The sequence below is a fragment of the Mycobacterium kubicae genome, from assembly GCF_015689175.1.
Taxonomy (GTDB): domain Bacteria; phylum Actinomycetota; class Actinomycetes; order Mycobacteriales; family Mycobacteriaceae; genus Mycobacterium; species Mycobacterium kubicae.
In genome coordinates this window covers 3955693-4071035 of the sequence record NZ_CP065047.1, presented here as the reverse complement: position 1 = coordinate 4071035, position 115343 = coordinate 3955693, and the positions used below count along the sequence as shown (strand labels likewise).

Below are 115343 nucleotides of genomic sequence, written 5' to 3'. Positions count from 1 at the left end.
GATGTCCTCGGTAGGACGGGTTCGGCGCTGTTCGATCTGTTCGAGAAAGTACTCTTTCAGCGCCGCGGAGGCTTCGAAGGCGAGCTGATGGTTGATGGTGTAGCTGATCAACTGCACCGCGCGCGTGCGGAACATCGCCAGGTCTTCGTCGGGCAGCCCAAGCAATCGGGCGATCACTCGGGTCGGGAACTCGAACGTGAAGTCTCGGACCAAGTCAGCCCGTCCGGTGTCGAGGAATTTCTCGATCAGCGCAGCGCAGATGGGTCGCACGACACTTGGTTCCCACCGCGCCAATGCCTTGGACTTGAAGGCAGCGGACACCAGGTTGCGATGAGCGCGATGCTGCGTGCCCTCCATCGCCAGAATGGTGGGCCCCATGAATAGTCCGATGGTCGTGTCATAGGGCTTGGAGCTGAATATTCGGCCGTCTCGGAAGACGGTGTTCACCGCGTCGAACGACATTGCCGAGTATTCACGCTTGGGGCGCATCGAGGCCGGTGTCTTGGCGTAATCCATCACGGTGCCGCAGAAGACACCGGCCTGCAGCCGTTTTCGGGCAAAGTACGGGTACGGGTCACGCAGGTCGACCGCGTCGGCGGCACCGCCAAATTTCCCGGTCACCCGGTCTCCACACCTTTGATCGCCTTGCGCATGAACCGTTGGCAAACCAGTTTACGGTAAGAATTACTGTATACAAGTCAGTCTTCGGGGCGGGCGCCCCGGCTGGGCGGGCGGTCGACGCTGGCTGTATCCGGTGATAACTTTGTACGGTTAACGACGAAAACATGGCGGGAGCTGACGTGGATCCCAAGACCAAGTGGTGGAAGGGCACTGAAGGTGAAGTGCAGACGGTCCGCGTCGATAGCCGAGATACGCACGGAGCTTATGCCGTCATCGAAGCAGTGCATGAGCCCGGTTGTGCCGTACCGACTCACCTGCACCGCAATGAAGAGGAACATTTTCACGTCCTCGTCGGCCGATACCGGATCGCCATAGGCGACGACATCATCGACGCTCCGACGGGAACCCGCGTGACGGTACCCAGGAATACCCCGCACAGCTGGCGAAACGTAGCGCCTGGTGAGGGTCGGCTGCTCGTCGTCATCACTCCTGGTGGGTTTGAGCAACTCGTCTACCAGGTCGAGGGAACTCCGGAGCGCGAAATCCCTGCTCTGGCAGCCCGATACGGCTGCGAGCTGCTGGGACCGCCGCGGGTATGAACCGAGGTGCTCAACCGGGCGGCGTCAGCCGGCCTGCGCCTGCTCGCGGGCCCATCGGTAGTCCGCCTTGCCCGACGGGCTGCGCTCGATGACGGAGCGGAACACGATCGCCTTCGGAAGTTTATAGCGTGCCAACGACTTTGCGGCGTGTGCGACCAACGCGTCAGCATCGGCCTGCGCACCGTCACTGAGCGCCACGACGGCCACCACCTCCTGGCCCCAACGCTCGCTGGGGCGTCCGGCGACCACCACGTCGGCCACCGCCGGGTGCGAGGCGATCGCCGTCTCGACTTCTTCGGCGAAAATCTTTTCACCACCGGAGTTGATCGTCACGGAGTCACGACCCAACAATTCGATGGACCCGTCGGCGCGGTGGCGGGCCCGGTCGCCCGGGACGGCGTACCGCACACCGTCGATGACGGGGAAAGTCGCAGCGGTCTTGGCCGCATCGCCCTTGTAGCCCAACGGAACATAGCCGCGTTGAGCCAGCCAGCCGATGCCGTCGTGCCCTGGGGGCAAGGTCGTCGACAGGTCTTCGGCGGCGACAAACGTGTCCGGCCCGGCATTGAACGTTCCGGTTGACACCGCTGTGGAGGTCGACAGGTGGTGCATCTGCGCGCCGGTCTCCGAGGACCCCACCCCGTCGACCACAACGGCATTGGGCAAGACGTCGATCAGACGCTGCTTCACGTAGGGCGTCAACAGTGCGCCCCCGTTGGCGACGACGGCCAACGACGACACGTCGGCCGTACCCTTCTCTATGGCGGTGATCAGCGGACGCGCTATCGCGTCACCGACCACCGTCACCACCGCGACGCGCTCTCGTTCGATGGTGCGCACCACCTCCTCGGCGTCGAGATGATCGACCACCGAAGCGAAGACCACCGACTGTCCGGTGGTCATCGCCGTCATCACCGTCCACTGTGCGGCGCCATGGATCAGCGGCGGCAGCACCATCAGTTTCGTGCCGGGGCCCGCGCTCGTGCGGGCCACGATCTCCTCGACCGAGGCGGCGGGCTGGCCACTGTAGAGATCGCGGCCACCGAAGGACGTCATGAAGATGTCGTGCTGTCGCCACAACACGCCTTTGGGCATCCCGGTGGTACCGCCGGTGTACAACACGTACAAGTCGTCCGGCGAGGGCTGAACCGATGGGGGTTCCGGCGCGCTGGATGCCAGCGCCACTTCGTAATCAACTGCGCCGTTCAGCAACTCGTTGCCGGAGTCGTCGGCGATCTGGATCAGCACCCGCAGCTGCGGAAGATCGGGTAAGACCTCGGCGACTCGCGGGGCGAACGCCGCGTGGTAGAGCAAAGCGGTCGCCCCCGAATCCGCCAGCAGGTATTGCAGTTCATTCCTGACGTAGCGAAAGTTGACGTTGAACGGTGCAACCCGGGCCTGAAAGGCCCCGAAGAGTGCCTCGACGAACTCATTGCCGTTGTAGGCGTACAGGCCGAGCAGATCCTGTCCGACCTCGTGTCCGGCCAGTCGGGATCGCTCGGTATGGCAGCCCAGCCCTTGGGAATGCAGGTATGCGGCCAGCCGGTGCGACCGTTCCAGGATCTGCCGGTAGGTGTACCGGCGGTCGCCCTGGATGATGAAGTCTCTTTCTCCGATGGCGGCTGCGACCGCCGCCGCTACCTCTGGAACCGTAAATTGTGTTGCTGTAGCCGGCATTCGCGCTCCGTCACGGTTGGTGGGGCAGTAAGCGCACCATGAGGCCGTTGGCCTCGGTGAGCAGCGCACCGTCGTTGCTCGTCATGGTCGCGGCGATGAACACCTTCCGCCCCTCGGTCTGGCTGATTCGACCATGCGCGGTCAACGGCTCGTCGATCGGGGTGATCTTGCGGTAGTCGACATGCAGGTAAGCGGTGCGGGTGGGGCGAATGCCCGCCGTGGTGACCACCATGCCGAACAACCAGTCATAGAACAACGGGATCATGCCGCCGTGCACGGCATGGTTTCCACCCACGTGTGATCGGGTGAAGTGGCCGCGCATCGTGACACCATCGGCGTTGGCGTCGGCGATCGTCCACGGCGGCATCAACGGATGACCCAAGCCGGGCAACTCGAGGACCCTGCCGGCCGGGACGTCGATCTCGGCTACCTGGTGAGATTCCAGCATGGCGCAGGCGTTTTCAACGTGCTCGGTGGCGGCGGCCCACGCCTGGGCGTCCGGGTTGGTAGAGACGGTGAGGTCTTGCAGGCGGCGCAGCGCTTCCGCGAATTGGCCCAGCCCGGGCGGAGCGTCGACGGGTCTGACGTCGGGAAAGCCGCCTCGGGGCTCACGCTGGACTTCGGGTGCCGCGTCGGTCATGGCGCCTTTCGTACGGTGGAAAGCTCGTCGGTCTGGGGGATCGCGGCGAGCAGCGACATGACCACTCCGGCGCTCGTTGATACTTAATTGGTTACAGTATAGATTTCTGCAAATCGGCCGCTGCGCGGGCCAAGGAAACTCAGACACAAGCAGGTGGTGCACATGTTCTCGGCGACCCGCGCCATCGGCCTCGGACGCGACGTCGCCCGTGAACTAGCGATGGTGGTGCCGCGCACCGTCTCGGGTCTGCACGAATCGACCGGATGGGCGCCCGTCTCCGTTCGCGGAGTGCGTCAATTCGGCGAGGTCATGCTCGACGAGCTGGTGTTGAGCGGCTTCTCCCTGCTGAGTGGGGGACCCGGGGTGTTGCGGGCGTTGGAGACCTGCGCACCCGCGGCGGACGAACTGTCGACATTGGGTATCGAACGTGCGCATGCCGATCCGGAACCGTTGCGGGTCAGTCGGTTACGGCGGCGTCGCATTGCGGGCCTGGCTTACGAGCAGGTCACCTTCGAACACCATCCGCGGCTGCCGACGACGTTGGCGGCCGAAGGGCTCAGTGGGCCGGCCAGGGCAGTCGTGCACATATGCCGTCACCGTGACGGGCCGCGGCCGTGGCTGATCTGGGTGCATGGTGCCGGTCAAGGCGGATCCGAAGACATGGTGCTATCTCGCATCGGGCGTCTGCACCGGAGGCTTGGGTTCAACGTCGCGATGCCGGTCCAGCCTGGACACGGTATCCGCCGCGGGCAGTGGCCCGCATACCCGGACATGGATCCGCTGGGCAACGTCGCGGGGATGATGCGCGCGGTCTCGGAAGTGCGGGCGGTGGTGCAGTGGGTTGCTCCGAAGGCCAGCGCCGTTGTGATAGCGGGCATTTCGATGGGCAGTCCGGTCGCCGCGCTGGTTTCCCACTTCGAACCGGCAGTCGACGCGGTCGCGTTGTACACACCCATACTCGGCCTCAACGCGATGATCGCCCGGCACTTGACGCGCTGGGGCCCGTCGCGCGGTGAGTTCCGGGAACTGCTGGCATCGCCAGTCGTCGCGAAGTTGACGTCAGTGATCGACCCACTGGCCGTGGACCCGGCCCCGCCGCCTGAACGCCGGCTCATCGTGGGCGCCTGGCACGATCGAATGGCCATGCGGGAGCCCGCTATCGCGTTGCAGCAACGATGGCAGGGCCAGCTGCATTGGTATGACGGAAGCCATGTCGGGCATGTGTTCTCGCGCCGAGTGCAGCGCATCACCGAACGGTTCTTGCGCGACGTTGTCGAGCAGACGGTGCTGCGCTAGTGCCGATCCGCGAGCAACCGCTTGACGAGTTGGGCTACTACTTGTTGGCCGGAGCCGGGGGAGAAGGCCCGGCGACGCTGCTGGACGAGGCCCGCCGCGGCGAAGAGCTGGGGTTCGGCACCGCGTTCATCTCCGAACGCTGGAATGTCAAGGAGGCCTCCTCGCTGGTGGGCGCGGCCTGCGCGGTCACGGGGCGCATGCAAATCGCCACCGCGGCAACCAATCACAACACGCGCCACCCGCTGATCACCGCGTCCTGGGCGACCACCATGCATCGGCTTTCCGGCGGACGCTTCACCCTGGGCATCGGTCGTGGCATCGCCGCTATCTACGGGGCCTTCGGCATCCCTGCGGTCACCACCGCCCAGATGGAGGATTGGGCGCACGTCATGCGCCGGCTGTGGCACGGGGAGGTGATTCTCAACCACGACGGCCCGATGGGCACCTACCCGGTTTTGTTCTTGGACCGCGATTTCAACGAAGATATCCGGCTGGCCCTGGTGGCTTTCGGACCGAACACGCTGGCGCTGGGCGGGCGGGTGTTCGACGATGTGGTCCTGCATACCTACTTCACTCCTGAGACGCTGCAGCGCTGCGTCAAGACCGTCAAGTCCGCCGCGGAGCAGGCGGGCCGCGACCCGGACAGCGTGCGGGTATGGTCGTGCTTTGCCACGGTCGGCGACCACCTGCCCGAACACTTGCGGCTGAAGAAGACGGTCGCTCGGCTGGCCACCTATCTGCAGGGCTACGGCGATTTGATGGTGCAGACCAATGACTGGGATCCCGCTGTGCTGCAACGGTTTCGCCAGGATCCGGTGGTGACGTCGATAGGCGGCGGGATAGATCACAAGGCAACGGCCGAGCAGATCGAGCACATCGCGACGTTGATCCCCGACGCATGGCTGGAGCCTTCGGCAACCGGATCGGCGCAGCAATGTGTGCAGCGCATCCGTCAGGAGTTCGGCTACGGCGCCGACGCGGTGATTCTGCACGGCGCGACGCCGGACGAGTTGGCCCCCGTCATCGCGGCTTATCGAGGCGCCGGCTAGCCCGCGAGCGTGCGCAGAATGCCAGTGCCAGCGGCGTGTCGCTGTACAGACACGCACGCTCGCGGCAGGAAAAGGTCAGGGCATGATCAGGGTGCGGGTCACCGGCTCGGCGGCGGCCTGCCGACTGGACAGCCCGCGCTGCAGGGACGCCAGGAGCGCGTCGCGGGTCTCCCGCGGGTCGATCAGCTCGTCGAATCCCATGTGCTCGGCCGATCGGTACGACGCTTGCAGTTCGGCGTTGCGCAGTTTGGCCGACAGATCTTCGTCCGCGTGCGACGCACGGCTCAGCGCCGAGGCGCCCATGGCACCCATGGTCGCTCCGGGATAGGCGAAGGTGGCCACCTGGTCGTCGAAGCTGATCAGCGACATGACCATGGAGCCGAAGCCGTAGGCCTTGCGCAACGTCAGGTGCAATTTCACCGTCGTGGCCGCAGTTTGGGCAGCGAACATCCTAGCGCCGCTGCGTAATACGCCCTGACGCTCTGACCGGCTGCCCGGGAGCATGCCCGGGTTATCGGCAAGGAAGACGATGGGAAGGTGAAAGGAGTCGGCGACCATGATGAAGTGCGCGGCCTTGTCGGCAGCGTCGGCGTCGATGGAGCCGGCCAGCACGTGCGGTTGGTTGGCCACCACCGCGACCGGGTGTCCCCCCAGATGCGCCAGTGCGCAGATGATCGCCCGGCCGAACTGCGGCTGCACCTCAAACCAGTCCGGACGGTCGAACACCACGTCGAGCACCGCGCGCATATCGTAAACGCGACGGTTGTCGCGCGAAACGATCTCCAATAGCTCCGGCGTGGAACGCGGTTCGGCAGTCTGGTCGGCGGGCAGCGCGGCCGGATACGACCAAGCGCTCGGCGGGAAATACGACAGATAGCGTCGGACGGTATCGAGCGCTTCTTCGTCGTCCGCTGCGACGTTGTGGATCACGCCGCTGGTGAGCGCGACGTCGGGTCCGCCCAGATCCTCCTTCGAAATTTCTTCTCCCGTCGACTCTTTGACCACCGGCGGCCCGGCGGTGAAGATCGCCCCATGGCGGCTCATGACGGTGAAATCGCACACCGGGGCGACCAGCGCTCCGTGCCCGGCCGAGGGACCCAGCACGGCGGTGACCGTGGGGACCCGTCCTGAACACCGTGCCTGCGCCAGCAGATCGGTCGGCGTCCGGCCGTAATGTGCTCCGGTGGGGCGAAATCCGGCGCCTTCGAGCAACATCACCAACGGAATCTTGTCGCGCAGCGCCAGCTCGGCGGTGCGGTAGCGCTTGGAATTACTGCCGGGTGCGATGGTCCCGGCCAGGGTGGTGAAGTCTTCGGCGCCGACCATGACCGGCACGCCGTTGATGCGGCCGGAGCCCGTGACGATCGCGTCGGCCGCGATGTCGCCACCGACCAGGGTGCCGAATTCCCGGAACGAGCCGGGATCGAGCAGGCGCTGAACGCGGGCACGCGCGTCGAGCTTGCCCTTGCCACGATGCTTCTCGAGCCGCTCGGTTCCCCCCATGGCACGGGCTTGTTCGCGGCGCCGGTCCAGGTCGGCAAGCGTCTGCGCCCAGTCCTCGGCTTTCGTCATGCGTCTGTCTTACATACTGGATTGCTTACTGTAAAGTTGCCCGCATGGGTAGCGCCCCCCGCCTCAAAATCGACGGGGGTATCCCCAATCAACTCGCCCGTGCGGCCGACGCCGCGGTGTCGCTCGAACAGGATGGCTATGACGGCGGCTGGACCGCCGAAACTAGTCACGACCCCTTCCTCCCGCTGCTGTTGGCGGCCGAGCACACGTCGCGAATAGACCTGGGCACCAACATCGCAGTCGCCTTCGCGCGCAACCCGATGGTCGTCGCCAATCTGGGCTGGGATCTACAGACCTACTCGAACGGCCGCTTCATCTTGGGCCTGGGCACCCAGATACAGGCGCATATAGAGAAGCGGTTCAGCATGCCGTGGAGCCATCCTGCCCGGCGCATGCGGGAATTCGTGTCCGCCCTGCAGGCGATCTGGTCCGCGTGGCGTGACGGCACCAAGCTGCGGTTCGAAGGCGAGTTTTACACCCACAAGATCATGACGCCGATGTTCACCCCTGAGCAGCAGCCGCACGGTGCGCCCAAGGTGTTCGTCGCCGCTGTGGGGGAGTTGATGACCGAGATGTGCGGCGAGATCGCCGACGGCCACCTGGGCCACCCGATGGTCTCCCAGCGTTACCTCACCGAAGTGACCCTTCCGGCGTTGCGACGGGGCCTGCAGCGCTGCGGCCGCAACGCGGCTGACTTCGAGGTGTCGGCGGAGGTGATGGTCGCGACCGGTCAAAACGACGACGACCTGGCCGCCGCCATGACCGCAACCCGCAAGCAGATCGCGTTCTACGCATCAACACCCGCCTACCGCCCGGTGCTCGACCTACACGGTTGGGGGGAACTGCACAGCGAACTCAACCGTCTGTCCAAACTCGGGGAGTGGGACACCATGGGCGCGCTGATCGACGACGAAATGCTCGCGGCCTTCGCGGTCGTCGGCCCGGTCCAAGAGGTGAGCGCCGCCTTGCGAGCTCGCTGCGAGGGCACCGTCGATCGGGTGCAGCCCATTTTCTACGCCGCCTCACAGGCCTGTATAAGCGCCGCGCTCAAAGATTTTCACCGATGAGCGCGCGCACGATGGACGAGGCCGCCAAACTGCTGGCCGACCCGCAGGCCTACACCGACGAACCGCGGCTGCACGCCGCGCTGACACGCCTGCGCGCGGCGGCGCCGGTGGCGTGGGTCGACGTGCCGAACTATCGGCCGTTCTGGGCGATCACCAAGTACGCCGATGTGATGGACATCGAACGCGACAACATGCTGTTCACCAATTGGCCGCGCCCGGTGCTGGCGACCATCGAAGGCGACGAGCTGCAGGCCGCGGCCGGGGTGCGCACCCTCATCCACCTGGATGACCCACAACACCGGGTGGTACGGGCGATCGGCGCGGACTGGTTCCGCCCGAAGGCGATGCGAGCGATGAAGCTACGCATCGACGAACTGGCCAAAAGCTATGTCGACAAGATGTTGGCGGTGGGCCCCGAATGCGACTTCGCACAACAAGTCGCGGTCAATTACCCGCTTTACGTCATCATGTCGCTGTTGGGACTGCCCGAATCCGACTTCCCCCGCATGCTCAAGCTCACTCAGGAATTGTTCGGCAGCGATGACAACGAGTACAAGCGTGGCACCACCAACGAAGACCAATTGCCCGCGCTGCTGGACATGTTCGCCTATTTCAACCACGTGACCGCGACGCGGCGCCAACATCCCACCGAAGACCTCGCCTCAGCCATCGCCAACGCCCGTATCGACGGTGAGCCGTTGTCCGACCTGGAAACGGTGTCCTACTACCTCATCGTCGCCACCGCGGGCCATGACACCACCAGCGCCACGATCTCCGGCGGCCTGCATGCCTTGATCGAGAATCCCGACCAGTGCCGGCGCCTGCGCTGCGATCTGAGCCTCATGCCGCGCGCCACCGAGGAGATGATTCGCTGGGTGACACCGGTCAAGCACTTCATGCGAACCGCCGCCCAAGACACCGTCGTGCGCGAAACCTCAATCGCGGCAGGCGAATCGTTGCTGTTGTCGTATGTGTCGGCCAACCGCGACGAGGACGTCTTCCCCGACCCGTTCGCCTTCGACGTCGGTCGCGAGCCGAACAAGCACTTGGCGTTCGGATACGGCGTGCACTTCTGCATGGGTGCGGCGCTGGCGCGCATGGAAGTCACGAGCTTCTTCACCGAATTGCTGCCCCGGCTGAAATCGATCGAGCTTGCCGGTGACCCACAGTGGGTCGCCACGACCTTTGTCGGTGGCCTCAAGCACTTGCCGGTTCGCTATTCGTTGTCGTGCTAAGCAATATTTGCGTTTACGCTGTCAGTACTCCAGGACCGTCAGTCAATGCCAAAGGATGCCATCGATATGACGCGTAGGACGATTGTCATCACGGGTGCCAGTGACGGCATCGGTGCCGCTGCGGCGCGCCGGCTCAGCCGAAATGGGGAAAACGTCGTCATAATCGGGCGCTCGCAACGTAAGACGACCGCGATCGCCACGGAATTGGGCGCCGATTACTTCACCGCCGACTTCGCCGACCTGACCCAAGTGCGCGCGGTGGCGGACAAGATACGTTCGGAGTACCCGCGCATCGATGTGTTGGCCAACAACGCCGGTGGCATGTGCCACGACGTCCAACTGACCCCCGACGGCCACGAGAAGACCTACCAGGTCAACTACCTGGCGCCTTTCCTGCTCACCACACTATTGCTGGACGTGCTTCTCAATTCTCACGCTTCTGTCCTCAACACGACCAGTTCGTCGCAGCGCCTGCTTCCGCGGGTGCGCGTTGCCGATCTGGAAAATACGGCGAAATGCCGGCCCAGCCTTGCTTACGCGCGGACCAAATTGGCGATCGTCATGTTCACCATGGAATTGCATCGCCGCTACCACGCCGACGGACTGTCGGCCGCAACATTTCACCCGGGATACGTGAACTCCAACTTCGGGGAGGCGTCCGGGTCACGATTTCTCGTGTTCATGAAAAATCACGTGCCGGTGACCTCGCGGTTCACCTCTACTGCTGACGAGGGCGCCGACCAACTGGTCTGGCTGGCCTCGACGAAATGCGGCACCGAATGGGTTTCCGGCCAGTACTACTCGGGACACAAGATTGCCAAAGCGAACCGCGCCGCTTACGATGCGCGCCTGGCATCCGAATTGTGGGATCGGACGTTAGCTAAGCTGACTACCTGATACCGCGGTGCTCGATCAACGGGCGCGGAAGGGGAAGTTGTGCTTGGTGTTCATCACGCAGCGATCTGCACTGCAGATGTGGAGCGGTCGCTGCGATTCTGGCGCGATGGCCTGGGGTTCTCCGAACTGTTCGACCACACCTTCACCGGTGACTGGCCAGAGCTATTCGGCGCCAAGGGCAATGAGCTCAGGTCCGTCTTCCTGGGTGACCCAAAGGAGCCGGACTGCGGGATCGTTGAATTGGTCCAGCTGCCGGGCGCTGAGCAGGCCGAACAGGCCGCTGCGGGGCCGCGCCACGGTTTCTTTCTGCTCTCGCTGCAGCGCGAAGTCGATACTGCGCTGTCGGCGTTGGCGGCCTGGGGCTTCACCGACGGGGTGCGGCGCATCACGATGCCCGCGCCCGCCGGAAAGACGGTGCCGATGGCGGTCATCACCGCCCCCGACGGGGTGCTGGTCGAGTTGATCGGACCGGCGCAATGAGCGCCGAGACTGCACTGGTGACCGGTGGCGCGTCCGGGATCGGATTGAAAGCCGTCGAACTGCTGCGCCAAGCGGGTCATGACGTGGTGGCGTGGGACTTGTCCGGCGCCGACATCGACTGCGATGTCAGCGATCCCGACGCGGTCTCAGCGGCGATGCAACAGACTGTGCGCGAGCACGGAGTGCCTACCCGGGTGGTCACCTCCGCCGGCATCGGATCGTCCGGGCTGTTGCTCAAACTTTCCCCAAAAGAATGGGAACGGGTGTTGGCGGTAAACCTCACCGGCACCTGGCTGACGATCCGCGCTGCCGCCCAAGCGATGGTCGACGCCCAGGTGGGCGGATCCATCGTTGCGGTGTCCAGCATCAGCGGCACTGTCGCCGACCGGGACATGGGCGCCTACTGCGTGTCAAAAGCCGGAGTCGACATGCTGGTCAAGGTTGCGGCCGTGGAATGGGGCACGCACGGCATCCGGGTCAACGCCGTCGGACCCGGCGTCACCAGAACCCCGATGCTGCCCAACCCAGAAGCCTGGCCCGGCTGGGTCGACGGCCTGTCGAGGCGCACAGCGCTCGGTCGCCTGGGGGAGGCCGCCGACGTGGCCGACGCGATCGTCGGGGTACTCGAGATGCCCTGGGTGACCGGCCAGGTGGTACATGCCGACGGAGGCCTGGCGTTGCACAGCCCGATCGACGCCTACGGCCAAGTGGAGCGGTTGCTGCGGCTCAAGAAGATCAAAGAGCTTCGCGAGCAACGGGAGAACGCGAAGAAGGCCTAGCCGATACCGAAATCGATGATGCCCCGCACGATTTCACCGTTCAGCAGGTCGGCATAGGCGTCATTGACCTCGTCGAGGCGGTAGCGCTTGGTGATCATCTCGTCGAGCTGAAGCTGTCCGGTCTGATAAAGCTTGGCTAACCGGGCGATGTCCGAGCGGGCGTTGCACGAGCCAAAAATGGTGCCCGCCAGGGTCTTGTTCATCAAGATGAACTCTTGTAGGTCGATCTTGACTTTGTGGGTCAACTGCGACGTCATGCCGGTCAGCACACAGGTGCCGCCCTTGCGGGTGAGCTTGACCGCGTCGCGGACGTCCTCCGGGGTGATCAGCGACGGAGAGACCACCACGGCGTCGGCCATCACACCGTAGGTGAGGTCGCGCACCAGGTCCATGGCTTCGGCGATGCTCGCCGCGCTGTGCGTCGCACCGAACAGGTGGGCTGATTTCTGTTTGAACTCAACGGGATCGACAGCCACGATCTGCGCGGCGCCGTTGATCCGGGCCCCTTGGATCGCGCCCGTGCCGATTCCGCCGGCGCCGATGACAACGACGGTGTCACCCGCCCGCATGCCGCTGCGATTAGCCACCGAACCGTAACCCGTCGGAATTGCACACGACAGCAGCGCACTCGCTGCCAGCGGTAGCTGCGGGTCGATCTTCACGATTGAATTCACCGACACCACAGTATGTTCGGCAAACGCCCCGACCTTGGCGATGTGTCCCAACGGTCGACCGGCGGCGGTGTGGTGGCGGAACGTGCCGTCGGTGGGCATCCCTGGCGTCATGGTGCCTATGCCCGCGTCACAGATGTACTCCATGCCGGTCGCGCACCACCGGCACTTGCCGCACACCGCGACAAAAGACATCACAACATGGTCCCCGGGCGCGAAATCGGTTACGCCAGGACCGACTTCGCGCACGATGCCGGACCCCTCGTGGCCACCGATCAAGGGGAACATGGTGGGCAGGCCAAGCGATTTCAGCAACTCGTTGGGCGCCGACATGTCACCCTTGAGAATGTGGTCGTCGGAGTGGCACAGACCGGCGGCGGCGATTCGCACCAGGACCTCGTCGGCGCGGGGAGCGTCCAACTCGAATTCCTCGACGGACCACGGGCCGCCGACATCATGCAGGATCGCTGCCCGGCTTCTCATGCAGCAGGCGTGAACGTCACAGGGAGTTTGTTCGGCGACCGGAAGGTGAGCCCCACGATCCTGGATTCCTCACCGGTGCCGTCGTCGGGGACGAACGCCAGATGCTCGAGACGGTCGAACAGGCTGTTCAGCATGACCCGAGTCTCGAGTCGGGCAAGGTGCATACCAAGGCACATGTGAATTCCGCCGGCGAAAGCGATGTGCGAGTGCCGCTCCCGGCGAATGTCGAAGGCGTCGGGGTTCGGCCAGCGGCTCTCGTCGCGGTTCGCCGAGCCCATGCACAAATCGACCTGCGCATCGGCCGGGATCACCTTCCCGCCCACTTCGACGTCTTCGGTGGTGGTACGCATGACCATGGTCAACGGGGTCTCCACCCGCAAGCCTTCTTCGATGGCCATCGGAATCAGCGAACGGTCCTGGGTGACCATGGCCAGCTGCTCGGGATGGGTCAGCAGCAGATACAGCAAGTTGCCTGAGGAGCGGTAAGTGGTTTCCAGTCCGGCGGGCAGCAGCAGGCGCAGGAACGAAATGATGGCCTCGTCGGTGAGCTTCTCCCCGTCGATCTCGGCGGCCACCAGATCACCGATGATGTCGTTGGTGCGCTTGCGGCGGCGCTGCTCGACCTGGTTGAGAAAGTAGCCGTGCAACTCCGTCGCCGCGGTGAGCCCGGCCATGATGTCAGTCGGGATGGAGATCAAGTCCAGCGACAGCCGGCGGAACAAGTCGAGATCCTCCGGCGGTAGGCCGAGCAGCACCGAGATGATCCGGGTGGGGAATTCGAATGTCAGTGCCTTGACGAGGTCGGCGTGCCCGTCGTTCTTTATTTCGTCGATCAGTTGGTCGCACACCGGACCAATGACCGACGGTTCCCAGCGCTCCAGGGCGGTGGCCCGGAACGCCTTGGCGACCAGGCTGCGATGGTCGTGATGCTCCTTACCGCCCATCGCCAAGATGGTGTGGCCCATCACCAGGCCGATCGTCTTGTCGTAACCGGCCGAGGTGAAGACGCGGTCGTCGCGGAAGGCTTGAAACACGCCGTCGTAGCCGAACAGGACCCACTCGTCATTCGGCCGCAATTCCTCGGGCATTTGCTCGTGGTCCATCAGCGCGCCATGCCACACCGGATCGGTGCGTCGCATGTATTCGAAGAATGGGTACGGACTGGTTTCACCGGTGGTGTCGAGGGTGACGGGCTGACCGGTTGGTTCAGTGCCGAGCGTCATCAGCGCTCCTCCTGGGGGTGGAATATCGCTATCATAATATAAATAGCAACGTAGCCCAACGACTTGAGTGGCGACCGGATGGGGCAGGAGGCGGTGATTCTTCGGTGGCTCAACGCCGACTTGTATGCGCCCTGGAAGAGCTACCGCCCGGGCGGATGAAACTTGTGGACATCGGGAAATTCGGCGTGGGCGTGTACAACGTGCGGGGCGAGTTCTATGCGATCGTCAACTACTGCTCGCACGAGGGTGCGCCGCTGTGCCAGGGCCTGCTCGGTGGCACCAACGAATCCGACCCGGACACGCCCGGCCGGCTGCGCCGCGTGCGGGACGGCCAAATTGTCCGATGTCCTTGGCATAACTGGGAATTCGACGTCACCACCGGCCGCAACGTGGCCGACCCGAAACGTCGCATCCGGACCTACCAAGTCGACGTCGCCGACGGTCAGGTGTACGTGACCGCATGATCATCGACGCCAACGTCCAGCCGCACTTTCGCTACAACGCCGAGATACGGCGATATCTCCCCGCCACCCACAAGTTGCGGTCGATTCCCGATGTCGAACAGCAGTGGTATCAGGCGCCCGGTGGGGACTACCGCGAGGACCTCTATGGCGACCACTATCCGGGATCGGACCCGCAGACGGTGGCTCGGCACCTGTTCGACGAGGCCGGTGTGCAGTACGCGATCCTCAACCCGCTGACCCGGGGCAACATCGCCGACTACCTGCTGAACAGCCGAATCTGCGCGGCGGTCAATGACTGGCTGCTCGACCGGTGGCTGGAGCCCGACGGCACCGACCGCTTCCGGGGCACCATCAGAGTCAATCCGGAAGACCCCAGGGGTGCGGTTGCCGAGATCGAGCGGCTGGCCGGCCATCCGAAGTTAGTGCAGGTCGGCGTGCCTCTGCAGTCCCGTGAGCCGTACGGCAAGCCGATGTTCGAGCCGATCTGGGAGGCGGCCGCCGCGCACGGATTACCGGTCGCGGTGCACATCAACGGCGGCAACGGCGTCGACCATGCACCCACCTTCGCCGGGCACGCGCACACCTATCCCGGGTATGCGGCCTTCATGCCGCTGAACTATTTCGTGCACCTGGCCACCCTCATCGTCGAGGGCGTCTTCGGCCGGCACCCCGACTTGAAGTTCGTCTTCGCCGACGGCGGCTATGACATCCTCACCCCACTGATGTGGCGGCTGGACACCTTCTGGTTGTCGATGCGAGATCAGACGCCATGGGTGGACCGTTACCCCAGTGAATACCTGCCCGGTCACGTCCGGTTCTGCTCGTCTGCGTTCGATGGTCCGGTCGACACCGGGCAGAGGCAACGCTGGATGGACTTCTCGGACAAGTCCGCATTGGTGATGTATGGGTCGAGCTATCCACATTGGTCGACGACGACGCCCGACGTAATGGTCGCGGGCCTCGACGACGCGCAGCGCGACAAGGTGCTGTGGGAAAATGCGAATGAGCTTTATCAGCTCACCTCGCCGGTGGAAAGAAGTGCACGATGACAACGATCGAACGGGTTGAGTCCGCTGGGGGGCAACAGCAAGAGATAGCGGTGACCGTGGTCGACACCGATGTCCATCCGCTGCCGGTGTCGACCGAGGTCCTCAAGTCCTACGCCCCCGCCGACTGGGTCGACAAAATCTGGCCGACCGGCAATGCGGTCACACCGGTGCCGCACTTCTACGACACGCCCGACTCGTATAAGACGATGTCGCTGCGATTGGACGCCGCTCCTCCCGACGGCGGATTGGCCGGTAGCGACCCGGATTTCGCCGCCAAGCAGTTACTGGTCGACGCCTGGGTCAGCATCGCGTCGCTGGAGCCGATGTGTGACGCCCAGCTACCGCAGGCCGAGCATGTGCTCAAGTCGACCTACAACGACTGGCTCGCCGACGTCTGGCTGGACAAGCACAACACGCACGGCCGCTGGCGGGGGTCGATCAGCGTCAGCGCGCAGACCCCGGACCTGGCGGCGCGTGAAGTGCAGCGCTGGGCCGGACACCCGTATATGTCCCAGGTGCTGATGACACCGCAGACTCGCGGAATCCCTTTTGGCAACCCGCATTTCGACCCGATCTATGCCGCCGCGGCGCGCAATGGCTTACCGGTGGCCACTCACTTGATGGGCCAGACACCGTTCGAGTTGATTCCCCTGTACCCAGTTGGCAATCCGGCGCATTGGCATGACTTCTTCGCCTCCTGGCCGCTGCTGTACGTGTCACATCTGATGAGCCTGGTGTTCGACGGCGCCTTCGACCGACACCCGGATCTGCGGATCGTGTTCATCGAGGGCGGCTTCACCTGGGCGATGCCGGTGATGTCTCGGATGGACCGCATCTGGGAGGCCCGTCGCGGTGACTTGCCGCACGTGCGTCGGCCCCCGTCGGAGTATGTGCGAGAACACGTTCGGTTCACCACCCAGCCGCTGGAAGATACTGACACGGTGCAGTTCCGGGAGTACTTGGAACTGATGGACATGGGCGACAATCTCATGTTCTCGACCGACTACCCGCACTGGAGCTACGACGCGCCAACGTATGCCCTCAACCGGTTCCCGCGCGACCAACGGGAGCGGATCATGTACGGCAACGCGACCGCACTCTACGGGCTGCCCCCGACCGTCAAGGCCCTCCCCGGAGAACGGCCGGCCGACGGTGACGTCGCGGATTAAGGCACTGATCACCCAATACGACGAGAAGTGGTCGGCGCTCGATCTGGCGGGTGTGGCTGAGTTGTGGGAGCGCCGAAGCCCGTCACCGCTTTACCTGGGCGACGAATACGCGCTGCCGCTGACGGGCGCCGACGAACTCGACCGGCACTGGGCCCGGCTCGCCGGCCGCCTTACGCAGGCATCGGTGTCATCGCGCCTGTGGTCGGCCGACATCCTGGCCGACGGGGTGGCACGGTGCGTCTTATTGAGTCGATGGCGATTCACCGGCGCAGAGTCCGACAGCGTCCACGCGGGCACCAGCTGGATCACCTGGCTGTTGAAGCAGCACAGCGACGGCTACCGCATCTTTCATCACATGGAGTCGCAGGTCTACCTTGAAGAGGATTTCCCAACCGAACCGGAGGAAGACACGAGGGCATGACACAGACGAATCTCGCGCGCCCACAAGGGCTTAGCCGGTTGGACCCGCAGCTGAGAGATAGCGCCGCCGAACTGGGCTTGGTCGAATTCAGCACCGACACGCTGCCGGCCGAGCGCGAACACACACACCGGCTTGCCGCCGAGCGCGCGGCGGCCGTCGACCACGCCGGTGTCACAGTCGATTCGGTGTCCATCCCGGGTCCCGACGGCCAACCGCTGCACCTCCGCCTTTATCGCGCGGGCACGGCGTCCGGGCTGCCGCTGGTCATCTATGCCCATGGCGGCGGGTTTGTGACCGGAAACTTGGACACCGATCATGCACAATGCGTGAACCTGGCCCGCGCGGCCGACTGCCTGGTGGTGTCGGTGGACTATCGGCTGGCGCCCGAGAATGTTTGTCCCGCAGCGCTTGCCGACGTCGAAGCGAGTCTGCGCCACGTGCTGACACACGCCGACGAGTTGCGCGCCGACCCGAGCCGTGTCGCGTTGATGGGACGCGATGCCGGCGCGGCATTGGTTGCCGGTTTGGCCCAACGCATGTTCGACGAGGAAGGCCCGCAGATTCTGGTGCAGATCCTGCATCAGCCGATGCTTGATTCCGATGCGACGCCGTCGCGGCGCGAATTCCAACGAACACCCGGCCTCAACGGCCCGGCGGTGAGCCGGGCGTGGGGCCATTACCTCGGCCACGGCAGCGCGTCCGGTCAGCACGTTCCGGCCCACCGCGCCAACCTGGAGGGCCTACCGCCGACGTTCATCAGCTGCGCGGAGATCGATCCGTGCCGCGACGAGGCGATCGACTACGCCAATCGGCTCTTACACGCCTATGTTCACACCGAACTGCACGTGTTTGCGGCGACTTTCCACGGGTTCGATGTGACTGTGCCCGAATGGGTTGTCTCACAGGAGAATCAAGCTCTGCACGCGCAGACACTACGCCGCGCGTTCGCCCTGTGACGTGGTCCGTCGCTACAGCGGAGTGAACTTGGTGATGAGCCACTTTCCGTCGATGAGCGACAGGTCCACCAGCACGCTGCTGGCCGCCACCGACGGTTCGGGGTTGTCCTTGCTGGTAGTGCTCTGATCGACGAACAGCAACACCACCGCCGAATTGGCGCGCAACTCCGACACCGCAGCGCGCATCACATGAGCGCTGGTCTTCAGCGACTTCTGTTTGGCCGCCGGGGCAACCGTCTGCTGGGTGAACTGCTCGTAATAGGACAGGAAGTCACCGGCAAGATGCGATTTCGCGTTGGCGAAATCTTTGTCCAGTGAATCCGGTGAATACGACAGCAGCGCGACGGTTCCGTCCGAAGCCGCGGTGACGGCAGCGCGCTCGACGTCAGGATCGGTCTGCTTGGCCGGTCGGTACTGGCTCACATACAGCCACGCCGCCACGCCGCTGGAAATCAGCAGCAGCACAACCAGAATGAGCGGTATCGGCCGGACATTGATCTTCTTGCGCCACAGGTCGCGTCGCCAGTTACGGGCCGGTTCGGCTGCGGAGTCCGGATCTTCCTCGACATCGTCGGCGAAGTCGGCATCCGAATAGAACACGACGGTCTGGTCATCGGCGTCAGCCCCGGCCTCCTCGACAGGAGGGTGGCTTACCTTCACCCCAGTGAGAGGATCGATACCTGCGGTTTCTGGGGTATCTGCCGTTTCTGCGGTGTCGAATCTACGTGCGTCGTCGCTCACGGTACGAACTCAACTTTCGACATCTTGTATTGCCCACTCTCTTCGGTCACGGTGACCCTGAGCCGCCAGACACGTGGTTCGTCTTTCGTATTCGGAGAATTGGTCACCCGCGAGGTGGCCGAAACCAACACCAATGCGGTGCGCCCGTCCATGGACTCGACGGCGGTGGCGTTCACGGTTCCTTCGGTGACCACTTTGGACTGCTCGACCACCTTGGTGAAGTCGGCTGCCCGCGCCTGGAAGTCGTCGCGGAACTCCCCGGTGGAGCTGTCGATCACCCGCTGGACGTCTTCCTTGGCTTTGTTGAAATCGAGGGAAGTCATATTGACGACGCCCTGTTTGGCCCCGGCAGCGAACGCGGCGGCCCGCTGCTGTCGCTCATTGGCTTCGTCGTGTTTCCAGACGAAGTACGCACTGAGACCGGCGAATCCAAGGATCAAGAACACCGCTGCGAGTTGCGCGACGATCGACCAAGGTACGCCGCGAACCGCGTGGCGGATCCGTCCGCCCGATGCCTCCGCTCCGGCTTCGGCTTCTTCCTCGGCTTCGTAGTACTCCTCGTCGGCGTCTTCGGGATAGTCCTCGGAATATTCCTCGTAATAGTCTTCGTACTGCTCGTCGCCGTCGTCGTAGTAGTCTTCGTCTTCGTCGTAGTCACCGGGCTCTTCGGAGGCGCCGAGGGCTGCCCGCCGCAACCGGGCGGCGCGGGCTTTGGCGCGTGCGGCGGCGGCCAGCGCTTCGGCCTCGGCGGCTTCGGCCTCGGCCTCTTCGGCCAACGCCAACGCGTCGGCGTTAGATCTGACCGAGTCGTCATTTATCTCAGTCATCGCGGTTACAGCCCGTCACCATCATTATCGACTGAACTCCGGTATCTCTTACGGTATCGCCCATTGCTAACATCAGAGTCGCCAGCGAACTCCGACGAGGGACCGATCAGGCGGATGATCAGCCAACCACACTTTGCCCCCGACTTCCTCCGCGGCAGCGAGGGATGGTCAAGGGACGTCCGGCCGGCATCATGACCGCTGTCGACTCTCCCGAAAAGATACTCTTTACCTCCACTACCCAAGCGTTTCTCCACAAAGAAGCGTCGCTGCGTCATGTCCGGGAACTGCATGCCGCCGGGGTGTCCTTCGACCCGGCATGGTGGCGGCGAGCGGCAGAGCTCGGATGGACCGGTTTGCTGGTGCCAGAAGAGCTGGGTGGCGGCAGCGTCTCGGACAATGGGCTAGCCGACCTGGCCATGGTTGCCGAACAACTCGGCAACACGGTGGCTCCCGGTCCGCTGTACCCGGTGAGCACCGTGCTTTCGGCGTTGGTGGGCTGCGCCGACCGCCAAGCCCACGCCGAGCTGATCGACTCACTCATATCGGGTGAGACGGTGGCATCGTGGGCCGTCTCCGAACCGGGCCGCGGATGGGCGCCGATGAACCCCCAGGTCTCGGCGACGGCGACCGACTCCGGCTACGTCATCGACGGAACCAAGGAGTTCGTCGAGGCCGGCGCGCAAAGTGCGGTGCTGCTGGTGGTGGCGCGGTGCGGGGAGCGCGTGCGCCAATTCCTGGTACCGACGGACGCACCCGGCGTTTCGGTGGTTCCCCGGCAATCGATCGACTTGGTCAAGCAGTATGCGCGGGTGCATTTCGACGGTGTGGTGGTGCCGGAATCGGCGGTGGTGGGTGACGACGCTGAGACCGCGGCGCTCATCGAGCGGCAGAGCCAGATCGCCCAGGTGCTGCAGTGCGCCGAAGTGGTCGGCGTCTTGGGGACGGTCTTCGATTTCACCGTGCGGTGGGCGTTGGACCGGCACTCTTTCGGCCGACCGTTGGCGTCCTATCAAGCGCTCAAACACGGGTTCGCCGACATGAAGATGTGGGTCGAGGCGTGCCGTGCGACGACCACCGCGGCGGTCGCAGACATCGCCGCCGGCGCGCCGGACGCCAGCCTGTCAGCCAGCATTGCCAAGTCCTACGTCGGCGAATCGGCGGGTCCCATCGTGCAGCGGTGCATCCAGATGCACGGAGGCATCGGCGTCACGTGGGAACACGACCTGCACCTCTACCTGAGGCGGGTTACCTTGTACCGCGCCATGTTCGGCACTCCTGAAGAACACAACGTGCGGGTGTACGAGGCGGCGGCCCGATGACCGAATCCGTCGCTGAATTCGTCGCAAGAGCCCGCGCGTGGTTGGCCGACAACATGCCCCGCATTGATCCCGAGTCGCCGCCGGCTGCGCCGCGTGACGATGAACGGTCTTGGCTGCGGGCCCGTGAGCTGCAAAAGCGCCTGTACGAAGGCGGGTTCGCGGGAATCTGTTTCCCACGCGAATACGGCGGCCTGGGCCTGGATTACGAATACCAGCGGGCCTTCGACGTCGAGACGATCAACTATGAAATGCCGTTGATCCTCAACACCCCGACGTTCACCATCTGTTGTGCCACTCTGCTGGATACCGGCAGCGAAGCCCAGAAAAAGCAACACATCGCCGCAGCGCTGCGCGGCGACGAAGTGTTGGTGCAACTGTTGAGCGAACCCAGCGGCGGGTCGGACTTGGCCGGTGTCATCACCCGCGCCGAACGCCGCGGCGATCGTTGGGTGATCAACGGCGCCAAGACGTGGAGCACGAGCGCCTTCGCCGCCGACTACGGACTATGCCTGGCCCGCACCCGGTGGGACGTGCCCAAACACGACGGCCTCACGATGTTCCTGGTGCCCATCAACCATCCCGGCATCACGCTGCGTCGTATCACCCAAGTCAATGGATCCAGCGAGTTCTGCGAAGAGTTCCTCGACGAGGTGGACGTCGGCGATGACGCCGTGGTGGGGGAAGTGGACAACGGCTGGGCGGTCGCATCGCGGCAGCTGTACCACGAGCGGCGCGCGGTCGGGCAAGGCTCGGAATTCGCCAGTGGCTCGGGCAGCGAGGGCGGCCACACCATACCCGTCGACTACGCCGACCTAGCCCGCAAGACCGGTCAGTCCGATAGCGACCGGATCAAGGAAATGGCGGGCCGGGCGCTGGTGCGCAGAGCGGTTGCCGAGCAGCTGATCGACCACGTGTCTCGCAGCGTCAGAAGCGGTGCACTGCCCCCCGCCGCCGGCACCCTGATCAGGCTCTTCCACGCCGAGACGGTGACTTTCGAGGTGGACACCGCGCTGGCCATCGCCGGAGCCGCCGGCGTCGTCGGCGAATCCGGCGAAGGTCTGCAGACGGGCTTCCGGTACCTGTCCCGGCAGTCCGTGGCGATCGGAGGCGGTACAACGGAAATGGCTCGCAACGTCATCGGTGAGCGGGTGCTGAACTTTCCCAGGGAATACGCCGCCGACCGCGGCGTGCCGTTCAATCAGGTGCGGCACGGCCAGGGAAGTTAGTCCTCAGTCTTCGACGAGAATGTCCTGAGAGTCGCCGCCGATCACCGGGATTTGTACCAGCGACAGAACGTGGTGTGCGGCGCTGCCCGGCGGTGCGATCAATACGCACTCACCACCCTGTTTGCGTGCCCGGTCGCGTGCGGCGGCCAGTGCGCTGACACCTGCCGAGCCTAAGTGGGTGACGGCGGTGAGGTCCACAGTCAATGACGCTATGCCAGAACGGCTTTCGACGGCGATTTGGCGGTCCAGGGTGGATGCGGTGGTGGAATCGACCTCGCCTCGCACGACGATGTGCCCGGGTTTGGTGACCAGAGAAACGAATTCACTGTCGACGGTCCGTGGACGGGGGGCCCGGCCGACCGCTGCGTCGGTGACGAATCGAGCCGGGCGCGAAAGGCGGTGGGTGAGTGTGGCAGTCGTGCCGCCGGCGTCGTGGATGACGTGGGAGTCGGTGACCAAGGCTTCGGCCATCGCGAGTCCGCGTCCGCGCCCCCGCTCGCCGTCCCGATAGTCCTTCCATTGGCCGCGGTCGGCCACCGACGCCCGCAACTTGCCTTCGCCGGTCAGTGTCGCCTCGACGGTGATCCCGTCGGGAACGTCGGTTCGATAGCCGTGTTCGACCGCGTTCTCGACGAACTCGGAAATGGCGTGCACGATGTCGGAGATGTCGTCGGGTTCGGCGCCGATGTCGGCAAGCCAGCCGCGGAACTGGGCGCGAATCGCGCGCGCCGCGTGGATTGTCGCGTCCACCGTGATGTTCAGTGCCGGTGTGGGTGTGCGCCGCTGCGCCGCCAGCAAGGTGACGTCGTCGTTGTATCCGGTGGCGCGCAACAGCAATTCGAGCGTCTCCGAACACAGCCGATCGATTGGCCGGGCCGGCGCGTCTATGACGAAGCCGCCGGTGCCCGCAGCGATATTGGCTGCCAGATCGGCGAATTCGGCGGTGCTGGCGCCCAGCGGTCGACCCGGACGTTCGATCAGGCCGTCGCTGTAGAGCAGGATTGCGTCGCCGATGTTGAGCATTTCAATGCGGACCGGAAAGCCCGTGCCGCTACCCAGGGGACCGGCGCCGGATGGCTCGACGTATCGGGAGCCGGAATCCGCGGTCACCAACAAGGGCGGTGGGTGGCCCGCGGTGCAGTATTGCAACTCGCCCGTCGCCAACTCGAGGGAGCCGACACAGATCGTGGCCGACTTTGATCCGGGCACCTGGTCGTGGAAGCGGTCCACTGCCTCAAGGGCTTCGCCGATCGTGTGGCCGGCCGAGATCTGCATCCGCAACGCGGTGCGCAGTTGAGACATCACCGCGGCGGCCTCCACGCCATGGCCGACCACGTCTCCGACTATGAGCACCAAGCGCTCCCCGAGCGCCAACGCGTCGAACCAGTCACCGCCGGCCGCGGTGTCTTCGGCCGCGACAAGGTACTGGGCGGCGATGTCGGCTCCGGGAACGACGGGGACCGAAGACGCCAGCAACGCTTGCTGCATGACCGTCGCCGAATCCCGGACGTTTCGATAACGCGCGGAGAGTTCTTCGACCCGCGCTTCGGCGGCAAGGCGCGCCCGCACTCGGGTGGTGACGTCGTCGAAAATGAGCTGGACACCTTCGATGGACCCGTCGGGGCGGCGACGCGGCGTGACCAAGAAGTCGAAGTAGCGCTCCTGCATTCCCGTACCGTCATAGTCGGCCTGGATGCGCCACTCTTTTCCAGATTGCGGCTCGCCCGTTTGGTAGACCCGGTCGAACATGTCGTATATCTGCTGGCTTTCCAGCTCGGGATACACCTCCCGCGCGGGTTGCCCCACATTCTTGAATGTCGCGCTGAATGCCCGGTACGCGGCATTGGCCGCGATGAAGTGGTGATCGGGCCCTGCTAAACCGACCACCATGGCAGGGATGTTCTCGAAGATGCGGCGCACGTCCTCAGCCGCGCCCACCTCGCTGTCCCAGTCCCTTTCGGCCGCCATGTGGCCGTACCTCCCGCGGACCGATTGACAAAGCGGCCGGGTGCGCCAATGCGCACGCAACAGCGGCCAGATTGTCAACGCGCAGTATTAGCGTGCCCCACGGACGTGGGTTTGGAAAAGAGCCTGCCTTACACCCGTGCGAGTCAAGCCGCCGAGAGCGCAGCTTCGGTCGTGGCGTGTACGGGCAGGATCTCGTCGAGCGCACACGCTTCGATGATGCGGGTGACGCCGGGATTTTGGCTGACGAGGCGCAGTTGGATGCCGCGCTGCTGGCAGCGTTCGGCCTCGTCTGCCAGGGCGGCCAGCGCGCAGCAACCCATGAAGTCGACGCCGTTGACGTCGATGACCAAGGGTCCGGGCGCGCTCGCAACAGCGGCCGTCTCGGTGAGCAGGCTCTGCCAGGTGGTCTCGTTGGCCGCGTCGATCTCGCCGTCCGCCCGGATCACCACCGCCGAGCCGCTGCGTTCGGTCTTTGCCCGCAGGGCGCTACGAGGTTCGTCGAGTTCGGATGCCAGTCGGCTGCTCAACAGGAGCGGGGCGGCGAAGACTTCTGCTGGACCCACGTTCATGGCGCAACCCCCAACTGACTGCGTGAAAGACCCCGGATGCTGATAGGCACCGGTAGACAAACGGTCGCCCTCTGTATAGCAGATCGGGGCCGCCTGATTAGGGGAAATGCGCGCGGATCAGCGCGGGATTCCAAGCCTCGTCTCAGTCTCTGATGCGGGTGAAGACCTGGTCGTACGGGCCACCCTGCAAGCGCCATTCGGCTCTGTTCAGGCCGACACTGGCTTCTTCGCCGGCGCCTCCACCTTCATGAGCTTCATCAGGTTTCCGCCCATGATCTTTTCGACGTCCTCCTGCTCGAAATCGGAGAGCTCGTCGACGAAGGAGATCGGGTCCTTGAGGCCCTCGGGGTGCGGCCAGTCGGAGCCGAAGACGACGCGGTCGGTGCCGACCATCTTGACGATGTCGGTGAACTGGTCTTCCCAGAACGGGCTGACGTAAATGCACCGCTTGAACGTCTCGATCGGGTCTTCGCTGAAAGCCTGCGGCATCTTCTTGTAGACGCCTTTGAGTCCCTTGAACAGATGCGGCACCCAGTCGGCACCGTTTTCGATGGACAAGATCCGCAGGTCGGGATTGCGCGACAGTGCCCCGTGGCAGATGAGGGCGCCGAAGGCGTCCTCGATGGGCCGATGGCCCATGGCCAGGCTCCGGAAGGCGGTGGGCTTGAACGGCAGGAACTCGTCTCCGGGCTCCCACACGTTGATGAGTTCGGAGTAGCCACTGTCGGAGGCGTGCATCGAAACCGGGATTTCGGCGCGCATGCAGGCTTGCCAGAACGGGTCGAACTCCTCGAGACCGAACGACCGGCTGCCGCGGTAACCGGGTACTGGCGCCGGGCGAACCAGCACGGTGCGGGCACCGCGTTCGAGGCACCATTCGAGTTCTTCGAGCGCGCGCTCGACGATCGGCAACGTGATCACCGGGGTAGCGAAGATGCGCCCTTCGTAGTTGAACGACCACTGCTCATACATCCACTGGTTGAGCGCGTGAATGACGTCATGCGTCATCTCCGGGTCGTCCTTCATCCGCTCTTCGACCAGGCTGGCCAGCGTGGGGAACATCAAGGCGTAGTCGATGCCGAGCTCGTCCATGACCTCGAGGCGTGCACCCGGTTCCCGGAAAGCGGGGATGGCCTTCATCGGCTCGCCCAGAATCTCGCGGTAGCTCTTACCCTGCGAGCCGTGCCGGAAGTAGTCCTCCTGAGCGCCGGGCCGCGCCACCACCTCGAACGTGGGGTTGGGGATGTACTCGCTGATGTGGCCCCGCACGACGATCTTGGTGCGACCGCGGACCTGCACATAGTCGATCACGTTCTTGCGCTTGTCCGGGAGGAACTTGGTCAGCGCCTCCTGCGGTTCGTACATGTGGTTGTCGGCGTCGAACACGGGAAACGGAAGCTCGCGAGACGGCATGGCGATCTCCTTGCAGAAGTCTGGATCTCGATAGACGGTAATGACGTTACCACTGTGCGGGTGGCGGGTGCACCGCCGGCCGGTTATGCCGTGGGCCAGTCGGGGAGTTGCGGTGTGGTTCCGTTGATCACGGCGAAGTTCACCGTCGCGGTTGCGAGTAGCTCGTCGTCGACGTCACCGTAGATGTCGACCTGCATGACCATTGCGCGCCGACCGGAACGCAGCATGCGAGGCACCGCGAACGCCGACCCCTGCCGGATCGGGCGCAGGTAGCGAACGAAGAGGTCGGACGTCGTCATGGTGGTGCCCGGCTGCAGGTGTTCCAGCCCGAACTGCCCACCCGCCACGTCGACGAGCGTGGCGATCAAACCGCCTTGCAGGGCGCCGGAGGTGTTGACCACTTGTGGGCTGACTGGCAGCGTCATCGCGAACTCGCCGTCGCGGGTGCCCGGGCGCATGCCGATCTGCGCGAACAGCTCGGCCAGCGACGGGGCGTCGATCACTTCGTCGTTGTCTTGAATGCCCAGGGCGCGACTGCAGAAGTCGTACAGCTGTCCCGCATCGATCGGTGTTCCGTTCAATTCGCTACCCAGCCAATGCAATCGCTGCGCGCCAACGACGGTCTGCATGACGATCGCGGCGGCGGCACCGACATCGAGTCCCGGCCGAAATACTCCTTCGGTGATGCCTTGGCCCACGATGTCGCGGATCAATTGGTGCAAAGGCGACAGCACCCTGGCGTACTCGCGTGGCCGCGTCTCGGCCAGATGTTGGTTGTAGAGGCTCAGGGCCCGGTTGAGGCTGTCCTGAGTGCTGGATTCGGGCTGTTGACTGACGCGGTCGATGACGAGCTTGAGGGCCGCCGTGCTGTCCAGTCCGTGCGTCTCGGCGCGCCACATCTGAGCCGAGTGCGCAATGGTCCGGTCGAAGAGCGCCAGCAATAGCTCATCTTTGCTGCTGAAATGCTGATAAAAGGCGCGCAGCGACGTCTTGGAGCGGGCCACGACTTCTTGCACCGTGAAATCGGTGCGCCCGGTCTCGCCCAGGATCTCGACCGCCGTCTTGATGAACCGGTCGGCGCGAGTGACTTCTGGTTCGTCGCTGGCCATCGGCGGTTTCTCCTCCTCTGGTGCGCCGCCACAGCGCCCCGAGAACGAGGTTACCGTTCCTGCTGCCACCCTCGCTCAGCCGTGCTGAAAGCCTTTGCCGGCGCGGTCGAGCGGATCCGGCTCCAGCCCCAGGAAAGTAGCTCGCAGGCGGTTCCAGAGTTCCAGCTGCTCCCAGGCGGGCTGCTCGCGCAGCTGCTGAACATTGGTCAGAAACGGGTTGGGCAGCAGGATCGTCATCATCTGTTCGTCACGGCCGTTGTGCAGGCGGACTCCCCAGGACGTGGGATGGTCGTCAATGCCAATTCGGCGGTAAAGCTCGGCGCGCGCGCACCTGCGGATCCGGCCGAGTTCGGGTCCGCTTTCCCGATGCTCGCCGATGCACAGGTGGAAGTGCCAGCGGCCGAAGTCGATGGTCGCATACCCGTCGTAGCTGGAGATGCGCTTGGGCGGGTTCGGCGCCGCGACCTCCCAAGCGGCACCCTCGATGAGGATGCCGAACCAGATCTCGTCCCAGTATTCGTTGAAGCAGAGGCGGATCAGGTCGAGCAGGCTGCGTTCGTCGGTGGGTAGCGGCCAACATTGTTCTCGCCCACCGTCTTCGGTTTCGATGAGGGCGGGGTGCGGCTCGGTCATGTTGTGAGCCTATGTCGTTTGACCAAGCCTGTGGGCAGGCTTATTAGCGCCGAAAATCCGCTGCTGGTGCCGGTATGGTGTGACACGGCGTTGAGGGCCGGGGAGCGGGGTGATCGTCATGACGTATCCGTTGCAGCCGATATCTCGCGAACAAGCCATTGCCAGTTGGCGGAAATCGTCGGCACGGGCGAAGAAGCTGTTCCTGCTGACCGCATTCGGAGCGATCGCCGTCGCTGTGGCGATCGGTTTCCTGTTCTCCGACGCGGCGGGTGCGCCGGCCTGGATCGCTTTGTCAGTTGGTGGGGTAGCGGCTGCTGGTGGGGCCGCGGGGTTGTTCAGCGCCATGCGGCAGGTGCGCTACCGCATCACCGTATTCCTCTCCGGCCTTCGGCTGTTGCTGATTATCGCGGTCGCTGTCGGCGCGATCTGGGCTGCCGGTAGTGCCCATCTGCTGTCCGGACGTGGCGCGAGGATTTTCATCATCGCAGTGGCGATGGGAGCGTTGACTTTTCATCTGTCCACCTCGACGCTCTTCATCGGTGACTGCAATGGTCTGACATTCCGGAAAACGCTGGTGCACTGGGACTGCGTCTCCCAGGTCGTCATCACCGCAGGCATCAAGCCCAGCACCCTCGAAATAGGGGCGCGATCGTTTTACGGAGTCAAGCTCGATCCGATACCGGTGCGGGAAGGGCAGGTGCTGACCGATCTACCATGTCGAATCGTGGTTCCGCGCAGTAAGTTCGACATCGAACGGATGGTGTGGGTACTCAATCAGTCCGGGCGTCAAGACATTACGCTCATCGAACGCACGGCCGACGGCGACAAAGTGTTGGCATCCGCCGGGCCGGTGGTTCGATAGGGTCAAGTAGTGAAATCCGAAGCCGCCGCCGGTGATCGTCAGCTGATCGAAGAGGCTGTGACCACACTGCTCGCGCAGGTGCCATCGGGATGGAAGCGGCTGCACGTCGAGTTCGAGCCGAGTGCATCGGTCGTCACGGCTTCGGTGACCGCGGCAGCGGGTGAACCGGTGCCGGTGTCGGTGCCGGCGGGTGTGGCGGAGGTACTCGGCCAATACCACCGTCGGGCCGTTGCCAACGCGGCACAGTGGCGTCTGCTGGTGGTTGATTGCGATGCCGACGGAACTCTGTCGGCGCGCACCGTGGAGTCTGCGTCTGCGCGGCCGCAGCGCCGGTGGCCGCAGCGGGTGCTGGCGGCCATCACGGTGAGCTGTTTGGCAGCTGCCGCAACCATATTCGCGGTGGACTGGCGATGGTCGGACCCGCCCCGCCTCACCGCAGTGGCAGCTCCGGCGCCGGCGAAAGCGCAGAGAGCCTACGAAGTGGTCGAGCAGTGGTATCGGGCCGAGGACGCCGGCGACGCCGCGCGGATGCGCGAGCTGGCTTGCGCTCACCCCACCCAGTCACTCGTCGATTGGATCAACACGATTGCCTACTACGGGCAGGACCAGGGTTTGGTTTTTCCAGATGCGTTGACGCAGTTCCGCGACGACGGCTCGACCGTATGGCTGAAGGTGGCGGTGCGGATTCGGCCGATCGATGAACATATGAAGCAAGAAGTCGAACAAGCCCAGGACCGCGGGGGGTTCTTCTTCGAGACAATGACATTAGCCAACGAGAACGAAAATCTGAAGGTCTGTGATGGCCAACGCTGAACCTCGCCCGCGTAGTCGACTCTCGTTGTCGGTCTGGGCGTTTGCGGCAGGCCTTTCGATCGCGGTGTTGGTGGTGGCGGTGCTCGGCCGAGACCGGGGAGATGGGCCGAGCTTTCGGCCCATGGCGGTAACCGACTCGATGACCGACGCGCAGGCCTACGAAGCGGCCAATACCACGGTGCGAGCATGGGTTCGCGAACGCAACGCCCGGCACTTGGCAAACCTCGAGGCACTGACGTGTAAGGACAATGTTGGCACCGTCACGGCCGAAGTGAATGCCGTGAGGAACCATGAGCCACTCGGAAAGGACATGCACGTCGTCTCCACCGGCGCGTTCGACCGCCACGACTCGCTGTGGACATTGAACACGCACTTCGTCAATGACGTGGGTGTGCAGTTCGTCCTAGGAGTGCGTCACGGCGAGTTGCTGGTCTGTCGGATCGCTGCCGCGCCGGTTCCCTGACTAACGTAGTGAGAGTGGAAGCGCAGTTGGGTGGATGGTGATGGCGTCCGGTTCGTCATTGCCACCGGACGGATTTCGATGGGTAGAACACGGCGACCAGTCGGAGGCGCCGCCGCGCCGATCGCGGCGGCGACGTTGGTGGTGGCTCGGTGCGGCAACCGTCGTCGTGATCGCCGTGGTCGCCGGAGGTGTCGTCGCGGTGCTCTGGGGACGCTCCCACAAGACCCGCCACGACGCCGTCGCGCCGCCGGCGCCCCCGCCCATCGGCACTCCCAAAGACCTACTCGTGTCGTTTCCGCTCAATCGCCAGCCGGTTCCGGGCTGGCAACTTTCGGGCAAGGACATCGGCTTGCCCCCAGGGGTAAAGATCGGTAATCTCTTCGCGCGCAACGGCAACAAGGCGTACTTCATCACCGTGGAAGGCTGTCAAGGGAAGTGCCGTAATCCGACCGGCTGGCTGTACGCGCTCGACGCCGACACAGGTGCAAGACTATTCCCGCCGTTGGCCTTACCTGGGTTCTCCGGAACAGACGCAGACTGCCATAGCAACGGCCCGGCAGTGGCCATTTGTACCAGCCGGGTCGCAGGCGAAGGCGACACTGCTCCACCGCCCGGCGCTTGGGTGATCAACTTGGATCGCGGTGTCGTGACCTATCACGGTCCAAACACGTTGAATCCTGACCTGTCGACTATCGGCGGCATGCGAGTCGAGGTGGTGGGCTATAGGTATGGGCCGGGTTACGTAGTGGCAGCCAAGCACGGTGAGGGCATCCACGGTATCGGCCCGCACGCCGAGCTGACCTGGTTTCTGCCTGGCAGTGGCGGGCTTCTTACCCCAGCATTGTATGACCCGGATGTCCCATCGCTGACCCTCGCGGTGCAACCCTTAGGGGTACCCGACGACGGGCGCGGAAATCGGGTGTTCTCCGTTGTCGATGGCAAAGATCTGACTCCCACCCCGCCCGCGGGCACTCGACTGGAAGAGGTGGAGGTCTACAACGGCGGGTTCGCTTACCAGTTCGATGCGGGCAAGACCACCGGCACCCTGATGTATGACACCACCGGCCACCAGGTCGGTCGCCAACAGCCCGAGCGTGGCTATCCCCGCCAAAACGCCGCGATGTTGACTTTGGTGGTCGGCGGAAACTTCCAGATCTATGATGCCGCAGCCAAACTCATCGCTACCATACCTTCACGAGGTTTGGTCGACGACTTCAGGACGATCGGCACCAAACTTTACGTCAGGACCCAAGGTAGCGGTTACGGTCTGGAGCAGGGTTGGCAGCAATGGGATCTGCTCACCGGGCAACCTGGCTCGACCTGCACCATGGACTTAGGGCCTGACTATGTCGGCTCCGACGGCAACATAGTGATCATAAAGAGACTCTCCGTCGACGAGCCGTCTCTACTAGCCATTGACACGACAAGCTGCCAAACCCTCTGGGAAATACCCGGAAAAATCTCGCTCTATAAAGTCGGCACCGGGCTGATCGAGATCGACTACGACCATGACGCCGTCATGTCCCTGCGCCCGCCCGATTAAACCGCCGTGCCGTTAGACATCTCGCGAGTCGCGTAACCGGGTGACATCCTCGGCGATCATCTCATCGAGCCTGTTATGAAGACTGGACAAGGTCATCGGTGTCAGGTAGTCGAATCCCGGCGCATAGATATAGTCGCCGTCATCCTTGATGCAGACATATGCAACGGTCTTCTTAGTGCGGTCGAATCCCCAATCCCGTGCCGGCTGCCAACGACTTTGGATCCGGGCGTACCGCGCCACGTGTGACCGGGGTATCGACACGGGTCCCGCGTTACTTTCGCGGCGCAACACCGCCAAATCTTCCTCCGCACTAGCACCATGTGGTCGGCGTACCAATCCAGGGATGACGATCCTCGGAGTTGTCCCCGCATTGGTGAGCGCGAGCGAACCGGCGATCGCCAGACCCAGGTCGTAGGGGGACACCGCGTACACGTCGACCACGTGGTCCTCGGAGTTCTGTACGGCTAGAAATCCCAACGGCCCGCGGCGATGCGCCAGCAGGCGGCCTCGGGGCGCGCCGACGATACTCACCACACATTCCACGCGAATGTCGGCATGCACGTAGGAAGTAACCCACTGATCGAAGTTGACCAGATCACCGCCTGCGAGCCGTCCGTGAATGGCAGCCAAGTAGTCCTCGTACTCCTGGTAGCTGTCAAACCGCGACGGTTGCGACACCACGAACGGGTGGGGGAGGAAGTCGCGGCCCAGACTGTCACTGATCGCCTGGACGTCGACCAGATCGATCTGTCCTATTCGACTCAACGCCGCTCGTTTCATGTTGCGATGTCGTCCGGTCAGCTAGGACGGTTGGGTCCGTGGTCTTCCCTCCGTTCATCGCCGACCACGGGGACGACACCTTCGGTCTCACCGATGACCTCTTGACCATGCTTGGTGTTGCGCAACGCCTTGCCTACTTTGTGTTCTTTGTCTGCGCCTTGGGCGCCCCGCTGCCCGGCCACCGGCGCCCCGGCGCCCGACCCTCCTGAGCCGGTTGAGACACTAGAACGCGACACCGGAGCAGCGGTGGTCGCTTTGCTGGCCTGCGTCAACTGTGCGGACGGTTTGCCGACAACGGGCGACCGTGCACCGGTACCGCCCACGCCGCCAGCTCGCGCGCCCGACCCCGACGGGCTGGTTGCCCCCTTGAGGCCTTGAGGCCCCAAACCCAGCACCCCTTCGGGTAGACCCCCTGCTCCGTTCTGTCCCCCCTTCGGAAGCTGCCCCAACGCTTGGTTCGCCGCGTTCCCAGCCTGGCCCGCCGCATTCTGGGCCTGCTGGCCGGCCTTATTGGCCGCATCTCCGGCGCCCTTTGCGGCATCACCCATACCTTGGAGCGCGTTGGCCGGCGATGTGGGCGTACCGGGCGCAGCCGCGGCGGGGTTCATCGCGCCCAGGCCAACTGGAGACGGCATCTCCGGTGCGCCCAAGCCGCCGGGCTTCAGTCCCCCAGGGGGAGGGCCACCACCGGCCGACGGAGCTCCAGACCCTGCGGGACTTCCGGCGAGTTGTGGGGGGCCCGCGGACATGTCGGGGTGTCGTTGACTGATCCACTCGATGGGCGGGTTGTAGAAGGTATGGATTGTCCGCTGGGCCTCACGATCGTAGGTAGCGGCGAGAAGGTCTTTTCTTGCCTCATCTTCCGTCGTGCCCATATATGCGGCTCTGGCCTTCGCGTCGGTATCCAATTGGGCTTTCGTCGAAATGAACCAGTCCTTCGTTTCTTTTATGTCGCGCGAGAATGTATCGACAAGCGGATCCATCCGCGCGGCCGCGTCGGCCAAAGAACCAAGGTAGTTCAGCGATTCTTGGGCTTTTTGGAACATCGCCGACGCGGTAGCGCCAGTCAAGCCGGCCTGAGTCGCTGAAATCGCTTCGTTGAAAGCATTGTGGGCCGCATGCAAAGCAGCACTGATACTTTGCCAGTGATTGTGGTGCCCGACGGCAACATCGTCAGCGGCGTCCTTGAGCCCGTTATAGCCTTCGAAGAAGGTGTTGATGTGCTCAAGCGGCGCAGCTTTGCTGGTTTGCCCTGCTAATCGGGTACCTTCGAGATTACTCAGATCGTGGAAGAGGTTGCTGCCGATGTACGAATTGATAAGGTGAGGAAGCTCATGGTTATCCGGGCCTAGGTCACCGAAGTATTGATCATCGTGCACCGTCCACTCTAGGTTGGGCGGATCATTCGACATGTTTCACCGTTACATCGAACGTAGGTACCACCTATTATCGGTCGGCATTCTGTATCGCGCTGTAGGCTGCACGGGAAAACTCCTGAAGAGCTGTAGCGAAGGCCGCGTACTCGGCGAGTCTTTGTCGAATAGCGTCAGCGGATTCGTTCAGATTGCGGGCAGTTACCCGGGCAGATTGGAAACTGCCGACGACTCCCTCGTTGATTCGCAAATTGCTCGCTGCGGCGACTTGCAAGTTAACCGCGTCGACTAGTTGCCCAGCAGCGAGGAACCAGCGATTCAACGCTCCGTGGTTAACTTTCAGAATGTCTTGGGGTACCTCACGACCCCACTGTTGCAACTGCCGCGTCGAATCGCTCAATGACCCCAATGAAGGCGGTTCCTCGACAGACATCGCACTTCCCTCCCGTCCCATGCCGTCGGCACGTGCGCCCCTCCGAGTGCGCCAACGGTACGTCCCTGCCAGGATAAAGCACTTCACCACCAGTAAATCGCGCAAATTTCGGGGCCTTGCACCACGCCTACCGGCGTCGGCGGTACCACGCGGTGAGGTCAAGGACGGCCGCGTACCAGGCCGCGAACCCAACCACCAAGGCAATCAGCGGGTAGTAGAACGTGACACCGGAGCTCAGCCAGGCCACGGCCAACGCCACCACGTAGATCGCAACCAGCAAGATCGGCGGAATAACCAGCGCGGCAACTCGTATGACGGACGACGAGCGCCGGGGCGGCGGTTGATTCTGGGTTTCGTCGGCCACTGACACCCCCGCCATGTACAGCCCCCACGGAATAAGAAAGACGAAGACGGCTCCGCTGAGAATGAATCCGCCGATGGTGAGAGCGCTGTTCAGGGTGGTGCTCATGAAGTCAGGCCGGCGAAGCTGAGTTGGTTGAGCGCCGTGTCGAGGTCAGGTTCAGCGAACAGGGCGAGAGAGAGTCGGAAGCTTCGGCGGTCGACAACGTCGCAACGTCTAAATCACTGACACAGTTCGAATGGGGAGCTGAATACTGCGGTATTAACAAGGCTCAACGTGGCGCGGCGGGTGGATGATCGCCCCGGCCAAGTGCGCGTTCCTGGACGATGAACCGTTGCCGTGCTTCTTGCAGTGGCGTTGAAGACGAGGTTTGTTCGATGCGTCCGCTCTCGCCGATCAGGAACACAGCCCGACCCACCGGCAGCTCAGCAAACGCCGCCGCATTGCTGGTGTCGACCTGTACCGGGGCGTACACCGACCAGCCGGCCTCAAACCGCTCTGCCACCAAATCCGTTGTCGGATAATCGATCCCGGTGTAGCGGATGTGTTCGGCCACCGCGGCGACCGCTTGGGCCGCATCGACGATCAGTGGGACGTCGCTAGCTGCGGTGTGAAATTTGCGGCGCAGCGCGTCTTGGTGGCTTTCGATGAACGGTCCGGCGATGCGCGTGTTCTGCACCCATTCGGTGAGGCCGACGAGAGCGACGTACCACCCCGCAAAACCCAGCGGTATTGCGATCAGCGGATACTGGAAGGTCGGGCCCGTGGCCCGGCTAGTGAGCACTACTGCGGCAATGTAAGCCCCGAAGAGGACTAGCGGCGGGACCACCAGTGCCGCGGTGCGTTGAAAGGCATCGAGCCGGTTTGGCTGGCGTTGTTGTTGATCCATGGCGACACTGCCAGTGACTGTGCCGAACGGGATGCCGAAGAACAGCACGAACGGCGCGCTGATGACCAACTCGGCGACGGTAAGTGCGGTATCGGTGGCCGAATTCATCGAGCCAGGCCGGCGAGACTGAGCTGGTTGAGCGCGGTGTCGAGATCTGGGTCACCGAAATCACTGAAAACCGTGGCTAGGTCACCTCTTGTGACGCGGCGGTTCTCGGCTGCAGCCAGCAAGTGTTGACACGCATCCATTGCCTGTGGGCCGACGACGGCGGTCATGGCGTCGACCGTTTCTTGGGTTGTCCAAATGATTGGCAACGGGTCGTCGAGCTCGTCGAAGGTGTCAGTCGCACCTCGCCACCAATGACCTTCGGACCACCAATAGCAGAAGGTGAGCAGGCCGTTCTGGTTACGAGTGTTGAGTACCGAGTCGTTGACCCAGGCCGGCGCACCGCAGTACAGGTCGGGCAGCGGCTGTCCATGCTGATAGGCCGCAACCAGCCGTGGCGAGTTCCAGCGACCCCCGGATAGGACCGCCCGATCCCCGGGCAACAAATAGAGGGTCGATCCGCTGCGTGCGTCGGATTCGTACCACGCGATCCCGGGGTTGATCCGTGGCCCCCACTGCGAGCGGGCTCCTGTGTACACCGCAGCCAGCGCCGCCCAGCGAGCCCAGGTGTGCGGGAGGGGCTCGAGCTCATCGGTTTTCGTGCTTCGGCGGCCGGCGGCCTGATCAGCCGAGGCCGCCGCCGACGCCTGTGCTGGTGTGCGGCCTTGAGCGGCGGGCCCGGCCAGATATCCGGCCAGCCACACCGGTAGGCCGCGCCGCGGGTAGGCGGCGATGTCATCGCGATAGTTTTCCGGCGGCTGCAGTTGATGGTCGGGGAAAGGCTGGTCGCCATAGTCGTAGTCGGCCCGCAGCTGTCCTTGGTTGGTAACCGTCAGCATCAGCCGCCACCAAGGACCAGCCGACATCTTTGCGCTCATCTCGCGCTGGGCCCGAACCAGATCCATGACCGACTGAGGAACGGTGATTGGCCGCCATCCGTCGCTGGTGGAGAATGTGCACTCGGCACTTCCGGCCCGCACCGTCAACGCAAAGATAGCAGTGAACTCCTGCCACCCTGGTGGGCCCAGCAATGCCAATTCTTGGGTGATCGGCTCCAGCATTGCCGATGCTTGTTCACCGATTTCTTCATCGCGGCGCGCCCCCTCCCGATCCGGTGGGGGAGCACCGTCGAGCACTGCGAATCCGTTGGCGACTGGCTGCCCGACCGATGCCTGGTTGAACGAGTCGACGAATTCAGTCATGAACGCACCCGGGTCCGTGGTGGTCGCTCTATGAGCCAGGGCCCGCTCGTCCTCGGCGAAGCGCTGGCGGGCCTGCAGCGGGGGCGTCGATGACGAGACCTGCTCGACACGTCCGCTGTCGCCGACCAGAAATACGGCCCGCCCCACCGGCATGTCCAAGAACGACGCCGGATCACTGGTGTCGACGTGTACCGGCGCATACACCGACCACCCGGACTCGAATCGGTCGGCAGCCAATTCTGAAGTGGGATAACCGAATCCAGCCTGGCGGATGTAATCGGTCGCGATGGCGATCGCCTCGGCGGCGCTGATCCTCACTGGGATTGCCCCTTCAGGTCGACTGGACGCATGACTTTCATGTCGGCTGAATAGCACCCGCCAGGAGCTGGCTGTAAGCGAGCCGCCCCAGCAATTGATAACAAGCGTCGGCTTCGGTGGCTAGCCGTGTGAGGCTGTTCTTGTTGCCTCGTTCCAGCCAGTAGACCTCCCAGGAGCCATCGGACGCCTGCTCGACGCACCACGAATAATCGGCGTGACCGCCCAACGCCAATACTTGTGGGGATATGCCGATAGTCGCCAGCACGCGAGCCAGTTCAGCCAGATTCATAGCGGGATCTCCCTCAGGTAACCGGCATTGACCAGATCAACAATTGGGCGCGGGAAGTAGTACTGGGTGCCGCCGCCCGGCTGTCCCATCGCAGGTGCGATTGGGCCTTCCCAGACCGGAAGGGGTCTGAGTACCTCGTATCGGTGAAAACCCGCCTCTAAGCTATGCGGCGGCAACCCGCGATTGGGGAAGGGTGTGCCGGTCGGCGAGCCGAATACGCCGAATCCGGGCCCGAACCGATCGAAGAATTGGCCTGGATTGAGGACGACTGGGGTGCGCGACTCGGGTGTGTCGAAGCCCTGCGGATGCACGTCTGGGTCGGGCCACACCAGTTCTGGATTCCCGTGCCCATCGCGCTTGCCGGTAGGCCAGTAGTGACTGTTCCAGGCCTCTTCGCCGAGGCCAGCGTGCGGGTCGTAGCTGTTGGCGACCATATCCTGCACTTCCGGATGCCTGCTGGGCACGCCGGGTGCCAAGGCATCGCTGACTCGGGTCGGGTTGACGGCGGCGCTGTCGAGCAACCTGTGATCGAGCAACCCGGATTGAGGGTGGACGAGTTGGTCGGTGGGTATCGTGTGGCCGTTGGCATTGTAGTCGCGTTGCAGGGAAGCAACAGCGGGCGCATCGTCGCTCGTCTCGTTGCCGGCGACATTGCCGACTTCCTCGGCGGCGCGCAGCTCGTCCGGCCGACCATCGAGAGGGTCGATGGGTCGCCCGCGGCGGTCGAGGTAACCCACCGCGGTCCTGTCGACCGCGCCCTGACCCCATGACGGTGGCCACCCCGACCGTTCGAATTGGTCGCCGACTCGCTCGTAGAGGTGCACGACACCGCCTTCGTTGACTGCGATGTAGGCGTGCCCGCCCTGTTGCGGACCTCTCGACCACCGCGAAGCCAGCAGCGCTGCCGACCCGTCACCGTGGTGTAAGAGCGTGTCGTGAATATCGGCGTAGGTGGCGAACAGCGACCCCGATCCCCACGCTTCAAACAGATGTCGGGCCGGCACACCCGTCGGACCTGGTTTCGCCTGAAGCGCGACGTCGCGACCGTAGCGTTCGGACAGGAAGTTGGTCACTTCGTGGGCGCAGCGGCCGTTATCGTGCACCGCGCCGTGTTGCGGCCGGTGTTCGACACGGCTCTGGTGCTCAACGGCACCGGCGTCGGAATGATCGGAATGCCAACCGGGGTCCCAGATTCGGCGTTCGACTGAATAAGCTTCACCGTTGGTCGGCTCGAGCTTAAGAGGGCGGCCCTGAGCGGGTTCGTCTGTGCGCCACCCCAATTTCCACAACGGCCGCTCGGTCCGGTGCGCCTCCACGTGTACCTGGTCGAAGTGCCCCGCGGCGATGCGGCCGAAGTTCGCCAATGACTCGGTGCGCACTCCCAGCCTGGGATCGATGTGGTAGTAAGCCGTGTGCGTGGCCTTGGTTTCCGCGGTGTCCATATGACGGGGAAACTCGGCCGTGATCCGTTGCGCGCCGAACGATCGCATTGCCGGGTCGATGCCGAGTCCGATCCCGAAAAACCGTCCCCGCGAAGCGGGCGTGCGGCCTCCAGTCGCGGTAACCGGGTCGCGCGACGATGAGGCGACAAAGACACGGTCGCCGATCCCGAAGTCGCTGGCGTGGTGCTGCTTGGCGGCGCCCGGGGAGCCCAGCAAAGTCACGCTGCGAACGTGTCCAGCCAACCGGCCGTCACGCCCGGCGTAGCTGGTCGCGGTTGATCCATAGGAATGACCGAAGATGTGGTTGTCGCGAAAGTGATCGCCCGACGACGCTATTGCGTCGACGGCGGCGTTGAACGCCGCAATATCGTCGTGCAGAATGGCGCCGCCGACTCGTGCCAGCCCATGGAATGGTGTTCGCAATAGCCCGATACCGCTCGGCGCGTCATAACCGATCCAGGCAATCGACGCCGCCGTGATGCTTGGGTTTTCTCTTCGCACCGACTCCCAATGATTTAGTGCGTTGGTCAGGTTGCCTGGGAGGCTGGCGATTGTAGTTGTTATTCCCGGTACGTGCCAAGACACCGACTCTGCGTGGTGTGGGTCGTGCCCGACGCTGACCACAATTCGACCGTCTCCGTGGAAGGTATAGGGGTCAAACGCGAGGATGTGCACCTCACCGCCGCGAGGTACAAGTTCGGCCCTGGCGTTGTCGAGTGCTCTGCGGATGTTGTCGTATCGAGCGAGTTCTTTGATGTCTGTGCGAGTGAGGCGCTCGCCCGCGCCTCGACGGGAGTGCAATTCGTCGCGCAGCTGAGATAGTTGGTGATCGTTGGCTTCGGTGCGCGCCCACGCGGGAACACCTTCGGCGTTACCGATTTCGCGGGAGTAGGTGTCGATTAACGCTCGCTGCTCTTCACCCGTGAGTTCCCGCCACCACGTGACATTGTCCTTGGCACGCTGTTCTCCAAACGTGCTGTCGCCCAGGTGATGACGTAATTCGTCGGGACGTACCGGCGGAATCCGTTTCCACAACGCTTCATTGGCGATGCCTCGGGAGTGCTCGCTGTCCGGATGCGATGGCACGTGGCGCCCCCGGTCACCGGGATCTACGTGGTGGTGACCGGGATCCTCTGAATGCGGGCCAAGGTCGCCAGCGTCGCGCGGCCCGACTGGTGGTTCTAAAACTCCGTCGTGGTCTCCTCCGGCCACTCGCCCTGATTCTGCTGAGCTAGCTGGACCACGTGGGCCCTCGCCACGCTCGACAGCGTGTCCGGCGGGTCGTTCAGCAGCGTCTGCTTGTCGATGGTCAGGGGGTGATCCCGAGTGGGTTCCGGCGGGTTGGTCAACGAAACCGCGGTCATCTGATACCCGATGCTCCGGGAATCCTCCCGAACGCGTCGGATCGTGATGCTCCATTGGTAGGGATAAATCTGCCGGGCCGGCGGCGGTTGCCCGCTCCGCTTCGCCTCGACGTAGTCCTCCGCCACCAAGTCGGTCGACCAGCTCGGAAACTCCGTCACGACCCCGGTTTGCGAATCGATCACGAGTTTCGTCGAGCCCACCGCCTCGCTGCCCGTGGCTTCCTCCGGTGTCAGGATCGGCGAGCAGATCCAACCCATCTCGAACGGCACTACTTCGTAGGAGGTGTTCGGATCGATCTGAGCCAGGTAAGCCAGCGCTTGGTCCGGGGTGTCCAGTTGCGCCATGGTGGCCTCCTTGCCGTGGGGTGATCGGCCCGAAATGGTCGGGTGCGATAGCGGTGAAGTGCAGGTACGCCGACTTGTCGACGAACCGCGGCGGCGGCTGATCGAAAGTCCGGTTTTGCTGGGGATCCCACCACACGGGGCCCGAAGCATCCCGCGGGTAGACGATGACGGTGGCGTGGGCACCATCGAGTTCGGGCGTCCCGTCCGGCTTGAACAACGGCTTGCCGCTACCGTCGAACTTCTGCCAGCCGTTGACCACCAGCGCCGACGAGCCCGGACCCATTTGCTTGATGCGCTCGTGCAGCGCTGCAAACTGTTTGGGTATCGACATGCCCTGGTATTGATGCAGCCCGTCGCCCAGCCAGGCCTTCGCTCTCGCCAAACCGCCAGCCTCGCCGAGACGGTTTGCTTCGTATCGTGGTGCCGCGACCGTCGGGTGGCCGTGGAAGGACGCCAAAGCCGCTAGCGAGGTATCCAGGCAATTGTTGGCTCGCCCGGCGACACTTGGTCCGCCATCGTTGATGAGCTCACCATAGGGATGGGTGCGCGGGTCAGCCCAGGTGGCATAGCTGCCATCCTGATTAGTCAGGGCTTCCCGTACGGCGCTTTGGTGTGCTGGGTCCTCCACGGGCGCAAGTTGTTTCGGTCCGTAGACTCGGTGGTCCGCCGGATTGTCGAAACCCGCGGGGTCGAGGGGCCCGGGAGCGGGTGGTGGCGGCATGTCGTCGCCGCCGTGGTATCCGTCGGAGCCCGGCCGTCGGATCGTCGGATCGTGTGGCCCGCTCGACCGGTCCGGTCCGCCAGCGCGGGATAGGTCAGGTGCCGTCGGGCGTGCCGCGCTGTGACCGCCGTCCGGTGACATGTGTGTGACGACTGGTGACACAGTCGTCGCGTCCTCAAGGAGCGATGCCTCGGCAGTTGAGCCCGAATCATGCTTCTTGCCAGCATCTCTGGCGTGATCCGACGCGGATTCGGCTCGGCTGACCCGGTCAATGACCGGGTGATGTTCGTCGCGTCTGGCCGACAACTGCCCGTCTCGCGGTACTTGCCCATCGCGCGGCGGTGCACCATCCCGCCGTGGTTGCTGCCCGTCCCGCGGCGCCTGCGTGTCACGCACCGGTGGGGCGTCACGCGGTGGCGGTACCTCACGTGGTGGCTGGCTGTCACGCAATGGTGTTGCGCTGGTTGAGGATTGAGGATCACGCGGTAGATGGCTGTCTCGGGCCGGCACTCCTGCGTCGCGCACCGGGTGCGTTGCGGGCTCGGTGCCGGTCGAGGTGCGCAGGGTATCGGCGACATCCCTGGCGCCGGCCCCGGCCGGCGCGTCGGAGATCCGGGCGGCTGGCGCACCGGCAGGGTGCCCGGCGGAGGCGGCACCGGACTCCGCGACGCCGGCCCGCGCAACCGGGGCCGGCGGACTGCCCGATGGGGCCGAGGCATGACCGGTGGGCGCAGCGGAAGCGTGACCCGCGGGCACGGCTGGGGTACCCGCTGACGGTGATCCCGTCGACGGCGCGTCGAGCACACCGGCGTGAGCGCCCGCAGGCGTGGCGGTGTGCGGCGGGATGCCGGGATCGGTGCCGAGCAGAGCGCTGGGCGCTAACGGTGCCGCATCCTGCCCGCGCGACCCGAGATTGAAGGGAACGTCCACATTCGGCGCCGCCGGTCCGGTGAATTCCGACGCGCGCCCTGCGGGCGCCGGGGTAGTTTCAACCGGGGGCGTCGGCGAATGTTGGGTTGCGGGTTCAGGATTCACCACCGGCCCGACCGGGCGGTCCCCGGTAAGAGCGGTGATCTCCGGGGCGCCGGTGGGGTGCACGGCCGGACGCTGCAGCCCGTCGACACCACCGAAGACCAGGCCGGCGCCGGCGGCGTCGGCGAAGTTCATGTGGCCGGTCAGGGCCTGTTGAGCAGCCAGCGTCCCACCGGCGTTACCGACGAACGACGCGCCGAAGTTCTTGGCGCGGTTCGCTAATGCCGAACCCGCGTCGACATCGTGAGCGCCGCGCAGAATGGGCCCCATGACGGCGCCGGAAACAGCCCCTCCCTCAACGTCATTCCAGAACGACTCCGAGTCGAACCCGCGTCGATTGCCTTGCAGCATCTGCTGACTCTGGATGCCCGCGTTCAGCCCTGCCGAGATGCCCGCGTTGATGGCCGCGCTCATCAGGGCGCGTGTGACGATTTGGGCGATGACTCGGGCTACTGCCTCTTCGGCCACTTTGGCGACGGCAGCGCGAATGATCTGGCTGATCGCGGCCTCGGCGACCGCGACGGCTGCGGCCGCCTCGACCGGCGCGCCCCAGTTGATCCACGCCGATGCGGCAAGTGCGGCCAAAGTCGCTGCCAGCGCAACGAGATTCGCGATGAACATTTCCTTCGCGAACTCGATCTCGGTGGCGACGTTGTCGACGGCCTCGGCCAACTGGCGCAACTGCCCGGCAATCGTGTCGATCGAACCCGGACCATCGACGAAAGGTTTGAGTCGCTGGTCAAGCTTGTTGTGGATCTCCCCGGAGATGAATCCCTCCAGGGTGGTCCGCGTAGCGGCAGTCAGCCCGTCTTTGTGGCGCTCCAATTGGTCGGCATAGTCACGCCAGCGGTCGGCCTGGCGTCGACACGCGGTCTCGTCGCCCTCGGGAAACGGCTCACCGATGAGGTCACCCACCCACCGCAGCCAGCCGGGGATTTCAATGCCCACGGATCACGCGCCAAATACCGGGTGACGACTCCGAACCCAGGCGCGGCTAGCCAGCGACGCCGCCGTCCTGAGCAATGATGCTGTTGGACGCGTCGGTGAGCGCGGGCGCGACGCTTTCCACGGCCTTGGCGTAATCACCCGCGTTGGTGATCACCTGCGAACGGTCTGGATCGAACTTCGAGGCGAAGGCCGATCCGATCTTGTCGTGGGACCACGGCGAGTCGCCGGACAATTCCGCGTGCAAACCGTTGATCAACGACGTGAGCGAGCTTCCTAGTTCGTCGAACTGGCTGGCGGCCGCTCGCGCGGTGCCGTCGTCGTATTCGAATTGTTCTGCCATGCTTTCTCTCCTCACCTGCTCGACGAGCCGGCCTCGGGTTCTCTAATCGCGGATTGTGAGGCGCCAATCCTGGGGATCGTGATTGGCGAAGCCGTCGGTGGCTTGGGTGTCCAGTGCTGCTGCGGCGGCATGACGTTCCCGTGAATCAGGCGCTGACAACGGCACTTCCGGTTGCAGGTCCTTGAATTCCGCCACGTCGGTCAGCGGCGGAACCCCGAATTGAGACACCTGCTGCCACAAGCCTGCCTGGAAGGAATCAGTCCTGGCGCGCATCTTGGCCGCTGCCAACTGCGCGGCTTCCACGACCGCAGCGCCGGCTTGGGTACCCGTGGCATCGGCCAGAAGTGTGTCGTCGAATTCGACCTGCACTACGACGCCGCGTGCGTTGACCCACACATGAACCAGGTCATTCTTCGACCATGCATCCGTGGTCTCGATCGCCATTTGCTGCGCGGACCGCGCCACCGCGGAGCGGAAATCATCGAAACCAGACAGCAACTGGTCGATGTCGACGTCACCGGAGTCGCCGGACACGCCGCCAAAACCGCTCACGACTTCCCCCACTGCTGAATCTCCGTAGCTGTCCGGATAGTTTACGGCGTTACGGCCACACAAATATGCACTAGTTGCGGCTACCGCGGGGCCGGCCGCGACGACGTGGGGCCACCGGGTAGCCGCCCCGTTCGGCCAGTGCCCGCAGTCGGCGCAGGGCGAACTCGCGCGGGCGCCCCGATTCCGGGATCACGACTCCCGCCCACAGGCCCTCCACGTTCGGATCCTGGTAGGCCTCGCGTGCGCACAACGCCCGCCGGGGACACATCTGGCATAACGCCTTGGCTTCGTCGTCAGGCTCGGTAGTCGTCCACCGTTCTGGATCGACGGTGCACATCGGAACGTATTCGTCCAGCGGTCTGGACAGCGGCAATAGTGCTGCGGTCATCGCTTTCCCTCCTCGTCGGGCGCGTTTGCGCCGCCGATGCGACGACATAACCACAAAACTAGCACGTCTGCAACAGCTAAACCGTAGCTGCTACATCTTTTGCTGACTCCTTGCTATGTTCAACACATGTACTACAAGAGAGTTGTGGCGGATGTCTGGTCGGATTATTACTCTTCAAGGCGCCTTGTGGGGAGAAATCGCGGTTAGCCGGTCACCGCGTCGCGATTTTGCCCCTGCTCAGCCCAGCGTTGGGCGTCGGACGCTGGCGTGGAGTGGGAAAGATGTAGCATCGACGGACGCAGTGCGGAGGAAGGCTGTAGCGACGTGCCCGACAGTTTCGGGGTCCAAGCCGGGGGAGAAGCGCAGTGACGTCTGACCAGGCGGCGACTGGTTCGCCGCCCGCGCTAATGGTTCGACTTGGCGATGAGACTCACACTCTGGACCCGCGGGCCGGGGTTGCCATCATAGGCCGAGACGCCTCGGCGACCGTCCGGCTTGCCGATGAGCGGATCTCACGCTGGCACCTGCGCCTCGAGCCACACCTGGAAGGTTGGCACGCCATCGACACCAGCACGAACGGGATGTATGTCGACGGCGTCCGGCGCAAGTCGGTGCTGGTTTCCGACCCCACGACCGTCCATCTGGCCAACCCGGAGGGCTTGCCCGTCACATTCACGCCCAGCCACGCACGCGACACCTCCAGCGAAGCGACCGGGGTAATCGACCTACCCGAGCCCGACGAGGACGAGTGGTGGGAATCCGAAATCGACCCGGGCGTAGCGCGCGCGGGGCAGGCCGTCGCGGCGCGCCGCAACGAACTCGAGATCACGCAGCGTGGCTTGGCCAAGGACAAGATCATCAACGCCGGCACCCTGATCGCCTTCGAAAAGGGGCGCAGTTGGCCGCGGCGCGGCACCCTGGCCAAACTCGAGAAAGCGTTGCAATGGTCGCCGGGGACCATCGCCCGCATCCGCAGCGGGTCAGCCGTCGCGCCCATCACCGTCCCGGGGGCAGCCCCTCAGGTGCCCGTCGTCGACGAGGCCACCGAAGTATTGACCGACACTGTCCGGGCCCCGTTGATGGCCGAGGCCGTCGAAGTGGCTATGCATACCATCAGCGCAGCCACGGAAGATCTGCCTGAGCCCTCCGACCCGTCGTTCACACCGAGGGTCACGAAAATCCTCGCCGACCTGCGCAAGCTGGAGAACGTGGCGGCCAGCGCGGCCCGCAACGCGAAGGGAACGCCGTCGGTGGTCTTGGCTTTGAGCACCGTGCGCCGCGCCTACAACGATGTGATGAGGCAGGCCGCGCGATCGCCCAACGCAACCCTGGGTCAGCGGCTCTACGGCGCGCGGAACCGCGCCGAACTCAGCATCGAGGAGGCCGCCGCCGCCGCGGGCCTACCGCCGGCCCTGCTGGCCGACGCCGAGGCCGAACGTCCGATTCCCGACGATGTCGCCGGGGCGATTACGACGCTGATCGAACAGCTGTCGGTCAGCTAGACGTCCGGTACTCGGGCTGGCCGGCCGCGGTCTGCTGCTGCGCGGGACCGGCAGACTGGCCGACATTGGGCAGGCCCGCCGACGGCTGCGCGTTATGCATCTGTGCTGCTTGACCACCGGGCTGCGCGGACGACTGGTCGCCGACGAAATCGGCATAACTGGCCTCCGGGGGGGCCGCCACCCGCCTTGGCTCCGGTGCCGATACTTGCTGCACCTGTTGGGCTTGAGCGGCTCCGCTCTGGTATTCCGATTCGGGCGCGGCCTCGTGGTACTGACCGTAATACTGCGCGGCAACCTGCGCATACTGCTCGGCGTACGCCGCGTACCACGCCTTCTGCTCGTCGACGACAACCGGCTTTGCCCGCAGTGCCGCGATCGCAACAAGTGCTTGTAACGCGTTGACTACCACGATGACCCAGAGCGCCCAACCGGGTTGGCTACCGTCTGGGGCGGTAATGAGACTGGCGAGCGCATCAAGAAAGCCCAGCGCGGCGAGCGCGGCCACGACGATCCCTGCCGGCGGCTGCTTGGCCCAAAGCGCAAATGCCGCAAGCAAACTCGCCAGGACGGCGAACCTGACCTCCCACCCCAGCCCCGGCATGTTGAGCATCGGTCCGAAGCTGACCAGATAAGAACACAACCCCAAGAGCACGACGACCACGGTCAAGTGGCGATGCGACACACGTGGGCCATCTTCGGACTCCGCCGACCACTGCGCATAGCTGCCGTAGCCGCTGGGCTGTTCTACCGGGTAGCTGCCCGGAAAATTGGACGGGTAGGACATGATCACTCCTTTGAACCGCCCCGAACGGGGTGACCTGGTCTCACGCTAGCGCACCCCATCCCGCCAAATGAGCACCGATGAGCTCTACTTTTCAGCCGCGAAGGACGCCTTCAGATAGCGCATTTCCTCGTCCGTGGCGACCATGGTGACCACCGACGATCCGGCGCGCGTGCTTACTTTGACGGTGTCGGTGTCGACGTCGAGCAGCTCCAGCGCGACATCGGCGTTGGCGGTGGTGGGCGAGTTCGGCGGGACGACGACGATAGCGGTCACGCCGACTCGCACCGATTGCTCGGCGACGCCGTCGAACATCTCGACCGAGTAATTGCGGTCCGATCCGGCCTGCATGGACCCCCGGTTGAAATCGGTCACCCACAACAGGTCATGGTCTTCCACCTCGTCGACCATGGTGCGCCACATGTTTGGCCGGCGACTGTGGACGAGCACATGGGCCCCAAGGGCCAGGGACCGCAGCACCACCTGTTGGGCCAGGTGCAATGTGCCGGCAATCTCCACCCGGCGGATCTGCGGCCCGAACAACGACAACGCCACCGCGCGCCCGTGGTCGTCGGCACCGATGACCTGCCCACAACCAGACGCCGGCACCTCGAGGTGCTGCAAAGCCTTGTCGCCCTGGGCATCAGCGGTGGTAAACGCCCAATGGTCCACTGGTCGAGACGGAGGCGGCACGGGCAGCGTGGCGGCCAACGCGGAGTATTGCTGTCCACGCAGGTGGGTGAGACCGCGCAGATGAATCCGGGCCCGCCCATGGGTGTCGAAGCGGGCCAACCCGCGAATCTGGATCGGTCCGCGCGGACGGTCGCGGCGCAACGTCAGGCACACCGTAGTGGAGTAGCTGGGGATGGTCCACAGCAGTCCCAGTCCCGCGGTCGTCAACATGCCCGGTTTGATTGCGAAGCTGCGCAACCGGAAGCGGCCTTCGCGGCAGGTCCGCCAGGTCTCCTCGACGGTGGTGAAGTCCACCCCATCGGTCAGCTGGTTTGTTGCCTGGCCGATCTCGCTCGCTGTCAGGACCCGGGTACGCAAGCCGCCCTCGGTGAGCCGGTTGGCGACCCGGCGGGTCGCCGTGGTCGCTGCGCGCAGGATGCCGTCGCGCCCGCCGCCGCGGCGGCGCACCGCGTCCGCACACCGGGACGGGTCGAAGCGCACTGCGATCCACACGTTGCGCTGGGCGATGGCCGGCAGTGGACCCAGCACCGCGTCGTAGACCGCGGCCACCTGACTGTGGCCTTGGGAGCGCGCGCCCTGACTGACGACGTCGATCGAATCCAACGTGATGTCGAACTGCCGAAGACATTCCACCAGAGCCTGCACGGGCACGGTCTCCCCGGACACCGTCACGCCGGGCTCCATGATCGTCATCGCCTGCGGATTCTCTTCGATCTGCAGCAACGACATCAAAGTGCTTCCATCCCAACGGAAACCGATGAGTGCGCCGTCTGCCATGGGTACGTCGAAGGGGTCGGCGAACGTCTTCGTTCGGGTTCGTTTGCGGCGTTGTCTCCAAAAACCCACGCGCAGAGCGATCAGCCGCGGCAGCGTCATGCCTCGCACCGGGATCACCAAGATCAGGGCCACCGCGAGTCCCGCCGCGCTGCCCTGCCAACCGGGAAAGTCCCACAGCGGCGCGATGAGGGTGCCGACGGCGACGAGCAGTTGCAGGACCAGCAAGTCGACCAGCGGCAGCAGGCGCTGCGCGCGGATATCCATCGTCGACCGCAACGCGTTCGGCTCCGATGGTGCGCCCCGGATCGGGGACTTCGCTGGACGGCGCGGCACAGTCCGATTCCTACCACAGCCGGGACGGCAAATTCGTGCGCCTTTTGCCCGAGACGCTGTTATACGCTACCGAAGCTCGGTGCTTGCCCGACGCTGATGGGGGGTGGTGATGCCGGCGCAAGTGACCACGCGTGCGCAAGTCAATGGCTATCGGTTCTTGATCCGGCGGCTCGAACACGCACTGATTCGCGCTGATTCCCGGATGATTCACGACCCGATGCGTGGGCAGATCCGGTCGCTGTTGGTCGGCTTGGTGATAGCCGTCCTCATCACTGGGGCATGCGGCGTGCTTGCCTTCTTCAAGCCGTCGCCCAACATCGGTAACGCGCAGATCCTGCTCAGCAGCTCCAACGGCGGCCTGTACGTGCGTATCGGCGATCAGTTGCATCCGGTGCTCAATCTCACTTCTGCCCGGATGATCACCGGTAAGCCCGATACCCCCAAGGCGGTCAGCGACAAGTGGCTCAATCAGATGCCGCGCGGCCCGATGATCGGAATCATCGGCGCACCGACCAGCATTCGTGCAGGCGCCGACATGCGCACGTCGGGCTGGACAGTGTGTGACACCGTCGCGACGCCCGACGTCACCAAGAGCATCGGAGTGGCCAGCGTCCAGACCACGGTCATAGCCGGTGATTTGGTCTTGAACGACGACATCCGGGCCGCGGGTCCGGCGCAAATGCTGCTGGTGCGGTCGGGTGATTCGGTCTATCTGGTCTACGACGGAAAGCGGGCGCTGATCGATCCCGCCGACGCGGCGGTCGTGGATGCTTTGCATCTGCAGAATGCGCAGCCACGTCCGGTCTCGGCCGCACTGCTCAACGCGCTGCCACTGGTCCCTCCGATCCGTTCGGTGACCATCGATGCGGCAGGTGCCGTCAACCCGATCTTCTCGGCCTACCCCGTCGGCTCGATCGTCAAGACCGTCGACTCCCGGGGTGAACAGCTCTACGTGGTGCTGCCCAACGGGCTGCAACCGGTCTCCTCGGCCACTGCCGACATCATCCGCTACAGCAACCCCAATGACGCTGCGGCGCAAGGATCTCGCGAGGTGTCGCCCTCACTGGTCAGCCGAGTCCCCATCGTGCACAGTTTGCCGGTCGATCACTACCCGAGCGTGTCGCCACAAGTCGTCAACGCCGAGCCGGATCGGGTCGTGTGCATGGCTTGGGAACGCGGTAACAGCGCAGCACAAGCGACGATCCGATTGTTGGTGGGGCACCGCCTTCCGCTGCCTGACGGGGCGCAGCCGGTCAATCTGGCCACCGGCGACGGCAACGGGCCCGGCGTCGACTCGGTGTATCTCAAACCAGGCACCGGCGAGTATGTCCAAGCCACCGGCGGCGAAGCCGACAGCCGGGCGATGGGACAGCTGTTCTACGTATCAGATACCGGGGTGCGTTACCACATCAAGGATCTGCCCACCGCCGCAGCGCTGGGCGTCACCGGCGTGCACGATCCGCGCCTGGACGCAGACATCCCGCAATTCGCTCCGTGGCCGGTGCTGTCCTTATTGCCTGCGGGGCCGGAGCTGTCCCAGGAAGCGGCGTTGGTCGCGCACGACGGGATGGGCGCTGATCCGCGCGGATCCAAAGTGGAACCACCCAAATCCTGACCGCTGGCCTCAAAGCCGCAGCTCACGAAACACCGCGTAAAGGCGCACAATCCAGCAGCACAGCGGAAAAACCGTCACGATCGCGATGTACTCCAGGATCTCGACCTGCCGGCGCATCACCGGAGAGAACTCCAGTCGCGTGGCAATGACGCCGCATGCGATGGCCAAGAGCATCAGGACTACCAGCGCCAGCGTCGCGTAGAACTCCCAATCGTCCAGTCCCACCGCCATCTTGGCGATGGACAACACCGCGATGGCCAACCCGGCCGCGATCAAAGTGGCCGACTGCACCAGATCATGATGGCTGCGGCCGCGCAGGCACAGCACCGTGGCTACCGCGATCGCGAAAGCCGCGCCCTGCCAATAGAATCCACCGCTGACATCGAACGCCAGGAAGCAACCCACCGTTGCGGTGATCGCGGCCGCCACCAGCATGCCTGTCAGGTACTGGCTTGCCCGACGAACGCGCACGATCATGCCTTCCTCGGTAGGGATGACCTGCTTACCAACGGCGTTCACGCCCTCGACAGTGGTGCCGCCTTGGGTTTCGATGTCGTCGAGCGGTTCGCCCGCCGTCGGGACCCGGGGCACGGGCAACTTCGCCAGCAGAATCGTCACGCGCGGAGACAGATAGACGATCATCACCGACACGGTTGCCAGTACCGCTCCGACGGCGCGTTCCGGCGGATGCCACAGCAGCTCGACCGTCGCGGCGATGCCGCCGAACACCGCCAGCGCGATCACAGCCGTGTGCAAGGCTCGACCGCGGCCGGTCACCAGCAGCACGAGCAACGACGCCAAGCCCGTCAGGCCAAACGCCATCGGCAGCGACTTCGTGCCGAAAGCGTCCGGCACGACATATAGCGAGCCGCCGAAGATCAGTGGCATGGCTGTCGCGGCGACCCATTCCGAGCGGCGCGCACCCGCCGTCCGGTGCGCTATCACGCACGCGATGATCACGGCCACCACCCCGACACCGAGTACGGTTGCGGGCACGTACATCTCGGTGGCATGCCGGGGTAGCAGGAACGCGGCGCTCACGGTGGCGACCAAACCCACAATCGAACAGGTGATTTGACGTGCATCCCGCAAAGGCCAACGGTGACTGCGGGTTTCACCCGAAGCGTTTGGTTCTGAGCTGTCTGCCGAATCGATCTCCAGGTCGTCGAACAGCATCGGGCGCAGGGGCTGGTCGATCTCGCGGATGGTCAGCAGTTCCCCGTCGAAGATGCCCGCCTCGGTCAGTGACCGGGTGGGATCGATTGCTTCATCACCGAGTCGAGCCAGGGTCCATTTGCCCTCCGTGGTGTCGAACACGACTCCGTCGAGGCCCTGCTCGGCCGCCGGATGTGTCGCGAGTTGCTCGTTGGCGATGTCGATGACGTCGTCGATGAAGGCGGCGATGCTGGTGTTGGCCGGCAGACCGACGTCAAGGCGCAAGCCGCCGACGACCAACGTGACGCGGCTGAGTACGGGCTCGGCCTCGGATTCGGCGTCTAATTCCGATAGCGACGGCGGTAGAGTCAACGCTGTCGGCCTCCTGCGGGTTGTGTCATTCGCTGGTGACATTACCCAGGCATCCAGGCCCAATTAGTCGCCTGTTTGGAGTTGCGGGGAATGAGCGGTTGAGTACGCAGGGTTTTGTGCGCCGCCTGCGGGTATCGCCGCCGCGGATGCCGGGCGGTGAAGTCAACCTGCAACCGCCACCTGAGGTGCCGCGGGTGATTCCGGGCAACTTGTTGATGAAGTTGATGCCGTTCGTGATGATCGTTGCGGTCATCGGGATGATCGCCTTGATGGTGACCGTCGGAGGACGGGATCTGACGCGCAACCCGATGTTTCTGATCTTCCCGATGATGATGGTCATGTCAATGGCCGGCATGTTCATGGGCGGTGGCGGCAGGTCCGGTAAGGCGGCCGCCGAGCTCAACGAGGAACGCAAGGACTACTTCAGCTACCTGGCGAACTTGCGCGACGACGCCGACATGACCGGCGAAGGCCAGCGCACAGCGCTGGAATGGAGCCACCCCGACCCGCGGGCGCTGGCCGACGTGGTGGGCACCCGCCGGATGTGGGAAAGGCGCCCCAGCGACAACGACTTCTGTCATGTCCGGGTGGGCATCGGGACTCACCGACTGGCCACCCGCCTGTTGGCGCCCGAGACCGGGCCGCCCGAAGATCTGGAACCGGTCTCGACGGTGGCGTTGCGGCGCTTTGTCAAGACGCATTCCGTCGTACACGCCCTGCCTACCGCGGTGTCACTGCGGGCCTTTCCGGCGATCACCTTCGAGGGTGACCGCAAGTTGGCGCGCCAGTTGGTGCGGTCGATGGTGCTCGAGCTGTGCACCTTTCATGGACCCGACCATGTGCAGGTGGCGGTGGTGACCGCCAATCCCGACGGGGAGAACTGGAGCTGGGTGAAGTGGTTGCCGCAAGCCCAGCATCCCACCGCCCGCGACGGAATGGGTTCGATGCGTCTGCTGTTCCTTAGCCTGGAACTGCTGGAGCGGTCGCTGGCCACGGACCTGGGTGAGCGCGGCCGGTTCAGTCGCAACGCCGAACCGACAAAGGGTCTCAAACAGTTGGTCGTGGTGATCGACGACGGCTACATCACCGGAGTCGAGCGGCTGGTCACCGACGCCGGATTGGACAGCCTGACGCTGTTGGACCTCACCGGATCCGACGCGGCGGCGACCCGACGCGGCCTGCGGCTGGTGGTGGAAGGCGACGACGTGGGGGCGCGGACCGCCGTCGGTGTCGAGCGGTTCGCTACCCCGGACACCATCACCGTCGCCGAGGCCGAGGCGACCGCTCGCCGCATCGGCCGCTACCGCCTGGCCAGTGCCGCGCACTTCGTCAGCCTGGAAGCCGACTCACGCGCAACCGACCCGGGGTTGATGGCGTTGTTGAAAATTCCCGACGCCGCCGAGATCGTTCCCGAGCAAGTGTGGCGGAAGCGTTCGCCGCGGGAACGGTTGCGGGTGCCGATCGGGTACACGCCCAACGGTCAGCCGCTCGAGCTGGACATCAAGGAATCCGCGGAGTCCGGCATGGGTCCGCACGGCCTTTGCATCGGCGCCACCGGCTCCGGCAAGTCGGAGTTCCTGCGCACGCTGGTCCTGTCGATGGTGACGTCGCACTCGCCGGATGTGTTGAACATGGTGCTGGTCGACTTCAAAGGTGGTGCAACGTTTCTGGGACTCGAGGGAGTCCCGCACATCGCGGCGATCATCACCAACCTCGAAGACGAGCTGATTCTGGTGGACCGCATGCGCGACGCACTGGCCGGTGAGCTGAACCGGCGTCAAGAACTGCTGCGGGCGGCCGGCAATTTCCCCAACGTCAACGAGTACGAGCGCGCCCGCGCCAACGGCGCCGAACTCGACCCACTCCCGGCGTTGTTCATCATCGTCGACGAGTTCTCCGAATTACTTTCGCAGAAGCCGGATTTCGCGGAATTATTCGTGATGATCGGTCGTCTGGGCCGGTCGCTGCACGTTCACTTGCTGCTCGCGTCCCAGCGCCTGGAGGAAGGCAAGTTGCGCGGGCTGGACTCCCACCTGTCCTACCGCATTGGGCTCAAGACGTTCTCCGCCGGCGAGTCGCGCAGCGTGCTGGGCGTACCCGATGCCTACCACCTGCCCAGCGTGCCGGGTTCGGCGTTCCTCAAATGCGATGCCAGTGAACCGATCCGGTTCAACACGTCGTACGTGTCAGGGGAGTACGTGCGGCCTCGCCGGGCGGCGCAGAGCGGCAGAAACAAGCAACTCGGTGCGCTGGCCCCCAAATTGTTCACCGCCACCCCGGTGAAGAGGGACGAGGTCGCGACGGCCAAGGCCACCGAAGATGTGGTGGCACAAAGCGCTCCCTCGCCGACGAAGACGACGTTGCTCGATGTGGTGGTGTCACGTCTCCGAGGCCACGGCCGACCGGCTCACGAAGTGTGGCTGCCGCCGCTGGACAAAAGCCCGGCGATCAACCAACTGTTGCCCGATCCGACCTGGAACGCTCGGGAGAATCTGGACGGTCGATTGTTGTTGCCGATGGGTGTCGTGGACCGACCCTACGATCAGCGCCGGGACGTGCTGATGGTCGATTTGTCCGGCGCACAAGGCAATGTCGCCGTGGTCGGCGGACCGCAGTCGGGCAAATCGACGGCCCTGCGGACCCTGATCATGTCGGCGGCGGCCACGCACACCCCCGAGCAGGTGCAGTTCTTCTGTCTGGATTTCGGCGGCGGCACCCTGTCCAGCCTGGCCAACCTTCCGCACGTCGGGGGAGTGGCCGGCCGCATGGACGCCGACGCCATCCGGCGCACCGTGGCCGAAGTGTCCGGCGTCCTGCGATCCCGCGAGCTGCGGTTCCGTGATCTGGGCATCGAGTCGATGCGCGACTTCCGCCAGCGAAAGGCGCACCTGGCGACGTTGCCTCCCGAGGTCGCCGCACAGGATCCGTTGAGCCGAGACAAGTTCGGCGACGTCTTCCTGGTGATCGACGGCTGGGCTTCGATCCGCAGCGATTTCGAGGTCTTGGAGCAGACGCTGAATGCGCTTGCCATTCAAGGTCTTTCCTACGGCGTGCACTTGGTTGTATCGGCGTCGCGGTGGATGGAGATGCGCCCCGCGGTCAAGGACATGCTCGGCACCCGCATCGAGTTGAAGCTGGGTGATTCGCTCGACAGCGACGTGGGCCGCAAGTTCGCCGAGCTGGTGCCGGTCGGTCGGCCCGGGCGAGGGATGACGCATCAGCGCCTGCACTTGCTGATCGCCTTGCCGCGGTTGGATTCCAGTTCTGGCGTGGAAGATCTGCCCGAGGGCGTGGCCGCGTCGGTGGAGGCGGTGCGGGCTCATTACGGCAAACGGCAGTCCCCGCGGGTGCGGATGTTGCCGCACAGGTTGGACCGCGCCGCCGTGGTGCGCGCGGCGCGGTCGGCCGGGATGCTCAGTAAGTCACGGTTCGCAATTGGCATCAACGAAGCCGAACTGATGCCGGTGGTAATGGATTTCGACGCCCAACCGCATCTGCTGGCGATCGGTGAGGCGGAATGCGGCAAAACGGGACTGCTGCGCAATATTGCTGCCGGCTTGATGGAGAACGCGACACCCGAAGAATGCAAGATCATTCTGATCGACTTCCGTCGCTCCATGCTCGGCGTCGTGGCCAACGAATACTTAGGGGGCTATGCCACCGGATCGCAGTCGTGCACCGAGTTGATGACCGCACTGGCCGCGTCATTGCGGGATCGGTTGCCGCCCAGCGATATCACTCAGCAACAGCTCAAGGACCGGTCGTGGTGGTCGGGTCCTGACTTGTTCGTCATGATCGACGACTACGACCTGATCGCCGGCGGTTCCCTGACCCATCCGCTCGGGCCCCTGGTCGAATACCTTCCGCAGGCACGCGATATCGGCTTGCGGGTCATCGTCACCCGTCGAATCGGCGGCGCTCAGCGCGCCATGATGGACCAGTTCATGGGGCGCCTGAAAGACTTATCGTGCAATGCGCTGGTGATGAGCGGAACCAAGGACGAAGGTGCGTTCTTCGGTTATAAGGCGACCGAGATGCCCCCTGGGCGAGGGATGTTGATCTCCCGCACCGCAAAGAGCGGAGTGATCCAGCTTTCGAAGATGGCGGACCTGTGACAGGGGTCAGCGAACTTCGCCGCACGCATGTGGTGTCGCCGGCGCCCGAGCAGATTCGGGTGTCGGTGTTCGGCGGCCGGACGCAGTTGGACATCGCGCTGCCGCTGGATGTCCCGGTCTCGGGATTCATCGCGGATCTGGCCCGGCTCGTCCGCTCCCGCCACACCGGCGTTGACGACGACGCGTCGAGCAAGGACGACCGGCGCAGTTTCTGGGTGCTCAGCCGATTCGACACCGGTACTGTCCTGCGGCCGGACCAAACGCTGCGCGAGGCCGAAATAACCAGTGGCGAACTGCTGCGCCTGTCAGCTGAGCGGGCGTTGTCGCCGCCGACCCTGTACGACGACGTGGTCGACGCCGTGGGACGGCTGAACAAGGCGGCACACGCCGCCTGGGGCGCGGTCTCGGCGCGCTGGATGGCATTCGTCGCGGTCCACCTGGCCGCGCTCGCGATGGTGTACTGCGTGGTAGGCCGGGCCGAGGCTACGAACCACTGGGTGATCGTCGGGCTTGCCGGTGCGGTCGTGTTGACGCTTGTCGGCGGTGCTGCGATGGCCCACCGGTCGTATCGGCTTGACGACGTCGCCGCGTGGCTGGGATGGGCGGCGATCCCGCTTACCGCCGGGAACGCGTGCACGGTCCTCGCGGGCTACGGCGACTACGGCCTGGCCGCCGCGTGCGGTGCGGTGTTGGTGCTGTGTCTCGTCTACGACTGGGTGATCGGAACTGGACACTGGGCGTATCTAGCCAGCGCGCTGCTGTTCGGTCTGGTAGGGGTCGCGATCCTGTGCCGTGGGTTGCACCTGCGCGCCGACGTGGTATTCGTGAGCCTGGCGGTGTTCGCGACGTTGCTCTCGCTCCTGGTACCGAGACTGACCGCTCGGCTCGGGCGATTCAAGACACCGACCGTCCAGGCTGAACCCAAGCGCGACGGTTGGGATTTCGATAATCCGTTCCAGCCAACGGCGAGCAAGAAACACGAAGACCATTCGGGCGTGGCGATGCCGACCGCGGAAGCCGTTTGGGCCAAGGCGAAGTCGGCGGCCATTACGCGGGCAGCCCTGTTGTCCGGGTTGGCCGCAGCCGTGGCGGTCAGTGTCACGCTGCTCCTCGGTGGTCGCGCTCCCGTGCGGTGGCCGCTGTTCGCCCTGGCGTTGGCCTGCGCCGCCGTCTTGGCGATCCAAACCAGGAGGCTCGACACCTGGTTTGAGCGTGGCGCGGTGGCGGTGCCGGGCCTCGCGATTGTGGTGGGCACTTGCGTGCTGGCTCAGCGCGGGGTCAACCCGATGCCGGTGGCTGCCCTGGGAATCCTGCTCGCCGTCGCGATTGGCGCTGCGACGGCGGGGTTGGCTCAAGCTGGAGGTCGGGCGTCTGGGCGCCTGGCGACGCTGCTTGCCTACTGCGAGTACGTGGCCGTCGGGTCGCTGCTACCGCTGGCACTGTGGGTCCTCGGCGTGTACCAGCGACTGGGCCTGTCATGAACGGTGGCCGACGGGTTGCTGCGTTACTGGCTGCATTCCTGTTGGGGGTGATGTTCTCGCCAGCTCAAGCCGGGGCGATTGGGCCACCGGTCGTTGAACCCGGTCCTCCGCCGAACGGGCCGCTGGGCCCCATCGAGCCGACCGATCTCAAGGCGATCTGTGGTGTTCCGACCGGGGTGTTACCGCAAAGCGATTTCACTTTGCAGACGAGCGCCGAAGCGATGCTCGGTTACCCGAATGCGTGGCGGTTCTCGCGGGGAGCCGGACAAAAAGTCGCGGTCATCGACACCGGCGTCAACCGCAACCCCCGGCTTCCGGCGTTGGAAGGCGGCGGTGACTACGTGTCGAACACCGACGGTCTGCAGGACTGCGACGCCCACGGAACGTTGGTTGCCGGCATCATCGCCGGCGCGCCCAGCCAGGCCGACGGTTTCGCTGGCGTAGCGCCGGAGGCGTCCATTCTCTCGATCCGACAGAACAGCACCGTGTACGGCGTCAAAGAGGGCGGCTCGGTACAGAACAACGACCCCAATGCGACGTCGCCGGGATACGGCAACACCCTGACGCTGGCGTACGCGATCACTCGCGCGGTCGGCATGGGCGCCACCGTGATCAACCTATCCGAGGTGGCATGCAGCCCGGTCGGGGCCGGACTCGACGATGCGCAACTGGGGCGGGCGGTTCGCTACGCCTTCGAACACAACGTCGTGGTGGTGGCCGCGGCGGGAAACTTCAACAACCAGGGGCTGTGCAAGACACAGAACGCCATGCCTGACCCGAACATGCCGCTGCGAAGCGGTTGGGAGTCGGTACGGACCATCGCCAGCCCCGCCTGGTTCAACGACTACGTATTGACCGTCGGCGCGCTGACGGCCGCCGGAGAGCCCGCCGACTTCAGCCTGCACGGACCGTGGGTCGGCGTCGCCGCGCCTGGGGAGCGCATCACCTCACTCGATTCGAACGGTCCTGGCCTGATCAACGCCGTCATGAGCCAACAGGGGCTGGCGCCCATCAACGGCACCAGCTTTGCCGCCCCCTTCGTATCCGGCGTGGTGGCCCTGATCCGATCCCGATTCCCCGAGTTGACCGCCGGTCAGGTGATGGATCTGATCAAGCGGACCGCCCACACGCCGGGCGCGGGACCCAACGAAGCGACCGGATATGGCGTAATCGACCCGGTCGCCGCCCTGACCTACCGCCTACCGCCGGCCGACCAGGTGTCCAACCCCGATGCCGGAGCCCGGATCGCCGGACGTCCGCATGTCGATCCGCGCAGCCAGCGCGCCCGCATCATCGTGCTCTCGACCACCGCCGGTGCCATCGCGCTGGCGGGCGTGGCGGGGGCATTTTCGGTGGCCAGACGACGACGGGAGGCCCGTACGTCCGATGCCGCTGAGGCCGACCTGCTGCAGGATTCGACTGGAAATTAAGCGTTTGGCGCTACGTACCATTGAAGACGGCGTCAAGCGCACTCGGCGACCTGGAAGGGAGGGCGATGCCGAAGCACACACCGGCCGATGGCGAGCGTGGATCGCTGGCTCGTCCGCCCTGGTTACCCGCCGAAACGAAGCGGCGGCGGGTCCACCTTGGCCGGGGAAAGCGGCATGACGACGCGACGCCGGTTTCCCATGAGAAGCCTGATGAAGAAGTCACCGAGCCGCATCCATCCGCATCTGATGGCGGCTCTACGGAGTCCGCCGCGGCGCAGAACAGCGCGGTAGAACCGCGGGCCGAATCGCACGACACCCCGGAGTCGGCACCGGAGGTCACCGGGCAGATTCGACCCAGACGGGTAGCGGTGGGATACGACCGCGTCAAGCGTCTGCAGAACTTGGATCCGCCCGCACCGCGAGCCGCGGAGTCGCCCGGCGCGCCACCGCGCGTCCCACTGCCGTCGCGCCTTCGTGCGGCGTTTGTCGCCCCTGAGAACCGGCCGGAGGATGCCCATGCGAAGCCATCGCCGCAGCCCACTGCTCCGCCCGTGGCCACCGACCCGCATGAGATACATCCATCTGCGCCCGACCCTTCGGCTGTCCATGAAATAGCTGAGGATTCAGTGTCCGGGTCAGCGGACGACAGCGTTTCGTCATACATCGCTCACGAGCAGACGACTCATTCGGCTCCCGAGGTTGACTTGCCGCTGCCAGAGGAAGTGTCTGAAGTTGCGGCAGAGCCGGAGACGGAGGCGCCGGCGGAGGTCGAGCCACCGACCGAGGGGACGACTCAGGCGGAGTATGCTCCGCAGTCAACGCCCGAGCCCGAGTGGCGTTTTGCGGAGCTGGCGGCGGATTTCCCTGTGGCGGAACCTGCTTCGTCAGACGTTGAAGCATCGGTCGAGGCTGACTCACCGGGTGAGGTGGTGTCGGTTGAGGCGGAGTCTGGTCCGGAGTTGATGCCCGAGCCTGAGTCGCGGGTCGACCCACCGGTTACGGAACTAGCCGCCGCACAAGAGGTTTCGGCGGATGATTTGCCAGTGGACCGGGTCGAGCCCCCGGTCGAGGCGGAGCCCGGCCCCGTGTTGACGCCCGAGCCGGAGTGGCGGTTCGAGGAGGCGGAGGCCATTGCGGAGGTTGCCTCGCCGGTCGAGGCCGAGCCGAACCTCGCGTCGACGCCCGAGCCGGAGTGGCAGGTCGAGTCACCGGTTACGGAACTAGCTGCCGACCAAGAGGTTTCGGCGGATGATTTGCCAGTGGACCGGGTCGAGCCCCCGGTCGAGGTGGAGGCTGGCCCTGAATTGACGCCCGAGGCGGAGTGGCGGTTCGAGGAGGCGGAGGCCATTGCGGAGGTTGCCTCACCGGTGGAGGCCGAGCCGAGCCTCGGGTCGCTGCTCGAGCCGGAGTGGCAGGTCGACCCACCGGTTACGGAACTAGGTGCAGAAGAGCACCATTCGCCGGATGTTGAGGCGCCCGCTCAGGCGGAGTCCACGGTCGAGCCGGAATGGCGGTTCGAGGAGCCGGAGACACCCGCCGAGGTTGAGTCACCCGGTGCGGCGACGGTCGAGCCTGAGCCGCTAACCGAACCGTCGCCTCCGGGATGGTTGGCCGAGCCCGTAGAAATTCCGGAGCCGTCGCGCGAGGCGGACCCGGGATCATTAGAGCCACCCGCGCAGGACGCAGCGCTACCCGAACCCGCGCCGGCGGGCGAGCTTGACGAAATCGAGATGCGGGCTGCCGCCCTTCTCGAGCAGATGGCGGCTAGACGGGCTCGGGCATCGGCGGAACCGATGGAGCAACCGTCCGAGGTTGCGAGCAACGACAATGAGGCTGCGGCCGCGTGGACGTCGGATAGTCCTGCCGACGCTGACGAGCTGGCGAGTGAGTCCACCGAGTGGATCTCGGAGAGTCCAGCCGAAGCCGTTGAGACACCGTCGGTTCCACATTCGGAAGATCTGGAGTCACCGCCCGAGCCGGCGATTGATCAACCTGTCGAGGCGTCCTCGGAACCGGGCAAAGATCCGTCACCGCCTACGGAGGTCGAGCCCCCACGTGAGGAGCGCTCCAAGGGGGCGACCGCCCGTCGTCCAGCCCTTCCGCCCTGGCAGATGGCGGGTCCAATGGTCACCGCGCAGTTCGAGCATGTCGGTTCGGAAGAGCCGGTCGCGCCGTACGCGCCGCCACCGCCGCCCGCACCAGCACCGCCACCGCAGGAATCGCCGGCGGCGCAAGCGATGCCGCCGCACGCGCCGAATTACGGACCGCCCAGCCAACCGCCCGCCCGGCCGCGTCCGGGCGCGCTGCCGCCGTTGCCACCACCGTTGCCGCCCACTGCCTTCCCGCCTCCGCCTTGGTGGCCGGCGCCCGGTCGGCGGGTCGCGCCGCAAGCGCAGCAGCAGCCACCTGCAATGCGCACCGACCAGCAGGCGCGCCCCCACCCGACACCACCGCAGCCGCCCGCCGGCGGACCGCCCCCGACGTACCAGCCCTTCCGGGTGCCGCCGCCAATTGAGGAAGCCGAGATCGCCAATCCCGATCGGTTCGCGCCGCCGTCGGGCTGGCGTCGTGCGGTGCACAAAGCGACGTCGGGGCATGTGAACCCCGGCGCCTCGCGCAAGGAACGTCGGCAGGAACATCTGCTCGCCGAGATCCGGCAGCCGATCGTCGGTGACTTCCGTATCGCGGTGCTGTCCATCAAGGGCGGTGTCGGAAAGACAACCACCACTTTTGGTTTGGGCTCGGCCTTGGCGACCGTCCGGCACGACCGGGTGATCGCAGTCGATGCCAACCCCGACCGCGGCACGTTGGGGGAGCGGGTCGGTGACTACTCGACTCGTTCGACCGTCCGTGACCTGCTCTCAGATCCGAATATCAACCGCTACGCCGACGTCCGCAATCACACGCTGATGGCGACCAGTCGTCTGGAAGTGCTTGCCAGCGAACAGGATCCGGCTGTATCGGAGATCTTCGGCGCGGATGACTACCGGCGTACGGTGGACATCTTGCGGCATTTCTACAACATCATCCTGACCGACTGCGGCACCGGGATCATGCATTCGGCGATGTCGGCCATCCTGGATCTGGCGCACACGATCGTGCTGGTGAGTTCCCCGGCCATCGACGCCGCGCGCAGCGCCTCGGCAACGTTGGACTGGCTGATGCAGCACGGGCATTCGGGCTTGGTGCGGGAAGCGCATGTGGTGCTCAGCGCCTCTCGTCCGGGATCGGCCGCGCTCAAGCTGGACAAGGTTTACGACCACTTCCAGACTCGCTGTCGCTCAATCCATTTGATCCCTTTTGACCCTCACCTTGCCGAGGGCGCCGACGTGGATTTCGGCCGGCTCAATCCCGCGACGAGGCAGGCCTACCTGGAACTCGCCGGCTCCGTGGCGCAGAATTTCGGACGGCTGCGTCCGCGCGAACAGTCCTGAAGCAAGTTCGCCGAAAGTGCTTATCACGACGCTTTTTGGGCGCGTGGCGTCGGGATCTGCACACTCGACGCTCAATAGCGAAGGCCCGGACCCTCCGAAACCGGTGAGTCCGGGCCCCTCGCCAGTGAGATCAGAAACCGCCCGCGAGACTGGAGTCCAGTGCCTGCATTTCGTCTTGCTGGTCGCTGGCGCTTGCGCCAGTGGCCTGAATGGCGTGCAGGAAGTCCTCGAGTTTCTGGTTGATTCGGAGGTGAGCCGCCTGAAGAGCTTCGGGCGTCGCGCCTTCCCACAGATCCGAAATTCCCTGGAAGACCTTACGAACGTCTTCGGCGATCGTCTGGATGTCAGTGACGACTCGCTGAATGTGGTCCAGGCCATCGTGGTTTTCGGCGAAGTTGTACAGGATGTCGCTGCTATTAGCCATAGTCAATTCCTCCTTCTCACAGTGCCTGTTGCTCGATTTGCTTGGCCTTGTCCCGAGCCTCCGCGACGACGTGGTCCAGTTCATTGCCGACCGCGGTCAGGTCCTCATCGTGCGCCTGCATGGCCTCGCCGAAGCGCTTGGCCTGCCCCCCGTGCCACGAGCTTTCGACCATCTCTTGGGCGCGCATCCGCATGTCCTGCTGGCGGGACTTCACCTGGCGGACTTGCTCCTCGATGTTGCTCAGCGTCTGTTGTGCCTGTTCCGGTGACAGGGCAACTTGACCCATCTCCATCTCCTATCTGGTAGTTCTCCGGAATACCTTCGGAGAGTGCCTATTTGGAATGCTTAGCTGGTTCTTCAACTGTTACTTAGCGCCTCTCCCATCGTTCCGCGGATAACTCGACGAGCTGATTGACCGCTTGGCCCAGGGCATGGTCTGAGCCGGGCTTCAGCGTGGTCCACAGCTGCCCGCTGGGTGAGACACTGGGCGCGCCCACAATGCGGCCGTGCTTGGTGTAGAACACCCCGACCGCGGCGGGCTGCCGCGTGATGCGGTCCTCGTCGCTCAACAGCGCGTAGTAAACGATCTCGGCGAAGGCGACGCGGGCTGCCAGCGCCGCACCCAGCGTCATCGCTGTTCGCGGCTCGGCGCCCAAAGCCCTTATCCGATCGGCCATTTGGGCCGCATCATGGGTACCGACCAGGTAGCTGCCGACCGCTTCCAACGGCGCGGGTACTGGAGCGAACTGCACAGCTTGGGCCCGCGGCAGTTCACCGAGCAACGCACGGGTGACCGCGCTGAGATCTGCGGGGCCATCGAGCACCCGCAGCGTTATGTCATTGCCCAGTCGCCGCGCGACCACCTCGAGGTCACCGCGGCGCACGATCGTCACCCGGGCCATCCCGTCCGGCGTGACCAGCCGCATGGCCAGCTCTCGGTGCGGACGGTGCAACGCGTGCAGTAGCGGTACCAGCTCGGGTTCGATCGCGCCGTCGGTGATCAGACCTCGCGAAACCAAGCTACGGGTAGCCCGGTCAAATGCCGTCGTGAGCGCGTCGACGGTGCCGTACCGGGGTCTCACACCCAGCACCACGGGGAAGTCTTGGATGCCGACGCGCATTCCGATGATCTGAAGCTCGTCGTCGGTCAGCGTGTAATCCATTGTCAGAGCGGAGGTCACAATGACACCTCCTGGTCGGCGCCGATCACCGGCGGCGAGACCCAACGATCAGAGACCTGCTGCAAGGTGCGCTCCGGTTCTTCGGCGAAGCCGTCGACGTGCTGCGGTTCAGGTCTGGCCAGGTCGTCGAAGAGCGCTGTGTTCGGACCCCAGCTCACGTTCGACACCAGGAAAGGCGCATCGCTTTGCTGTGCGGCCGGCAACCAGGAATGGCCGGCTTCTGACAGCCCGGCACCCGCTTCACCGCCGCCCTCCAGCGTTTCGGCTTCGCGGAACGACTCGTAGGCGCGGCCGCCCTCGTCGCGCCGATGACCGGCCATCGGTGCATAACCGCCAGCGCCGCGACCGAATCCGTTGCTGCCCGAGGCGTCGCTGGCAAAGCTCACCTTCTTCAATGGCTTCGACTCACCGCTCGACTTCACCGGAGTCGCCATCATCGGCGAAAGTTGGCGCGGCGCAGCACCTCCGGCACCTCCGCCGCCACCTGAGCCGCCGCCTTTGCCGTCCTTCTCCGTTTTGAGTGCTCCACTGTTCGTCACTTGCGGGGCAACGGGCTGCTCCCAGGGTTGCGCCAGATCGGCGACAGCGTCCTCGTAGCGGTGCATTACCGCTGCGGCGTCCGTCTGCTGGGCGGAAGCGGCTTCGTCGAATTCAGCGAAGCTGCCTTGCAGGATAGCGCCGTTGTAGGCCGACAGCGATGCCATCATGTCTTGCGCCGCTTTGGCTTCGATGGCTTCAGAGACGCTGGGCATGGACAGGATGGCGACGGTGTTGGCCACGGCCGCCTCTTCGGCCTTACGCCCGTTGGCCGCGGCGCTTAGGCTGGCCGCTTGCAGCCACTTGCCGAACGTTTCGAGTTTGCGCACCACGGCTTCTGACGTGCTGCTCTGCCACGTCACGCGGAAGCGCTCGATGATCTGGTCGTAATCCTGCGAGATTTTCGCGAACTCGTTGGCGACTCGAATCCACGCCGCGCCGGCTTCGCCCACCGAAGACGGGCCCGGGCCCTCGGTCAAATCCCGCGCCAGCTGTTCGGTGCTGCGCGATTCCCACACCACATTGGTGAATCCCATGCCTTGGCCCCCCTTCTCTCAGTCCAGGCCGAAGTCGCCCCCATGCGACTGTTCGGTTCGGTGTGTCAGTCGGCGAGGTCGGCTTCCGCGATGCGTCCAGAGTGCGAACGCAACGTGGCCGACACCTCGTGAAGCTCGTTGGCGCCCAAGTCGGATGCTTTCGTGAAGGAGCCATGCACCTCGTTGAGGGTGTGGGCGACCCGTTGTGAGACCTCGTCGTGGCCCGATGCGATCACGTTGAGGTTGGGCGCCTCGGTTTCCAGCACGCGCTGCATGCGGTTGGCGAGTTCGTCGAGTTGCCTGGTGACCTCGGTGACCTCGTCGGGCCGGATTGACAGGCGGTTGTGTTCAGCCATTGCGGTGCTTCCTTCTATATCCGAAGTTTGATGTCGGGGTCGTCATCGGGGTTGGGTACGGCTTCACCGATCACCGGTGGGGTAGCGGTGCCGAGATCACCCACAATCTCGCCGCCTTGGTCGGTGGTGTGCAGGAACGACGCGGACGTGTGGCTGCCGCTGGCACCCGCTTTGCCGCCGTGCGCCCCGTAGCCGGCGGCGCCCGGAGCCATCATCCCCGCGCCGCCTATCCCGGCAGCGCCGATAGACGGTCGCGCCGCCGCGGCCCGGGCCATGGCGGCGCCGGCATTGCTCTCGTTTTGCACCATCGGCGAGGACGGTGTCGCCCGGGCCGGTGTGGTGGCACCCGGCCCGCCACCGCCGCCGTGGCCACCGCCGCTGGGATGCGCCGCGCTGACCATTCGGCCCGCATGGCCCAGCGCAGCAGCCGGCGAGCCGGCGCCGGCAGCCCCCTGCGCTGCCTGCCCCAACCCGGACGCCAAACTGGTGCCCGCTTGCATGCCCGCCTGCAGAGCTTGCGTGCCTGCCTGCACGCCCATGGTCAGCGGCATCATGCCCACCTGCAGCGCGGGGCCGATCATGCTCATCCCCACCGACATCATCGGGCCTAGCATTCCCATGGCCATCTGGGGGCCCTGGGTGATCGCGACCGGCGCGCCGGTCGCGGTGGTGGTGGCCGCCTGACTGGTCAGGGTGCTCTCCAGTTCGGTGATGCATTCGGTGGCCAGGGCGCTGGCTCGGGACGCAGATTCGACCATGTTGGCTGCGGTCCAGGGCAGCCCCGCCGCCAGCGCCTCGAGTTCGTGTTGGCACTGCGTGAGGATTTCGAGCAGCCGTGCCTGACCCTGCGCGACGTTGGCTGCCGCCGCGGTGTATTCACCGCCCAAGGCCGTACCTTGCGCGCCGACGGCGGCGCCATTTGCCAGCGTCTCTCCGGTCTTGGCGGCGGCCGCACCGGCACCGGCACCGGCCCAACCCTGGCCGCCCATGCCGCCCATCATCTGGCCGAGTGCTTGTTGCAGCCCACCCGCCGCAGACTGAAACGCCTGGGAGACGCCGTCGAACATCTGCGTCGGATTCATCCCCTGGAAGAGGCCGGGTCCCAGCGTGCCGAGCATGTCGGTGACCGGTTTGAGCAACCCGCTGGCGAAGTTGCTGCCCATCCCGCCCGGCGCCCCGGTTAGCTGGGCCGGGATATCTTCGCCGGGGAGCCCGGGTAGCGCCAACTCTGGGCCCCCGGAGGGCAACTGCCCGAGATTGAACTGGTTCAGGATGTCCTGCACCGGCCGATTGAGCCAGGCTTGCAGGTCATTCTCGATCTGATTGACGACCGGCTGGTGATCGAAGTCGGGAAATGGATCGACCTGGCCGGGTAACCCCGCCTGCGGGGCAGGGTCGGCGGTGCCCATCTTGTGGTCCTAGACGTCAGTCGCGGAATCCGCGGCGAGGTAGGCGGCTTGCGAGATGTGCGTCGCGCCACCCAGCAACGCATGATTGGTCGCGGTGAGCATCCCGCTGGTGACGTTGTTGGCCGTGGATTCGTACATCGCCGGGATCATGTTCGCTACGGCGATCGGACCCAGGGCCATCGAGAATGAACTCAGCTGGGCCGGAGTCACCGCGCTGAAAGCACTGGTGATCGCGGTGGACGCGGCCTCTTGTGCGGCCGTGAGTCCCTGCATGAACTCGGGTTGCATTTCGAAAGTCATGTTCGGCTTCTTCCCCCAAATATCCCGCTGACCTGTAGCTAACGCTGATCGTTCAACCTTAAGCGCCGCCCTCGGCTAAAAACTGCACGAATTTAAGCAGACCGTTGCCAAACGCGCGATTCACCTCGGAGCCGGCAGTAGGCCCAATTCCGTGGGGCGGCTACTCCGGGTGGACTGTGGTGCCGTCTGACCGGGTCAGCGGAGCCTTCTGCAGTTCGTCCATTCGGGTAGTGAATTCCTGGAGCAGGAAGCTGTACCGTTCCGCGGCTACGCGCGCCGCGGCGTGGGCGGTGTCGACGATCAGCTGCGCCAAGGCGTCGGGGTCCAGACTGCTGGCAGGAGGGCCCAGCCATAATCCGGTCAGCTGGCCCAGCCCGTCGACTTCGGCGCTGACCGCCCGGTCGCGGCTGGTCACCCGCGCTGTAATCGATTTCGACTGCTCGGTCATCGACTGCAGCAGGTCACGCTGCTTGATCGCCCGTGCGATCACCGACTGCGCCAAGCTCGTCACAGCGACCTCATCCATGTGGCCGGAGGTTCGTCGTCGTCGTCTTCACCGAATAACTCTGCTTCGGCCGTGGCGAGGTCCTCGTCGGTGGGCAGGCCGAGCTCCCGGATCACCGAGGGCGCTATGCCCTTGTCCACCAGACCCTTTCGATAAGCGACCTGCGCGCGCAGCGCCGACAACCTACATAGCGCGAGGATCTCGGCGGCCAGCTCGTGCGGGGGCCTGGCCAATTCACTCCGGTCGATCCGCAGCGCTGTCGGCAGCCCGCGCTCGGTGGTGACGACGGCGATGGTCCCGGTGCGGGACCGAACGGGTTGCTGTGGTGGCATCCGGCCTCACCTCCCCGGCTTCGACCCACTGCGTAGACGACTGCTTAGACATTAGTGCCAAGCCGCGGGGAAATTCGGCGAGGAAATGCGACTCGGCAGATCGGTACAATACGTTCTACCGCCAGGACGTGGGGGAAGGACGCTACGTGCTCGCTTCGCGGGACTCGGGTGCGGATTCATCGTGGCACGAGCGTCGCCGACGCACGTGAAGTGGGCACGAAAGTAAGGACACCGATTCGATGAGCGGCACCAGGGATGCGCAGCGGGTGTTCGACGCCGGCGTGTTGTCACTGGGGATCCCCATCGACGGGCTGGAAACCGATCGCGACGTGCAATACGCGGCGCTGGCCTTCAAACGCGCGACTGAGCACGACCCCCAGATGAGTGACGCGTGGCTGGGACGCGCGGCGGCCGGTGACACCAGCAGCGAGGTGATCTACCACCTGTGGCGTACCAGCAAGGAGAACCTGAACCGCGAACAGCGCCGGCTGGGACTGCCCCGGCACGCCCTGAGCGGCCGGTTCCAGACCGGCTTGTACCTCGACTACACATTGAGCACCCTTACCGAGGTATGGCTGGCGTACGCGGCCAGCTTGATCGAGGGCAAGGACTACGACGAGGCCGAGCGGGTCCTCGACGAACTCGACATCATGCGACGGTCCATGCCCGATGGCGATTCGGGTGCAAACGAGATCTGCGCGTACGTCCGGGCGGTGCTGCACTTCACCACCCAGCGCTGGCCCGATGTGCTGACCGCGCTGGCCGATTCGGCGTCCTTCACCGACGAATACATCGCTGCCGGGGCCCATCTCATGGTGGGTTCGGCGTGCGCGCAGATGGGGTTGTTCGGTGAAGGCATTCGCCGGCTCGATCAAGCGATCGAGGGACCGATTCCAGCGGCACGCCGGGCAGCGGAATTCTGCAAGGGCCTGACGCTGCGGGAGATGGGCAAAGAACCCGAGGCGCGAATCATCTTCGAGCGGATCTACAGCGAAGAGCCTGGCTTCGAAGCGAATGCCGCAGCGCTGCACGACCCCAAATACCGGCTCATCATCAGCAGCAAGGAAGTCATCGAATCCCGCACCAACAAGTGGGATCCCAGCACGGCCCGCAATGCCCAGGACATGGACGCCGAGAGCCTGACCGAGCGGGGCAACGAGTATCTGCGCGCCGCGCAGGTGGAACTGGACCGCCAGATCGGTCTGTCCGACGTCAAGCTTCAGGTGGCCAAGCTCAGGTCGGCGGCGATGCTGGCCAAAGTTCGAGAAGGCAAGGGCCTCAACACCGCATCACGCAGCCTGCACTTGGCGTTCACCGGCCCGCCCGGAACGGGTAAGACCACCATCGCCCGCGTCGTTGCGCAGGTCTACTGCGGGCTGGGGCTTCTGAAAACGCCTGCGGTCATCGAGGCCAAGCGAAGCGACTTCGTCGGCGAACATCTCGGCAGCACCGCGATCAAGACGTCGGCTCTCATCGATTCGGCGATGGACGGGGTGTTGTTCATCGACGAGGCCTACACGCTGATTCAAAGCGGATTGTCCGGTGGAGATGCGTTCGGCCGCGAGGCCGTCGACACCCTACTGGCCCGGATGGAGAACGACCGCGACCGGCTGGTGGTGATCATCGCCGGATATGACGCGGAGATCGACCGCTTCTTGGCCGCCAACGAAGGAATCGCCTCCCGCTTCACCAAGCGGATTCGGTTCGGGTCCTATAACCCGGCCGAACTGGGGGATATCGGTCGGTTGATCGCCAAGATGCGGGACTCCGAGCTGTCCGACGAGGCCTGTGACGAACTCATCTCGGCGTGCACCACCCTGTACGAGGGGCAGTCGGTCGACGAATCGGGCACCCTGCGCCGCGACATCGACCTGGTGGGCAACGGACGGTTCGTGCGGAACGTCATCGAAGCTGCCGAGGAAGAACGCGAGTATCGGCTAAGCGAGCGCCTGGACGTGAGCGTCGAAGACCTCGACGAAACAGAGTTGATGCGTATCGAGGCCAGCGACATGCGCGCCGCCCTGGAAAGCGTGCTGGGGATGTCCACCCGCCAGCTGACTTCGAGAACGCGATAGTGAGCGACGCCGACGCGCCCAAGCCTGCTTCGGGCTTCAAACGCAGCAGCGATGCGGACACGAATCCGATTCCGGTGGCGCAGATTCAGGCCAAGCTGGCGCAGGAGGAAAAGCAGGCTCAGGAGCCCGAGGCAGCGCAGGAACCCCCGGCCGCGCCTGGTGCCGATCAGCCGCCGGCTCAGCCGGCGCATCCGGGTCCGATGGCAGCCGGTACTCGAGTCATGGACCTGCCGCCTGTGCCTACCGCGAATCCCATTGCGACAGCTCAAATCCCCGCCTCCCAGGCGGCCCCGCCTCAACCCCAGCCTCAGCCGGTGCGTCCGGGCCCCATGACCGAAGGCACCGCCGTGGTGCCGATCCCGCCTGTGCCCGAGCGTCCGGCGGCCCCGCCGCCTCCCACGCCTGCACCGCCGGCCGCCCATTGGCAACCACCGCCGGCGCCACCCACCCGACCGGACCCCCGGCTGCTGCCGCCGGGGCCAATATCTGCGCCCGTGGCAACTCCATTCACCAACGCGGCCCCGAGTGCCCCACCTCCGTATCCGGGTGTCCACGAGCCCCGGATGCCGTCGCATACCGACCTGGGGTTGGTGCGCCGCGCCAGGCCCCTGCCGCAAAGCGGATGGCGCAAGGTCGTACACCGTGTCACCGGGTTGACTCCCAAGGAATCCGAACAGGAGAACACCCGGCAAAGGCTGGTGGCCCGGGTAAGCCAACCGGTCCGCGGTGACTACAGCATCGCCGTGTTGTCGATGAAAGGTGGAGTCGGCAAGACCACGACGACCGTGGGACTGGGCTCCACGTTCGCGGCCATCCGCGGTGACCGTGTGATCGCCGTTGACGCCAACCCCGACTTCGGCACGCTGGCGCAACGCGGGCCCGACCAGAGCCGCTCCACGGTGCGCGATTTGTTGTTGGACGACAACATCTTTCGCTACTCCGATATCCGCCGGCACACTTCGCAGAGCACGAGTCGCCTGGAAATCCTGGCGTCGGAACGTGATCCGGCCACCTCGGAGGCTTTCTCCGACGCCGACTACCGCGTCGTGATCCGGCTGCTGCAGCGGTTCTACAACCTCATCCTCACCGACTGCGGGACCGGACTGGTGCACTCGGCCATGGAAAGTGTGCTGGACGAGGCGGATGCCATTGTGCTGGTCGCATCACCGGCCATCGACGCCGCCCGCAGCGCATTCGCAACGCTGGACTGGCTCGAGCACCATGGCCGCGCGCATCTGGTGCCCAACGCGACGGTGGTCATCAGCGCCGCCCGGCCGGGTAAGGCGTCGGTGGATATGGACAAGTTGGCCGCGCAGTTCCTCACCCGCATCCGCGCCGTGCACGTCATCCCCTTCGACGATCACCTGGCTCAGGGGTCGGAGATCGTCATGGACTTGATGGCCAGCCGAACTCGCCAAGCGTTCCTCGAGCTGGCCGCCTCGATCGCCGACGGATTCGCGCACACCAAACGAGGCGACCGGGCACCCCGCGGCTAGGACGCCTCCGGCGCGGTACCGGTTGTGCATCGGCGGCTTCCAGTGTGCCGCCGCGGCGGCGTCATCGCCGAAATCTCGCCCTGACCGCTCGGTCGGAACCCTCGGTGCCCACTCGGGACACCACTACCACTTCACCCGCCGCGGGCGGCGATCATGGCCGAGCGATTGACCTTGGTGGCCGCGGTGCGTGGAATCTGATCGACGAATTCCACTGTCTTGGGCACCTTGTACGGCGCCAAGCGACCCTTGGCGTACTCGATCACCTGTTGCTCGGTCAGCGGCGCGCAAGCTTGCACCACTGCGTGCACGCGCCGGCCCCAATGCGGATCCGACAATCCGATGACCACCACGTCGGCGATGTCAGGATGACCGGCCAGCGCTGATTCGACTTCTGCGGGAAAGACATTCGCACCGCCGGAGACGATCATGTCCGCGCGGCGGTCGGTGATGTAGAGGTAGCCGTCGGCGTCTAGGTGGCCGATGTCACCGGCGGAGCGGAAGCCGTCTTCGGTTTCCGGTAGCGGTGGGGCGCCGCCCAGATAGCGGTAACCGGCGCTCATCGGCGCGCGCAAGTAGACGTCGCCCTCCTCGCCGGGGCCCAGCGGACGTTTGTCGGCGCCCAGGATGCGGATTTCGGTGTCTCGGAAGCCCCGGCCCACGCTGCCGGGATGGGTCAACCATTCATCCCCGCGCAGGGCGGTCAGGCCGAGGTTTTCCGTCATGCCGTAGGCCGTCACGATCTGTTGCGGGCTGAGCAGTTCGAACCAGGTCTGCAGCAGCGTCGGCGGCATGACCGCGGCGCCCTGCAGGATGAACACGATGCTGGACAGGTCGCGCTGGCGGATGTCAGGTAGGGCGGCGATGCGCTTGAGCATTGTGGGTGTAGCCGTGAAATTGGTGATCCGATACCGCTCAATGGTGTCGACCACCAGAGCCGCATCGAACTTCTCGAGCACCACGAGGTGGTCACCGCCCAGCATGAAGGGCAGGGTGGCAAATCCGTTGGTGTGGTACATCGGCGCGGGCACCAGAATGGTCTGCGGCTGGGGCACCGGCGTCCAGTTGGCCAAGAAGGGCTCGCCGTGCTGAGGCGTCCACAGCGACGGCGCCAGGTTGAGGATCACCTTGGGCACACCGGTCGATCCGCTGCTGCAGATCCCGTTGGCCATCGGGGATACCGCTGGGGGAAGCGGACTTTCGGACTCGCCGCGCGCACGTGCATCCAGCTCCCACCGACGCTCCTCGTCGACGACCACCACGGGGTTGATCACCGCACGCACCCGGTCGCGTTCCCATTCCGGTAGATCCCAGTGCATTGGGACCGGAATCGCGCCAATCTTCCAGCAGCCCAACGCCGTCAGCACCAGGTGCTCCGAGTTCGGAATCGCGATGGCGACCAGCGATCCGGTCTCGGCGCCGTTGGCAGCTAGCGCCCTGCCCCATTGATTGGCGCGCGCGTCGAGTTCACCGAAGGTCAGAGTGTGGTCGGTGCCGTCGAGGGCGACCGTGGTCAATCCCGGCTGGTCGCTTCGTTGCTCGGCGAGCTCTTGGAGCTTGAGACCAAACGGAATCCCCTCGTCGAGCGGATTGGCCGCTACCCCGGTCGCGACGGGATTGGTGGTCATGCCGGTATGGGTCCATTGAACAGCGTCTCGAGCTGGCCGTCGCGCACATCGCTGATCAAGCGCAGGCTCAGCGCCTCGGCGCTCAGCGGCAATCTGATGAGCGGTTGGGTGTGCCGGTCCAGGACGCTCACATCGGATTCGTCACAGAAACCCAACGCGCCGAGCAGCTGATGTGCGGTGCGCAGCACCTGCCGCGCGGTGTCGGCGGCTTTGAGTCGCAATACCAGCGCATCTGCTGAATAGGCAGATTTGGGAACGACGTTGGTGCGCGACAGGGTGAACTTCGCGAGTTCCTCTAAACCCCGTACCGCGACGGACGCATCGGCGACGGCGAACCGGACGGCCTGGAAGTCCGCCAGCGGCTTGCCGAACTGTATCCGGGCGAGCACGTGCTCGGTCACGATGTGCAGTGACTGCCGCACTGCCCCCAGAATCCGCCATGATCCCAGCACGAGATGAAGACTAACGTCGGCGGCCGCGACCGCGCCGTGCGGCCCGCTCAACGTGGCCGGAACCAGAAACGGTCCCAATTTCGCGGCGGTCCGCGCCGCCGGTTGGGCGTCGTAGCGGTTGCCGTCGAGATCGGCGGCGAGCCAACGACCGGGCAGGTCGCCGTGGTCGATTCGCGGTGCCTGCGGATCCACCAGAGCCAGCCGCGCACCGTCGACGGCCAGCAATTCCTCGACCAGGGGATAGGGAAGCGCCGCGGCGCCGGCTGCTCGACACAGCACCGCCGCAGCGAGCAGGTCGTCGGGCTCCTCGCGGACGTCGAGCTCGAGGGCGCCGAGGTCACGCAGGGCATCATTGGCTGCCTGCCGCACGCCGTCGTCGGTCTCCGCGCGCAGCGCCGCGGCCGGTCCGCCCAGCCGCTGCAGCCGCTTGGCGGCGACGGCGGCGAAGTCGATGATGTCTTGCGGTAGTTCGGTATTCACCGGTGCTCTCCCAAGACTTCGCGTGCCACCAACATGCGTTGCACTTCAATGGTGCCCGAGGCGACGGTCGCGGCCTGGGCGTACCGCCAATGGTCTTCGATGGCGCCATGCAGCGACGCCGAGGTGCCGCTGTCCAAGGCCCGGGGGCCCAGCACGTCGAACAGCAACTCCGCGACCTGCTGGTCGCAGGTCGTCGTGGCGATGCGCGCGGCACTGGCCGCCGCACCCGCCGAACTGTCGTCCTGCAGCGACACGGCGCGATAAGCCATCAGTCGGGCTACCCGCAAGTCGACCAATGCCCGAACCCAACGGGCACGGATCGATTCGGGCAGCGCGTCCCAGTCGTCACCGAGTTCGGTACGCATGCGGTGCAGTAAAGATTCACACCGGGCATAACGGGCAATGCCGACGCGTTCGAACGCCAACGCCTCGCGCATCACGCGCCAGCCGTCACCGAGTTCGCCCAGGACGTCCTCCGGGTACGCCGGCACGTCATCAAGAAACATCTCGTTGAGGTGATGAGGCCCGAGCATGGAAGGTATGGGCCGCACGGTGAAGCCGGGACGGTCCATCGGGATCAGAAACAGGCTGAGTCGCTTCGGTTTTGGCGCATCCGGGTGCGTGCACGCGGCCAGCACACACCACGACGCCATCCGCGCGTAGGACGTCCACACCTTCTGACCGGTGATGCGCCAACCATCGCCGTCGGGGACAGCGCGGGTGCGCAACGAGCCCAGATCCGTTCCTGCCTCCGGTTCGGAGAACCCTTGGCACCACACCACTTCACCGGCGGCGATGGCCGACAGGTGCTTGGCCTTCTGTTCGGTTGTTCCGTAGCGCATCAAGGCCGGACCCACCCAGTTGATGCCCATGTACTGCGGACCACGCGGCTCGTGGTGCGCCCACATCTCTTCCCGCAGCACGGTCTGCTGCCATACCGAACCGCCGCCGCCGCCGTGCTCTTTGGGCCACGCCAGGGCCAGCAAGCCCTCGCTCGCCAGTAGCTTGCAGAACGATTCGGTGGTGGCCAGGTCTTGCGGATCGTCGGTGCAGGCACCGAGGAAGTCGGCGGGAATGTTCGCCGATATCAATTCGCGCAAGTGAGTTCGCAGTTCACCGGCGTCATCGCCGAGGTCGTAATCCATCGTCATCCCTTCGGCAGCCCGAGCAGTCGCTCGCCGATGATGTTGCGCTGGACCTCCGACGTTCCGCCGTAGATCGTTGCGGCCAGTGCATCTTGACGTTCGAACAGCAAGTCTGGATCGCTGGTGGAAGCGGGCCCCGCCGCGGCCGCGCTGAGTTCCCAAACCCGCTGCAGGGTAAGCGAACCCAGGAGTTTGAGAATGTCGGCCTCGGGGTTGCGACGTCCGGCCAGCTCGTTGCCCAAGGCGCGATAACCGGTGGCTCGTAGCGCTTCGGCGTCGGCGATCAGCGAACCCAGTTCGGTGTAGATGTCTTCGTCGGGCGTGCCCTGGATCGAGTCCAGTCCGCGTTTTATCTCGACCCAGTTCATGATCCAAATCATTTGACGCTCATGGTGCAACGACGACAACGCGACGTTCCAGCCGCCGTGGCAGGGCCCCAGGAGGTTTTCCACAGGCACCTCGACATCGTCCAGAAACACTTCGCAGAAGGTCTCGTCGGAAATGGACGCCATCCGGATGGGTTCGATCTTCACACCCGGCGAATGCAGATCCAGGATGAGGCAGGAGATGCCGCGATGTTTCGGAGCATCGGGGTCGGTGCGGGCATACAAGGTGCACCAACGGGATTCGTGAGCCTGGGTGGTCCAGATCTTGTGCCCGTTGACGCGGAACACGTCACCGTCGCGATCGGCGCGGGTGCGCAAGCCGGCGAAGTCCGAACCCGCTTCCGGCTCGGACATACCCAGCGCCCACCATTCATCGCCGCGCAACAACGGCACCAGCAGGCGATCGATCTGAGTGGGTGTGCCGAACTGGCGGATGCCTGGCGCCGCGACATTAGGGCCGGCGATGTTCGGCAGTTTGGGCGCGGAGCGCAGCGCCGCCTCGATGCGAATCTCCATTGCGTCACGCAAGCCCAGCGATCGACCGCCGTGTTCGCGTGACCACGTCGGTTGCAGCCAGCCCGATTCGAAGGCCGCCCGCTGATAGTCGCGCCGCAGGCCGATATCCCACCGGTAGCGGCGGTACTCCGCGTAGTAGTCGCGCGGCAGAAACTCCGCCAGCCATGCCGTGAATTCCTCGACCACCGCGCTCATGTCGCGGCTCCAGCGAACCGGCGGCCCACTTCGTGGTACAGCGCCCGGCTGTCGCCCAGCAGGGCGGCTCCTTGCCACGCGTGCCGCATGTAGAGATGCGCGTCGTGTTCCCAAGTCTGGCCGAGCGCCCCGTGCACTTGGACGGCCGTGCGTGCACAGTTCACCGCGGCTTCGCCGGCGGCGGCCTTCGCCAGGGCGGCCGCCGTCCAGTCGTACGCGTCCGCGGCGGCGTAGGTGAGGCTGCGGGCCCGTTCCACGCTGACGTAGTTGTCGGCCAGCGCATGCTTGATGCCTTGAAACGCGCCGATCGGCGTGCCGAACTGACGGCGGGTCTTCGCGTGCTCGACCGCGCGGTGCAGGGCGGCGCTGGCGACCCCGACCAAGTCGGCGGCGGCGGCCACCAGCGGTGCGGTCAACGCCGCCTCGATGCTTTCGACGGGAGCGCTGGCGACGGGTTCGGTGTCCATGTCGACGGGGGCTCCCGGTCGGGCCGGGTCTGCAGATTCACCGGCACGCACGGTGACGCCGTCGCCGCCGCGTGCCACCGCGACGACCAACCCGTCCGGTGAAGTGGCCAGCGTGACAAAAAGTTCGGCACGACCCGCGTTGGGCACCGCGACGGCATGTCCGCTCAAGCGTCCGCCGCGCAGGGTCATCGGGGCCCCGGGAAGCCGCTGGCCAGGAGAATGGGCGACCAGGGTGGCCACCGCGCCACCGGCGATCTCCGCCAGAACGTCATGGCAGGCCGAACCGCAATATCGCAGCACGCCGGCGGCCAGTCCGATGCTGCTCAACAACGGAACCGGCGCGATGGCAGCACCGCATTCCTCGAGCACGATGACCAATTCGACCGGCCCGTACTCGCCCGCCTCGTCCGGCGCCGCCAGTTCCGTCCACCCGAGGTCCACGATTGTCTTCCACAGGGTCCGCCACCGCTCTGGATCGGACATGGCCTGGCGCGCGGCATCGGGCGGACACTCGGCACGCAGGATGTCGCGCACGGTGTCGCGCAGCGCGAGCTGCTCCGAAGTCAGAACGACATCCATAAGACCCCTAACATAATAAAAATAGTAAACTAGCGACGCGGGTGCAATCTCAAGACGCATGGGTGGTGGGAATGGTCGAGTGGTATCTGTTCCTGCCCCAACTACGGCTGCCGGTAGCCGACCTGGTCGAGCGCGCCTGTCATGCCGAGGCCAGCGGCTTCGACGGTGTCGCGTTCATCGATCACCTGGAAGCGCCCGGGCAACCGAAGGAAAACATCTGGGAGGCAATGGCCATCGCGACGTGGGTGGCGGCCAAAACGGAGCGATTGAAGATCGGCCATCTGGTGCTCTGCGATGCGTTTCGCCATCCCGCGGTGCTGGCCAAGCAAGCCGTCACCCTGTCCGAAGCGTCGGGCGGCAGGTTCGAGTTAGGGCTCGGGTCGGGGTCGTGGCCGGCCGAGTTCGCCAGATTCGACATCGGTCAGCAGGACGCGGCCGCCCGGGTCGAGCAACTGGAGCGCCACCTGGCCCTGATCACCGAATACTGGTCTGACGGCGAGCAGGGGCAGCGCCCGCAGCCAACGCATCCGATCCCGCTGATCCTCGGGGGCAGCGGGCGTCGGATGATGGAACTGGTTGCCAGATATGCCGATTGGTGGAACCTGCAGGCCAACCATCTGGACCGGCTGCCTCGCCTGGCGCCCGCAACGGGAAAAGCGCGAATCTCCGTGCAGCAGATGGTGGGGTTCGTCCGATCGGGCGATGACCCCGCGGCCGTGCGGGAACTCAGCACCAGGCGATTCGGTTACCTGGGAGCGGGACTGGTCTGTGGGGACGCCGGCGAGTTGATCGAGCACTTCGGCGGTCTCGCCGCGCTCGGGGTGCAGCGGTTCTATGTGTGGTTCTCCGACTTCGCAGCGCCGCAGTCCCTGGTCCAATTCGGTGAGGCGGTGATCAAGGCGTTCCCTGCCGCGCCGCGCGTCGGCGAACCTCGGTAGGCACCACCGGCGGACGAGCGAAGGGGCCTCGTTCGACGGCGCTCAGCCGGATCTCGGGCAGGTCGACCGACGGGTCCACGGTATCCAGCCACGCGACCGCCTCGGCGACATCAGCCACCCTGATCGCGTACATCTCGAAGGGAACGTCTTGCAGCATCTCGGTTTCCACCGGGCCCGGGGTGACGAGGTGCACGCTGATCCCGTCGCGGTCGACTTCAAGCGCCAAGGCGCGGGCGAACGCGTTCATCCCGGCTTTGGACGCGGAGTAGGCGGTGCGTGCCATCATCGGCTCGTGCGCCGCCGAGGAGGAGATGAACACCAGCCGTGAACCCGGCTGCATGCGGGGCAGGACAGCCGATGTCACCACGAAGCAGGAATCGAGGTTCGCCGAGATGATTGCCCGCCACTGTTCGAAGGTCTGCTTGCGCGCATAAGTTCCGCCGAGGGTGCCCGCCGCGTGGACCACCAGGTCGATCTTGTCGAGCGTGCCGATGGCAGTGGCGAATTCACTCGGTTCGGAGGCGTCGGCAACAAGGTAACGGGCGCCGATCTGTGCAGCACACTCCCGCAATGGGGCTTCGCGTCGTGCCACCAGGACGACGTCGTAACCGAGCTCACTGAGCTTGGCGCCGCACGCTTTTCCGATCCCACCGCTGCCGCCGGTGACCAGAGCCGTTCTCGCCGTTGTCAAAGATAGCCCTACGTGCGGCGAATGTCGCGGGTGCGGGACAGGGCTTGGGGGGACAGCGCATAGATGCGTTGCTCGGCCCGGCCGGACAGCACATAGGTCTGGGTGTCGGCGAGGTGGCGGCCGGCTATGCGCCGGGCCCGGTCGACGTCGCCTTCGGCGATCGTCTCGGCCAGCTTGACGTGCGTGTTGAGCACCGCCCGGCGCTTGGCCAGGGACGGGTAGGTGCCGCGCGCCGAGCTTTCGTCGGCCCATCGCTGCTCGTGGCTGGTCCACAAGGTTTCCAGGCTGCCGACCACCGCGATGATTGTGTGGTTTCCGCAGCCGCGGACGATGAGATCGTGGAATTGACGGCCGATTTCGGTGAAGGAGGCACCGTCGTCGAGGTTCTCCGCCATGGCGTCGTTGACCTGTTTGAGTTCTGGCACCAGGGTGTCGGCGCGGTCGGGCCGTTGCGCCGCCAGGGCGGCGCAGGCCGGCTCGAGCTCCTGCAACGCCGCGCCCAGGTCGCTGACGGCGACGGACTCGCTTTGCAGCAGCAGGCCGAGCATGTAAGCGGCGCTGGTTTTGGCGGGCGCGTGCACGACCGCGCCGCCGCGGTTGCCGCGCCGGACCGAAACCAGACCCTCGGTCTCCAAAATGCGCAGCGCTTCCCGAAGCGACACCAGGCTGACCTTGAACTGTTCGACCAGCACCTCCTGGCGGGGCAGCAGATCGCCGTCGGCCAACTCGCCGTCGATGATCTGGCGACGCAGCTCATCGGCTACGATCTCAGCAATCCTCGGCGCCGACAGGCGGCGGCGGGCGTCGGGTCCAAGTCCCAGGGCTGTCATCCGATCCTCGCAAGCTACGGCAGTAGGCAGAGCGCACGGTCGCAGGCCCGCGAACTCGTCTGGCTTAGCTATTTTAGCAGTAATGGTATAAATAGCCGCGTGAGTCACGGGCCAGACGGCCGGCCAGCACCCCTCGACGAATTGCGCGTCGTCGAGATCAGTGACCGCATCGCCGGAAGTTACTGCGGCAAGCTGCTCGTCGACGCCGGCGCGCAGGTGCGCAAAATCGAACCCCCGCACGGTGATCCGCTGCGCAGTTACTCCGCCACCTGTTCGCCGATACCGGACGGAACCAACGCCCCGCTGTTCGACTACCTCAACGCCGGCAAGACCTGCCTTGCCGTGACGCCACATTCGGATCAGTACCGCGCCGAACTCGCGGCGGCCGACGTCGTCGTGGTGACCGCTGGGCGATCTCAGGCGCCGGCTCTGGGCATTGATCCACGCCAGCTGCTGACCGACTCACGGCACGCCGTCGTGGTCACCATCTCCGATTTCGGCTGGACCGGGCCGTTCGCCGACCGGGCCGCCACCGAGTTCACTTTGCAGGCGTGGGCGGGATCACCGGGATTCCGCGGTGACCCGGCGGGGCCACCGATCGCCATCGGCGGCGACCTGGGTGAGTACATGGGTGGTGTGTTCGCTGCCTTCGGAGCGCTGGCGGTGCGCCGCCGCGTCGCGCGCGGCGGTCCCGGTGAACATCTCGACTTGTCCATGCTCGAGGCCATCACGTTGATGCAAAGCAGCGAATGGCTGCATTCCGCGCTGCTGCAAGTGCCGCCGGTGCGGCGCACCTTGGAAGTACCCTCGATAGAACCGGCCAAGGACGGCTATGTCGGCATCACGATGGTCACCGGCCAACAATGGCTGGATTTCCTGGCGATGGTGGAATGCCCTGAGCTGGAAGATATTCCGCAACTACGCTTTCAAATCGGTCGCTGGGACTATCGCGATCTCATCCGCGAATCGATCGGCCCGTGGCTGGCCGAACGGACGGTCGAGGAGATCGTCGGGTTAGGGCAACTGTTCCGGTTGCCCATCGCACCGCTGGGCACCGGCGCAACCATCCGCGACATGGACTACATGACCGAACGCCACGTCTTCGTCGGCAACCCAGCGGGATTTCACCAGCCGCGCCCGCCGTGGCTCATGTCGCGGTGCGCGCCGGCACCACTGCGTGAGGTCGCCACCACCGACGACAAACCCAGCACGGCAGCAGGACCCGGTCCTGCGTCGACCGCCGACGGGCTACCGCTGCAGGGTGTCCGCATCGTCGACCTGACCGCGTTCTGGGCCGGGCCCGCCGCCACGCACCTGCTCGGCGCGTTCGGCGCCGATGTCGTCAAGGTGGAATCGATCCAGCGTCCCGACGGCATCCGCTACTCGGGCGGGATGCGCACCGACGTGGACGACTGGTGGGAGTACGGCTGGGTGTTCCATGCCATGAACACCAACAAGCGTTCGGTGACACTGGATCTGGGTTCGGAGGACGGCCGTCGGCTCTTCACCACCCTGGTCGCCGAAGCCGACGTGGTCATCGAGAACTTCTCCCCGCGCGTGATGGACCACTTCGGGCTTACCGCCGACGTGCTGCTGGAGGTGAACCCGAAACTGGTGGTCGCGCGGATGCCTGCCTTCGGGCTGGAGGGGCCGTGGCGCGAGCGCGTCGGTTTCGCGCCGACCATGGAACAGATCGGCGGGTTGACCTGGGTGACCGGACTGCCCGAAACGCCGCCGGTCACGCCGCGGGGAGCCTGCGATCCGCTGGCCGGTGTGCACGCCGCCTTCGCGGTGCTGGCCGCGCTGGCGTATGCCGACCGCTCCGGAGAGGGCCAACAGGTCGAGTTGCCGATGGTCGAAACGGTCCTCAACACCACCGCCATCCAACCGATCGAGCACGAGGTGTTCGGCAAGACGCTGAGCCGACGGGGCAATCGGGGTCACGGCGGCGCGCTGCAGAACATTTATCGGTGCGCCGGAGACGACGAGTGGATCGCAGTCAGCGTGCGCGACGATCGGCAATGGCGGGCTCTCGTCGAGACCATGGGGACCCCATTTTGGTGCGATGAGGCGCTGTCCACCGTGGCCGGACGTCGGCACCGCGCTGACGACATCGATGCCGGGCTGCGGGACTGGTTCGCCGGGCAGCCCCTTGATGCGACGGTGGAACGTCTGGCCGGCGCGGGCGTTCCCGCCGCGCCGGTCGTCTCACCATCGTTGGTGACCGAGAACCCGCAGTTGCGTGACCGCGGATTCTTCGAGTCGTTGGACCATCCGCGCACCGGACAGAATCTCTATCCCACCCCGCCGTTCGCGCTACTTTCCGGCCAGCGCGAGTGGTTGTTGCGTCCCCCGCCCACGCTGGGGGAGCACAATGAGGAAGTGCTGCGCAATCAGTGTGGGCTGAGCGAGGAAGAAGTCGCACGCCTCGCCGCCGACGAGGTGATCGGCACCCGTCCGGCAGGCCTGTCAAGGAAGTAAGGGGACGTCCGATGCGCGTAGTCGTGGACGAGAACATGTGCGAAGCCAACGGATTCTGTGAGTCACTGGCCGCCGACATCTTCGAACTGGGTGATCAGGACGTGGTGCAAATCGCCGACGGCCCGGTGCCGCCAGACCGGGAGATCGACGTGCGGGCGGCCGTGGAACAGTGCCCTAGGGCCGCCCTGCGGCTCACCGACTGAGTGCGCTGACTGCCCGTTATCCGTTGCAGCACAACCAGTCTGCTAGCGATCCACGGACCTCGCCGCTGCGGATAACCGGCCGGCGGCCCGGCGCCTCGAGCGCCGCGGTCGGCACCGCGTTGACGTTGTATGTCTAAAATAGTAAAAATAGAACTAGTCGTCGAACCCGCGGGTGAGTGAAGGCGGCCCTGCTGCCCTTGCCGCAGGGGAAACGGAGAGCTAAGTGACGGACACAATCTCGGACTCGGCTGCACAGGCAAGCGGAGATCCGTCCGAACGCGAGTTCGGGCCGAGCGGCATCGCGCTATCGACGTACCGGTTCCCCACCGGGTGGTTCATCGTCGGCTTCTCGTCGGACCTCAAGCCCGGCGACGTCAAGCGAGTGCACTACTTCGGTGAGGAGTTGGTCCTCTTCCGCACCTCGTCGGGCAAGGCGCAGGTACTGGACGCCTACTGTCAACACCTGGGCGCCAACATGGGCGTCGGCGGAACCGTGGAGGGCGAACACATCGTCTGTCCCTGGCATGGCTGGCAGTGGCGCGGTGATGGCACCAACGCTGTGATCCCGTACAGCAAGATCGGCTGTAAGACGAACGTCCGGATCCGTACCTACCCGGTCACCGAGTGGTACGGCTTCATCCTGGTGTGGCACGAGCGGCACGGCCGCGCGCCGTACTGGCAGCCGCCGGTGCTGCCCGAACTGGAAACCAATGAGTACTACCCGCTGCACCCGCACACCCGCATGGTCAACCGGGTCAAGGTGCACGCGCAGATGATCATCGAAAACGCCGCTGACCCCTACCACGTGCAGTACGTGCACAAGGCGGCGAACCCCGCCAACACGGCGTCGTTCGAAGTCTCGGGTTACCACCTGCACGCCACCGTCAACGCCCACTTCGGCGGCGGCAGGGCCAAGACCTGGCTGACGCCGAACGGTCCGGTCGACGCCAAGATCATCTATGACAACTACTCGCTGGGCCTGGGCATCGTCCGCTTCCCCAGCGACTTGGTGGCCACCTGTCAGGTCACCGGCCAGACGCCGGTCGACGAGGATTACACCGACTACTTCTACACCCAGGCCTCCATCCGCGAGCCCGGCGACACCGGCGACCAGCCGACGGGTCGTGCCGCGAAATTCCTGGCGTTGCAGCAAGAAGTCATCAAGCAGGACTTCTTCACCTGGGAGAACATGAAGTACCTGGAGAAGCCGAATCTGGCGCCCGAAGAGGCGCACGACTATGCGGCGTTGCGGCGCTGGGCGCACCGGTTCTACCCGGGAACCGAACCCTCGCCCAACGACTTCGGGTACACCGCCGACGGCGAGCCCGACCCGGCGGCCGCCGGAGCCTGACGGCGACCCGATCGGAAAGCTGATGCGCCCTGACCGAGGTGCGCCGCCCGGAGCCGTCGATTTCGGTGTCGATCGGTTCACCGTGCCGGCCGTGCTCGATCGCCGCGCCGAGCAGTACCCCGATCGGGTGATGATGTCGATCGACGGTACCGACGTGACTTTCGAGCAGATGCGTGCCCGCTCCTGCGCCGCGGCGAACATGCTGCGAGAGTTGGGCGTTGGCGTGGGTGACTCGGTGGCGCTGTTCACCGCGACGTGTCCGGAGTGGGTGTATTTCTGGCTGGGCGCGGCGCGGATCGGGGCGGTGAGCGCGGCGGTCAACGTCGCGAACAAGGGCGAATTTCTGCTGCACACCCTACGGCTGTCCCGAGCCAAGGTCATTCTCGCCGACGGGCAGCGACGCGATCGAGTCGACGAAGTGGCCGGACACCTCGACACCGTCACCGATGTTGTGGTGGCGGGTGATTCGCTGCGCACGGCCTTACTGCGCGGTGCCGACCCGTGCGACAGTCCCGGTGACGTCGACGACGTGGGCGCGTTGTTCTACACCTCCGGCACCACCGGCCCCTCCAAAGCGGTTGCCACGACGTGGCAGTACCTGTTCACCGTCGCCGCAACGGCCACCGCGGCATGGGAGTTCGGTGCCGGCGAAACGCTGTGGACCGCGATGCCGTTGTTCCACTTGAGTGCGGCGCCCAGCGTGCTGGCCCCGATGTTGGTAGGCGGCACCACGGTTATGGCCGGCGCCTTTCATCCGACGCAAGTGTGGGACGACGTACGTGCGCACCACGCCGTCGGCTTCGTCGGCGCCGGTGCGATGGTGTCGATGCTGCACAACCTTCCCGCCGATCCGCGTGACGCCGACCTCCCGCTGCGGTTCATCTCCGCCGCGCCGATAGCCGCCAATGCCTATCACGCCATCGAGCAGCGGTACGACTGCAAAATCGTCACCATGTATGGCATGACCGAAGCGTTTCCCATTGCCGTGCAAGGCGTCTCAGACGATGGTGTGCCAGGGGCATCCGGCCGCATCAACCCGAACTTCGACGTCCGGATCGTCGGCGAAAACGGTGTCCCGGTGCCGCCGGGAACGGTAGGGGAGATCACGTGTCGGCCGCGACACCCGCACGTGATGAGCGAGGGGTACGTCAGCGCGGGGACCCGGTTGGCTGTGCAACGCCACCCCGAATGGTTTCGCACCGGTGATCTGGGCAGCCTCGACCAGGAGGGCAACCTCACGTATGTCGATCGCGTCAAAGATTCACTGCGCAGGCGCGGGGAGAACATCTCGTCGGTAGAAGTTGAAAGCGTCGTGCTGGATTTTCCGGCGGTGTCCGAAGCCGCTGCGGTTGCGGTGCCCAGCGATCTGGGCGAGGACGACATCTTGCTGGTCGTCACGTTAAAGCCCGGCGCGGCAATGAATTGCGCGGAATTGCTTGATTTCTGCGCGGCCCGCATGCCTTACTTCTGTGTGCCGCGATTCGTCGATACGGTCGATGAACTCCCGAAGAACGGCATCGGGCGGATACGGAAAGACTTGCTGCGCGCTCGCGGCCTGACCGCCAGCACATGGGATCGTGAGAGCCACGGATACGTACTTAACCGGTGAGTTACTGTTCCTTCAGATGTCAGGTGGGAGAATACAAATGACGTTGTCGTATCAGGAAGAACAGATGCTGCACGCCGCGACCGGACGTGCCGGCATTCTGGATCTGAGCGCAAGACACAATCGGGCCTATTCCGAGGGCAAGCGAGACGCCTGGATCGCGACCTTCCGCCATTCGGGCGCCAGCTACACCCGTGACGGCGAGTCGTTCACCGATTTGCGGGCGGCCTTCGACGGCGGCGACGGACAGCGTCTTATTACCGTCGACCATGAGATTCACGTCGACGGCGTCAACGCCACCCAGCGCTGCGTCGCGGTGTTGTTCGCCGCCATGTATGGCGACACGACCCTGCGAGCCACCGGAACATTCACCGACGAGCTGATCTACGAGCGGGGCGGCTGGTACTTCACTTCTCGCGCGCTGCAATGGGATTCGGTGCCCAGTCGGCACCCGCTCGTCATGTGAGAGATCCGGTGAACGATGACGCCGGGCAGCTGGCCTACCAGCTGGCCTTCGGCACCTACGAAGATGCGTTGCGCATGGTCGGCGCCGCGAGCGAACCGCGAACCGCCGGCACGGTCGTCAGCGGCGCGCGCATCCAGTTGTTCGCCGCAATGGTGCGCGACGGCAATAGGTCCTACTGGGATGACGAGTTCGCTTCGCAAACGTGGGGCGGCTTGGTCGCACCGCCCGCCCTGCTGATGGGATGGCTGGTGCCACCACCGTGGGAGCCCGCCGGGCGGCCGCCGGTGGCCTCGATCGCTCTGCGGGTGCCGCTGCCGGGAACCACGTTCATCAATGCGTCCAACGAAGCCGAGTTCTTTGATCCCATCGTCGAGGGTGACCGGTTGACCGTAGTCGAAGAGCTGCTTTCGGTCTCGCCGGAAAAGCGCAGCCGGCTAGGCGTCGGTCACTTCGTCCAAACCCAGGAGACCTACCGCCGCCAAGACGGCACGGTCGTGGCCATCAACCGAAATACGTTGTTCCGCTTCACCCCTGGGGTGCCGTCATGACGGATCTGACGTGGGACGAGCTCGATGTTCCGGTGGATCTGCCGGAGGTCGTCGATGACATCACCTATCAGCGGGTGGTGGAAAACGCCGGCGCCACCTGGGATTACTTTCCCGGACATTTCGATCCCGTCTACGCGCAAAGCCAGGGCAACCCCACCATTTTCGTCAACACCATGCACTTGGCTGGGTTCGCCGACCGTGTCGCGACCGATTGGGCCGGCCCGAGCAGCCGCGTGGTGCGCCGCTCGATGCGGTTGGCCGGATCGATCTATGCCGGGGACACCATGGTGGGTCGGGGGCGCGCCGTGGCCAAGCGGTGTGACACCTCGGTGGATCCGCCGCGCTACCTGGTCGACGTCCACATCGACGTGACCAATCAGCACGGCGCGTTGTGTTGCCCGGTCGATCTCACCCTGCAGCTGCCTGCGACTCGGTGAGCGGCGGCAATGGATGATGCGGGCGAACTGCATCTGGCGGTGTGCAGGCGGTTCGGCGCGGCCGTTGCTGCGGCGGATGGCAAGTGGGATCGTCGCTCACCTTGCGACGCGTGGGATGCCCGCGGAGTGCTCGAGCATGTGATCGGCTTTCACGACGTCTTGCTGTTGCGGCCCTTGGCGCTCAAACCCGACCGGCCGCGGGATGTTCCGCACCTTCGGTGGCAATTGACATATGACTCGTTACAGGTCGCGTTGCGATCCCGCAGGGCAGCACAACTGGATGCTTCCGCGGTGCTACCAAATCTCACCCGCGACGTCTTGATCCATACCTGGGACCTCGCTCGCGCGGTAGGCGCCGATGACCGGCTCGATCCGGCGTGGTGCCAATTCTTCTACGCCCGCTTACCGACGGATCCGCAAACCTTGAGCGCGTCGCTCATCTTCAATGCTGCGGTTGCGGTGAACAGCGAGGCGGATGTGCAGGCGAGGCTGCTCGCGCGGCTTGGCCGTGATCCTTACTGGTGCTAGCTGAGTTTCATAACGGCGGCAGCTTTCCGTTGCACAGCACCGACTGCAGCTCCACGTATTCGTCCAGGCCCTCCGGTCCGAATTCGCGCCCGAGGCCGGATTGCTTGAACCCCCCGAACGGAGTGCTGATGTCGAGCATGTACATGTTTATGCCATAAGTGCCGGTGCGGACCTTCGCGGCAATCTCGAGGCCGTGGGCGGTGTCAGCGGTCCACACCGAACCCGCCAATCCGTAGTCGCTGTCGTTGGCGATCCGGACGGCTTCGTCCTCGTCCTCGTAGGTCAACACGGTCAGGACCGGACCGAAAATCTCCTCGCGCGCTATCCGCATGTCGTTGGTCGCGTCGGTGAAAAGCGTTGGCAGCACGTACCAACCGCGTTCGGCGGGGCTGTCCTCACCGCCGATGACCAGGCGGGCGCCTTCCTTCTGGCCCGAGCGGATGTAATCCTGCACACGCTGCTGTTGACGCTGTGCCACCAGCGGTCCGATGTCGGTGGCGTCGTCGGACGGGTCACCGACGCGCAGAGAGCTCATCATCGTCGCCAACGCGTCCACGACTTCGTCGTGCCGCCGTCCGCTGACCAGGATGCGCGTCTGCGCAACGCAGGCCTGCCCGTTGTTCATCAGGCTTGCCGTCTTCAGTCCGGTCACCGTCTTGGTGATGTCGGCATCGTCGAGGATGATCGCCGCCGACTTGCCGCCCAGTTCCAGACTCACCCGTTTTAGCTGCTCCCCGCACACGGCGGCGATGCGACGCCCGGTTGCGCTGGATCCGGTGAACGCGATCTTGTCGATTCCCCGGTGCCGCACCAGCGCCTCGCCGACCGACGGGCCGCCGGTGATCACCGACACCACCCCTTCGGGGAATCCCGCCTGTTCCACCAGCTCCGCCAACCATAAAGCGTCGAAAGGGGTTTCGGGTGCCGGCTTGACGATCACCGTGCAGCCGGCGATCAGTGCAGGGATGAGCTTGGGCATGATCAGGCACTGCGGCACGTTCCATGGCACGATGGCGCCCACCACACCCACCGGGGCGCGGCGCAGGTGGGCTTCTCCGAGCACGCCTTGCCGGCGCTCCACCCAGGGGAAGTCGCGCGCGGCGGCCAGGGCCAGGTGCATCATCGACGCCGCGCCGGCCGCCTGACCGAGTCGGCTGAAGCTGCGCGGCGAGCCCATTTCGGCGGTGATGAGGTCGGCCATGCCGTCGATGTGACGTCCATAGATTGCGGCGAGGTCCGCGACCTTGCCCATCCGTTCGGCCAGGGCTAACCGTGGCCACGGACCGTCGTCGAAGGCGCGGCGCGCAGCGGTGACCGCGGCGTCGACGTCCTCGTCCCCGGCCGCCGGGACTTGTCCGATCGGCTCTTCGGTGTGCGGGGAAATGACGGTAATTCGCTCGGCGGCGGCGGGTTTGCGCCAGCGGCCTCCGATGAACAATTCTGCATAGGAACAGTGATCAGGATTTTCCGCCATCGGGGCACTCTCTGAAAGGCAAGCATTCGACCGGAATTTCGCTATTGATGCTAACATAGCGAAGAAAGCGCGCTTGATGAGATCGCGCGGTCTGGCGACAAAGGAAGCCGTCCCTTGAGTGACAACCTTCCCCAAGGCAAGGCGTGAAATGACCAGCGATTGGCGCACTTATCCGTTCCACCTGGTACCCGGTGACGACTCGCTGGATTTCCCGGCTGCTGAAGGCAATCACCCCGACCAGGAGTCGGATACGTGGTTCATCGCCGGCCAGTTGGACGCAGCCGACACTGGGCGGTCGTTCGCCTTCCTGACCATCTTCAACAGGAACCGACCCGGGGGATCGGTGGTTGCCGACTTCTACACTTTCGCGCTGTTCGATCTGGACAGCGGGGAGTACGGCACCTATACCGATTACGACATGCCGCCGCACAGCATGCAGCCGGGAGCCGAGCCGAAGATGTCGGCAGCCGCCGGTCATCTTGATCTCACCTACCGCAGCCCGGTGGGCACCGCCTCCTGGGTCACCTGCCGCGACGGGAACGAGGACTTGATCCCGTATACCTACCGCGTCACGCTGGTGGGCGAGGACCAGGCCGGCCAACCGATGGAACTGGATCTGACCGTCACGCCGACACGGGCGCCGACGCCGTTGGGCGCGGCAACGTACAACGGCAAAATCACCTGCTTTGGCCAAGACGACACCTACTCCTATTTTCAAACCGGCATGGCGATGACCGGAACGCTGCGTTGGGCAGACCGTGCAGAACAGGTGAGTGGCACCGCCGGGCATGTCGACCGACAGTGGTTCCCGCTGTACGCCGGCGGTGGAACCGGCGAGCCGCCCCGGACCAGGTCGCACGAATGGCGCACGATCAATTTCGACAACGGCGTCGATATGAGCATATGGCGACAGTTCCACCGCGCCGATGGCAATGCGTTGCAACCGTTTTCCGGCGCCACGACGAGCTATCCAGACTCCGCCGTGCCAGCACAGTGCGCAGAAGATGTCGAGGTGACGATAAGCAGCTACGTCCGATGGCCGAATACCGTCCGGACGTTGATCCGTCCGCCCTCATCGGCCCGCTATCTGCCCGACCGACACCGAATCACCTGTCCGACATTAGAACTCGATATCGTGGGCGAGCCGCTGGTGCCAGCACCGGCTCACGGTCTGCCGATCGAATACATGGAAGGTCCCTATCGCTACACCGGGACACTGGGTGGGCAACCGGTGACCGCATTCGCGTTCAACGAGCGGTCACTGGCGCTGTACCGGGACTGGGAGCTGGTGGAGGTGTTGAACACCACCGTGGCGAACATGGAACCGGTTGACCGCGACCTGTCGATGACGGCGGGACTGCTGGTGCAGCTGCTGGCCGCCGGACGTCGCAGCGAAGCGGTCGGATTGCTGACCACGGTGCGCGCCGCGCAAGAAGGTTACCTCGGAACGCTTTTGGACGACCTCATCGCGGTGGTCTCCAATCAGGAGTCAGCCGGCACCCACTGACGCCGCAGCAGTCATCCCCTTCTCGATCGCCTGAGCCCAGCTGATGTGGCGATGCTGCAGCCCAGGTTCGTTGCGGCCGAAGACCAGTCGGTCGCGGGCACCTGACTCCAAATTGGCTTGCAATGATTGCACCAGTCGGTAATCCTCGTCACGCACGGTGGCGTGGGCGTATTCGAAAACGGATTGGGCCCCGGCCGCGACCGATTCATCCGAAACATCCAGCGGCGTCGAATTCTGGTGGACGGTGATGGACCTACCGGGTCGGTCGCCGGGATAGATGCGAAAGAGCTCACCGTTGGCGATGGTCACCGACAACACGATGTTGGGGAACAAGGCGTAGATCACCACCATGTTCTGCAAGGGGTTCCACTGTTGCTCGGGAACCTCGTCGAGATCCAGTATTCCGTTGAGCGGGAAGATCAACCGGTGGTGCGGTCCATGTGCGTCGAACACCGTGCAGTTGCTGCGGGCGATCGTTGCGAACGTCTGCCGGTGCACGGTGGCGAAATGGTAATTTTCCGCGAAGGTGTCGACCGCCAGCTTCCAGTTGATGGGACAGTCGAGCACCTTCTCACCCAGCGGCGACCACCGGCCAATGCCCCACGAATCCAGCTCTTCGGCCAGGGGACCCAAGTGTGCCGCTACGTCGAGGGAGGCACCGGGTTCGAGTGCGACCCAGAGGAATCCGGCGTATTCGGCGGCCGGGAGCTCGGTCAGGCCGTCGGACTTGGGCGTGACGTCGGGAAAGCCTTCGCGGCCCGGCAGGCTGACCAGTCGCCCGGTGTTGTCATAAGTCCAGGCGTGATAGGGGCAGGTGAAGCGCCGTGCGCTGCCACACCCCGTCGCCACCTGCGCCTGCCGGTGCAGGCAGATGTTCTCGAACGCCCGGACTGAACCATCCGACGTCCGCGTCAGCAGAACCGAGCGTCCCATCACCGTCTTGGTGCAATAGGTTCCCGGGCTGGGCAGCTCGGAGACATAACCAACCAGTTGCGGGCTGGCCATCACCATCGCGGTGTCGAGTTGGTGCCTCTCGACGGAGGTGTAGTCCCTCGCGTCGACCATGTGCTGGGCAGGAGCCAGGTCGGTCGTCTTGTCACGCGCCAACTTCAAAGCGCGCCGGGTGAGGTCGATGAGTTGGTCGTGATCCATCAGATCTCCCGTGTCGCAGTGAGCACCTGGCCCGATTCGAGGGCCGACCGTAACTTTACTAACTTTATAGTGACAGCAAGATACGGGCCGCGGCGACGTCAAACCTGGCGTTACCAAGGTGATACCAATGGGACCGATGAGGTAATCGGGACTGCAGAGGTTTCTGCCTTACCCTGTGCCTGTGCCGGTCTCGCGACGCGACCTACTCAAATTCGCGGCGGCGACTCCGGGGCTGCTAGGCCTTGGCGTCGCGGCCGCGTCGGCGTGCGCGGCGCCCGCATCGGCGGGATCGCTAGGGATTTTGCTGGACTATGCGGCGGGTGTCATTCCGGCCAGTCAGATCAAGGCCGCGGGCGCCGTTGGAGCAATCCGGTATGTGTCTGACCGACGTCCCGATGGGGCCTGGATGCTCGGTAAGCCGATACAGATTTCCGAAGCCCGCGACCTCAATGGCGGCGGCATGAAGATCGTGTCTTGTTACCAATATGGCAAGGGCAGCACCTCCGACTGGCTGGGCGGCGGCCCCGCGGGCCTGCAGCACGCCAAGCGTGGTGCAGAACTGCATGCTCAAGCCGGTGGCCCGGCCGGCGCGCCAATCTACGCCTCAATCGACGACGATCCGACTCTCGACCAGTACAAGAACCAGATCGTTCCATATTTGCGGTCCTGGGAGTCGGTGATCGGGCACCAACGGACTGGGTTGTATGCCAACTCCAAGACCATTGACTGGGCCTTGCACGACGGCTTGTGCTCATTCTTCTGGCAGCACAACTGGGGCTCGCCCAAGGGATACACCCACCCGGCCGCCCACCTGCACCAAGTCGAGATTGACAAGCGCAAGGTGGGCGGCGTCGGAGTGGACGTCAACGAGATTCTCAAGCCGCAATTCGGACAGTGGGTCTAAGCGACGGCTGCAGCGACCGCTGAGGCGTGGCCCCAGCAAACACTCGTTCGCTCTTCGCGCGACGTTGCTGGCGGCGACAAAATCGGAAGCGCGCGGCCAGTCCGCCACTCGGACGCCGGCGGGGCCCAAAAAAATGAGATAACGATTTGGTAACAATACTGCTTTGATCTGCACTGTTATAGCTACTCGACCGTAACCACCTACATGCAGGCCGTTTGTTCAGCGGGTCCGCGCCAGCGGTTCAGCCGGGTGTTACGCCGGACCCGGTTACCCACGCGTAGAACTCGCCAGTAACCATTCCACGTCCAAAATCTGGACTCATTCTTATGACACTCTTAGTAGGGCCGATGCAGTCCGCGGCGCCGCTCGATCCACGAGACGGCCGCCCGACAACACACCGGTCAGACGAATTTTCGGCTGCGATTCGACGCGGAATCGACTGGCTCCCGCCTGGCGAGCCGAGACGCTCCGGCCGCGGGGCGCGAGATTGGCTGAACGAACCGATACGCACAGACGCATTGAAGACGCACAGGGAGATATACGGTGACGATCTACGAGCACGACCGGGTGTCCGCTGACCGCAACGGTGGAGGTCCGCACGGCGCTCATGCTCTGGTTGATCGTCTGACGTCCGGTGAGCCCTACGCTGTCGCGTTCGGCGGCCAAGGCAGCGCCTGGCTCGAGACCCTTGAAGAGCTGGTCTCCGGGGCGGGTATCGAATCGGAGTTGGCGACGCTGGTCGGCGAGGTGGAACTGCTGCTCGAACCGATCGCGAAAGAGCTCGTGGTGGTGCGTCCCATCGGCTTCGAGCCGCTGCGCTGGGTGCGCGCGCTCGCGGCAGAAGACCCCATTGCGTCGGACAAACACCTGACGTCGGCCGCGGTCTCGATCCCCGGCGTCCTGCTCACCCAGATCGCGGCCGGGCGGGCGCTGGCGCGCCAAGGCATGGACCTCTCCGCCTCACCGCCGGTCGCCGTCGCCGGGCATTCCCAAGGGGTGCTCGCCGTCGAGGCGCTCAAAGCCGCCGGCGCCCGCGACGTCGAGCTGCTGGCCATCGCCCAGCTGATCGGTGCGGCCGGAACGTTGGTGGCCCGGCGCCGCGGCATCTCCGTCCTGGGCGACCGACCGCCGATGGTGTCGGTGACCAACGCCGACCCCGGCCGTATCAGCCAGCTGCTCGACGAGTTCTCCCAAGACGTCCGCACCGTGCTGCCACCGGTCCTGTCCATCCGCAACGGCCGGCGTTCGGTGGTGATCACCGGGACACCGGAACAACTGTCTCGCTTCGAGCTGTACTGCCGGCAGATCTCGGAGAAGGAAGAAGCCGACCGCAAAAACAAGGTCCGCGGCGGTGACGTCTTCTCGCCGTCCTTCGAACCGGTGCAAGTCGAGGTCGGCTTCCACACGCCGCGACTGGCCGACGGCATCGACATCGTCGGACGCTGGGCGGAAAAGGTCGGCCTCAACGTGGCGGCGGCACGCGACCTGGCCAACGCGATCCTGGTCGACAAGGTCGACTGGGTGGACGAGATCACCCGCGTACACGAGGCCGGCGCACGCTGGATCCTCGACCTCGGTCCCGGCGACATCCTGACCCGGTTGACCGCGCCGGTCGTGCGCGGCCTGGGCATCGGCATCGTGCCCGCTGCCACCCGCGGCGGTCAGCGCAACCTCTTCACCGTCGGCGCCACCCCCGAGGTGGACCGGGCCTGGTCCACCTACGCACCCAGCGTCATCTGCCTGCCAGACGGCCGGATCAAGCTGTCGACCAAGTTCACCCAGCTGACCGGACGCTCGCCGATCCTGTTGGCGGGCATGACCCCGACCACCGTCGACGCCAAGATCGTCGCCGCTGCCGCCAACGCCGGGCACTGGGCAGAGCTGGCCGGCGGTGGGCAGGTCACCGAGGAGATCTTTGCTGGCCGGGTCGAGGAGCTGTCGCAGCTGCTCGAGCCGGGACGCACCTATCAGTTCAACGCGCTGTTTCTCGATCCCTACCTGTGGAAGCTGCAAGTGGGCGGTAAGCGGCTGGTGCAGAAGGCCCGCCAGTCCGGTGCGGCCATCGACGGGCTGGTGGTGAGCGCCGGCATCCCGGATCTCGAAGAGGCTGTCGAGCTGATTCACGAGCTCAACGACGTCGGCATCAGTCACGTGGTGTTCAAGCCCGGCACCGTCGAGCAGATCCGCTCGGTCATCCGCATCGCCACAGAAGTGTCCACCAAGCCGGTGATCATGCACGTCGAAGGTGGACGCGCCGGCGGCCACCACTCCTGGGAGGACCTCGACGACCTGCTGCTGGCCACCTATTCCGAAATTCGTCGGCGCCCGAACATCACCGTGTGCGTCGGCGGCGGCATCGGCACTCCCGAGCGCGCCGCGGAGTACTTGTCCGGGCGATGGGCGCAGGCCTACGGCTTCCCCCTGATGCCCATCGACGGGATCCTGGTCGGCACCGCGGCCATGGCGACCAAAGAGTCGACCACCTCGCCGTCGGTCAAGCAGATGCTGGTGGAGACCCAAGGTACCGACGGGTGGATCAGCGCCGGAAAAGCTCAGGGCGGCATGGCATCCAGCCGCAGCCAGCTCGGCGCCGACATCCATGAGATCGACAACTCGGCGTCGCGATGCGGCCGACTGCTCGACGAAGTCGCCGGTGACGCCGACGCGGTCGCCGAGCGCCGCGACGAGATCATCGCCGCGATGGCCAAGACCGCCAAGCCCTACTTCGGTGACGTCGCCGAGATGACGTACCTGCAATGGCTGCAGCGCTACGTCGAACTGGCCATCGGTGCCGGGGACTCGACGGCAGACACCGCCTCACCCGACAGCCCCTGGCTGGCCGAGACCTGGCGCGACCGCTTCGAGCAGATGCTCAAGCGAGCCGAAGCCCGTTTGCACCCACAGGATTTCGGGCGCATCGACACGTTGTTCGACGACCCGCAGCTGTTGGAGCGCCCCGACGACGCCATTGCCACCCTGCTTGCGCACTACCCCGACGCCGACACGGTGCAACTGCATCCGGCCGACGTACCGTTCTTCGTGACGCTGTGCAAGACCCTGGGCAAGCCGGTCAATTTCGTCCCGGTCATCGACAAGGACGTGCGCCGCTGGTGGCGCAGCGACTCGCTGTGGCAGGCGCACGACGCCCGCTACGACGCCGATCAGGTGTGCATCATTCCCGGTACCGGCGCCGTCGCCGGTATCACCCGGATGGACGAGCCCGTCGGCGAATTGCTGGACCGCTTCGAGCAGGCCGCCATCGACGAAGTACTGCGCAGCGGAGCCGAACCCAAACACGTCACGTCGCGACGGGTGGGCCGCCCCGACATCACCGGACCGCTGGCCCTGGTACTCGACGCACCAGATGTGTTGTGGGCCGGGCGCACCGTGACCAACCCCGTGCACCGCATCGCCGACCCGACCGACTGGCTGGTGCACGACGGACCCGACAACCGTCGCGCCACACACTCATCCACCGGTGCGCGCCTGCAGCTCGACGGCGAGAACGTCGTGCTGAGCGTGCCGCTGTCGGGAACTTGGATCGACATCCGATTCATGTTGCCCGCCAACACCATCGACGGTGGTACACCGGTGGTCTCCACGCAGGACGCCGCCGCGGCGATGCGTTCGGTGCTGGCGATCGCCGCCGGTGTCGACGGTCCCGAGGCGCTGCCGCCGGTGCAGGACGGAACCGCGACGGCAGCGGTCGAGTGGGATCCGGAACTGGTCGCCGACCACACCGGCGTCACCGCCACGTTCGGTGAACCCCTGGCGCCCAGCCTCACCACCGTGCCCGACGCGCTTGTCGGGTTGTGCTGGCCCGCAGTCTTCGCCGCGATCGGTTCAGCGGTCACCGACTCCGGCGAGCCCGTCGTGGAGGGCCTGCTGAGCCTGGTGCACCTGGACCACGCCGCCCGACTGGTCGGCCAGTTGCCGCGAACCGCGGCCCAATTGACCGTCAGCGCAACGGCTGCCCGCGCCGTCGACACCGACATGGGGCGCGTGGTGCCGGTCTCGGTCACCTTGAGCGACTCCGCCGACGGTGCGGTGTTTGCCACCCTCGAGGAGCGCTTCGCCATTCTCGGGCGCACCGGGACCGCCGAATTGACCGACCCGGCCCGCGCCGGTGGTGCGGTGTCGCAGAACGCGACCGACACCCCGCGACGCCGCCGTCGCGACGTCACGATCACCGCCCCGGTGGACATGCGCCCGTTCGCGGTGGTCTCCGGTGACCACAACCCCATCCACACCGATCGGGCCGCCGCCCTGCTGGCCGGCCTGGAATCGCCGATTGTGCACGGCATGTGGCTATCGGCCGCCGGCCAGCACGCGGTCACCGCCACCGACGGCCAAGCCCGGCCGCCGGCCCGGCTGATCGGCTGGACCGCACGCTTCCTGGGCATGGTGCGCCCCGGTGACGAGGTCGACTTCCGCGTCGATCGCGTCGGGATCGACCAGGGCGCAGAGGTTTTGGAGGTGGCCGCCCGCATCGGTTCGGACCTGGTGATGTCGGCCACGGCCCGGCTGGCCGCGCCGAAGACCGTCTACGCGTTCCCCGGTCAAGGCATCCAGCACAAGGGCATGGGCATGGAGGTTCGAGCCCGGTCCAAAGCCGCGCGCAACGTGTGGGACAAGGCGGACAAGTTCACTCGCGACACCTTGGGCTTCTCGGTGCTCAACGTCGTCCGCGACAACCCGACCAGCATCATCGCCAGCGGCGTGCACTACCACCACCCCGACGGTGTGCTGTACCTGACGCAGTTCACCCAGGTCGCCATGGCGACCGTGGCCGCGGCCCAAGTCGCCGAAATGCGTGAGCAAGGTGCGTTCGTCGAGGGTGCGATCGCCTGCGGCCACTCGGTCGGCGAGTACACCGCCCTGGCCTGCGTGACCGGAATCTACGAGCTGGAAGCGTTGCTGGAGACGGTGTTTCACCGTGGGTCCAAGATGCACGACATTGTGCCGCGCGACGAGCTGGGCCGCTCCAACTACCGACTGGCGGCTATTCGGCCCTCGCAGATCGACCTACCCGACGACGAGGTGCCCGCGTTCGTCGCTGAAATTGCCGAGCGCACAGGTGAATTCCTGGAGATCGTGAACTTCAACCTGCGCGGCTCGCAGTACGCGATCGCCGGAACCGTGCGCGGCCTGGAAGCGCTGGAAGCCGAGGTGGAGAGGCGCCGTGAGCTTTCCGGTGGCCGTCGGTCCTTCATCCTCGTGCCCGGCATCGACGTGCCGTTCCACTCCCGTGTGCTGCGGGTCGGCGTGGCGGAGTTCCGGCGCTCGCTGGACCGGGTGATGCCGCGGGACAAGAACCCCGACGTGATCATCGGCCGCTACATCCCCAACCTGGTGCCGCGCCCGTTCACCCTGGACCGCGATTTCATTCAGGAGATCCGGGACCTGGTGCCCGCCGAGCCGCTCGACGAGATCCTCGCCGACTACGACACCTGGCTCACCGAGCGTCGCACCGAGATGGCGCGCATCGTGCTGATCGAGCTGCTGGCGTGGCAATTCGCCAGCCCGGTCCGCTGGATCGAAACCCAGGACCTGCTGTTCACCGAAGAGGCGGCAGGCGGTCTGGGTGTGGAGCGGTTCGTCGAGATCGGCGTCAAGTCCTCGCCGACCGTTTCGGGCCTGGCCACCAACACCCTCAAGTTACCCGAATACGCCTACAGCACAGTGGAAGTGCTCAACGCCGAGCGGGACGCCGCGGTTCTGTTCGCCAACGACACCGACCCGGAGCCAGAGCCGGACGTGGACTCCGAGCCCGTGGCGTCCGACGCTGCCGCGTCGACCGGCGGCGCCAGCCCCGACGCCGCGACAGCCGTCGCCCCGGCTCCCGCCGCAGCCCCGTCAGGGGCTCCGAGACCGGAGGACATCTCGTTCGACGCCGCCGACGCCACCCTGGCGTTGATCGCCATCTCGGCCAAGATGCGCATCGACCAGATTGAGTCGCTGGACTCGATCGAGTCCATCACTGATGGTGCGTCGTCGCGACGCAACCAGTTACTGGTCGACCTGGGCTCTGAGCTGAACCTGGGCGCGATCGACGGTGCCGCCGAGGCCGACCTGGCCGGGCTGCGTTCTCAGGTGACGAAGCTGGCCCGCACGTACAAGCCTTTTGGCCCAGTGCTTTCCGACGCCATCAACGATCAGCTGCGGACCGTCTTCGGGCCCTCCGGTAAGCGACCCGGCGCCATCGCCGAACGGGTCAAGAAGACGTGGGAACTCGGTGACGGCTGGGCCAAACACGTCACGGTGGAAGTTGCGCTGGGCACCCGCGAGGGCACCAGCGTTCGCGGCGGTGCCATGGGCCACCTGCACGAGGGTGCACTGGCCGACGCTGCGACGGTCGACAAGGTGATCGACGCGGCCGTCGCCGCGGTCGCGGCACGGCACGGAATCTCGGTGGCATTGCCGTCGGCCGCCGGTGGTGGCGGTGCGACGGTTGACGCCGCCGCACTGAGCGAATTCACCGACCAGATCACCGGTCGCGACGGTGTGCTCGCCTCGGCGGCGCGTCTGGTGCTGGGCCAGTTGGGCTTCGACGACACGGTGACCGCGCCGCAGGCGGCTACCGACGCCGAGCTCATCGATCTGGTCAGCGCCGAATTGGGTTCGGACTGGCCGCGTTTGGTGGCCCCGGTGTTCGACGGAAAGAAGGCTGTCGTCTTCGACGACCGCTGGGCCAGCGCGCGAGAAGACCTGGCGAAGCTGTGGTTGGCCGACGAAGGTGACATCGACGCCGACTGGGTGCGGCTCTCGCAACGGTTCGAGGGCGCGGGCCACGTGGTGGCCACTCAGGCCACCTGGTGGCAGGGCAAGTCGCTGGCCTCCGGCCGCCAGATCCACGCGTCGCTGTACGGCCGGATCGCCGCGGGCGCCGAGAACCCGGATCCGGGTCCCTACCGCAGCGAAGTGGCCGTCGTGACCGGCGCTTCGAAGGGGTCGATCGCCGCAGCAGTGGTCGCCCGGTTGCTCGACGGCGGGGCCACCGTCATCGCCACCACGTCCAGGCTCGACGAGGAACGACTTGCGTTCTACCGCAACCTTTACCGCGACAACGCCCGTTACGGTGCCGCGCTGTGGGTGGTGGCGGCCAACATGGCCTCCTACTCCGACATCGACGCCCTGGTCGAATGGGTCGGCAACGAGCAGTCCGAAAGCCTCGGGCCGCAATCCATCCACATCAAGGACGCGCAAACCCCCACGTTGCTGTTCCCGTTCGCGGCGCCCCGCGTCGCCGGCGACCTGTCCGAAGCCGGGTCTCGCTCCGAGATGGAGATGAAAGTCCTGCTGTGGGCGGTACAACGGCTCATCGGCGGTCTGTCGAAGATCGGCGCAGAGCGCGATATCGCGTCGCGGCTGCATGTGGTGCTGCCCGGTTCGCCCAACCGCGGAATGTTCGGCGGTGACGGCGCTTACGGTGAAGCCAAGTCGGCGCTGGACGCCCTGGTGAGTCGCTGGCACGCGGAGTCGGCGTGGGCGGCGCGGGTGAGCCTGGCGCACGCGCTGATCGGCTGGACCCGCGGCACCGGCCTGATGGGTCACAACGACGCCATCGTCTCCGCGGTCGAGGAGGCAGGCGTCACCACCTACTCCACCGACGAGATGGCCGCCATGCTGTTGGGGCTGTGCGATGTGGAGTCGAAGGTGGCCGCGGCCAGTGCGCCGATCAAGGCGGACCTGACCGGCGGGCTGGGCGACGCGAAACTGGACATGGCGGAATTGGCCGCCAAGGCGCGCGAGGAGATGTCGGCCGAAGCGCCCGCGGGCGACGACGACGCCCCGGCCGCCGGGACCATCGCCGCATTACCCTCTCCGCCAAGGGGATTCAACCCCGCGCCGCCTCCGCACTGGGATGACCTCGACGTCGACCCGGCCGATCTGGTGGTGATCGTGGGCGGCGCCGAGATCGGCCCGTACGGCTCGTCGCGCACCCGCTTCGAGATGGAGGTCGAGAACGAACTCTCGGCGGCCGGCGTGTTGGAGTTGGCCTGGACCACCGGGCTGATCCGCTGGGAGGACGACCCCCAACCGGGTTGGTACGACACGCAATCCGGTGACCTGGTCGACGAGGCCGAACTGGTGGACCGCTACCACGACGCCGTCCTGGAACGCACCGGCATCCGGGAATTCGTCGACGACGGCGCGATCGACCCCGACCACGCCTCACCGTTGCTGGTGTCGGTCTTCTTGGACAAGGACTTCAGCTTCGTGGTCTCGTCGGAGGCCGACGCCCGCGCGTTCGCCGAGTTCGACCCCGAGCACACCGTCGTGCGGCCGCTGCCCGAGTCGACCGACTGGCAGGTGATCCGCAAGGCGGGCACCGAGATTCGGGTTCCGCGCAAGACCAAGCTGTCGCGCGTCGTCGGCGCCCAGATTCCCACCGGGTTCGACCCCACGGTGTGGGGCATCAGCCCGGACATGGCCAACTCGATCGACCGGGTGGCGCTGTGGAACATCGTCGCGACCGTCGACGCGTTCCTGACGGCCGGGTTCAGCCCAGCTGAAGTCATGCGCTACGTGCACCCCAGTTTGGTCGCCAGCACTCAGGGCACCGGTATGGGTGGCATGACCTCGATGCAGACCATGTACCACGGCAACTTGCTGGGCCGGAACAAGCCGAACGACATCTTGCAGGAAGTGCTGCCGAATGTTGTTGCCGCGCATGTTATTCAGTCCTACGTCGGTAGTTACGGCTCGATGATCCACCCGGTGGCGGCTTGCGCCACCGCGGCGGTATCGGTCGAGGAGGGCGTGGACAAGATCCGGCTGGGCAAGGCCGAATTGGTGGTGACCGGCGGGCTGGACGACCTGACGCTCGAGGCCATCATCGGCTTCGGTGACATGGCCGCCACCGCCGACACCGGCATGATGCGCGGCCGGGGTATTCACGACTCGAAGTTCTCCCGCCCCAACGACCGCCGGCGCCTGGGCTTCGTCGAAGCACAGGGCGGCGGGACCATCCTGCTGGCCCGCGGTGACCTGGCGCTCAAGATGGGGTTGCCGGTGCTCGCGGTGGTGGCCTACGCGCAGTCCTTCGCCGACGGTGTGCACACCTCCATCCCGGCGCCCGGACTCGGCGCATTGGGCGCGGGCCGCGGCGGCAAGGATTCTCCGCTGGCGCGCGCGCTGGCCAAGGTGGGCGTCACCCCCGACGACGTCGCGGTGATCTCCAAGCACGACACCTCCACGCTGGCCAACGATCCCAACGAGACCGAGCTGCACGAGCGGCTGGCCGACTCGATGGGCCGCTCCCAGGGCGCGCCGTTGTTCATCGTGTCGCAGAAGAGCCTCACCGGGCACGCCAAGGGCGGCGCGGCGGTCTTCCAGATGATGGGCCTGTGCCAGATGCTGCGCGACGGTGTCATCCCGCCCAACCGCAGCTTGGATTGCGTCGACGACGAGCTCGCCGGGTCGGCCCACTTCGTGTGGGTCCGGGACACGTTGCGGCTCGGCGACAAGTTCCCGCTCAAGGCCGGGTTGGTGACCAGCCTGGGATTCGGTCACGTGTCCGGGCTCGTGGCGCTGGTGCACCCGCAGGCGTTCATCGCCTCACTGGACGCCGGCCAGCGCGAGGACTACCAGCGTCGGGCCGAGGCGCGCTTGCTGGCCGGTCAGCGCCGGTTGGTCAAGGCCATCGCCGGCGGACCGCCGATGTACCAGCGGCCACCGGACCGTCGCTTCGACCACGACGCGTCGGAGAAGCGGCAGGAGGCAGCCATGCTGCTCAATCCGAACGCGCGTCTCGGCGACGGCGACGTCTACGACGTCTCGGTCCGATGATGTCGCCGGATTGCCCGCCCGGCTCGGTCGTCAGCTAGCCTGGCCAGCCATGGGCATCGTCGGCGTGGGGATCGATGTTGTCTCCATACCTGATTTCGCGGAGCAGGTAGACCAACCCGGCACCGTGTTCGCCGAGACGTTCACCCCCGGTGAACGCCGCGACGCCTCGGACAAGAGCTCGTCGGCGGCGCGGCATCTGGCGGCCCGGTGGGCCGCCAAGGAAGCGGTGATCAAGGCGTGGTCGGGGTCGCGGTTCGCGCAGCGGCCGGTGCTGCCTGAGGACATCCACCGCGACATCGAGGTGGTCACCGACATGTGGGGCCGGCCCCGAGTTCGGTTGAGCGGGGCCGTCGCTGAGCATTTGGCGAACGTGACGATCCACGTGTCGCTCACCCACGAAGGCGACACCGCGGCCGCGGTCGCGATCCTCGAAAGCACCTAGGTCACCCATATCCGCGAGCAGACGCAGAATCGCACGGCACGGCACGTTTTGGTGCGATTCTGCGTCTGCTCGCGGGTTACTTGGCGGGGCTCTGCTGGGCGAGGCTGCGGGCGTAGCCGGCGCCCATGCTCAACAGCACCAGCCCAACCACGATGAACACCGCCACGCGGAATATCCCGTCCAGCGTCGCCAGGTCGAACAAGAACAGCTTGGCCGTGGCGGCCCCGGTCAGCGCCAACCCGGCGGTGATCGGCGCCGTGCGGTTGACCCGCCTGGTCGGGCGCTGCGCGTAGCGGAATAGCGCGGCCGCCATCGCGATCCAGCAGATCGTCGCCGCCATATGGCCGGCCAAGAAGCCGCCGCTGGTGCCGCCGACAAGTACACCGGCGGTCACGGTGAAGGCCGTGACGGCGTAGATCACCAGCGCGCCCGCCACCGCGCCGACGGTCTTGACCGCGTCGGGGCTGCGATGGCCCGCGCCGAGCCAGGCACGTGCCATCAGAATCGCGAACGCGATGACGAGCACGCTGGAGGCCAGGGTCGATACCGCCACTGGCGTGGGCAACACGGTCGCCGCCATGAGGGCTGTGGGCGGGGTGTAGCCGTAGCAGAAGCCAACACCTACAACGCCCAATCCTGCTGCTGCCCAGCGCGATTCGCTGGAACGCTGGCCGACGATGGCAATGATGACGGCCAGAGCCAACAACACCGGGCCCGCGACGTGGCCGTCGAAAGCAACCGTGACGGCAATCAGCGCCGAGATCGCCGACAGCCCGGACCAGACCTGAACGACGATTCGCGGCAGGTCCCCGACCAGGACGACGGCCAGCATGCCGGCGGCCAGCGCCGCCGCGAGGACCGCGGACAATGCCCGATCGACCGAGATTCCGGCTGCCAAGACCGGTACCGTGCCGATCGCAGTCAGTAACGCCAGCGCCGCGGCATTCTCGGTGGAAGGCAACAGGATCAGACCGCTGACGATGGCCAGGACGGCGGCAACTCCACATGCTCCGCCCACCAGCCATGGGTTGTCGTGGCGGCTGAGCGCCACCAGAGCCGCTAGCATCGGCAGCGTCGTCGCCGCGATCCGCGCGGCATGCATCCAGATCCAGTCCTTGCCCAGCTGAACCGGCAGAGCAGCGGCCGACAGCGCCAGCATGAAGGAGACCAACAACAGGTCGACGCCCTTGGTGACGACTGGCGCCAACGCGATCAGCGGTACCAGCACCAGCAGCCCCAACTCCTGAGAGTCCCACCGCCTGGCCAGCGTCAGCCCGGCGCCGCCGACTATCGCGGCGAGTATGAGCCCCACGGGTGCCGACACCCAGTGGTAAATGGTGGTCAAGGCAAGGACGTCGAGATACGCCGCGGCAATCCCCGTGGCGGCCATGGCAATTGCGCCGATGCGTCCACCCGGTCGCCGGCGCAACCGGGCGGCCATGCCGATCAGTGCCGTGGACAGCACGACGCCGCCGGTTACCCGGATCTCGGGACGAAGCAGTCCGGCCTGCGCGGCCAAGACGAGCAGCAACACCACGCCGATGAGCGTCACGGCCACCCCGGCGACGGCGAGCAGTTTGCCGATCCAGCCGGACGGGGTGTCGTTCGTCGGGGCAGCGCGCGGCGTCGATGGTGGCGGCTGGACCGGTGGGGGAGCGGGTCGCTCGACGGGAGCGGGGAACCGCGGCGGTGCATAGGCGGCCGGCGGTGTCCAGTAAGGCCAGTGTTGCTCGAAGTACGGTGGCGGTGGCGGTGGCGGTGGCGGGCTGGGCGCGGGAGCGGCGGCAGGCGGGGCCGGCTGCTGTTGTGAAAACAGGCGGTCAAGCTGAGTGAGTTCGCCCGACACGCGCGACATTTGACGCGACAACGCCTCGAATTCTTCGGAAAGTCGACTGATGACAGCACGGTGCGATTCGGTCATGGTGCCACCTTGCCGAGCAACGCCGGAAAATGGATGAGTAGGACTACCCAATCGGCCGCGGATGCTGCCGCCCCAGATTGACGACCGCGTCTTCCGGGTAACGCTCTGAGGATGTCCGCAGCAACCCCGCGCACCGACGGGCTGTTCGATGTGCTCGTGATCGGTGGCGGCAACGCCGGAATCAGCACGGCCGCGCGCCTGATCAAGCGCGGAATCACCAACGTCGCCGTCATCGAACCGCAGGAGGTGCACACCTACCGACCGCTGCTCTCGTACGTCGGCGGCGGTCAGGCATCGATGCGCAGTGCCGAGCGTACCCAGCGGTCGGTGACCCCACGGAAGTGCCGTTGGCTGCGGGATTCCGCGGTCGCCGTCGACGCGGCGCAGCACACCGTGCGCTGCGCCTCCGGCGCGACCTACCGCTACCGCGACCTCGTCGTCTGCGCCGGCCTGGTTCCGGACGACGACGCGCTGCCCGACGTCGACGCCGCAGCCGACAGTCCAGCGGTGGCGAGCAACTACCTCGACCGCGCCGAAAAGACCTGGCAACTCGTCCAATCGATGCGCAGCGGCCAACACGCCGTGTTCACCGTGCCGCGCCCCCCGGTCAGCTGCACAGGCACCACGGTCAAACCGCTGTTCCTGGCCGCCGCCTACTGGAAGCGCAACCAACGTGACGTGAGTATGACCCTCGTCGTCGACCGGGCAGGTTTCCTGGGTGTACCAGACCTGGACGAGCGACTGGGCCGCATGCTGACCGATCTCAACGTCGCAGTGCTGCAGGGCGCCGCGGTCAGTGCCGTGGATGCCGCCCAGCGCCGCATCACCGTGACCGGCGGCGCCCCGGCAGACTTGACGTACGACATGCTCCACCTGGTGCCGCCGTTTCGAGGACCCGGATGGATCGCCGAGTCCGGCCTCACCGGTGACCAGGCACACGGGCTGGTCGACATCGACCCCAAGACATTTCGCCACCGCACCCACGCCGACGTGTGGGCGATCGGTGACGGTGCCGCCGTCGACACCGACCCGTCCGGCGGGGCGCTGCGACGACAGGTGGCCATCCTGGTGGACAATCTGCTGGCCGCCCGCAGCGCAGGGGAGTTCACCGATTACGACGGCTACACGGTGGCGCCGATAGCGACTGACGCGCACCGCCTGATCGCCGGGGAGTTCGACCGCTCGGGCGCGGTGACGTCCTCCCTGCCGTCCTTTGTGGACCCCCTCAAACCGCGGCGCAGCGCGTGGGCGTTCGACCGCTTCGCCCTGCCCGCGATGTACTGGAACCTGATCCTCAACGGCAGGGTCTGAGCCGGCTCATTGGTCGAGCCCGTGTTCGATGGCGTAGCGGGTCAACTCCACCCGATTGGCGACTTGCAGCTTCCGAAACGTCGCTTGCACGTGGTTTTCCACCGTCCGGTGGCTCAGCGAAAGCTTGTCGGCAATTTGCTTGGCGGACAAGCCTTTTGCCACGTACCGCAACACTTCGGTCTCTCGTTCGGTCAGACTCGGTGTCGCCGGCCCCGCGTTGGGGGTCTGGGCGATGCGCCGATACTCACCGAGCACCAGCCCGGCCAGACTCGGGGTGAAGACCGCGCGGCCTGCCGCGGTGGCTCGCACGGCGTCGGCCAGTTCGGACTTCGATGCGCTCTTGACCAGGTAGCCGGTCGCGCCGGCTTTGACGGCCTCGAGGACGTCGTCGCGTTCGTCGGAAGCCGACAACACCAGCACTCGGGAGGACGGCGACACGTCGAGCACTTCCCTGGTGGCCGCCACCCCGTCGCCGTCGGCGAGTCGCATGTCCATCACCACGACGTCGGGCTTGACCACGGCCGCCCGGCGGCGCGCCGCGGCCACGCCCTCGGCGGTGGCCACCACTTCGAACCCGTCATCGGCCAGGTCGCGGGCCACCGCGTCGCGCCAAATCGGATGGTCGTCGACCACCATCACCGTCGGTGCGGCGTCCTGCGTCATGTTGTCCTCCGCGGCACCCGCAGTTCCCATTCGGTTCCCTCGCCGACGTCGCTGTGCACCTCGGCGCTACCGCCCAGCGATGTCAACCGTCCCACAATGGACTGGGAAACGCCCAGGCGTCCTTGGCTAGCGGCTTCGTCCAGCCGCCCGGCGGCGATACCGACACCGTCGTCGCGGACGCTCACCGCGACCGATTCGCCGAGGTCTTCCAGCAACACGAACGCGCGGGCGTCCGGTCCGGCGTGCAACCGTACGTTGTCCAGGGCATTGCCGACCGCAGCGTCCAGTTCGGCGGCCACCGCGCGGGGCAACAGCACCGGGGTCCCCGGCAGGCTCATGGACACCCGATCAGTTTCCCGGCGGCGCAGCAAGGTGCGCAGGTCCAATGTGGTGGCGGCGTCGTCGTCGACCTCCATGTCGGTGGAGGTGAGCCAGCTGCGCAAGGCGCGTTCCTGTTCACCGGCCAGCCTCGCCAATTCCGCTGTGTCGCCGCCGATTTCATAGCCGCGCTTGGCGACGAGGGCCAGTACCTGGATGACGCCGTCGTGCACTTGCCGGGAGAGGCGCTCGCGCTGTTCGACGGCGGCCGATAGTTGGGCCGCCCGCTGCAATTCGCTGTGGGCGCGTCGTGCGGTGCGGGCCGCCAGCCCAATCGCCAGTCCGACCGCCAACTCGACGATGATGGTGGCGTTGCGCCCGAGGTTGACGTTGACGTAGCCGCGGACGGCTTCATGGGTGGCGGTGACCACGATGCCGGTCAACATGCCACCGGTCGGGCCGAACTGCAGCGCAGCGGAGATGGTGGCGTTGCTGGCCCACAACGTGGTCGGCCAGGTCTGGTTGTTCAGCGCCCACGGCCCCGAGGCGACGACGTTGGTGGACGCCATCAGCAGCACCACGACGATCACTTCGGCGATCACCCACCCCGGTCGCCGCCCGAAGCCCCGCAGGTAGGCGACGGCGCAGGCCGCGCTCCACCCGATCAACACGGCGAACAGCGCCCAACCGAGACCGGGCCGGTGCAAATCGGAGCTGATGGCGATGTGAAAGCCGAGCGCGTACAGACAGCTGAGCAGCCGAAACAGCTGCGCGGCCCGCCACAGCGGTGTCGTCGGATCAGGACCGTCGCTCGGCACACGGCCAGCTTAAGGGCACCCGTTCGTTAGCCTCGAAGCCATGACGGAACTGGTTGAGCGGGTACGTGAGGTGCTGCCGTCGGTGCGGCGCGACCTCGAGGACCTGGTGCGCATCGAATCGGTATGGGCCGACCCGGCTCGACGCGCGGAGGTGCAGCGCAGCGCCCGGTCGGTGGCAGAGCTGTTGTCCCAGGCCGGTTTTGATGACGTACGGATAGTCAGCGAAGGTGGCGCTCCGGCGGTCATCGCCCATCACCCCGCGCCGCCGGGGGGCCCCACCGTGCTGTTGTACGCCCACCACGACGTCCAGCCCGAGGGTGATCGCGGTCAGTGGCAATCGGAGCCGTTCGAGCCGACCGAACGCAACGGACGGCTCTACGGGCGGGGGACCGCCGACGACAAGGCCGGCATCGCAACGCATCTGGCGGCGTTTCGCGCCCATGGCGGCCGACCGCCGGTGGGGGTGACGGTGTTCGTCGAAGGCGAGGAAGAATCCGGGTCACCAACCCTGGGCCGGTTGCTTGCGGCGCACCGCGACGCGCTGGCCGCCGACGTGATCGTCATCGCCGACTCCGACAACTGGAGTAGCGACGTTCCGGCCTTGACGGTGTCGCTGCGCGGATTGGCCGACTGCGTGGTCGAGGTGGCCACGCTGGACCACGGTCTGCACTCCGGCTTGTGGGGCGGCGTCGTTCCCGACGCGCTCAGCGTCCTGGTGCGGTTGCTGGCCAGCTTGCACGACGACGACGGCAATGTGGCCGTGGCCGGCCTACACGAGACCGACATCGCCAACCTCAACTTTCCCGAATACCCGCCCGAACGGGTACGCGCCGATTCCGGCCTGCTCGACGGCGTGTCCGAGATTGGATCCGGTTCGGTGCCGCAGCGGTTGTGGGCCAAACCGGCCATCACCGTGATCGGTATCGACACGACTTCGGTTGCGGCGTCGTCGAATACGTTGATTCCGCGGGCGCGCGCCAAGATCAGCATGCGCGTGGCTCCCGGCGGCGACGCTGCCGCGCATCTGGCTGCGCTGGAAGATCACTTGCGAAGGCACGTGCCGTGGGGTGCGGAAGTGACCATCACCCGCGGTGAACTCGGTCAGCCCTACGCCGTCGAGGCGAGCGGGGCTGTCTATGACGCCGCCCGGGAGGCCTTCCGCGAAGCATGGGGCGTAGCGCCGATCGATATGGGCATGGGCGGATCGATTCCCTTCATCGCCGAGTTCGCCGCCGCATTCCCGCAGGCCAAAATTCTGGTCACGGGGGTGGAGGACCCGAACACCCAGGCACACAGCATCAACGAGAGCTTGCACCTGGGTGTTTTGGAGCGTGCCGCGATCGCCGAGGCGCTGCTGCTGGCGAGTCTGGCCTGACGCCCGCGCGCGTCAGCGGCTGTTCGGGCGCTGAAAGACGGTGTCGTTGTTTCCGGTCTTGTTGATCCTCGGATAGCCGGAGTGGTACGTCACCTCGTTGTCGTCGCCGAAGATGTCGATGCTGTCCGCGCTGTCGACGGTGACGTGATTGGCGCTACCGAAGACCTCGAGCCTGCGGCAGCGACCGGTGATGGTGTAGGTGTTGTTGTCGCCGTCGAGCTTGACGCTGCCGTCGTTGCAGTCGATGGTGTCCTTGGCGCCGCTATTGATCATCACGAGGTTGCCGTGCACGGTGGTGTTGTGGTGCGAGTACGCCACGAACAACGCGATGGCGACCACGGCCGCGGCGGCGAAGACCATTACCCGCCGTCTCGAGGGTGTGTTCAGATAACCGGCGGCGCCTCGCAACCACCGCACCAGTGAGTCGTTGTCGGGGTTCGGCGGCTGGGACGAGGGTCCGAGGGGCTGGCCGGCCCGCTGTTCGAGGTTGCGGATGTACTGCTCAGGATCGTCGGGATCCATCGCCGAATCGCCCGCCTTACCGGTCACGGCTAGACCGATAGGTCCCGGCGCAGCTTCGCGACATGCCCGGTGGCCTTGACGTTGTACTGCGCGGCGGCGATCTTGCCCTTCTCGTCGACGACGAACGTCGAGCGGATCACGCCCTGCACCGTCTTGCCGTACATCTTCTTCTCGCCGTAGGCGCCGTAGGCCGTGAGCACTTTGCGGTCAGGGTCGGACAACAGCGGGAAGGTCAGGCCTTCGGCGTCGCGGAACTTGGCCAGTTTCTCCGGCTTGTCGGGAGAGATGCCGACGACGTCGAGGCCCGCGTCGTTGAGTTCGTGCAGGTTGTCGCGGAAATCGCAGGCCTGCTTGGTGCATCCGGGGGTTGACGCCGCGGGGTAGAAGTACACGATGACGCGGCGCCCCTGGTAGTCGGCCAGCGACACCTTGTTGCCGTCGGCGTCGAGGAGGCTGAAGGCAGGAGCTTTGTCCCCGGGGGACAACCGTGTGGTCTCGGTCAAGGTGCGTCCTTTCTGTTCACCGGAGCGTTAGGCCTTGCACCGGCTGATTTAGGGTAGTGCGGGTAGGTGAATGAGCACCCAGTGTGTGGGCGACTTGGAGGGTAGACACGTGGCGGACCGCGATCCCGAGACCATCAAGAAGGAGATCGACGTCGCCCGCGACCAGCTGGCCGCGACCGTTGATTCGCTGGCTGTGCGCGCCAACCCCCGTCGTCTGGCCGACGACGTCAAGGCCCGACTGATCGAATTCGTCAAGAAGCCCGCCGTGACGGTGTCTCTGGCCGGGGTGGGAGCACTCGTCGTCGTGGTGGTCGTCCACCGGGTCAGAAACCGCTGAGCCGGGCGGCCGTCGAGAGTGCATCAGCGGCTTCGGCCGTGCACCTACGGCGGGAAAATCGCCAAAACTGCGCCCTAGCCGCACACTCGAAGCCCTGACCGCACACCGGGTGCAACCTTCCGATCAGCCCGATCCGATTCTGTTCCGGCCGCGAGGGCCCACGCCGCCGTCGCTGCAGTAGCGCCCCCACTTGCTCAGTCGCCTCTCCGGCGACCGGCAGCAAAACTTCCTGCACTGCAAGTCAGTTCGTCGCAAGCTAGCATCCATTCACCCGGTTGGGGCGATCGCAACGGTGCGCACGGGACGCTCGCGCATGCGGCGCCGCCGGTTCCGGGATCGCCGCAGCGGACCAATCGGCGCGTTCGACAGACGCGCCGGTGCAATGGCAGCGTTGCCTCAACCGTCTGGGATGCGCGGCGCCTTTGAGGATTCCTCGGGCTGCCCGTCCAGTGACCCTCGAAAGGACTGCTCACGTGGGAGCCGGCACCGTACAGATCGTCGGTGGCTACAAGAGTTTCGACGGCGATAGCCACGCCTTGAGCGATATCACCCTGACTGTCGAGGAGGGCGACTTCCTGGCGATCCTGGGCCGCAGCGGTAGCGGCAAATCAACCCTGCTGCGGGTGATCGCCGGCCTGGAGAAGTTGACGTCGGGGACCGTGGAATGGTCCAGCGGCAACGGGGTGGCCCGGCCACACACCGGCGTCGTCTTCCAACAGGCGCTGCTCATGCCGTGGTTGACCGCCGGGGAAAACGTCATGCTCGCCGGGCGTTTCGCCGCACACAAGAAGTCGTTTCAGCGCGAGTACGCCGAAGAACTGCTGCGCCATTTCGATCTCGAACGCGTCGCCGATCGCTATCCCGACCAGCTCTCCGGTGGGCAGGCCCAACGCGTCGCGATCATCCGTGCCGTTGCCACCCGCCCCCGGCTGCTGCTTTTGGATGAGCCGTTCAGTGCCCTGGACCCCGCCATTCGCGCTGATCTGCAGTCTTGGCTGGCGAATCTGGCGGCGGAACTGGGTATCACGGTCGTCCTGGTCACCCACGACGTCGACGAGGCGTTGTTGCTGGCCAGCCGCGTCGTGCTGCTCGGTCCCGACGGGCGGATCCGGCGCGAATGGCAACCGGCGCTCACCGCCGAAGTCCGCAGCGGCAACGAGGAACTCCGCCAGCAGATCCTCGACCAATATCGCCTGGTCGAACAATGACCGGTGGTCTGGTCAGCCGGCGGTCCTTGCTCGCCGGTACGGTCGCCGTCGCCGCCGCCGGCGGTTTGGCCGGGGTCGCCGACCTGGCGCGTGCGGCCAGCGTCGACCGCACCAACACCAGCGGCCAACTGCGGGTCGGCTATCTACCGATCACCGACGCCGCGCCGCTGCTCATCGCCCACGCCGACGGCCTCTACCAGCGCGGCGTGGTCAGTCCGGCCAAGCCCGTGCTGTTCCGCAGCTGGGCATCGCTGGCCGAAGCCTTCGTCACCCGACAGGTCGACGCGGTGCACATGCTGATGCCGACGGCCATCCAGCTGCGCTTTCTGCTCAAGAGCCCGGTGCGGGTGCTGAGCTGGAATCACACCAACGGGTCGGCACTGACGGTTGCGCCGAACATCACCGATCTCGGGCAGCTGGCCGGAACGCAGGTGGCCATCCCGTTCTGGTGGTCGATCCACAACATCATCCTTCAGCAACTGCTACGCGCCCACGATCTGGTGCCGGTGGTGCGCCGCAGCGCCTCGCGTAGCGCCCGCACCGTCGAACTGATCGTCATGAGCCCGTCAGACATGGTGCCGGCGTTGGCGAACCGGTCGATCAGCGGATACGTGGTGGCCGACCCGTTCAACGCCATGGCTCAGGTGCGCAAGATCGGGCGCATCCACACCTTCCTGGGTGATGTGTGGCGCGACCACGCCTGCTGCGTGGTGTTGGCCCACGACGACCTCATCGAGCACCGCCCGGAAGCCGCCGCCTCGCTGGTCAATTCGATCGTCGGCGCCCAGCAACGCATCAACACCGACCGGCCGGTGGCCGCCGCGACCCTGTCGAAAGGGTCCTACCTGCCGCAACCGCTGCCGGCGATCAAGACCGCGCTCACCTACCGACCTCAGGACTACCGATTCCTGCATCCCGATTGGCAACCACAGCGACTCGGGTATCAACCCTTCCCGTTCCCGAGCTTCACCCAACGACTGGTGGAGGCGATGCATGACACCGTCGTCGACGGCGACCGCAACTTCCTGGACCGGCTGGACCCCGCCGCCGTGCACTCGGAGTTGGTGGTCGACAGCTTCGTGCGCAGCGCCTTGACCGCCCACGGTGGCCCGCAAACCTTCGGCATTCCGTCCGACCTCACTCGCACCGAACAGGTACAACCGCGATGACTCTTGAACAGACCAGCGCCACGACCGGATTGCCAGCGCCCGGGCAGCCGGGGGCACCGACGGCCGCCAGATGGTCACTCGTGCAACGCTGGTGGCCACCCACGCTGGCCATCGCGGCGGCACTGGGGTTGTGGTGGTTGGGCACCGCGGTGCTGGCTCCCGCGCAGTCGTTGTTGCGGGAAACCACACCGGTGCAGGTGGTCAAAGCGTTGGCCGACCTGTACAACCGGGGTGTGCTGCTGCCCGACACCGGAGTCAGCCTGTGGCGGTTGCTGATTGGCTTACTCGTCGGTGCCGTCATCGGCATCCCCGCGGGGCTCCTCATCGGGACGAACGACGTCGCCGACCGCGCCACCCGCCCCGTTGTCCAGTTCCTGCGGATGATCTCGCCGCTGTCGTGGGCGCCGATATCGGTGGCATTATTCGGGATTGGCAACGAGCCGGTCATCTTCCTGATCGCCGCGGCGTCGGTGTGGCCGATCCTGATCAACACCGCCGCAGGCGTGCACGCGGTAGACCCCGGCTACCTGCAGGTGGCCCGGTCGTTCGGCGCCAGCCGCATCGAGCAGCTCACCGTCATTGTGCTGCCGGCGATTCGGGGTCACCTGCAAACGGGTCTGCGGGTCGCGCTGGGTATCGCCTGGGTGGTGCTGGTGCCCGCCGAGATGCTCGGTGTGCGTTCGGGTTTGGGCTACCAGATCCTCAACGCCCGCGACCAGTTGGCCTATGGTCAGGTTGTCGCGGTCATCGTCGTCATCGGCGTCATCGGCTATGTCTTGGACCTTGCTGCGCGGCGAGCGCTGAGAGGCTCACGCGCGGGATAGATGGTCGGGGGAGGTTGATTCCCCAAGTAGGAACACCGCCGCCAAAGGTGAACTGACCGCTCGCCCTCGACTGCCTCAAACGCGGACGACGATCGCGTTCGCGCACCGACAAACACCAGTAACGCGGCCTTGAGAACATCAACACAACCGTAAGCAACATCAACGCCGTCGCCGCTCGTCACGAAACGGGGAGGTTGGGGCAGGCTTGATGCAGTGCCGCCGTCGCGGAGTACGTCATCGTCCCGGCACGTACCGCATCGGCGTCCGTACTGTTCGTAGAGGTCTGCCCATTCTGGCCAGACGACGAAGTGGCGGCAGCACGTTGCACCTGGGCCGACAACGCTGCGCCGTCGGCCCAACGGATGAGCTGTTCTTTCAGCGTCTGAGCGGACACCGACGATTCCGCGGCGCGGATCTTCGAACTCATCGCGGATTCCTGATCAGCAATAGCAATAAGATCTTTCGTCTCACCGGCTCCGTTGGACAGCGCAGTGATGGATTTCTTCATCGCGGCCCACTCATGCCCAAGCTGTTCTATGACAGCGCAATCACCTTGCGGAGTGGAGCCGTGACCGTCGTGTAACGCCCAGAAGGTGATGGACGCCGCGAGAAGGATCACCGTGAAACCCATCAAAACCCAACGCCAACGATTCCGGCGTGACCATCTGCCGACTCGTTCCTGGTCCGGATCACCCATATCTCGCAAAGCCTAGAACATGATCCGCCAGCCGATTCCCGGCGACCGGGTGGTACGTGGCGAGCAAGGCAAAGACGAATCAGAATTCGTCTGCTGTAAGGGGTTTCGGTCCACGCGCGGTGTTTCCGTGAACGGGACAGTACTAGGTAGCGCGGGCCGGCCTGTCCTGCTTGGACTCTCAAGTCATGATGGCGGCTGCCGGGGCACCTTTCGCGTGATTGTTACGTCGAGCTTGCGAGATCGCTGCGGTGTCCGCGGCCGGGCCGCGCCGCGTTCCAATCGGCGATGGTTTCGGGCAGCCAACCACGGATGGTGCCGCGCGGAATGGAGCCGTCTTGGTTGATGGCGCCGATGATGGCGTCGCATCGCCCGACTCCTGATGGCCGGGATGAGGTTCCTGGCGCCCACCAGCTCCCCTACTTCGGGACGCGAGTGCGGGACTACCAGGGGATAGGGTGAACCGTAGCGCGAAGGCGGCCCGCCTGCGCGGGCACAAATGTGCTTTGAAAGTGCGCCGTCAGGGTTTCGAACCCCGGACCCGCTGATTAAGAGTCAGCTGCTCTACCAACTGAGCTAACGGCGCCTTGGACGGCCAAGACCGCGTAGGCGACAATAACAGGCTTCCTGCCGCAGAGCGAATTCCTACGTTCGGGCCCGGCCGACTTGCCTCAGCCAGCCGGACCAACCGGCCGAGAATGCCACAAGCTGTCCCGGACACGCACTACAATGCTGGAAACAATCCAGGGTCAGTGGTGACCGAGATACGCGAATTATGTGAAAGGTCACTTGATGGCGCCTTTGCTCAGACGTCGATCGTGGCTGGCTGCGGTCATCATCCCGGTAGCTCTGTTCGCTGTCGCCTGCAGCAGTGGAGGCGGCACCGCAGCGCCGGCGAAGGTCATCTCTGACAAGGGCACGCCCTTCGCG

98 protein-coding genes and 1 tRNA gene (2 of these 99 only partly in view) are annotated in these 115343 nt (G+C 65.4%); 47 read left to right on the top strand and 52 right to left on the bottom strand.

The genetic code is table 11. The annotated features are described in order from the left end of the window. Window positions 1–621, bottom strand: partial view of a cytochrome P450 gene (locus I2456_RS19040; RefSeq protein ID WP_085074820.1) — the 5' portion only. 582 nt of this gene lie to the left of the window's left edge; the window shows 621 of its 1203 coding nt (coding positions 1–621); the start codon lies at window positions 619–621; the stop codon falls past the left edge of the window. A 164-nt stretch (window positions 622–785) separates the two neighbouring features. On the opposite strand from I2456_RS19040, the gene I2456_RS19035 reads away from it, so the two are divergent. Then, a complete protein-coding gene (locus tag I2456_RS19035; RefSeq protein WP_085074819.1) occupies window positions 786–1220 on the top strand; it encodes a cupin domain-containing protein in 435 nt (144 codons plus the stop codon). Between the two features lie 24 nt (window positions 1221–1244). Here the strand turns inward: I2456_RS19035 and I2456_RS19030 are convergent, their stop codons facing one another. Further along, a complete protein-coding gene (locus I2456_RS19030) occupies window positions 1245–2897 on the bottom strand; it encodes an acyl-CoA synthetase (RefSeq protein WP_085074818.1) in 1653 nt (550 codons plus the stop codon). A 10-nt stretch (window positions 2898–2907) separates the two neighbouring features. Next, window positions 2908–3537, bottom strand: a complete 630-nt coding sequence (locus I2456_RS19025; RefSeq protein WP_085074817.1) for a PaaI family thioesterase — start codon at window positions 3535–3537, stop codon at window positions 2908–2910. Between the two features lie 162 nt (window positions 3538–3699). Here I2456_RS19025 and I2456_RS19020 point away from each other — a divergent pair, with 162 nt between their 5' ends. Together I2456_RS19020 and I2456_RS19015 are read left to right on the top strand one after the other, a co-directional pair. Beyond that, window positions 3700–4833, top strand: a complete 1134-nt coding sequence (locus tag I2456_RS19020) for an alpha/beta hydrolase (protein ID WP_068032939.1) — start codon at window positions 3700–3702, stop codon at window positions 4831–4833. 5 nt (window positions 4834–4838) lie between these two features. Then, window positions 4839–5882, top strand: a complete 1044-nt coding sequence (locus tag I2456_RS19015) for a TIGR03857 family LLM class F420-dependent oxidoreductase (protein WP_085074886.1) — start codon at window positions 4839–4841, stop codon at window positions 5880–5882. 75 nt (window positions 5883–5957) lie between these two features. Here I2456_RS19015 and I2456_RS19010 read toward each other — a convergent pair whose 3' ends face one another. Further along, complete coding sequence (locus tag I2456_RS19010; RefSeq protein ID WP_085074816.1) at window positions 5958–7454, bottom strand: acyl-CoA carboxylase subunit beta; 1497 nt, start codon at window positions 7452–7454, stop codon at window positions 5958–5960. Window positions 7455–7498: 44 nt separating this feature from the next. On the opposite strand from I2456_RS19010, the gene I2456_RS19005 reads away from it, so the two are divergent. From I2456_RS19005 to I2456_RS18985, 5 genes are all read left to right on the top strand, one after another. Continuing rightward, on the top strand, window positions 7499–8521 hold the full coding sequence (locus tag I2456_RS19005; RefSeq protein ID WP_085074815.1) for an LLM class F420-dependent oxidoreductase: 1023 nt from the start codon (window positions 7499–7501) through the stop codon (window positions 8519–8521). An 11-nt stretch (window positions 8522–8532) separates the two neighbouring features. Beyond that, a complete protein-coding gene (locus I2456_RS19000; protein ID WP_085074814.1) occupies window positions 8533–9756 on the top strand; it encodes a cytochrome P450 in 1224 nt (407 codons plus the stop codon). 66 nt (window positions 9757–9822) lie between these two features. After that, window positions 9823–10653 carry an SDR family NAD(P)-dependent oxidoreductase gene (locus I2456_RS18995; RefSeq protein WP_085074813.1) on the top strand — a complete coding sequence of 277 codons (831 nt, stop codon included), beginning with the start codon at window positions 9823–9825 and terminating at the stop codon, window positions 10651–10653. 78 nt (window positions 10654–10731) lie between these two features. After that, on the top strand, window positions 10732–11133 hold the full coding sequence (locus tag I2456_RS18990) for a VOC family protein (protein WP_163703917.1): 402 nt from the start codon (window positions 10732–10734) through the stop codon (window positions 11131–11133). After that, the gene (locus tag I2456_RS18985) at window positions 11130–11912 is read left to right on the top strand and encodes an SDR family NAD(P)-dependent oxidoreductase (protein WP_085074811.1); all 783 of its coding nucleotides are present in this window, start codon (window positions 11130–11132) and stop codon (window positions 11910–11912) included. Before I2456_RS18990 ends, I2456_RS18985 begins: the two co-directional genes overlap by 4 nt. Here the strand turns inward: I2456_RS18985 and I2456_RS18980 are convergent. Continuing rightward, window positions 11909–13066, bottom strand: a complete 1158-nt coding sequence (locus I2456_RS18980; RefSeq protein ID WP_085074810.1) for a Zn-dependent alcohol dehydrogenase — start codon at window positions 13064–13066, stop codon at window positions 11909–11911. The two genes, I2456_RS18985 and I2456_RS18980, sit on opposite strands and share 4 nt — an antisense overlap. Then, window positions 13063–14289 carry a cytochrome P450 gene (locus I2456_RS18975; RefSeq protein ID WP_085074809.1) on the bottom strand — a complete coding sequence of 409 codons (1227 nt, stop codon included), beginning with the start codon at window positions 14287–14289 and terminating at the stop codon, window positions 13063–13065. Before I2456_RS18975 ends, I2456_RS18980 begins: the two co-directional genes overlap by 4 nt. Window positions 14290–14444: 155 nt before the next feature. On the opposite strand from I2456_RS18975, the gene I2456_RS18970 reads away from it, so the two are divergent. From I2456_RS18970 to I2456_RS18950, 5 genes are read left to right on the top strand one after another with little or no spacing between them, the layout of a single operon-like run. After that, window positions 14445–14753, top strand: a complete 309-nt coding sequence (locus I2456_RS18970) for a Rieske (2Fe-2S) protein (RefSeq protein ID WP_241007760.1) — start codon at window positions 14445–14447, stop codon at window positions 14751–14753. Beyond that, window positions 14750–15802 (top strand): amidohydrolase family protein, encoded by a 1053-nt coding sequence (locus I2456_RS18965; RefSeq protein WP_085074807.1) that lies wholly within the window; start codon window positions 14750–14752, stop codon window positions 15800–15802. Before I2456_RS18970 ends, I2456_RS18965 begins: the two co-directional genes overlap by 4 nt. Then, window positions 15799–16971, top strand: a complete 1173-nt coding sequence (locus I2456_RS18960; RefSeq protein ID WP_085074806.1) for an amidohydrolase family protein — start codon at window positions 15799–15801, stop codon at window positions 16969–16971. The genes I2456_RS18965 and I2456_RS18960 overlap by 4 nt, the downstream gene beginning before the upstream one ends. Then, window positions 16955–17392 (top strand): hypothetical protein, encoded by a 438-nt coding sequence (locus tag I2456_RS18955; protein WP_085074805.1) that lies wholly within the window; start codon window positions 16955–16957, stop codon window positions 17390–17392. The genes I2456_RS18960 and I2456_RS18955 overlap by 17 nt, the downstream gene beginning before the upstream one ends. Further along, on the top strand, window positions 17389–18348 hold the full coding sequence (locus tag I2456_RS18950) for an alpha/beta hydrolase (protein ID WP_085074804.1): 960 nt from the start codon (window positions 17389–17391) through the stop codon (window positions 18346–18348). The genes I2456_RS18955 and I2456_RS18950 overlap by 4 nt, the downstream gene beginning before the upstream one ends. Window positions 18349–18360: 12 nt before the next feature. Here I2456_RS18950 and I2456_RS18945 read toward each other — a convergent pair whose 3' ends face one another. Together I2456_RS18945 and I2456_RS18940 are read right to left on the bottom strand one after the other, a co-directional pair. Then, complete coding sequence (locus I2456_RS18945; RefSeq protein ID WP_085074803.1) at window positions 18361–19089, bottom strand: hypothetical protein; 729 nt, start codon at window positions 19087–19089, stop codon at window positions 18361–18363. Next, complete coding sequence (locus tag I2456_RS18940) at window positions 19086–19916, bottom strand: hypothetical protein (protein WP_068162071.1); 831 nt, start codon at window positions 19914–19916, stop codon at window positions 19086–19088. Before I2456_RS18940 ends, I2456_RS18945 begins: the two co-directional genes overlap by 4 nt. Before the next feature lie 191 nt (window positions 19917–20107). Between I2456_RS18940 and I2456_RS18935 the strand changes: the two genes are divergently transcribed. Then, complete coding sequence (locus I2456_RS18935) at window positions 20108–21235, top strand: acyl-CoA dehydrogenase family protein (RefSeq protein ID WP_085074885.1); 1128 nt, start codon at window positions 20108–20110, stop codon at window positions 21233–21235. Then, window positions 21232–22461 carry an acyl-CoA dehydrogenase family protein gene (locus I2456_RS18930; protein WP_085074802.1) on the top strand — a complete coding sequence of 410 codons (1230 nt, stop codon included), beginning with the start codon at window positions 21232–21234 and terminating at the stop codon, window positions 22459–22461. The genes I2456_RS18935 and I2456_RS18930 overlap by 4 nt, the downstream gene beginning before the upstream one ends. A 3-nt stretch (window positions 22462–22464) precedes the next feature. On the opposite strand, the gene I2456_RS18925 is transcribed toward I2456_RS18930, so the two are convergent. The 5 genes from I2456_RS18925 to I2456_RS18905 all read right to left on the bottom strand — a co-directional run bounded on the left by I2456_RS18925 (window position 22465) and on the right by I2456_RS18905 (window position 28153). Beyond that, the gene (locus tag I2456_RS18925) at window positions 22465–24429 is read right to left on the bottom strand and encodes a SpoIIE family protein phosphatase (RefSeq protein WP_085074801.1); all 1965 of its coding nucleotides are present in this window, start codon (window positions 24427–24429) and stop codon (window positions 22465–22467) included. Between the two features lie 143 nt (window positions 24430–24572). After that, window positions 24573–24998 (bottom strand): anti-sigma factor antagonist, encoded by a 426-nt coding sequence (locus I2456_RS18920; protein ID WP_068032724.1) that lies wholly within the window; start codon window positions 24996–24998, stop codon window positions 24573–24575. Window positions 24999–25205: 207 nt separating this feature from the next. After that, complete coding sequence (locus I2456_RS18915) at window positions 25206–26411, bottom strand: amidohydrolase family protein (RefSeq protein WP_085074800.1); 1206 nt, start codon at window positions 26409–26411, stop codon at window positions 25206–25208. Window positions 26412–26494: 83 nt separating this feature from the next. After that, window positions 26495–27520, bottom strand: coding sequence for a hotdog fold thioesterase (locus tag I2456_RS18910; RefSeq protein ID WP_085074799.1), 1026 nt, complete (start codon window positions 27518–27520; stop codon window positions 26495–26497). A gap of 75 nt (window positions 27521–27595) precedes the next feature. Beyond that, window positions 27596–28153, bottom strand: coding sequence for a DUF7676 family protein (locus I2456_RS18905; protein WP_085074798.1), 558 nt, complete (start codon window positions 28151–28153; stop codon window positions 27596–27598). 118 nt (window positions 28154–28271) lie between these two features. Here I2456_RS18905 and I2456_RS18900 point away from each other — a divergent pair, with 118 nt between their 5' ends. The 4 genes from I2456_RS18900 (at window position 28272) to I2456_RS18885 (ending at window position 31834) form a co-directional block, all read left to right on the top strand. Beyond that, complete coding sequence (locus tag I2456_RS18900; protein ID WP_139823237.1) at window positions 28272–29015, top strand: hypothetical protein; 744 nt, start codon at window positions 28272–28274, stop codon at window positions 29013–29015. Window positions 29016–29024: 9 nt separating this feature from the next. Then, entirely contained in the window at window positions 29025–29828 is an 804-nt protein-coding gene (locus tag I2456_RS18895) for a hypothetical protein (protein WP_085074796.1), read from the top strand. A gap of 121 nt (window positions 29829–29949) precedes the next feature. Then, complete coding sequence (locus tag I2456_RS18890; protein WP_131811316.1) at window positions 29950–30291, top strand: hypothetical protein; 342 nt, start codon at window positions 29950–29952, stop codon at window positions 30289–30291. Between the two features lie 166 nt (window positions 30292–30457). After that, the gene (locus I2456_RS18885; RefSeq protein ID WP_139823236.1) at window positions 30458–31834 is read left to right on the top strand and encodes a hypothetical protein; all 1377 of its coding nucleotides are present in this window, start codon (window positions 30458–30460) and stop codon (window positions 31832–31834) included. Window positions 31835–31846: 12 nt separating this feature from the next. On the opposite strand, the gene I2456_RS18880 is transcribed toward I2456_RS18885, so the two are convergent. The 11 genes from I2456_RS18880 to I2456_RS18830 form a co-directional block, all read right to left on the bottom strand. Then, entirely contained in the window at window positions 31847–32599 is a 753-nt protein-coding gene (locus I2456_RS18880) for a hypothetical protein (protein WP_205880182.1), read from the bottom strand. Between the two features lie 32 nt (window positions 32600–32631). Beyond that, the gene (locus I2456_RS18875) at window positions 32632–34026 is read right to left on the bottom strand and encodes a hypothetical protein (protein ID WP_068032707.1); all 1395 of its coding nucleotides are present in this window, start codon (window positions 34024–34026) and stop codon (window positions 32632–32634) included. A gap of 34 nt (window positions 34027–34060) precedes the next feature. Then, a complete protein-coding gene (locus I2456_RS18870; protein WP_131811315.1) occupies window positions 34061–34420 on the bottom strand; it encodes a hypothetical protein in 360 nt (119 codons plus the stop codon). A gap of 127 nt (window positions 34421–34547) precedes the next feature. Then, window positions 34548–34889 carry a hypothetical protein gene (locus I2456_RS18865; protein WP_068032703.1) on the bottom strand — a complete coding sequence of 114 codons (342 nt, stop codon included), beginning with the start codon at window positions 34887–34889 and terminating at the stop codon, window positions 34548–34550. A gap of 163 nt (window positions 34890–35052) precedes the next feature. Continuing rightward, window positions 35053–35778: a hypothetical protein gene (locus I2456_RS18860; RefSeq protein WP_085074795.1), complete on the bottom strand. Its 726-nt coding sequence runs from the start codon at window positions 35776–35778 to the stop codon at window positions 35053–35055. Beyond that, window positions 35775–37295: a hypothetical protein gene (locus I2456_RS28640; RefSeq protein WP_068032698.1), complete on the bottom strand. Its 1521-nt coding sequence runs from the start codon at window positions 37293–37295 to the stop codon at window positions 35775–35777. The genes I2456_RS18860 and I2456_RS28640 overlap by 4 nt, the downstream gene beginning before the upstream one ends. A 37-nt stretch (window positions 37296–37332) precedes the next feature. Beyond that, window positions 37333–37584 (bottom strand): hypothetical protein, encoded by a 252-nt coding sequence (locus I2456_RS18850; RefSeq protein ID WP_068032696.1) that lies wholly within the window; start codon window positions 37582–37584, stop codon window positions 37333–37335. After that, complete coding sequence (locus tag I2456_RS18845; RefSeq protein WP_085074794.1) at window positions 37581–43436, bottom strand: glycohydrolase toxin TNT-related protein; 5856 nt, start codon at window positions 43434–43436, stop codon at window positions 37581–37583. The genes I2456_RS18850 and I2456_RS18845 overlap by 4 nt, the downstream gene beginning before the upstream one ends. Before the next feature lie 46 nt (window positions 43437–43482). Continuing rightward, on the bottom strand, window positions 43483–43776 hold the full coding sequence (locus I2456_RS18840; protein WP_068155867.1) for a hypothetical protein: 294 nt from the start codon (window positions 43774–43776) through the stop codon (window positions 43483–43485). A gap of 42 nt (window positions 43777–43818) precedes the next feature. Next, complete coding sequence (locus tag I2456_RS18835) at window positions 43819–44340, bottom strand: YbaB/EbfC family nucleoid-associated protein (protein ID WP_139823235.1); 522 nt, start codon at window positions 44338–44340, stop codon at window positions 43819–43821. Between the two features lie 58 nt (window positions 44341–44398). Beyond that, a complete protein-coding gene (locus tag I2456_RS18830; protein ID WP_068032687.1) occupies window positions 44399–44716 on the bottom strand; it encodes a WhiB family transcriptional regulator in 318 nt (105 codons plus the stop codon). Between the two features lie 365 nt (window positions 44717–45081). Between I2456_RS18830 and I2456_RS18825 the strand changes: the two genes are divergently transcribed. Next, window positions 45082–46218, top strand: a complete 1137-nt coding sequence (locus tag I2456_RS18825) for an FHA domain-containing protein (RefSeq protein ID WP_131811313.1) — start codon at window positions 45082–45084, stop codon at window positions 46216–46218. On the opposite strand, the gene I2456_RS18820 is transcribed toward I2456_RS18825, so the two are convergent. Both I2456_RS18820 and eccE read right to left on the bottom strand, forming a co-directional pair. Continuing rightward, window positions 46211–47002, bottom strand: a complete 792-nt coding sequence (locus I2456_RS18820) for a DUF5336 domain-containing protein (protein ID WP_139823234.1) — start codon at window positions 47000–47002, stop codon at window positions 46211–46213. The two genes, I2456_RS18825 and I2456_RS18820, sit on opposite strands and share 8 nt — an antisense overlap. An 84-nt stretch (window positions 47003–47086) precedes the next feature. Continuing rightward, a complete protein-coding gene (gene eccE / locus I2456_RS18815) occupies window positions 47087–48802 on the bottom strand; it encodes a type VII secretion protein EccE (protein WP_241007759.1) in 1716 nt (571 codons plus the stop codon). Window positions 48803–48923: 121 nt separating this feature from the next. Here eccE and eccB point away from each other — a divergent pair, with 121 nt between their 5' ends. Further along, complete coding sequence (gene eccB, locus I2456_RS18810) at window positions 48924–50417, top strand: type VII secretion protein EccB (protein ID WP_241007758.1); 1494 nt, start codon at window positions 48924–48926, stop codon at window positions 50415–50417. Between the two features lie 9 nt (window positions 50418–50426). Here eccB and eccD (I2456_RS18805) read toward each other — a convergent pair whose 3' ends face one another. After that, window positions 50427–51944 (bottom strand): type VII secretion integral membrane protein EccD, encoded by a 1518-nt coding sequence (gene eccD / locus I2456_RS18805; RefSeq protein WP_085074790.1) that lies wholly within the window; start codon window positions 51942–51944, stop codon window positions 50427–50429. A 98-nt stretch (window positions 51945–52042) separates the two neighbouring features. On the opposite strand from eccD (I2456_RS18805), the gene eccCa reads away from it, so the two are divergent. The 4 genes from eccCa (at window position 52043) to I2456_RS28930 (ending at window position 62404) form a co-directional block, all read left to right on the top strand. Beyond that, a complete protein-coding gene (gene eccCa, locus I2456_RS18800; RefSeq protein ID WP_085074789.1) occupies window positions 52043–56059 on the top strand; it encodes a type VII secretion protein EccCa in 4017 nt (1338 codons plus the stop codon). Beyond that, complete coding sequence (eccD, locus tag I2456_RS18795) at window positions 56056–57540, top strand: type VII secretion integral membrane protein EccD (RefSeq protein WP_085074788.1); 1485 nt, start codon at window positions 56056–56058, stop codon at window positions 57538–57540. Before eccCa ends, eccD (I2456_RS18795) begins: the two co-directional genes overlap by 4 nt. After that, window positions 57537–58970 (top strand): type VII secretion-associated serine protease mycosin, encoded by a 1434-nt coding sequence (gene mycP / locus I2456_RS18790; RefSeq protein WP_085074787.1) that lies wholly within the window; start codon window positions 57537–57539, stop codon window positions 58968–58970. Before eccD (I2456_RS18795) ends, mycP begins: the two co-directional genes overlap by 4 nt. A 1043-nt stretch (window positions 58971–60013) precedes the next feature. After that, window positions 60014–62404, top strand: a complete 2391-nt coding sequence (locus I2456_RS28930; RefSeq protein WP_264019314.1) for a nucleotide-binding protein — start codon at window positions 60014–60016, stop codon at window positions 62402–62404. Between the two features lie 130 nt (window positions 62405–62534). Here I2456_RS28930 and I2456_RS18780 read toward each other — a convergent pair whose 3' ends face one another. The 9 genes from I2456_RS18780 to I2456_RS18740 form a co-directional block, all read right to left on the bottom strand. After that, window positions 62535–62828 carry a WXG100 family type VII secretion target gene (locus I2456_RS18780; RefSeq protein ID WP_068032673.1) on the bottom strand — a complete coding sequence of 98 codons (294 nt, stop codon included), beginning with the start codon at window positions 62826–62828 and terminating at the stop codon, window positions 62535–62537. Between the two features lie 16 nt (window positions 62829–62844). Further along, entirely contained in the window at window positions 62845–63114 is a 270-nt protein-coding gene (locus I2456_RS18775) for a WXG100 family type VII secretion target (RefSeq protein ID WP_163703918.1), read from the bottom strand. A gap of 82 nt (window positions 63115–63196) precedes the next feature. Beyond that, entirely contained in the window at window positions 63197–64009 is an 813-nt protein-coding gene (locus I2456_RS18770) for an ESX secretion-associated protein EspG (protein ID WP_068165419.1), read from the bottom strand. Next, window positions 64006–65082 (bottom strand): PPE domain-containing protein, encoded by a 1077-nt coding sequence (locus I2456_RS18765; RefSeq protein WP_068032668.1) that lies wholly within the window; start codon window positions 65080–65082, stop codon window positions 64006–64008. Before I2456_RS18765 ends, I2456_RS18770 begins: the two co-directional genes overlap by 4 nt. Before the next feature lie 65 nt (window positions 65083–65147). Beyond that, the gene (locus tag I2456_RS18760) at window positions 65148–65438 is read right to left on the bottom strand and encodes a PE domain-containing protein (protein ID WP_085074786.1); all 291 of its coding nucleotides are present in this window, start codon (window positions 65436–65438) and stop codon (window positions 65148–65150) included. 14 nt (window positions 65439–65452) lie between these two features. Next, on the bottom strand, window positions 65453–66847 hold the full coding sequence (locus I2456_RS18755; RefSeq protein WP_068165423.1) for a hypothetical protein: 1395 nt from the start codon (window positions 66845–66847) through the stop codon (window positions 65453–65455). A 9-nt stretch (window positions 66848–66856) separates the two neighbouring features. Then, window positions 66857–67147 carry a hypothetical protein gene (locus tag I2456_RS18750; RefSeq protein WP_068032662.1) on the bottom strand — a complete coding sequence of 97 codons (291 nt, stop codon included), beginning with the start codon at window positions 67145–67147 and terminating at the stop codon, window positions 66857–66859. 160 nt (window positions 67148–67307) lie between these two features. Beyond that, window positions 67308–67673 (bottom strand): YbaB/EbfC family nucleoid-associated protein, encoded by a 366-nt coding sequence (locus tag I2456_RS18745; RefSeq protein ID WP_241007757.1) that lies wholly within the window; start codon window positions 67671–67673, stop codon window positions 67308–67310. Then, entirely contained in the window at window positions 67655–67984 is a 330-nt protein-coding gene (locus I2456_RS18740; protein WP_068032659.1) for a hypothetical protein, read from the bottom strand. The genes I2456_RS18745 and I2456_RS18740 overlap by 19 nt, the downstream gene beginning before the upstream one ends. 239 nt (window positions 67985–68223) lie before the next feature. Here I2456_RS18740 and eccA point away from each other — a divergent pair, with 239 nt between their 5' ends. Together eccA and I2456_RS18730 are read left to right on the top strand one after the other, a co-directional pair. Then, window positions 68224–70059: a type VII secretion AAA-ATPase EccA gene (eccA, locus tag I2456_RS18735; RefSeq protein WP_085074785.1), complete on the top strand. Its 1836-nt coding sequence runs from the start codon at window positions 68224–68226 to the stop codon at window positions 70057–70059. After that, the gene (locus I2456_RS18730; RefSeq protein WP_241007756.1) at window positions 70059–71555 is read left to right on the top strand and encodes a nucleotide-binding protein; all 1497 of its coding nucleotides are present in this window, start codon (window positions 70059–70061) and stop codon (window positions 71553–71555) included. The genes eccA and I2456_RS18730 overlap by 1 nt, the downstream gene beginning before the upstream one ends. A gap of 131 nt (window positions 71556–71686) precedes the next feature. Here the strand turns inward: I2456_RS18730 and I2456_RS18725 are convergent, their stop codons facing one another. Genes I2456_RS18725 through I2456_RS18705 form a run of 5 tightly spaced genes read right to left on the bottom strand, consistent with a single transcriptional unit; the run spans window position 71687 to window position 77400 of the window. After that, on the bottom strand, window positions 71687–73180 hold the full coding sequence (locus I2456_RS18725) for a class I adenylate-forming enzyme family protein (RefSeq protein WP_085074784.1): 1494 nt from the start codon (window positions 73178–73180) through the stop codon (window positions 71687–71689). After that, window positions 73177–74112 carry an acyl-CoA dehydrogenase family protein gene (locus I2456_RS18720; RefSeq protein WP_085074783.1) on the bottom strand — a complete coding sequence of 312 codons (936 nt, stop codon included), beginning with the start codon at window positions 74110–74112 and terminating at the stop codon, window positions 73177–73179. The genes I2456_RS18725 and I2456_RS18720 overlap by 4 nt, the downstream gene beginning before the upstream one ends. Beyond that, a complete protein-coding gene (locus I2456_RS18715; RefSeq protein ID WP_085074782.1) occupies window positions 74109–75257 on the bottom strand; it encodes an acyl-CoA dehydrogenase family protein in 1149 nt (382 codons plus the stop codon). The genes I2456_RS18720 and I2456_RS18715 overlap by 4 nt, the downstream gene beginning before the upstream one ends. Window positions 75258–75259: 2 nt before the next feature. Continuing rightward, complete coding sequence (locus tag I2456_RS18710; RefSeq protein WP_085074781.1) at window positions 75260–76354, bottom strand: acyl-CoA dehydrogenase family protein; 1095 nt, start codon at window positions 76352–76354, stop codon at window positions 75260–75262. Beyond that, on the bottom strand, window positions 76351–77400 hold the full coding sequence (locus I2456_RS18705; RefSeq protein ID WP_085074780.1) for an acyl-CoA dehydrogenase family protein: 1050 nt from the start codon (window positions 77398–77400) through the stop codon (window positions 76351–76353). The genes I2456_RS18710 and I2456_RS18705 overlap by 4 nt, the downstream gene beginning before the upstream one ends. Window positions 77401–77471: 71 nt before the next feature. On the opposite strand from I2456_RS18705, the gene I2456_RS18700 reads away from it, so the two are divergent. Next, complete coding sequence (locus tag I2456_RS18700; protein WP_085074779.1) at window positions 77472–78338, top strand: LLM class flavin-dependent oxidoreductase; 867 nt, start codon at window positions 77472–77474, stop codon at window positions 78336–78338. Here I2456_RS18700 and I2456_RS18695 read toward each other — a convergent pair. Continuing rightward, complete coding sequence (locus tag I2456_RS18695) at window positions 78295–79029, bottom strand: SDR family oxidoreductase (protein WP_085074778.1); 735 nt, start codon at window positions 79027–79029, stop codon at window positions 78295–78297. The genes I2456_RS18700 and I2456_RS18695 overlap by 44 nt on opposite strands. An 8-nt stretch (window positions 79030–79037) precedes the next feature. Further along, entirely contained in the window at window positions 79038–79859 is an 822-nt protein-coding gene (locus I2456_RS18690) for a FadR/GntR family transcriptional regulator (RefSeq protein WP_068032925.1), read from the bottom strand. Window positions 79860–79958: 99 nt separating this feature from the next. Between I2456_RS18690 and I2456_RS18685 the strand changes: the two genes are divergently transcribed. The 8 genes from I2456_RS18685 (at window position 79959) to I2456_RS18650 (ending at window position 87479) form a co-directional block, all read left to right on the top strand. Then, window positions 79959–82340 carry a CaiB/BaiF CoA-transferase family protein gene (locus tag I2456_RS18685; RefSeq protein ID WP_085074777.1) on the top strand — a complete coding sequence of 794 codons (2382 nt, stop codon included), beginning with the start codon at window positions 79959–79961 and terminating at the stop codon, window positions 82338–82340. An 11-nt stretch (window positions 82341–82351) separates the two neighbouring features. Beyond that, entirely contained in the window at window positions 82352–82543 is a 192-nt protein-coding gene (locus I2456_RS18680; protein WP_068032640.1) for a ferredoxin, read from the top strand. 223 nt (window positions 82544–82766) lie between these two features. Next, window positions 82767–83894: an aromatic ring-hydroxylating oxygenase subunit alpha gene (locus I2456_RS18675; RefSeq protein ID WP_068032638.1), complete on the top strand. Its 1128-nt coding sequence runs from the start codon at window positions 82767–82769 to the stop codon at window positions 83892–83894. A 22-nt stretch (window positions 83895–83916) separates the two neighbouring features. Continuing rightward, the gene (locus tag I2456_RS18670; RefSeq protein WP_085074776.1) at window positions 83917–85503 is read left to right on the top strand and encodes an AMP-binding protein; all 1587 of its coding nucleotides are present in this window, start codon (window positions 83917–83919) and stop codon (window positions 85501–85503) included. A 37-nt stretch (window positions 85504–85540) separates the two neighbouring features. Continuing rightward, window positions 85541–85966, top strand: coding sequence for a nuclear transport factor 2 family protein (locus tag I2456_RS18665; RefSeq protein ID WP_068032636.1), 426 nt, complete (start codon window positions 85541–85543; stop codon window positions 85964–85966). Between the two features lie 74 nt (window positions 85967–86040). Beyond that, window positions 86041–86514: an FAS1-like dehydratase domain-containing protein gene (locus I2456_RS18660; protein ID WP_276052291.1), complete on the top strand. Its 474-nt coding sequence runs from the start codon at window positions 86041–86043 to the stop codon at window positions 86512–86514. Further along, entirely contained in the window at window positions 86511–86951 is a 441-nt protein-coding gene (locus tag I2456_RS18655) for a MaoC/PaaZ C-terminal domain-containing protein (RefSeq protein ID WP_085074774.1), read from the top strand. The genes I2456_RS18660 and I2456_RS18655 overlap by 4 nt, the downstream gene beginning before the upstream one ends. A 9-nt stretch (window positions 86952–86960) precedes the next feature. Further along, on the top strand, window positions 86961–87479 hold the full coding sequence (locus I2456_RS18650) for a maleylpyruvate isomerase N-terminal domain-containing protein (protein WP_085074773.1): 519 nt from the start codon (window positions 86961–86963) through the stop codon (window positions 87477–87479). A 7-nt stretch (window positions 87480–87486) separates the two neighbouring features. Here I2456_RS18650 and I2456_RS18645 read toward each other — a convergent pair whose 3' ends face one another. Continuing rightward, a complete protein-coding gene (locus tag I2456_RS18645; protein ID WP_085074772.1) occupies window positions 87487–88953 on the bottom strand; it encodes an aldehyde dehydrogenase in 1467 nt (488 codons plus the stop codon). 148 nt (window positions 88954–89101) lie between these two features. On the opposite strand from I2456_RS18645, the gene I2456_RS18640 reads away from it, so the two are divergent. After that, window positions 89102–90460 (top strand): lipocalin-like domain-containing protein, encoded by a 1359-nt coding sequence (locus I2456_RS18640; protein WP_085074771.1) that lies wholly within the window; start codon window positions 89102–89104, stop codon window positions 90458–90460. On the opposite strand, the gene I2456_RS18635 is transcribed toward I2456_RS18640, so the two are convergent. Continuing rightward, window positions 90443–91612: an aromatic ring-hydroxylating oxygenase subunit alpha gene (locus tag I2456_RS18635; protein ID WP_085074770.1), complete on the bottom strand. Its 1170-nt coding sequence runs from the start codon at window positions 91610–91612 to the stop codon at window positions 90443–90445. The genes I2456_RS18640 and I2456_RS18635 overlap by 18 nt on opposite strands. Before the next feature lie 181 nt (window positions 91613–91793). Here I2456_RS18635 and I2456_RS18630 point away from each other — a divergent pair, with 181 nt between their 5' ends. The 3 genes from I2456_RS18630 (at window position 91794) to acpS (ending at window position 102750) form a co-directional block, all read left to right on the top strand. Continuing rightward, window positions 91794–92516 carry a DUF1906 domain-containing protein gene (locus I2456_RS18630; RefSeq protein WP_085074769.1) on the top strand — a complete coding sequence of 241 codons (723 nt, stop codon included), beginning with the start codon at window positions 91794–91796 and terminating at the stop codon, window positions 92514–92516. A gap of 543 nt (window positions 92517–93059) precedes the next feature. After that, window positions 93060–102308 carry a type I polyketide synthase gene (locus I2456_RS18625; RefSeq protein WP_085074768.1) on the top strand — a complete coding sequence of 3083 codons (9249 nt, stop codon included), beginning with the start codon at window positions 93060–93062 and terminating at the stop codon, window positions 102306–102308. A gap of 49 nt (window positions 102309–102357) precedes the next feature. After that, complete coding sequence (gene acpS, locus I2456_RS18620) at window positions 102358–102750, top strand: holo-ACP synthase AcpS (protein WP_068032621.1); 393 nt, start codon at window positions 102358–102360, stop codon at window positions 102748–102750. A 76-nt stretch (window positions 102751–102826) separates the two neighbouring features. On the opposite strand, the gene I2456_RS18615 is transcribed toward acpS, so the two are convergent. Continuing rightward, on the bottom strand, window positions 102827–104671 hold the full coding sequence (locus I2456_RS18615) for a DUF2339 domain-containing protein (protein ID WP_085074767.1): 1845 nt from the start codon (window positions 104669–104671) through the stop codon (window positions 102827–102829). Between the two features lie 111 nt (window positions 104672–104782). On the opposite strand from I2456_RS18615, the gene I2456_RS18610 reads away from it, so the two are divergent. Next, window positions 104783–105982 carry an NAD(P)/FAD-dependent oxidoreductase gene (locus I2456_RS18610; protein ID WP_085074766.1) on the top strand — a complete coding sequence of 400 codons (1200 nt, stop codon included), beginning with the start codon at window positions 104783–104785 and terminating at the stop codon, window positions 105980–105982. Between the two features lie 6 nt (window positions 105983–105988). On the opposite strand, the gene I2456_RS18605 is transcribed toward I2456_RS18610, so the two are convergent. Both I2456_RS18605 and macS read right to left on the bottom strand, forming a co-directional pair. Then, on the bottom strand, window positions 105989–106645 hold the full coding sequence (locus tag I2456_RS18605) for a response regulator (protein ID WP_068032917.1): 657 nt from the start codon (window positions 106643–106645) through the stop codon (window positions 105989–105991). Further along, window positions 106642–107781: a MacS family sensor histidine kinase gene (gene macS / locus I2456_RS18600; RefSeq protein WP_085074765.1), complete on the bottom strand. Its 1140-nt coding sequence runs from the start codon at window positions 107779–107781 to the stop codon at window positions 106642–106644. The genes I2456_RS18605 and macS overlap by 4 nt, the downstream gene beginning before the upstream one ends. A 40-nt stretch (window positions 107782–107821) precedes the next feature. Here macS and I2456_RS18595 point away from each other — a divergent pair, with 40 nt between their 5' ends. Further along, the gene (locus tag I2456_RS18595; protein WP_085074764.1) at window positions 107822–109156 is read left to right on the top strand and encodes a dipeptidase; all 1335 of its coding nucleotides are present in this window, start codon (window positions 107822–107824) and stop codon (window positions 109154–109156) included. Window positions 109157–109168: 12 nt separating this feature from the next. On the opposite strand, the gene I2456_RS18590 is transcribed toward I2456_RS18595, so the two are convergent. Further along, the gene (locus I2456_RS18590) at window positions 109169–109705 is read right to left on the bottom strand and encodes a DUF3060 domain-containing protein (protein WP_085074763.1); all 537 of its coding nucleotides are present in this window, start codon (window positions 109703–109705) and stop codon (window positions 109169–109171) included. Window positions 109706–109707: 2 nt separating this feature from the next. Continuing rightward, window positions 109708–110181: a thioredoxin-dependent thiol peroxidase gene (gene bcp / locus I2456_RS18585; RefSeq protein ID WP_085074762.1), complete on the bottom strand. Its 474-nt coding sequence runs from the start codon at window positions 110179–110181 to the stop codon at window positions 109708–109710. 109 nt (window positions 110182–110290) lie between these two features. Here bcp and I2456_RS18580 point away from each other — a divergent pair, with 109 nt between their 5' ends. The 4 genes from I2456_RS18580 to I2456_RS18565 all read left to right on the top strand — a co-directional run bounded on the left by I2456_RS18580 (window position 110291) and on the right by I2456_RS18565 (window position 113719). Then, on the top strand, window positions 110291–110518 hold the full coding sequence (locus tag I2456_RS18580) for a DUF3618 domain-containing protein (protein ID WP_068032915.1): 228 nt from the start codon (window positions 110291–110293) through the stop codon (window positions 110516–110518). Between the two features lie 473 nt (window positions 110519–110991). Continuing rightward, window positions 110992–111726 carry an ABC transporter ATP-binding protein gene (locus tag I2456_RS18575; protein ID WP_068032607.1) on the top strand — a complete coding sequence of 245 codons (735 nt, stop codon included), beginning with the start codon at window positions 110992–110994 and terminating at the stop codon, window positions 111724–111726. Then, window positions 111723–112895: an ABC transporter substrate-binding protein gene (locus I2456_RS18570; RefSeq protein ID WP_085074761.1), complete on the top strand. Its 1173-nt coding sequence runs from the start codon at window positions 111723–111725 to the stop codon at window positions 112893–112895. Before I2456_RS18575 ends, I2456_RS18570 begins: the two co-directional genes overlap by 4 nt. Next, on the top strand, window positions 112892–113719 hold the full coding sequence (locus I2456_RS18565; protein WP_085074760.1) for an ABC transporter permease: 828 nt from the start codon (window positions 112892–112894) through the stop codon (window positions 113717–113719). Before I2456_RS18570 ends, I2456_RS18565 begins: the two co-directional genes overlap by 4 nt. Window positions 113720–113897: 178 nt before the next feature. Here I2456_RS18565 and I2456_RS18560 read toward each other — a convergent pair whose 3' ends face one another. Together I2456_RS18560 and I2456_RS18555 are read right to left on the bottom strand one after the other, a co-directional pair. After that, window positions 113898–114350: a hypothetical protein gene (locus I2456_RS18560; RefSeq protein ID WP_068032602.1), complete on the bottom strand. Its 453-nt coding sequence runs from the start codon at window positions 114348–114350 to the stop codon at window positions 113898–113900. A 576-nt stretch (window positions 114351–114926) separates the two neighbouring features. Beyond that, a tRNA-Lys gene (locus I2456_RS18555) sits at window positions 114927–114999 on the bottom strand. Between the two features lie 206 nt (window positions 115000–115205). On the opposite strand from I2456_RS18555, the gene I2456_RS18550 reads away from it, so the two are divergent. Continuing rightward, window positions 115206–115343, top strand: the beginning of a protein-coding gene (locus I2456_RS18550) for a L,D-transpeptidase (protein WP_068032600.1). It continues 1062 nt past the right edge of the window; only the first 138 of its 1200 coding nucleotides appear in the window; its start codon is at window positions 115206–115208; its stop codon lies off the right edge, out of view.

Bases quoted from the DNA above. Each gene is read 5' to 3' on its own strand.
- eccA (WP_085074785.1), top strand. From the start codon at position 68,224: ATGAGCGGCACCAGGGATGCGCAGCGGGTGTTCGACGCCGGCGTGTTG.
- I2456_RS19010 (WP_085074816.1), bottom strand. From the start codon at position 7,454: ATGACGAAAGCCGAGGACTGGGCGCAGACGCTTGCCGACCTGGACCGG.
- I2456_RS18645 (WP_085074772.1), bottom strand. From the start codon at position 88,953: ATGGCGGAAAATCCTGATCACTGTTCCTATGCAGAATTGTTCATCGGA.
- I2456_RS18560 (WP_068032602.1), bottom strand. From the start codon at position 114,350: ATGGGTTTCACGGTGATCCTTCTCGCGGCGTCCATCACCTTCTGGGCG.
- I2456_RS18850 (WP_068032696.1), bottom strand. From the start codon at position 37,584: ATGAATCTGGCTGAACTGGCTCGCGTGCTGGCGACTATCGGCATATCC.
- I2456_RS18900 (WP_139823237.1), top strand. From the start codon at position 28,272: ATGACGTATCCGTTGCAGCCGATATCTCGCGAACAAGCCATTGCCAGT.
- I2456_RS18950 (WP_085074804.1), top strand. From the start codon at position 17,389: ATGACACAGACGAATCTCGCGCGCCCACAAGGGCTTAGCCGGTTGGAC.
- I2456_RS18715 (WP_085074782.1), bottom strand. From the start codon at position 75,257: ATGGATTACGACCTCGGCGATGACGCCGGTGAACTGCGAACTCACTTG.
- I2456_RS18615 (WP_085074767.1), bottom strand. From the start codon at position 104,671: ATGACCGAATCGCACCGTGCTGTCATCAGTCGACTTTCCGAAGAATTC.
- I2456_RS18665 (WP_068032636.1), top strand. From the start codon at position 85,541: ATGACGTTGTCGTATCAGGAAGAACAGATGCTGCACGCCGCGACCGGA.
- I2456_RS18570 (WP_085074761.1), top strand. From the start codon at position 111,723: ATGACCGGTGGTCTGGTCAGCCGGCGGTCCTTGCTCGCCGGTACGGTC.
- I2456_RS18775 (WP_163703918.1), bottom strand. From the start codon at position 63,114: ATGGGTCAAGTTGCCCTGTCACCGGAACAGGCACAACAGACGCTGAGC.
- I2456_RS18765 (WP_068032668.1), bottom strand. From the start codon at position 65,082: ATGGGATTCACCAATGTGGTGTGGGAATCGCGCAGCACCGAACAGCTG.
- I2456_RS18860 (WP_085074795.1), bottom strand. From the start codon at position 35,778: ATGAATTCGGCCACCGATACCGCACTTACCGTCGCCGAGTTGGTCATC.
- I2456_RS19020 (WP_068032939.1), top strand. From the start codon at position 3,700: ATGTTCTCGGCGACCCGCGCCATCGGCCTCGGACGCGACGTCGCCCGT.
- I2456_RS18760 (WP_085074786.1), bottom strand. From the start codon at position 65,438: ATGGCTGAACACAACCGCCTGTCAATCCGGCCCGACGAGGTCACCGAG.
- I2456_RS19005 (WP_085074815.1), top strand. From the start codon at position 7,499: ATGGGTAGCGCCCCCCGCCTCAAAATCGACGGGGGTATCCCCAATCAA.
- I2456_RS18915 (WP_085074800.1), bottom strand. From the start codon at position 26,411: ATGCCGTCTCGCGAGCTTCCGTTTCCCGTGTTCGACGCCGACAACCAC.
- I2456_RS18680 (WP_068032640.1), top strand. From the start codon at position 82,352: ATGCGCGTAGTCGTGGACGAGAACATGTGCGAAGCCAACGGATTCTGT.
- I2456_RS18640 (WP_085074771.1), top strand. From the start codon at position 89,102: ATGACCAGCGATTGGCGCACTTATCCGTTCCACCTGGTACCCGGTGAC.
- I2456_RS18655 (WP_085074774.1), top strand. From the start codon at position 86,511: ATGACGGATCTGACGTGGGACGAGCTCGATGTTCCGGTGGATCTGCCG.
- I2456_RS18650 (WP_085074773.1), top strand. From the start codon at position 86,961: ATGGATGATGCGGGCGAACTGCATCTGGCGGTGTGCAGGCGGTTCGGC.
- I2456_RS18700 (WP_085074779.1), top strand. From the start codon at position 77,472: ATGGTCGAGTGGTATCTGTTCCTGCCCCAACTACGGCTGCCGGTAGCC.
- I2456_RS18975 (WP_085074809.1), bottom strand. From the start codon at position 14,289: ATGACGCTCGGCACTGAACCAACCGGTCAGCCCGTCACCCTCGACACC.
- I2456_RS18870 (WP_131811315.1), bottom strand. From the start codon at position 34,420: ATGTCTGTCGAGGAACCGCCTTCATTGGGGTCATTGAGCGATTCGACG.
- I2456_RS18865 (WP_068032703.1), bottom strand. From the start codon at position 34,889: ATGAGCACCACCCTGAACAGCGCTCTCACCATCGGCGGATTCATTCTC.
- I2456_RS18710 (WP_085074781.1), bottom strand. From the start codon at position 76,354: ATGAGCGCGGTGGTCGAGGAATTCACGGCATGGCTGGCGGAGTTTCTG.
- I2456_RS18830 (WP_068032687.1), bottom strand. From the start codon at position 44,716: ATGACCGCAGCACTATTGCCGCTGTCCAGACCGCTGGACGAATACGTT.
- I2456_RS18565 (WP_085074760.1), top strand. From the start codon at position 112,892: ATGACTCTTGAACAGACCAGCGCCACGACCGGATTGCCAGCGCCCGGG.
- I2456_RS18930 (WP_085074802.1), top strand. From the start codon at position 21,232: ATGACCGAATCCGTCGCTGAATTCGTCGCAAGAGCCCGCGCGTGGTTG.
- I2456_RS18875 (WP_068032707.1), bottom strand. From the start codon at position 34,026: ATGTCGAATGATCCGCCCAACCTAGAGTGGACGGTGCACGATGATCAA.
- I2456_RS18920 (WP_068032724.1), bottom strand. From the start codon at position 24,998: ATGAACGTGGGTCCAGCAGAAGTCTTCGCCGCCCCGCTCCTGTTGAGC.
- I2456_RS18725 (WP_085074784.1), bottom strand. From the start codon at position 73,180: ATGACCACCAATCCCGTCGCGACCGGGGTAGCGGCCAATCCGCTCGAC.
- I2456_RS19035 (WP_085074819.1), top strand. From the start codon at position 786: ATGGCGGGAGCTGACGTGGATCCCAAGACCAAGTGGTGGAAGGGCACT.
- I2456_RS19025 (WP_085074817.1), bottom strand. From the start codon at position 3,537: ATGACCGACGCGGCACCCGAAGTCCAGCGTGAGCCCCGAGGCGGCTTT.
- I2456_RS18745 (WP_241007757.1), bottom strand. From the start codon at position 67,673: ATGGATGAGGTCGCTGTGACGAGCTTGGCGCAGTCGGTGATCGCACGG.
- acpS (WP_068032621.1), top strand. From the start codon at position 102,358: ATGGGCATCGTCGGCGTGGGGATCGATGTTGTCTCCATACCTGATTTC.
- I2456_RS18980 (WP_085074810.1), bottom strand. From the start codon at position 13,066: ATGAGAAGCCGGGCAGCGATCCTGCATGATGTCGGCGGCCCGTGGTCC.
- I2456_RS18690 (WP_068032925.1), bottom strand. From the start codon at position 79,859: ATGACAGCCCTGGGACTTGGACCCGACGCCCGCCGCCGCCTGTCGGCG.
- I2456_RS18705 (WP_085074780.1), bottom strand. From the start codon at position 77,400: ATGGATGTCGTTCTGACTTCGGAGCAGCTCGCGCTGCGCGACACCGTG.
- I2456_RS18910 (WP_085074799.1), bottom strand. From the start codon at position 27,520: ATGGCCAGCGACGAACCAGAAGTCACTCGCGCCGACCGGTTCATCAAG.
- I2456_RS18660 (WP_276052291.1), top strand. From the start codon at position 86,041: ATGGTCGGCGCCGCGAGCGAACCGCGAACCGCCGGCACGGTCGTCAGC.
- I2456_RS18925 (WP_085074801.1), bottom strand. From the start codon at position 24,429: ATGGCGGCCGAAAGGGACTGGGACAGCGAGGTGGGCGCGGCTGAGGAC.
- I2456_RS18985 (WP_085074811.1), top strand. From the start codon at position 11,130: ATGAGCGCCGAGACTGCACTGGTGACCGGTGGCGCGTCCGGGATCGGA.
- I2456_RS18780 (WP_068032673.1), bottom strand. From the start codon at position 62,828: ATGGCTAATAGCAGCGACATCCTGTACAACTTCGCCGAAAACCACGAT.
- I2456_RS18935 (WP_085074885.1), top strand. From the start codon at position 20,108: ATGACCGCTGTCGACTCTCCCGAAAAGATACTCTTTACCTCCACTACC.
- I2456_RS18635 (WP_085074770.1), bottom strand. From the start codon at position 91,612: ATGGATCACGACCAACTCATCGACCTCACCCGGCGCGCTTTGAAGTTG.
- I2456_RS18890 (WP_131811316.1), top strand. From the start codon at position 29,950: ATGGCGGTAACCGACTCGATGACCGACGCGCAGGCCTACGAAGCGGCC.
- I2456_RS18965 (WP_085074807.1), top strand. From the start codon at position 14,750: ATGATCATCGACGCCAACGTCCAGCCGCACTTTCGCTACAACGCCGAG.
- I2456_RS18740 (WP_068032659.1), bottom strand. From the start codon at position 67,984: ATGCCACCACAGCAACCCGTTCGGTCCCGCACCGGGACCATCGCCGTC.
- I2456_RS18970 (WP_241007760.1), top strand. From the start codon at position 14,445: ATGAAACTTGTGGACATCGGGAAATTCGGCGTGGGCGTGTACAACGTG.
- I2456_RS18820 (WP_139823234.1), bottom strand. From the start codon at position 47,002: ATGTCCTACCCGTCCAATTTTCCGGGCAGCTACCCGGTAGAACAGCCC.
- I2456_RS18940 (WP_068162071.1), bottom strand. From the start codon at position 19,916: ATGACTGAGATAAATGACGACTCGGTCAGATCTAACGCCGACGCGTTG.
- I2456_RS18610 (WP_085074766.1), top strand. From the start codon at position 104,783: ATGTCCGCAGCAACCCCGCGCACCGACGGGCTGTTCGATGTGCTCGTG.
- I2456_RS18595 (WP_085074764.1), top strand. From the start codon at position 107,822: ATGACGGAACTGGTTGAGCGGGTACGTGAGGTGCTGCCGTCGGTGCGG.
- I2456_RS18995 (WP_085074813.1), top strand. From the start codon at position 9,823: ATGACGCGTAGGACGATTGTCATCACGGGTGCCAGTGACGGCATCGGT.
- I2456_RS18670 (WP_085074776.1), top strand. From the start codon at position 83,917: ATGCGCCCTGACCGAGGTGCGCCGCCCGGAGCCGTCGATTTCGGTGTC.
- I2456_RS18755 (WP_068165423.1), bottom strand. From the start codon at position 66,847: ATGGGCACCGCCGACCCTGCCCCGCAGGCGGGGTTACCCGGCCAGGTC.
- I2456_RS18960 (WP_085074806.1), top strand. From the start codon at position 15,799: ATGACAACGATCGAACGGGTTGAGTCCGCTGGGGGGCAACAGCAAGAG.
- I2456_RS18750 (WP_068032662.1), bottom strand. From the start codon at position 67,147: ATGACTTTCGAAATGCAACCCGAGTTCATGCAGGGACTCACGGCCGCA.
- I2456_RS18905 (WP_085074798.1), bottom strand. From the start codon at position 28,153: ATGACCGAGCCGCACCCCGCCCTCATCGAAACCGAAGACGGTGGGCGA.
- I2456_RS18605 (WP_068032917.1), bottom strand. From the start codon at position 106,645: ATGACGCAGGACGCCGCACCGACGGTGATGGTGGTCGACGACCATCCG.
- I2456_RS18840 (WP_068155867.1), bottom strand. From the start codon at position 43,776: ATGGCAGAACAATTCGAATACGACGACGGCACCGCGCGAGCGGCCGCC.
- mycP (WP_085074787.1), top strand. From the start codon at position 57,537: ATGAACGGTGGCCGACGGGTTGCTGCGTTACTGGCTGCATTCCTGTTG.
- I2456_RS19030 (WP_085074818.1), bottom strand. From the start codon at position 2,897: ATGCCGGCTACAGCAACACAATTTACGGTTCCAGAGGTAGCGGCGGCG.
- I2456_RS19000 (WP_085074814.1), top strand. From the start codon at position 8,533: ATGGACGAGGCCGCCAAACTGCTGGCCGACCCGCAGGCCTACACCGAC.